Genomic DNA, 115,343 nt, shown 5'->3' on the forward strand with positions numbered 1-115,343 from the left:
GTCGCCTTGCCGGCTTCCTTCAGACGCGTGGCTTCTTCCATGGCGATTTCATCGAACGGGTTCATCGACATCTTGACGTTGGCCAGTTCAACGCCGGACTGGTCAGACTTGACCCGTACCTTCACGTTGTAATCCACCACACGCTTGACTGGAACCAGGACTTTCATTTGTAACCTCACATAATTTATTCAATCACAGGGGATGACATAGCTATGCCGTGCGCCTTGCTGCTTCAAACCCGCTCAATGATGATGGCGATGCCCTGGCCGACGCCGATGCACATCGTGCACAGGGCATAGCGGCCATTGATGCGCTCAAGCTGATTGAGCGCGGTGGTCACCAGTCGTGCGCCGGACGCGCCGAGCGGATGGCCGATGGCGATGGCGCCGCCATTCGGATTGACATGCGCGGCATCGTCCGGCAGGCCGAGGTCGCGTGTCACCGCCAGTGCCTGCGCGGCGAAAGCTTCGTTCAACTCGATCACATCCATTTGGCCAATGCTCAGGCCGGTTAGCGCAAGCACCTTCTTCGTGGCCGGGGAGGGGCCAAAGCCCATGATGCGCGGCGCGACGCCAGCGGTCGCCATGCCGAGAATGCGGGCGCGCGGCGTCAGGCCGTGGCGCGCGGCAGCAGTTTCCGATGCCAGGATCAGCGTGCAGGAGCCGTCATTGACGCCGGAAGCATTGCCTGCGGTGACGCTGCCCTGCGGCGCGACCACGCCTTTCAGTTTCGCCAGCGCTTCCAGCGTGGTGTCGGGACGAGGATGCTCGTCGGTAGCGAAGATTTTGGGATCACCTTTTTTCTGCAGCAGCGTCACCGGCACGATTTCTTTTTCGAAGAATCCTGCCGCTTGCGCCTGTGCCCAGCGTTGCTGGCTACGCAGGGCGAGCGCATCCTGGTCAGCGCGCGCGATGTTGAAATCGTTGGCGACGTTTTCCGCCGTCTCCGGCATGGTATCGACGCCATATCTTTCTTTCATCAACGTGTTCACGAAACGCCAGCCGATGGTGGTGTCCTCGATCTTGGCCGAGCGTGAAAATGCGCTTTCTGCCTTGCCCATGACGAACGGCGCGCGGGACATGCTTTCGACGCCGCCGGCAATTGCGAACTGGATTTCGCCCGAGCGGATGCTGCGCGAGGCAATGCCGATCACATCCAGGCTCGAGCCGCACAGGCGATTGACGGTATTGGCCGGCACTTCCACCGGCAGCCCCGCCAGCAGGGCGGCCATGCGGCCGACGTTACGGTTGTCTTCGCCGGCCTGGTTGGCGCAGCCATAGATGACTTCGTCGAGCGCCGCCCAGTCGAGGCTGGGATGGCGTTCCATCAACGCCTTGATCGGCAGCGCCGCCAGATCGTCGGCGCGCATGCCGGCCAATGCGCCGCCATAGCGTCCGAACGGAGTACGGATAGCGTCGCAGATGAATGCATGGTTCATGTCATGGTCCTAAAGAATACAGAATGCATGCCGAGGCGCCGGGCACCCCAGTTGTCGGAATTAACTAGCGTGGTTCTTGATCGTTTCGCGCGCGATCACCAGTTGCAGGATCTGGGTCGTGCCTTCGAAAATGCGGAACAGGCGCACATCGCGGTAGAAGCGCTCGACCGGATATTCCGCCATGTAGCCTGCGCCGCCATGAATCTGCACGGCGCGGTCGGCGACCCGACCTACCATCTCGGAGGCAAACATCTTGGCGGAAGCTGCCACGAGCGTGGTGTTCTCGCCGCGGTCGCGCTTGCGGGCGGCGTCCAGCACCATGCACTTGGCGGCGTACATTTCCGCCTGGCTGTCGGCGATCATGGCCTGCACAAGCTGGAAGTCGGCGATCGGCTTGCCGAACTGCTTACGTTCGGTGGCGTACTGCACGGATTCCTTGATCAGGCGTTCGGCCATGCCGACGCACAGGGCGGCGATATGCAGGCGTCCCTTGTCGAGCACGCGCATGGCAGTGCGGAAGCCGTTGCCCTCGGCGTTGCCGAGCAGGGCGCTGGCAGGCACGCGGCAATTGTCGAACACCACGTCGCAGGTGAGGGCGCCGGACTGGCCCATTTTCTTGTCCGGCTTGCCAAGCGTGATGCCCGGCGTATCCGCCTCGACCAGGAAGCAGGAAATCGAATCGGCGCGGCGCTCCTCGCTGGTACGCGCCATCACGGAAAACAAGCCGGCCACCGGGGCATTGGTAATGTAACGCTTGGTACCGTTGAGGATATAGAAGTCGCCATCCTTGCGGGCAGTGGTGCGCAGCGAGATGGCGTCCGAGCCGGCATCCGGCTCCGTCAGAGCAAACGAGCCGATGATATCGCCGGACGCCAGGCGCGGCAGGTAGCGTTGCTTCTGTTCTTCGGAGCCGGCCAGCACGATCGCCTGTGAACCGATGCCGATATTGGTTCCGGCCATTGAGCGAAAGGCGGGCGATGTCTGACCGAGCTCGAATACCACATTCACTTCTTCTTCCATGTTCAGCCCCAGGCCGCCATATTCTTCAGCGATCGATAAGCCAAACAGGCCGAGTTCGCGCAGTTCGTCGACGACTTCATCGGGGATCTTATTGGTCTCGGCGACCTCAGCTTCCAGCGGAATCAGTCGGTCATGCACGTAGCGCCTGACGGAGGAAAGCAGCAAGTCAAAAGTTTCTTGGTCTAAGGCCATGGAAATCTCCAGTAAATCTCTCTGAATCAGTGTGGATATGGTTTATTCGTGCGGGTAAAGTCCGCCGGCAAGCAGGTCGAAATATTCGCCGGCAAGTTGTTCGGCGCTGGCGCCGCTGCCAGGCTTGAACCAGCGCACCATCCAGTTCAACATCGATAACACGGCGCGGCTCGTAGTGCCGACATCGACCTTGCGGAACGATTTGCTGGCCACTGCTTCAGTTACGATCTGTCGTAGCAAACCTTCGTATTCATCGCGCAGCCGCATGGCTTCTTCGCGAAATTCAGCATTGGCCATGCCGCCGAAGCCGACCAGCATCACGACAAAGCCGGTGTGATGTTGCTCGAAGTAGCGGGCGTGCGCTGTCATGAAGCGACGCAGCTTTACTGCCGGCTCGACTTCCTGGGCGACTTCCCGCTCGACCACCTCGTTCAATCCTTGCAGGGTCTGCAGAATGATGGCGTCGTAAATATCCTGCTTGGTAGGAAAATAATGGTAGATCGCTGCCTTCGAGACGCCCATTGCGGCGGCGACGTCGTTGATCGACGTGGTTTCATATCCGGTATTGGCAAACAGCTTGGCTGCATGATCGAGGATGCGTTGTTGTTGGTTGTCGCTGGCTGGTGGGCGACCAAGACGTTTTTTATTTGGGGCGAGGGAGCTCATCGTTTGAAAACCCTGATTGACTTTGATGAATGAATTATATACCATCCGACCGGTAAGTAAATATATTTCTAAGCAAAGGAACACAAGTGAGCGAAGTCTTGATCGAACTTCCAGGAAGCGGTGTTGCCATCGTGCGCATCAACCGGCCGGAAGCGCATAACGCCCTGAACGCAGCGGTGCGCGCAGGTCTGGCCAAAGCATTTGCCGAGCTGGAAACAAACGAAGAGGTGCGGTGCGTCGTGTTGGCCGGATCGGAGAAGGTGTTCGCCGCCGGTGCCGATATCAAGGCGATGGCCGAAGCTTCGCCGGCTGAAATGACGAACAATGGCGCCGATCACTCCTGGCGCGTGTTGCGCGAATTTTCCAAGCCGGTCATCGCCGCAGTCAATGGCTGGTCGCTGGGTGGCGGCTGCGAACTGGCGATGCATGCGGACATCATCATCGCAGGCGAAGGCGCGCGCTTCGGCCAGCCGGAAATCAAGGTCGGCATCATTCCCGGCGCCGGCGGCACCCAGCGCTTGACGCGCGCGGTCGGAAAATTCAAAGCGATGAAAATCCTGCTGACCGGCGAAGCCATCAGCGCGCGCGAAGCCGAAGCGATGGGGCTGGTCAGTGAAGTGGTTGCGGACGAGGCGGTGTTCGAGCGGGCGCTGGCGCTGGCCAATGTCATCGCAGCACTGCCGTCGATTGCCGCGCGCAAGATCAAGGAACTGGTACTGGCCGGCGCCGACCTGCCGTTGAACGCGGCGCTGAGCATGGAGCGTCAGGCTTTCTGGCTGATGTTCGATACCGTCGATCAGAAGGAAGGCATGCGCGCCTTCATTGAAAAACGCTCCCCTGTATTTACAGGAAAATAATCATGACATTCTCATTTGAGGCAAACCGTCCGGGACTCACGCTCGGCATCGTCGGTGCCGGCATCATGGGACGCGGCATCGCGCAAATTGCCGCCGAAGCCGGCATCACTGTGCTGCTGGCCGATGCGCGTGCCGCCGCCGTCGAGGAGGCGCAGGCATTTTGCGCCGACATCATCAACAAGAAAGCAGCGAAAGGCAAGATTTCCGAATCCGAGGCGAGCGCTGCCATCGCCCGCATTCAGGCGACTGATGCCGGACCTGACAAGGGCTACGCCGCTTTCGCAGGCTGCGACGTAGTGATTGAGGCGGCGGCGGAGCGTCTCGACATCAAGCATGCGGTGTTGAGGGGTGTCGAGGCGGCAGTGTCCGACCGCTGCATCATCGCCACCAATACCTCGTCGCTCTCGGTCACCAGCTTCGCGGCGGCTGCGCGCATTCCGGCGCGCGTCGCAGGCTTCCATTTCTTTAATCCCGTGCCGCTGATGAAAATCGTTGAAGTGATTGGCGGCGTGCTGACCGAAGCGGAAGTGATCGAAAGCCTGGTTCAGCTGGCGCAGCGGCTTGGCCACTACCCGGTTCGGACCACTGACACGCCAGGCTTTCTGGTCAATCATGCCGGGCGGGCATTCGGCACCGAAGCCCTGCGCATCGTCCAGGAAGGCATCGCCAGCTTCGCCGATATCGACCGCGTGATGGTCGAGGCAGCCGGATTTCGCATGGGGCCGTTCGAGCTGTTCGACCTGACGGGGTTGGATGTGTCGCACACGGTGATCGAATCGATCTATCGCCAGTATTACGAAGAGCCGCGCTACCGGCCGATCCAGATCACGGCGCAGCGCTACGCGGCTGGACTATTCGGCCGCAAGACCGGACGGGGATTTTATGAGTACCTCGATGGCAAGGCGCAAAAGCCGGCCGAAGCGGCGGTGCCGCAGGTCGATGTCGCTGCCGTGCCGGTCTGGGTGAGCGACCGTCATCCGCAAGCGGGCGCGGCGGTCCGCGCGGCGCTGGCCATCGCCGGCGCGCGACTGGAGCAGGGCGCCCAGCCTTCGGCGCAGGCGCTGATCATCGTTACCCCCTTCGGCGAGGATGCCACCACTGCGGCGCTGGCGGATAACCTGGACGCGGCTCGCACGGTCGCGATCGATTGCCTGTTCGACCTCGAACGACGACGTACCCTGATGAAAACCCCGCTTACACAGCCGGAATTCGTGCAGGCCGCGCACGCGCTGTTCGCCGCCAGCGGCAAGCCTGTGACCGTGATCGAGGATAGCCCCGGCTTCATCGCCCAGCGCATCATCGCTGCCATCGTCAATATCGGCGCCGAGATCGCGCAGCAAAAAATCGCGTCGCCGGCCGATATCAACAAGGCGGTGGAATTGGGACTGGGCTATCCGCTCGGGCCGCTGGCGTTGGGCGACAAGCATGGCGCTGCACGTATATTGGCGATTCTGGAAGCGATGCAGTCGTTCTACGGCGATCCGCGCTACCGCCCGAGTCCCTGGCTCAAACGTCGTGCGTTACTGGGCATCTCCTTGATGACCGCATGCTGATTTTGACAATCCGGTTGGGTTTAACCATACTGACAAAAATAAATTAACAATCGGATTGTTCATGGCTGGCGCGGAAATCAAGGAAGAAATCGACCTGAACGCACTCAGGGTATTTGTCGAAATCGTCGATAGCGGCAATATGAGCGCGGCGGCGCGCAAGCTGCAAACCACGCGTTCCAATGTCAGCTATCGCCTGCGCCTGCTGGAAGAGTCGCTCGGGGTGCAATTGTTGCGGAGGACCACGCGCCAGCTGGAGCCGACGCATATCGGCGCCGGCCTGTATGAGCACGGCCGAAATATTTTGCGCGAGGCCGCTGCCGCTTCGGCGCTGGTGTCCTCGGCGGGCAGGTCGCTGCAGGGCCATGTGCGCCTGAGCGTGCCGACAGGCCTCGGACACATTCTATTGTCCGAGCTGCTTATCCAGTTCAAGCGGGATAACCCGGACATTTCGCTGGACGTAATTTTCGACAACCGGGTATCCAATCTGGTCAGTGAAGGCATCGATATCGCGGTGCGCGTGGTTTCGACGCCGCCCGACGCTGTGGTGGCAATCAAGCTTGCAGAAGTGGAGTGGGTGGTATGCGCCACGCCCGACTATCTGGCAAAGGCTGGCATACCCGGAAAGGTACGTGACTTGAGCGAGCATGCGGTGATCTGTTCCGCCGCAATCGGCCAACGTCTGCGCGTATCCAGCAATCTAGGCGGGCAGTTCGAACGCGTCGAGCTGGATCCGGGTGTGCGCTCGGAGAATTTTCTGTTTCTCAAGGCAGCAGTGGTCGGGGGGCTGGGCATAGGCGTGCTGCCGCATTATGCGATACGCGACGAAATTGCCGCCGGTACCGTCACGCGGATTCTGGGCGATCACAAGATCAGCGTATTCGGCAGCAAGCTATATCTGCTGACTATGCCCAGTCGCTACCAGACTATGGCCACCAAGGTGCTGATCGATTTTCTGAAGCGCAGCCTGTCTGACGGCTGATGCCGCGCGCCAGAGGTTGCGATGCCAATGGCGCTACTGGCCGCAATTCAATCCTTGCGGTAGAGCTGGATAATCGAGGAAAAATCCTTGGTGCCCCAGCCGCTATTGGCGTGCATCTGATACAGCTGCTGGGTTGCCGCGCCCAGCATCAGAGGTTGTTTGGCAGCATGCGCGGCATCCACCGCAAAAGTGACATCCTTCAATACGGTTTCGATGCTGCCGCCGCCTACGTAGCCGTGCGAGGCGGGCGCATCGGGCGACACGCCCGGCCAGGGGTTGTAGGTATCGGAACTCCAGCAGCGTCCCGATGAAGAGTTGATGGCACTTGCCAGGACGTGCGGGTCGACGCCGAGATTCACCCCCAGGCTCATCGCCTCGCTGGTGGCGGTCATGGAAATCGCCAGCAGCAGATTGTTGCAAATCTTGACGACCTGGCCATTGCCCGGCCCGCCGCAATCAATGATGTTTTTCCCCATATGACGCAGTACCGGTTCGAGTCGGGCAAACAGCTCGGCCTCAGCGCCGACCATGAAGGTCAGTGTGCCGGCTTTCGCTCCGATGGTGCCGCCAGAGATGGGGGCATCTGCCATCCGCAGGCCGCGTGCCGATGCCGTGGCGATCAATTCGCGTGCAGTTTGAGGATCAACCGTGCTGCAGTCCACCAGAAAGGTGCCTGGTGCAGCGCCGTCCATGATGCCCTGTGCGCCAGTATACACCTGCCTGACGTGCTTCGGCGTCGGCAATACCGTGAACACTAGCGAGCACTGCGCGGCAACCTCCTGCGGCGAAGCGGCCGCGACGGCGCCGAGCGCGACCGCGGCATCGACTGCGGCGGCATTGATATCGCATACCACCACCGCCTGCCCAGCCTTTAGCAGGTTCGCCGCCATTGGCGCTCCCATGTTTCCCAATCCGATAAAGCCGATGTTCATGATATTCCTTGTCTGTTGAATGGTGCGGGCGCCTCGGGATGAAAAGTCAAAGTCCGAAGCGAGGTGACGACGATACGATCTCTTAACGGTAAGATTGGGCGCCAGGCACGCCCGCCGTGATATCGCCGAACAGGTTTTTTGCGTGCTGCGGCGCGCTGTGCCAATACTGGCGTGGCGCGCGCACGGTCGCCTTGAGCTCCGCCGCGGCCGCCCAGGTCCAGTGCGGGTTGTACAAGAAGCCGCGGGCAATCGCCACCATGTCGGCTTGTCCGCTGGCGACGATGTTTTCCGCCTGCGCGGCTTCCGTGATGGCGCCGACGGCAATCGTGGTGATGCCAGTCTCGGCCTTGATGCGCTCGGCAAACGGCACCTGGTAGCCGGGGCCAAAGGCAATTTTCTGTTCGGGCGCCAGGCCGCCGCTGGAGGCATCGATCCAGTCGCAGCCACGCGCTTTCAAGGCTGCCGCTAATGCTATCGACTGCTCCACATCCCAGCCGTTCTCGATCCAGTCGGTGGCAGAAATGCGCACGCCTACCGGACGGTCGGCTGGGAAATTCGAGCGGATCGCATCGAACACTTCAAGGGGAAAGCGCATCCGGTTTTCCAGCGAGCCGCCATAGGCATCGGTGCGCTGATTACTTAACGGCGACAGGAACTGGTGCAGCAGGTAGCCGTGCGCCATGTGAATTTCAATGCCGTCCAACCCGATCCAGCCTGCGCGCGCTGCGCTTTCGCCGAACTGATGCCGGATTTGTGTCAGGTCGGCCAGGCTGAGTGCCTGCGGCATATGATTTTGCGGGCGCAGCGGCAATGGCGACGGCGCCACGGTTTGCCAGCCGCCATCCTCTATGCGTATTTGCGCGCTGCCGTCCCATGGCTCTGCCACTGAAGCCTTGCGTCCGGCATGGGCCAGCTGAATGATGGTCGGCATTGCGGAATGCCGGCGTACTGCATTGAATACATCGGCCAATGCGCTCTCGGTAGAGTCGTCCCATAGCCCGAGGCAACCAGGCGTGATGCGTCCCTCGGGCGCTACTGCGGTCGCCTCGATGCACAGCATGCCGGCACCGGATTGCGCCAGACTGCCGAGGTGAATCAGATGCCAATCGGTTGCCATGCCCTTGATGGCGGAATATTGGCACATCGGCGATACGACAATACGGTTTTCCAGCGTAAGGCTTTTCAGTGCAATTGGCTGAAACAAGGCAGACATCGGTCGTCGCTCCGCAGGCTAAAGGGTGATCGCCATGACGCGCCGGCCGGCAGCCTAATGATTCTCCATGCCAAAGACGGAAAACGATTGGCTAAGTACAGATGTGGCCAAGCATGCGAGTGGCGGCGGCGGCGTTCAACTTTGCGAAATCATAGCGATGAAGACCTACAGCGACAATTTGTCTACAAAATGACAGACTGTGAAAGAAAAATTGACAATTTGCCTGTTGAGCCTTTGACTTTGTTTCTTTAATTAAATTTCAGCAAGCGTTTTTTCACATTAATTAAAAATAAATCGAAGCAGAAGGCTAATTGCCGATATTTCTGGGAGAACTGATCTGATATATGAAAATTGGCTTCAATTGTCATTAATTATTGAACATTCTGTCAATGATTGATGTAATTGGCAAGCCAATTCATCTGTGCGACCATCGTTACGTTTGAGTAATAGGTTGGCAATAGATGCCATTGATAAAAATTTAACATCCACCTTAAAAATGGCTGGATGTAAATGGCAGAATTTTTTTGAACAAATAAAACTGGCAATCCCCCTTCAGGGGGCTTCAAGGCACAATTGGTGGAGAGACGAATGGCAATGAATTTCAAGCGCAAGTTTTTGACGGCATTAGTGATGTCTACGCTGCTCGGCGCCGGCGCGGCGCATGCAAGCAAGGATAATGTCATCCGGATCGGTGTTCTGACGGACTTTAGCGGCACCTATGCTGATATTGCTGGCAAGGGCGCGTTGACAGCGGTTGAAATGGCAGTGGAGGATTTTTCCAAAGATCGCACCGTCAACGGTAAAAAGATCGAAGTCATTTATGCCGACCATCTGAACAAGGCGGATATCGCTGCGAGCAAGGCGCGTGAATGGTATGACACTCAGGGTGTCGATATCATCGTCGATCTCGCCACCAGTAGCGCGGCTCTGGCCGTGACCGCCATCGCCGAGCAAAAGAATAAGATTGCCCTAGTTACGACTGGTGGCGCTTTGCCGCTAACGAATGACAAGTGCACGCCGGTCACGCTGCACTGGGTGTATGACACCTATTCGCTGACCGCCGGCACCGCCAAGACCGTCGTCGATTCCGGCAAGAAGAGCTGGTATTTCATCACGGCTGATTATGTCCTTGGCCATTCCCTCGAGCAGGAAGCAGCCAAGGTGGTGAAGGCTAACGACGGAGAAGTTAAGGGCGCCGCCCGCCATCCGTTCCCAGGTAGCGATTTTTCCTCTTATCTGATGACCGCTCAATCATCGAAGGCCGACGTGATCGCGCTGGCCAACGCTGGTTCGGACTTGGCCAACACCATTAAACAGGCGAACGAGTTCGGTATTACTACAAGCAAGCAGACCGTTCTGCCACTGCTAATGTTCATCTCCGACGTGCATGCAATGGGTCTCAAGACTACCCAAGGCTTGACTCTGACCGAGGCGTTTTACTGGAACCGTGATGAAAAGACGCGTGCTTGGGCAAGACGCTTTTACCAGCGCGCCGGCAAGATGCCGACTTCCGCGCAAGCAGGCGATTATTCTGGTGTCACGAACTATCTGAAGGCAGTCAAGGCGACCGGCACAACGGATACTGCAACGGTGATGAAATACTTGAAGAGCACGCCGATTGATGACGGGCTGTTTAAAGGGCAAATTCGTGCTGACGGACGCTTGGCGCATGACATGCTCCTGGTACAAGTCAAGAGCCCGGCTGAGTCGAAAGAACCTTGGGACTATTACAAGATCAAGTCGGTGATTCCGGCGGATGTGGCAACCATGCCGCTGTCGCAATCCCAGTGCAAGCTGGTCAAGAAATAAAAAGCTGCACAATGAAACAAGGCAGGAGTCTATGATTAACAAAATTTATGCGAGCGCACGGGCTGCGCTCCAGGACGTGGTCGGCGATGGTCAAACCATCGCCGTGGGCGGCTTCGGGCTGTGCGGGATTCCTTCGGCGCTGATCGAAGCCTTGCGGAACAGCGGCGCCAGGAACCTGACCTGCATCAGCAACAATGCCGGCGTCGACGACTTCGGCCTTGGCTTGTTGCTGCAGACGCGCCAGATCAAGAAAATGATCGCCTCCTATGTCGGCGAGAACAAGGAGTTCGAGCGCCAGTATCTGGCTGGCGAGCTCGAGCTTGAGTTCAATCCGCAGGGCACGCTGGCCGAACGTCTGCGCGCGGGTGGCGCCGGCATCCCGGCATTCTTTACCAAGACCGGCGTCGGCACCCAAGTTGCGCAAGGCAAGGAAACCCGCGTGTTTCGCGGCGAAACATACGTGATGGAAGAAAGCCTGACCGCCGACGTTGCCTTGGTCAAGGCCTGGAAGGCTGACAAGTCGGGCAACCTGATCTTCAAGCGCACGGCGCGCAACTTCAACCCGGAAGTCGCCACCGCTGGCAAGGTAACGATTGTCGAAGTGGAGGAAATCCTGGAAATCGGTCAGATCGATCCGGATGACGTGCACTTGCCCGGCGTGTTCGTGCAGCGCCTGGTGCTGAACCCGAACCCGGAAAAACGTATCGAGCGCGTGCGTACCCGCGTGCGTCAGTAACAGGAGAAACACATGGCTTGGAGTCGTGAAGAAATGGCCGCCCGCGCCGGCCGCGAATTGCAGGACGGGTTTTACGTCAACCTGGGCATCGGCCTGCCTACCATGGTCGCGGAAAACGTGCCGCCGGGTATCGACGTCTGGCTGCAGTCGGAAAACGGCTTGATCGGCATCGGCCCGCTGCCGTATGAGGATGAGGTCGAGGCCGACCTGATCGATGCCGCCAAACAGGCCGTCACCATCGCTCCCGGTGGCTCGATTTTTTCCTCATCCACTTCGTTTGCGATGATTCGCGGCGGCCACATGGATTTGACGATCCTGGGCGCCATGGAAGTCAGCGAGAAGGGCGACTTGGCGAACTGGATGATCCCCGGCAAGCTCGTCAAGGGCATGGGCGGCGCGATGGACTTGGTGGCTGGCGTGCGCCGCGTGATCGTGCTGATGGAACACACGGCCAAGAACGGCACACCGAAAATCCTGAAGGAATGCAGCCTGCCGCTGACAGGCGCCGGCGTGGTGGATCGCATCATCACCGACCTTGGCGTGCTCGACGTTACCGACCAGGGATTGCAAGTAGTTGAGATGGCACCCGGCGTGACAGCGGATGAAATGCGCAGCAAGACCGGCGCGCCGCTGACGTTCGCGGCGGGACTAGCGAACTGACACTGATAACAAGCATAGACAGTAAAGGAACAGCATATGTTTTCACATACGGTATTGTTGAAGTTCACGCGTTCGGATGAGGATTTTTTCAAGCAAATCCGCGACTACACCGAGCGCATGCGCGCTGAGTGCGACGGCGTCAAGGAATTGCACTTCGTGCAGAACGAGTCGTCGCGCTCGTCAGGCTTTACCCATGGCTTCATCACCAGCTTCGTTGATGAAGCTGCACATGATCGCTACCAGAATGTTCCGGTGCATATCGAGCTAAAGCAATACATGATGCCTCACGTGAGCGATCTGGTTGTACTGGATTCGACTATCTCCTAGCATGGTCTTCGACCGGCGATTTTAGCCGGACAGCGCTGCAAGGCGTTGTCCGGTTTTTTTTGTGACGATGAAAAGGGGTGGCCACTGGACTTCTGCAGTTGATTGCTAGTGGCTGGAATGGTGCATGGGTGTATTCCAGTATCGGTAGAGCCGGCTAGCGAAATGGCAGCGCAACAACCCAGATTGGCAAGGCTGCTCAAGGTCAGACATGAGTTCGTCATTGGAGCCAGTTGACCAGGAAGCTCATGGCGCGGCAGCGTGGACGCGTTGTTGTCGTTATCGGACTTGTGCGGCAACGCCATTGCAGTTGTGGTGATGGCATCCGTTTCCGCAGACATGGCGATGCGAGCCACAAGCCGGGCAGGTCGGATGCACAGAATTTGAGGGGGATATGGCAGCCTGATCGGCCTGGAAAAACAGGCCGGTAATCGCTCGTTGATCCGGGCGACTACCGGACGAGGACAGGAAGATTACATGGTCTTGCGTCGAGAAGCGTTACCGCCGTCGATCGTGACGATGGTGCCGCTAATATAGCCTGCCAGCGGTGAAGCCAGGAAGGCAAACAGGTCAGCCACTTCGTCCGGCGTCGCGGCACGCTTGGCTGGCAGGTTGCCGAAGAATTCCTGCCAGCGGCTCTCGTCGCCGAAATTGTCTTTCGCGCGGCGTTTCATCAGGCGCATGATGCGGTCGGTCGCGACCGGCCCTGGATTGACGCCGACCACCCGGATGCCGTCATCCAGGCTGACGCCGCCGGTAGCCCGGGTAAAGGCCATCATCGCCGCGTTCAGGGTGGAACCAATCACATAAGCGGCATCCCAGTTCTCGCCGGCGCTGCCGATATTGTTCAGGATGACGCCGCTGCCGCGCTTTTTCATCTCGGCGTAGCAGGCGCGCACCAGCTCAACATAAGAAAAGATCTTCAATTCCGTGCTGGAGCGCCATTCACGGTCGGATGTGCCTTCCAGCGTTCCTGGCAGCGAATCGGCAGCGTTGTTCACCAAGATATCCACTTGCGAGAACCTGGCGACCACCGCCTGCGCCGCACCGGCGGCAGCCAGGTCGGTCGCCATGGTCTGCACGCCGCTCCCGTATTGTTTGCGGATGGTTTCCGCGACTTCGTCGAGGGCTTTGGCGTCGCGTGCGACCAGGATTACCTCGCCGATGCCTTCGCTGGCAAGCTTGAGCGCGATCGCGCGGCCGATGCCGCGCGAAGCGCCGGTGATAAGCGCCGTTTTTCCGGCGAGCTGCAAATCCATGCTGATTCCTTTCCAGCCGTCTCAGGCGACAATGAAACCGCCGTCAATCGGCAGGATCTGTCCGGTGGTAACACGCGATTCGTCAGATGCCAGGTACAGCGCGGCGCAGGCGATCTCATGCGGGGTAGGCAGGCCTAGCATCTGGCCTTTTGCAAGCTGGTTCACGACACCACCGTTATCCTCGGCGATCACCTTGAGTATGCGATCGGTGCTGGTCGCCCCCGGTGCCAGCGCATTGACCCGCACTTTTTGCGGCGCATATTCGACAGCCATTGAGCGGGTGAGGGCGCTGATGGCGCCCTTGGCCGCGGTATAGGAATCCTTCTTGGGAATACCCGTCAGGGCAAACACCGAAGTGGTGTTGATCACCGAGCCGCCGCCAGCCTTGATTATTTCGGGAATGCCGTAGCGGCAGCCGAGCCAAGTGCCGAACAGGTCTATCTTGATAGAGCGCCAGAATTCCTCCAGTGGTGCTTCAGTGACCGAGTTGTCGTGCACGCTAGAGCCGCCGACGTTGTTGTACAGGACATTGAGCTTGCCAAATTCGCCGACAGTGGCCCTGACCATGTTTTCGACGCTTTTTTCATCGGTCACATCGGTGGCAACGAACATGGCGGTGCCGCCTTGCGCCATCGCCTGTCGCACCGTTTCCCTGCCGGCTGCTTCATCGCGCTCGGCGACAATGACTTTTGCGCCTTCCTGCGCAAACAGGATGGCGCTTGCCCGGCCAATGCCGCTGCCGGCGCCGGTGATGATTGCCACTTTTCCTTCCAGTCGTCCCATGATTTACCCCATTTATTTTAAAAATTCGAGCCTGCTTCAGGCTCATGGCTGAATGCCGGAACGGGAGCGGTCTTGCGGCCGCTCCCACGAACCTCACGTGTCGTAATGGCTTACGACTTCTTAACCAGTGAACAGACACTGTCAGACAGTGGGCGGTAAGCCTCGTCACCGGGCACGACCTGCTTGACTGTCAACAAATCCCATGGGCCCTTCGATTCCGACGGCTTTTTGGCCTGCATGAAATACATGTCGTGAACCATACGGCCATCGACCCGGATCTTGCCGTTCTCTGCAAAGAAATCCTTGATTGGGGCGGCTTTCATTTTCTCGATCACTGGCTCGGTAGTGGTCGTGCCGGCTGCCGCAATCGACTTCAGGTAATGCATGGTGGCGGAATAGGCGCCAGCCTGGATCATGGTCGGCATTGCCTTATGTTGCTCGAAGAAACGCTGTGACCATGCGCGGGTTTCCTGGTTGCGGTCCCAGTAGAAGCCGGTGGTGAATTGCGCGCCCTGGACGCGGTCCAGTCCGACGCCGCGGATGTCAGTCTCGAAAATGTAGAATGGGGCGAGCACCTGCTTGCCGGAGGTGCCCAAGCCGAACTCGGCTGCCTGGCGCAAGGTATTCTGCAGGTCTCGGCCGGCATTGGCCAGCCCAATCACCTTAGGCTTGGCGCCTTGGGCCTGCATTAGGTAAGCGCCAAAATCGGACGGGGCGGCCGGATGCTTGACGCTGCCGATCACCTTGCCCCCCTTGGACTGAATTGCCCTGGCCGCATCGGCCTCCAGCGAGTGGCCGAAGGCGTAGTCCACAGTCAGAAAGTACCAAGTGTCGTCGCTGCCTTTTGTCAGTGCCTTGCCGGTCACGTTTGCCAGCGAATAGGTATCGAACACATACTGGATGCCGTAGGGCGAGCATTCCTCGTTGGTCAGACGCGAGGTGCCGGAGCCGGCAAAGATTGTCAGCTTTTTCTTTTCTGCGCCCAGGCGTTGCAGCATCAGTGCCGAAGACGAGTCGGTGGACTCGATGATCATGTCGATGTTGTCGCGGTCGTACCATTCGCGGGCACGCGCAGCAGCGATATCAATCTTGTTGAGGTAATCAGCGGTCAGTACTTCGATCGGACGGTTCAGTACCTTGCCGCCGAAGTCAGCGACGGCCATCTTGACGGCGACAGCGACGCCAGGACCGCCGAATGCAGAATAGGGGCCGGTCATATCTACCAGCACGCCAATTTTTACTGGAGCGGCCTTCCTGTGCCATTGCTGATCCAGCCAGCGCTATTGCGGCACTCTTAACAATTAAAGCAAGCGGCTTTGAAATTTTCATCGTTTGTCTCCGGTCTATTTATAATTCGTTAAAGCGCAACGCAAACTTAAAAATCTCACGTCGTCATTAAGCAGGGCAAAGCAAAAAGATGGTTTCTCAGCAGCTTTATGGCGTTATTACGTGACTGGGACATAGTCAATCACTAAGCCGTTTTTGACAATATGCTTCAGACTGAACAGACTGTAATGTTATTTTGAACAATCAAACGCGCCTGTTACTGAATCGAGGCTGTAAAAACGTTCGGAAAATAACAGGCATGTGAGAAATTTTTATTGCGATGGTGGATCGGCTGTCGGCCAGGCAGGCGAAACGCTGGATATTTGCTTGATTGAGGTTGATGAAGACCGCGTGGTGTTCAAGGCAGCGCCCGATATTCATCGCCACATTTTGACCGCCTGGCGTGACAGGGCTAATGCCTATAGCAGGACCATCGACGTGACGGATTTCCGCAGTGTAAACACCGTTTACTCTGATTTAACCAAGCATGTGGGCGAATGAACGCCAGTCGTAGTGAGGTTTAGGATTTCGCCATGGATAGCTCATCTCAGCAAATCTATTTTCAATCCGGTTCGACATGAACATGTGACCGGGTTGCGCTGCAATGCCCCTCACTGTCCCGGACTAAGCAAGGGAAATAGCTGCCGCAATCCGGAAGCGGTCATTTCAATCGCCATGGCAGCAAGAATGAAGCCGCCGATGCGTTCGACGACATCCAGCGTGGAGCGGCGGATCTGGCGTTCCGTCTGGCTGGCGACCCAGAAGCTGACCCAGCATCCCAGGCCCACGAGCAGAATCGGAAGAATGACGTGAATGAGATCGGCTTGGGTTTGCCAGGCATTGTTTCCCATGACATAGCTGAATGCAGCGGGGCCGGCAAGCAGAGGGACGGCCAGTGGAACGATGGACAAGCGCCTTGATCCAGGATCGCCGCCGTCTGGTGGCAAGCCCTTGAAGCTGGTTTCCTTGCCAAGGACCATCGCGATGGCGAGCAGCAATACGATGATGCCGCCGCCTACCTGCATTGCACCCAGCGATACGCCGAGAAAACCAAGCAGGGGCATGCCCATGAAGGTTGCGATCAGGAGTGCTACTGTGACGGTGATGGCGATGCTGCGGGCAAAGCGCGATTTGTGCCTGGCATCCAGGCTATGGACTTCGGCCAGGAAGATCGGGATCATGGTCACCGGCCCGACCAGGGCGAATAGCGTGACGGTTTTCTTGAGCGTGAGCGCAGCGATGGTAAGCAGCATTGTTTCAAGGCCTCCTGCTGCACGAGTCTATCCCTCGGCCAAGATCCAATTGTGATGAATATCACCAGAGGCGGTTAATGCTATGCATCCGACGGCGGCAGCAATTGCACAAAGGCTTCCTCGTCGACGGGCTTGCTGAGGTAATAGCCCTGCATTTCGTCGCAACGGTTCTCCAGCAAGAAGCGGAATTCTTCCTCGGTTTCCACGCCTTCGGCCAGCACGTTCAGGTTGAGCGTGTGGCCAAGAGAAATGATCGCCTGGATGATGCCGGCATTGTTCGGATCCGACGAAATATTGCGCACGAATGACTGGTCGATCTTCAGCGTGTTGACCGGGAAGCGCCGCAGGTAGCTGAGGCTGGAATAGCCGGTGCCGAAATCGTCGATCGATATCTTCACGCCCAGCGCCTTCAATTGCTCCAGGATGGCGAAGGATTTTTCCACTTCGCGCATCACCACGCTTTCCGTGATCTCCAGTTCCAGGTATTGCGGCGCCAGGCCGGTTTCGGCCAGGGTCCGCGTGACCATGTCGACGACGTTGCCGCGCTCGAGTTGCAGCGGCGAGATATTGACCGAAACCGGAATGGCGGCATGTCCAGCCTTTTCCCAGGCGCGGATCTGAGCGCAAGCGGTTTGCAGAACCCATTCGCCAAGCGGAATGATCAAGCCGCTTTCTTCCGCCACCGGGATGAACTGTGCCGGTGAAATCATGCTGCCGTCCGCCTGCGGCCAGCGGATCAGGGCTTCGGCGCCGATGATCTTGCCGGTGGCGAGCTGCAGCTTGGGTTGATAGTGCAGCGTGAATTCATTGGCGCCGAGCGCGCGCCGCAGCTTGGTCATCATTTCCAGCCGGCCGTTGATGGCGGAATTCATTTCGGCGGAAAAGAACTGGAAATTGTTTCGGCCGGTTTGCTTGGCGCGGAACATCGCCGCATCGGCATGCTTGAGCAGCGTGTCGGCATCGGCGGCATCGGCAGGGCACAGACTGACGCCCATGCTGCAGGTGATTTGCAGTTCGACGCCATTGACGAGCCAGGGCGTGGCGACTTTTTCCAGGATGGGTTGCAGCGTTTGCGTGAAAGAGTCTTCACTGGCCTGGTCGGTGAGCAGCAAGACGAATTCATCGCCGCCCAGGCGCGCCACCGTGTCGGCGTCGCGCACGCAGGACTTCAAGCGGCTAGCCACGGTTTTCAGCAGGCGGTCGCCGACCTGGTGGCCAAGACTGTCATTGACATACTTGAACTGGTCAAGGTCGAAGAAGACGACGGCCAGATAATTGCCATGGCGATGCGCCTGAAATACTGCCTGTTCCAGCCTGTCATACAGCAGCGTCCGGTTGGGCAGGCCGGTCAAGGCGTCGTGCGTGGCCTGAAAACGGATTTCTTCTTCGTGCTGCTTGCGCGTGGTGATTTCCTCGACCGTGCCTTCGAAGAACAACACTTCGCCGGCATCGTTGAGGACGGCGCGGGCGTTTTCCGAAATCCAGATGATGCTGCCGTCACGACGCCAGACGCGCGACTCGAAACCTAGGACGACGCCGTCTTCTTCCATGCGGCGCAGGAATTCGTGGCGGCGCCCCGGGTCGACATAGACCTGGTGGTCGATGTCGCGCAGTTCGGCCATGAGATGCTGGGGCGATTCGTAGCCGTACATGCGTGCCAGAGCCGGGTTGACGGCGATATAGCCATTGGTGGCGGTGGACTGGAAGATGCCTTCGACGGCATTCTCGAAAATGCTGCGAAAACGGCGTTCGGCTTCACGCAGCGCTTCGAAGGCGCGCTTGCGCTCGTTGATATCCTGGATGAAGCCTTCCAGTACTGTGTCGCCGCTGGCCGGATCCGTGACCGCCATGCCGCGCTCGCCGACCCAGCGCACTTCGCCGTTGGCCTTGATGATGCGGTATTCCAGCACGTAGCGCGTGTGATTTGCCAGGGCGTCGACAATCACCTTGCGGCAGTATGCGCGGTCTTCCGCATGCGTCAGTTCTTCAAGACATATCCGGCTGTTGAGCAGAAAGTCCTGGGGCTGGTATCCCGTCAGCTCGAAACAGCCCGCGCTGACATATTCCATGGTCCATTGGGCGTCGATGCGGCAGCGATAGATCATGCCTTCCATGTTGGCCAGAAGCGTGTCCAGCAAATGAATCCTGGGCTCGGCATCGGTGCCTTCATGAGTCGTGGGCGCAGCGAGGTTTGACATGGGTGTGGCCGGCTTCGTCTGTGCGTATTTCCTTTTCCTGCACCAGAACGGGTAAGAAATTTAATTAATTGTTTTGAGGCAATATTTATACCCATAAGGGCAAGAGAAACGTTTCACCATGCCCTCAACATTTGCGTTGTGGAAATATTAAACAGAGCGAAGCATGACACAGGTATGCCGGTTTTTCGAGATTTTTCAGCCGGTGCAAGTTATCGATGTCGCAAAACGGCATTGATGGAGGAAAATTCAAGCGTTTGATCACCGCAGCGGTGTTTAACCTTCCAAGTGAATCGGGTAGCCTAGCGCCGGGCATACTGGCTGGCGCCGAACAGCGTTTCCCTGGCCTTGTCATCGGTGAGCGGCTTGTGCTGGCTGCTCAATACCGCGACGCCGCGCTGCACGGCCGGACGGGCGGCGATCTCATCGAACCAGCGCTTGACGTGCGGGTAATCGGCCCAGTCGATGCCCTGATTTTTCCAGGAGCGCAGCCAGGGAAAGGTGGCGATATCGGCGATCGTGTACTGCTCGCCGGCGAGATACTCGGACTCTGACAGGCGCTTGTCCATCACGCCATACAGCCGCTTGGCTTCGTTGGTATAGCGGTTGATGGCGTAGTCGATCTTTTCCGGCGCATAGATGCGGAAGTGGTGCGCCTGTCCCAGCATGGGGCCGACGCCGCCCATCTGGAACATCAGCCATTGCAGCGTATTGAATTTTTCTCGGTCGGTATCGCCCAGGAAGTGCCCGACTTTGCTTGCCAGGTAAACCAGAATGGCACCGGACTCGAACATCGATAGCGACTCGCCATCCGGCCCTTCATCATCGACGATGGCGGGGATCTTGTTGTTTGGCGAAATCGCCAGGAATTCCGGCTTGAACTGGTCGCCGGCACCGATATCGACATGGTGGACGCGGTAAGGCAGGTCGCATTCCTCCAGCATGATATGGACTTTATGGCCATTCGGCGTGGCGGCGGAATACACATCGATCATGGGAATCTCCAAGGGGCGATAGGACGAGTGGATAGTTGGATAAGGCGATTGTTGCCATTTGCCGCTAAATACACGTCAAATATTATTACACGTCGCCCAAACCGCGCATTGTGACTTAGAATTGCCTCCTATAAATATAGGAGGATTGCCTATGCCAAGGCCGGAAAAAATCCGACTGGGCGAGTTGCTGGTTCAGCAAAAGCTGATTTCAGAAGAACAGCTGACGTTTTCGCTCGGCGAACAAAAGCGCACGGGACGCAAGCTGGGCCGTGTCTTTATCGAGAATGGTTTCGTCACGGAAGAACAGATCTCCGGAGCGCTGGCTAGGCAACTGAACATCCCCTACGTTAACCTGAAGTTTTTTAACGTTAACCAGGAGTTGTTGCGCCTGCTTCCTGAAACCCAGGCGCGGCGCTTCCGTGCATTGGTGCTGGAAGAAAAGGGCGGGGCGCTGGTGGTCGGCATGGCCGATCCCACCGACCTGTTCGCCTACGATGAGATTTCCCGCATCCTCAAGCGCGCCATTTCGCTGGCGGTCGTCAATGAAAGCGAGTTGCTGGCGACCGTCGACCGCATCTACCGCCGCACCGAGGAAATCACCGATTTCGCCCGCGAACTGGAGCAGGACCTGGGCGACGCCGTCATCGATTTCGGCGGCGCCGGCATTGGCGCCGCGGGTGCGGAAGATGCTCCGGTGGTCAAGCTGCTGCAATCGATTTTCGACGACGCGACCCAGGTGCGAGCTTCCGATATCCATATCGAGCCGCAGGAAAAACGCCTGCAGATCCGCTTTCGTATCGACGGTGTGCTGCATCTGCAGACCGAGTCCGACATCAAGATCGCGCCGGCGCTGGCCCTGCGTCTGAAGCTGATGTCCGAGCTGGATATCTCCGAAAAGCGCCTGCCGCAGGATGGCCGCTTTGCCGTCAAGGTGCGTCAGCAGCAGGTGGACGTGCGTATCTCGACCATGCCGACACAGTACGGCGAATCGGTGGTCATGCGTCTTCTGAACCAGGGCAGCCGCACATTGCGCCTGGATGCGATCGGCATGCCGCCGGAGATGGTCAAGAAATTCCGTTCCATCGTCAATCGTCCGAATGGCCTGGTGCTGGTTACCGGTCCGACCGGTTCCGGCAAAACGACGACCCTGTACGGCGCGCTGGCCGAATTGAATACCACCGAGCGCAAGCTGATCACCGTGGAAGACCCGGTGGAATATCGTCTGCCCGGCATCAACCAGGTGCAGGTCAATGACAAGATCGAGCTGACCTTCGCCCGCGTGCTGCGCTCCGCGCTGCGCCAGGATCCGGACGTCGTGCTGGTGGGCGAGATGCGCGACCAGGAAACCGCGCAGATCGGCATGCGCGCCGCGCTGACCGGCCACCTGGTGTTGTCGACCTTGCATACCAATGATGCGGTCAGCACGCCGGTGCGCTTGCTGGACATGGGCGTGCCGCGCTACATGGTGGCGACCTCGCTGCAATGCGTGCTGGCGCAACGCCTGGTGCGCGTGATTTGCGAAAGCTGTGCCGAGCCGTATGAGCCGACGCCGACCGAGCGCGAATGGCTGAAGTTCGAATTGCATGACGCCGTCGACGGGCACAAGTTTTTCCATGGTCGCGGCTGCCCGCATTGCAACGGCACCGGCTATCGCGGCCGGACCGGCGTCTACGAGTTGCTGGAAATGACCGAAGCCGTGGCCGATGCCGCCAACCATAGCGATCCCGCGCATTTCATGAAGGTGGCGGAGGAGCAAATGGCTGGCAATACCTTGCGTCGCCATGGCGTGCAATTGGCAACGCAGGGGCGCACGACCATTGGCGAAGCGATGCGCATCAGTAACCAGTTCGAAGACTGATCCGGGGAGCTGAATGCCATTTTTTGCCTACAAAGCCCGCAATAACCGAGGTGAGTTGCTGGAAGGAGTACTGGAGGGCAGCGATAGCGGCGCCGTGGCCGAGCAGCTGTTCACCACGGGCGCCACGCCGGTTTCGATCGTCGAGACGAAGAAAAAGGCGACTGATGGCGACAACGGCGAATGGTGGCGCCAGCTGTTTGAAGAGAAGGTGCGCTCGATCGATGTGCAGTTGTTCAGCCGGCAGATGTACACGTTGCTCAAGGCGGGCGTGCCGATCATGCGCGGCCTGGCCGGCTTGCAGGAATCCGCCGTCAACAAGTCGTTTTCGCGCGTGCTGAAGGATGTGCGCGAGTCGCTGGATGCGGGGCGCGAATTGTCGGCATCCTTGCGGCGTCATCCCGAAGTGTTCTCGACGTTCTATATCAATATGGTAAGAGTGGGCGAGACGACCGGTAGGCTGGAAGAAATTTTCCTGCGCTTGTTCGACCACCTCGAATTCGAGCGCGACATGCGCCAGCGGGTGAAGACGGCACTGCGCTATCCGACATTCGTAGTCGTTGCCATGATTGTGGCGATCGGCGTCATTAACTATTTCGTCATCCCGGCGTTTGCCAAGGTGTATGCCGGCTTCAAGGCCGAGCTGCCGTGGATGACCAGGCTGCTGATTGCCAGCTCCGACTTTACCGTGCAGTACTGGTGGGTCATCCTGCTCGGCCTCGTTGGCGCAGTTGGAGGTTTCATCGCCTGGACCAGGACACCCAAAGGACGCTACCGCTGGGACAAGATCAAGCTGCGCATGCCCATCTTCGGCAAGATCGTCCTCAAGGCCACATTGGCGCGTTTTGCCCGCAGCTTTGCGCTGGCGAGCAAGAGTGGCGTGCCGATTGTGCAGGGCATGAATGTGGTTGCGCAGACGGTCGATAATGCTTACATCGCCTCGCGGATCGAACAGATGCGCGATGGCGTCGAACGCGGCGAAAGCATCTTGCGCACCGCCGTGACCACCGGTGTATTCACGCCGGTAGTCCTGCAGATGGTCGCGGTGGGCGAAGAATCCGGCTCGCTGGACGACCTGATGGACGAGATCGCCGGCATGTACGAGCGCGAAGTAGATTATGAGCTCAAGACGCTGGCGTCGCAGATCGAGCCGATTCTGATTGCCGGACTTGGCATCCTGGTGCTGATCATGGCGCTGGGCGTGTTCCTGCCGATCTGGGATCTGGGCCGGGCGGCGATCAAGTAATGCCGCTGTCAAGATTCGCATTGCCAAGCCGGTCAGGTGGCCGCACGCGCTTCGAATTGCTGGTGCGTGTGCTGGTCGTCGGCATCCTGGCTGCGATTCTGCTGGAACGCATGCTGTATTACCAGGAGCAGGCCGAGCGCACGGTCATGGAAACGACCATCATCCATATCCGCAGCGGCATGCGCTTGCATATCGCCGACCTGATGACGCAGCAGCGGACCAATGAGATCGCCGCCATGCTGGACGAGAATCCGGTGCGGTGGCTTGACCATCCGCCTGGCGGTTATTTGGGAGCGCTGGACGCCGTTCCGGATGACGGCATTCCGGGCGGTAGCTGGTATTTCGACAGTGCGCAGGGCGAACTGGTTTATGTGCCAAAGTGGGCTCGATTTTTTACCGGGATGCAGGGAAAACGCGAGGCGCGTTTCAAGGTTAAAGCTCGTGTTGTGAGTCGCGCATTGGTTAGCGGACAAGCTTTGATGACAGAAGGTATCGATATCGTGCCAAGCCAAGCATATAAATGGTTTTAAAACGTTAACTACTGTAATTTTCCTGTTTAAAACGCGCAACAAGCATGTTTACGCGAATTGAGTTCAAGTATTATGTTGACCGTAGGCACTTCGCCGTCATACGGATTTTTACCCAATGAAAAGACAACAATCTGGTTTTACGCTGATCGAGTTGGTGATCGTAATCACCATCCTCGCCATCCTGGCCGCAGTGGCATTGCCGCGCTTCGTGGCACTGCAAACTCAGGCGAGGGCAGCAAAGGTTCAGGCGATCTACGGATCGGTTAAAGCAGCATCGGCATTGGCACATGCTGCCTGCCTGGTTGACCGGGCGCGGACCGACGGCACTACGCCAACTTGTACGACGACTGCCGGCACCGTCAATATGGACGGCCTCAATGTGGATATGGCAAATCAATATCCCGCCTCGACTGCCACTGGTATTTTGGCGGCGGCTGACCTGGCTACTGCCAATGACGGCATTGCGACTGGAACAGCAGGGACTGTGCTCAATATCGATATTAACGGCGCGACCACTGCAGCGGAATGCCGTGTTTCCTATAAGGCTGCAACTAGCACTGAAGCACCTGTCATCACTCCGGTAACAACCGGCTGTTAATTTGATTTTCGCTTGAAGGATCTTTTGGAGAACGTTATGAATAAAAATACTCAACAAGGTTTTACCCTGATCGAACTGGTTGTGGTGATCGTTATTCTCGGCATCTTGGCTGCGACTGCTTTGCCGAAATTCGTTGATCTGAGCACCGAGGCCGGTACTGCGGCTGCTAACGGCGTGGCGGGTTCTATCGCTTCGGCCACATCAGTAAATTATGCGGCATCAGTGGCAGGTAAGAAGAAGGCTGATGGTACTACGGAGCTTAACGCTGCAAACATTTGCACTGATACGGCCCTGAAAGATCTGGTTACCGGTATTACTCTGCTCCCTTCTACGGGTACTCCGGCAAATGGCAACCAGTATAAGGTTAGCGGTACCGGCGATTGCTCTGGTTCCAGCGCTGGCAAGGCAGTTACGTGCCAAGTGACGGGCTACAAAGGCAATGCAGCTAACGCAACTGTCATTTGCACCGGTGCGGTAAGCTAAGCTTAAGTGAGGTTTGTGTGGCACGTCGCGTGGCGCGCGTGCTACGTGCCTGATTTGCTCAGGGCCGGTTGCTTTGTGGCGCCGGCCCTTTGCTATTTATAGCGAGTGTCTATTTTCCTGGTTTTTGGGAAAGACAAACTGAGGCTGGTACGACACCTTCGAGTCTAGAACGCATGCGTTGTTCAAGTCAGATATGTGTAAGTGCGGTGCATAAGAATGCTCGCGGCTTCACCCTGGTCGAACTGATTATGGTGATGATCATCGTCGGCATTCTGGCCGTCACGGCGCTCCCGCGTTTCTTTCAGCGCCAGACTTTCGATGCTCGTGCCTTCAGCGATCGCGTGTTTTCTGTCGTTAGCTATGCCCAGAAAACCGCTGTTGCGCAGCACCGGCCGGTTTTCGTGCGGCTGAATGGAGCCAGCGTGGCGGCTTGCTTCGATGCGACCTGCGCTACACGCGTGCCGGCGCCTGCCGGTACTGGCAGCGCTGCGTCGGCGGCTTGCAGTAATGATGCCAACTGGCTGTGCATAGCGACTCCCACCGGAATAACGTATTCGTCAGCGAAACCCGGTTTCTATTTCAATGCGCTGGGCAAGCCATTCAACATGACCGATACAGAACCGGCCTCCGGTTTTACCGCACAACTCGATATCGCTATCAGCGGTGATGGCACCACGCGTCATGTCTACATCGAGCAGGAGACTGGTTATGTCCATCGCTAGGACACGCCATAGTTTGACCGGCCGCCGTCAACGGCAGCATGGGCTGTCGTTGATCGAGTTGATCGTGTTCATCATGATCGTCAGCGTGGCGGTCGCCGGTGTGCTGGCCGTGCTGAATCAGAATACCCGTGCCAGCGCCGATCCCTTGCGCCGCAAGCAGGCTCTGGCGATCGCCGAAGCATTGCTTGAAGAAGTGGAGCTCGCACGTTTTACCTACTGCGACCCGGCAGATGCGAAAGCGCAAACTGCAACCAGTCCGGCTGACTGCGCCTCGATTCCAGAAAATGCCGGTCCCGAAAGCGGCAATGCTCGCCCCTATGACAATGTGAATGACTATGTCGCCGCATTCGGCAGCGCGCAAGCTTACAGCACGGATGTCGCTGACGGAGCATTTCCGTCTGGTTACGCCACCACTGTCACGATCCAGGCGGATTCCAATCTGGGACCGACAGGCGCAAAAATTCCTTCGGGAGGCGCGCCGGCTAACATGAATGCGCTGCGTATCACGGTCCGGGTGAATTACAGTGCGACCGATGCCATCATCCTGGAAGGGTATCGCACCCGTTACGCGCCGGAGGTGACGCCGTGAGACAGGTGAATCCGTTGCGACACCGGTACGTTCCCGCGCGAAGCCGTGATCGCGGCTTTACCCTGGCCGAGGCGATCATCGTCATTGTCATTACCGGCATTATCTCGGCGATAGTCGCGACCTTTATCGTCAAGCCGGTGGAAGGCTATACCCAGGCTGTCGCGCGCGCCGAAACCACCGATGTGGCCGATAACGCCATGCGCCGCATCGCCCGGGATATTCGCCTGGCGCTGCCAAACAGCATCCGCGTCTCCGCGGACCAGCGTTCGCTGGAGCTCCTGTTGACCAAAACGGGCGGGCGCTATCTGGACGTGGAGGATATGCAGCCTGTAGGGAACATCCTGAATTTCGAGGCATCCGGCAGCTGCCTGACGACGCCTGCCAACTGCCGGTTCGATGTGGTCGGCCTGCTGCCCACGGGGAGCCAAGCCATTGTGCCGGGCGATCAGATCGTCGTTTATAACCTGGGCGGGAACTTTGCATCGCTCGGCGCCGATGCCTATTCCGGCGGTAACCGCGCCGCCGTCTCTGCAGTCAATGCGGCGACCGGCACCGTTACGTTGGCAGCTAATCCATTCGCGGCACAAGCAACGCCGATGAAGTCGCCTGCGAAGCGTTTCCAGGTCGTGACAACCCCGGTTACCTATCATTGCAACGTCGGCACTGGCGGCACCTCGCGCCTGATGCGTTACTGGAATTACCCGATCACGGCGCTTCAGCAAAGCCCGGCGAACGTGGCAACGAACGCGGGGAATAATAATGCGATCCTGGCGAATGGCGTTCAGGATTGCCGCTTCGACTATCAAACCCTGCGCAATATTAACAGTGGGCTGATCGGTATTCGCATAACGATGGCACCGACTGCCGGTAGCGGACAGATCGATTTGGTTCACCAAGTGCACGTGGATAATACGCCATGAATTCCACTGACTTCCTTCATGCCTCGTTTCGCTCACGCGCGTGCCGCATGGCTGAGCGCGGCTTTACGCTTGTGAGCGCCATCTTCCTGCTGGTGGTGCTGGCTGCGCTAGGTGCTGCGATCGTGACCGTGTCGACGACTCAACACACCGCCTCGGCGCTTGACGTGCTTGGTGCGCAGGCTTATCAGGCTGCGCGCGCAGGAACGGAGTGGGGCTTGTATCAATATCGCTCGAATCCGGCAGCCTATTGCAACAATGCCGCAACTCCGGATACGCGGACATTCGCGCTGCCGGCCGGCACGGCCTTATCCGGCTTCAGCGTGACGGTGACCTGCACTTATACGCCGTTCGGAGGCGCCACGATCCCGGCGCAACCTACAGATAGCATCACCTATGATACTGCGACGAATGTGGCGACTGTGACCACAGAGGCGCCGCACGGCCTCGGTCCCGGCTATCGGATCGTCATGAGCGGAGCCGGGCCCGCCGGGTTCAACGGCAGCTATCTGGTCGATTCCATTCTGTCGCCAACTACGTTCACCTATTTCCCTGCTGTGTCGCCGGGCGGCGATGCCACGGTACAGGGTATTTTTACCGCCAGCGCAGCCTCGCTTGATCGCCGCCAGATCATCGCTGTCGCATGTAACCAGCCAGCGGGCAGCGGATGCCCTAATGCCAGCGCACGCATGGATTATGTCGAACGCCAGGTCCAGGTGGAGTTTTAAATGAGGCGTTCGTTCGCACAATGTGGTTCGCCCATCGCCGGCAAGAGTGGAAGTGGAGAAGGGAAATGAGATCAATGGCACGTTTTTTCGCAAGCTGCAAGGCGCTTCATGCGTTTGGCTTACTGTTGCTGTTGGTGACCTTTTCCGGGTCGTCCCATGCAACTCTTAACATTCTTGGCGCCGCGCCGGATACGTCGTCGCCGGTTACCGTCGCGGTAGGGGCGACGGTGCCGGCGACGGTCCTCGTACTGCGCACCGACGTCTCCAACCTCAGTAATGACCAGCGCTGGCGTTGTACCCGCTGGCGGATTTCTACTAGTCCGACGTCGGGCGGCACGACCGCCGCGGTCGATCACGCGAACTACGATTCGGTGGGGCTATCGACGATCAACTTCAACATGACGGCGCCGACGACGCCGGGCACATATAACGTCTACTATATCGCCTATAACAATGACGGTTGCGGCAGCGGCGCCAGTCCGACGTATATCGGCGTGTCCGCGATCGTGGTGACGCCAGCGCCGCCGGTCGTCAGCTCCATTGTGCGCGCCAGCACGAATCCGACAGTTCCCAATGCCTCCGTTTCATGGACAGTAACTTTCAGCAAATCGGTAACCGGCGTCGATGCCGGCGATTTTTCGCTGGTTCAGTCCGGCGGAGCGACAGGTGCAAGCATCACTTCTGTCAGCGGTTCGGGAACGACCTGGACAGTGACGGCCAATACGGGTACCGGGTATGGCACGCTGGGCTTGGACCTGGTGGACAATGACTCGATTGTCGATAGTGCCAGCAGCGGCAACAGGCTTGGCGGTGCGGGCACGGGCAACGGTAATTTCACCGGCGAGACTTACTCGATCCAGACAGCATTCTGCTCTCCGCCGCCCGGCGCTCCCAGCGGATTGACTTGCGTCTGCGATACGTTTGGCCGAAGTGCGCTGAATCCTTCCACGATCTTCGGCGGCAACTGGGCGCTATCCAATAGCGACGGCATCAGCAATCCGTCAATCAACAGCACAACCGGCAGGCTACGGTTGACGGAAAACACGGCAAACAATGCCAAGGCAGCAACCGTTCCTGGCATCTTTCCCGCCGCCGGCAACTACATATCAGTGGAATTCAACCACTATGCCTACAATGGTTCCGGCGCAGATGGCATTGCCGTGACCTTGTCCGACTACGTGGTTCCGGCCGTGCCCGGCGGCTATGGTGGTTCATTGGGTTACGCTCAGAATACCAGCGCGTCGCCAAGCAAGCCTGGCTTTGCCGGCGGTTGGGTCGGGATAGCGCTGGATGAATACGGTAATTACCAAAACCCCACGGAAGGTCGCGTGCTCGGGCCAGGGTTAAGAGCGGATTCAGTCGGTGTGCGTGGTCCTGGCAACGGCTACAGCGGCTATCGCTGGCTGGGCGGCACCGGCGCCAACCAGAATATCGACGTGTCTGGCTCGACTCCCGGACCGGGATACATGTACCAGGTGATCGTGGACGCGCGAAATTCGGCAAGCGGCACGATCAACGTCAGCGTCAACCGCGACACCACGACCAGGAATGGCAATAGTTATGTGCCGCTGTTCGGGCCGTTCAATGCCTACAACGAGGCTGCCTATGCGCTCGGCCAAGGCTGGATCTCCCAGCTGATCCCCGATTATTGGAAAATCTCATTCACCGGGTCGACTGGCGGCTCGAACAACATTCACGAGATCGGCAGCCTGCGTATCTGCGCGCAATCGGTCTATCCTTCCACCGGCGGCATTGCCAGCGGATTTTCCGCCATCGATGAAGCCTATCCGGCCGCGGCGGGTTCGAGCGTGCCGGCCTATCAGAATTTCCAGACCGGCGACATTTACATGAAGCTGGCCGGCGTGCCGTTCAAACTCTGGGTGGCGGCGCTGACCAACACGGGCATGTCGACGGCCTATGCAGTTGGCGGCAACAAGTTTGTCTCGGTAAAACTGGTGGATAACAACGATGGCGTGTGCGGCACCGATGCCTCTCGGACCTGCAACAGCGCCTGCGTGGGCAAGCCGGCGGTAGAGACCGGCGGCTCACAAATCATGACCTATACCTCGAGTGATCCAGGGGCGAAGCTATCGTCCAACTTCACCCTCAATTCGGCATACAAAAACCTGATTGCCGTGATGCGCGAATGTACGTCGTCGTCTTGCGGAGCGTTTACCTCGACTGCGGCGGCATGTTCGGTCGACTCTTTTTCCGTGCGGCCAACCGCGGTGACATCGCTAACCTCACCGAATGCGACCGGTGCAGCAGTCTTTAAAGCCGGTGGCGACAACTTCACGCTGACAGCCACTACGGTAAATGCAGCAGGCAGCAATGCCACCGGGTATACCGGCCAGTTGAAAATAGCGAATGGCGCGGTAAAGGCAGTGTCGCCGGCTACGGCATCCGGGCAGGTAACGCCAAATCAGTTTGGGTCCGCTGCGGCATCCGGCATCGCGACCACCAGCAACTTTACCTATAGCGAAGTGGGTGCTTTCAGAATCTTGCAGTTGGATCCGACATCGGCTGAAACCGACTCCAACAAAATCCCGCGCGGCGTGTACGACGGCGTAGTGAGCGGGGAGTGCGGCACTGCTGCGGCGTGCGATACGCTGCGGGCCGCGACCTGGACCGGCATCGACAGTGTCAGCACCGAGAACGACTGTATCGCCAACAGCTTCAGCAACACTAAAGACAGTTCCGGAAGGTACGGGTGCAATTTTGGCTTGGCTGCCCAAAGTAATGATTTTGGCCGCTTCATTCCCAATCACTTCGAGATCAGCGAGTCGAAAATCGTCAATCGCAGCGATACCACCTGCACACCTGCCGCTTCGGCGTTTACGTACATGGGCGAACCGTTCCGGGTCGAGTTCAAGCTGACGGCAAAAAATGCGTCGAACGCCGCCACCTTGAATTACACAACCGGAGTGCATGCTAGGTTTGCACCGACGAGCTGGCATGCCCTAGGCAGCAACAATTCCTTCGGACTGTGGGCAACGGCAAGCGAATACGCCCTGGGCGACGACGTGTGCGACGTGTTCTTTTCTACTACCACGCCATCTGCCACCACCTTTGATTGCAGTGGCGTCGCGAATCCCGCAGCCATCGCACGGGCGGCGGGACCACGCGTGGCGGTGACCAGCTCGCTGCCTACGCCGGCCTGGAACAATGGCGTGGCCAGCTTTGCTGCCAATGTCATACTGCACCGGGCGGATCAGCCGGATGGCGCGTATGCCAAGCTCAAGATCGGCATCGCACCGCGTGACGCCGATGGCGTGGGTGTGGCGCTGGGGGCGATGGATGAGAAAGACAAGATGGATGCGGACAATGACGGTGATCAGGAGCGTGCTTTGGTTGGATCAACCGATGTGCGTTACGGCCGCCTGTTGATCCCGAATGTTTACGGTTCGCATTTGCTGCCGCTGCCGGTAACCGTCCAGGCGCAATACTGGAATGGGCCAACCGGTACCTATATTTTCAATGGCGCCGACAGCTGCACCTCGCTAGCCGCCGGCAATTTCAGCCTGACACAAGGCTCGGGCTCGACGATTGCCACCAGCCTCGCCGGAAGCAGCGTGATGAAAAACGGGACAGGCATCCTCACGCTGAACAAGCCGACCTCCGTCCCCACGGGGAATGGCAGCCTGGTACTGAGCACCAGCACGACGTCCCCGGCCGGGCTGCCGCTGAACAGCTATTTGCCCGGTAAAGGCGTGGAGACATTCGGTATTTACAAGTCCGGACCGGTGATCTATTTCAGGGAGCGTTATTAACCTGAAAAGCTGATGGATCAAAGGATTGCAAACTTTCGTTGCTTAATGTTGCAACCGCTTAAAAGACATTGACAGCAAAAGCTTATTAACATAACTTCAAGCAACTTCTCGATAATTTGCGGCATGGGTTTATTTGCAAAAAGTAAAAAAAATGCTGGTTATTTAGCTATCGGTTTGCGAGCCGATGGACTATGTGCAGTGCATATCAAGCGCTCCGTTTCGGCTAAGCCTGAAGTGGAGCTGTTGGCGTTTTATCCCGGGAATCTTCAGAGCACCGAAGGACTCCTGGAACGCTTAAGCAAGGACGTGCACGCTGTTCGCTATCAGTGCGGCACCATGCTGGCTGCGGACGAATACCAGATCCTTACTCTGGAAGCGCCGAATGTGCCGGCGGATGAATTGAAGGCAGCCATTCGCTGGCGCCTGAAAGACATGCTCGATTATCACGTCGACGATGCCACGATAGATGTGCTGGATATTCCCCCCGACCCGAACGCGCCGACCCGCAATCATTCGATGTATGCCATTGCCGCCCGCAACGGCCTGATCGAAAACAAGCAGGCGCTGTTTGCCAAGACAAAGGTCCCGCTATCGGTCATCGATGTGCCGGAAATGGCGCAGCGAAACCTGTCCGTGTTGCTCGAAACGCCGCAGCGCGGCCTGGCCATGCTGACGTTTACCGAGGAGGGCGGCTTGCTGACAGTGACTCATGGCGGCGAGCTGTATCTGTCACGCCGCATCGACGTGTCCCTGGCGCAGCTGCAGGAAAGCGATGTGGAACGCCGCGACGCCTGTTTCGACCGCATTACGCTGGAGTTGCAGCGTTCGCTCGATCACTTCGATCGTCAATTCAATTTCATTCCGTTGGCCCGCCTGGTGCTGGGGCCGATGCCGGAAGCCGCCGCGGAATTGCGCGATTACCTGGCATCCAACCTGTATGTGCCGGTTGAAAACCTGAAGCTTGAGGATGTGCTGGATTTCTCCAAGACGCCTGATTTGCAGAAGCCTCTCGTGCAGCAGAAATTCCTGCTTTATCTGGGCGCGGCTTTGCGTGAAGAGGAGAAGCAGCTGTGAGCCAGCAGATCAACCTTTTCAATCCCATATTCCTGAAGCGGAAAAAATATTTTTCCGCAAATAACATGGCTGTCGCGCTGGGCCTGGTGCTGGCCGGCTCGCTTGCGGTCGTCGGTTATGCCCTCATGCAGGTGTCCAGTTTGACGGAGCAGGCGCGCAGCGCTTCCGAACAGGTCGCGCAGGTCCAGGCCGAACTGGCCAAGGTGACGGCTGAATACGGGCCGCGCGGTAAAAGTGCGGGCCTGCAGGAAGACTTGCAAAAGACAACTGCTGAATTGCAGTCGCTGCAACAGGTCACCACCATCCTGCAGAAGGGCGATTTCGGCGATACCCGTGGTTACTCTGAATACCTGCGGGCGTTTGCCCGGCAAAGCATTGAAGGGCTGTGGCTGACCGGTCTGTCGATTCACGGCGCTGGCAATGAAATCGCGCTGAGAGGCAGAGCCGTGCGGCCTGACCTGGTGCCGGCGTATATCGGCCGGCTGAAATCCGAATCTACACTCAAAGGAAAATCCTTTGCCGCGCTTGAGATGGAAGTGCCGCAGGTGGACGAGGAAGGCTCTGGAGCAAGCGCAGGCACGCCGCCCAGAAAAGTTTCGGCTCCCTACATCGAATTCAATCTGCATTCAGGTGGCACTGACGCTGCGGCAGGCAATACGGGGGCGGCACGCAAATGAAACAACAATGGTTAAAGCTGGCATCCAGGATCGATGCCCTGAGTTTGCGGGAACGCTGCATCATTTTCGCCGCCGTGGCATTTGCGCTGGTGAGCCTTCTTAATATCTTTGTGCTGGAGCCGCAATTCGCGAAGCAGACGCAGCTGTCGCAACAAATCAAGCAGGATCAGGCAAAGATGATCGTGATGCGTGCACAGATTTCGCAAATGCTTAAATCGCGCACGGAAGATCCGGATGCCGCCGACCGCGCGCAGTTGCAGCAGCTTAAGCAGCAGGTAGCGCAGTTGAACGACTCCCTGTCGGCAATGCAGAAGGGCCTGGTGCCGCCAGAGAGAATGTCGGCTCTGCTGGAAGACATTCTCAAGCGAGATGGCAGTCTTCGTTTGATGTCATTGAAAACGCTGCCTGTGGCGAATATCACCGAAGCAGTCGATGCACCGGCGAAGAACGCAGCCGGCAACGTGGCGCCTGCCGGCGCTGCTGCCGCGCCTGCAGCTGGAAAACAGCCGGAAGCCCCGGCCGATGCGCTGATTTATCGTCATGGCGTGGAGCTTGTCGTACGCGGCAGCTATCCCGACATGGTGCGCTATATGGCGCAGCTGGAAACCATGCCAATGCAGGTGTTCTGGGGCAAAGCACATCTGGAGGTGGAGGCGCATCCGGTGGCGACACTCAGCCTGACGCTATACACCTTAAGTCTGGACAAGAAATGGCTCAATCTGTGAACAGTGTGATGCGACGTGTGATGTTCCATTGCGGCTGCTTATTGATGCTGGCAGGTTCGGGCCAGGTCCTCGCGCAGACGCACTTGCCCGATCCGACAAGACCGCCGGTATCGCTGCATGCGGGGGCGGCGGCTGAGGCCTCCGGTTCGGGAGCGCCCGTGCTGCAATCCGTGCTGATTTCGCCGAAGCGCAAAGTGGCCGTCATCAGCGGCGAGACGGTGCAGGTCGGCGACCGCATCGGCGATGCGCGCGTGACGAAAATTTCAGAAGGCGAAGTGGTGCTGTCGCGTGACGGCAAGCCGCAATCTTTAAAGCTTTTCCCGGGAATAGAAAAACACCGCACGAAAAGCGGAGCGGAGGCGCGGGAAACCGGCCGCCGGCAATAAGTGGATGAGAACATATGCATAAGATAATTTTGAGCGCGATGGTTGTGGGCCTGGCCGGTTGCTCGTCAGTGGCGACCAAGCGCGACACCTACGATGCAATCAATGCCGAGATCACCAAAGCGGCAAGCGAAAGCAAGGCACGTCCGGCTGACCGGGATGCCGTGTCGGCAGCGCTTTTGCCGCCGCTGAACATTGAAATGCCCAAGCCCAAGCAGCCGCTGGAAGAACGGTTTAGCCTCGCTTTCAATTCCGTGCCGGCACAGCAGTTTTTCATGGCGATCGTTACCGGCACGCGCTACAGCATGCTGGTCCATCCGGATGTGAGCGGCGTCATTTCCGCCAACCTCAAGGATGTAACGGTATTCGAAGCGCTCGATGCCATCCGTGAACAGTACGGTTACGATTACAAGGTCGAAGGTTCGCGCATCTATGTCAAGCCGCAAGGCATGCAGACCCGCGTTTTCCAGGTGAATTACCTGTCCGCCAGCCGCAAAGGCTCGTCCGAGATCCGGGTATCCTCGGGTTCGGTGAGCGATACTTCGTCGACCGGCAATACCACCAATACCGGCACGACGACCACGTCAACGCCGGGAACCAACATCCGCTCGCTGGAAAGCAGCCGGATCAGCACGTCATCTTCCAACGATTTCTGGGGCGACCTCAAGGCATCCCTGGATGCGATCGTCGGCAACGGCAAGGATGGTCGCAGCGTCGTCATCAGCCCGCAGTCCGGCGTGGTGGTGGTGCGCGGCACGTGGAACGAACTCCGTGACGTCGATGCCTACCTGAAGGCCACGCATCTTTCGGTAGGCCGCCAAGTGATCCTCGAAGCCAAGATCCTCGAAGTGCAGCTCAACGATGGTTATCAAACCGGGATCAACTGGGCGGTGTTCAGAGGCGGTAATCACAGCAATCGCTTGTCGTCCGGGATAATCACTCCGGGCAGCGTGCTGCAGCCAAGCGGCATGATCGGAAGCGCAAAGCTCGGCGCCAACGGCGCCGGCGTGGACCTGATTGCCGCGGCAGATCCCACTGCATTACCCGGAGGCTTGTTCGGCCTGGCATTCCAGACCAGTAACTTCGCTGCCTTGCTGTCCTTCCTCGAAACTCAGGGTTCGGTGCACGTATTGTCGAGTCCGCGCATTGCGACGCTGAACAACCAGAAGGCAGTGCTGAAAGTCGGCCGCGATGAGTTCTTCGTCACCAATGTCAGCACCACCACCACCACGGGCACATCGACCACGACCAGTCCGACCGTGACGGTGCAGCCGTTCTTCTCCGGCGTGGCGCTGGACGTGACGCCGCAGATTGATGATAGCGGCAACATCATGCTGCACATCCATCCATCGGTCAGCGACGTCACGACCGTGGACAAGCCGATCAATCTCGGCAGCGCCGGCACCTTTACCTTGCCGCTGGCATCCAGTTCCGTATCCGAAACCGACAGTATCGTGCGCGGCAGGGATGGCCAGATCGTCGCCATCGGCGGCCTGATGCGCCAGGCTGCTACCAACGACCGTTCGCAAATGCCGGGCGTGGGCAGCGTGCCGGTGCTGGGTACGCTGTTCGGCAATACCAACCGGGTTTCGCAGAAGCGTGAACTTGTCATCCTGCTGAAGCCAACAGTCGTGGAAAGCAACGAGGCATGGACACAGGACGTGCTGGAGAGCCAGCGCCGCATTCAGTCGCTGGAGCCGCGCAATCCGCTCGAACGGCGCAATCCGCTGGAGTAACGGCCGCTTAGATGTACACCAAGCATTTCGGCCTGCTGGAACTGCCGTTCGGGATCACGCCGGACACCAGCTACTTTTTTGCAGCGCCCGCATCCCAGGAAGCGCTCAACACGCTCCTGGTCGCCGTCAACAACGGGGAAGGCTTCATCAAGATTACCGGTGAGGTCGGCACTGGCAAGACCCTGCTGTGCCGCAAGTTCATGGCGACATTGGGCAAGGATTTTGTCACGGCCTATATTCCCAATCCGATGCTCGAGCCGCGCACGCTGATGCTGGCACTGGCCGAGGAGCTGGAGCTGACGCCGGAAAAGGATATTGACCAGCACCAGTTGCTCAAGTCGATCAATCATCGCTTGCTGGACCTGGCGCGTGCGGGGAAACGTGCAGTGCTGTGCCTGGATGAAGCGCAGGCCATGCCGCTGGAAACCCTGGAAGCGCTGCGGCTTTTGACCAACCTGGAAACCGAAAAACGCAAGCTCTTGCAGATCGTGCTGTTCGGACAGCCGGAATTGAACCGCAAGCTGCAGCAGGAATCGATCCGGCAGCTCGCGCAGCGCATTACCTTTCATTACCATCTCGGTCCCTTGTCGTGCGATGACCTTGAGTTTTACCTTGCCCATCGTTTGCTCGTGGCGGGATTCGCCGGCAGCAGGCTATTTGCGCGCGATGCGGTCAAGGCCTTGCATGCCGCGAGCGGTGGCGTGCCGCGCCTGGCCAATATCCTGGCCCACAAATCTCTCATGCTCGCATATGGAGAAGGACGGCAGCAGGTGCATGCCAGGCAGGTAAGGGCGGCGGCCAGGGATACAGGTTCGATACGCCACGGCTTAGGTTACCGGATATGGGCGCCGGCACTGGCGGCACTGACGGCCAGCGTGGCAATTCTTTGGGTGTATTTCAAATGAGTCTGATTAATCAGATGCTGCAGGACCTCGATGCCCGCGGCAACCAGGCTGCATTGGGCGGCGTGCTGCAGGGCCAGGTTAGAGCGGTGCCGCAGCGCCGTGGCCTGAACCTGAACCCCGCCTGGGGCGCGGCAATCGTTTCTGCGGCGCTGCTGTTCGCAGGCGGCGCGTGGGCATGGCTGCACCATGCTGCTGCCGTGCCTGATACGGCAAAGGAAATATCGACCCCGCCTGCGCCGCTCATGCCGGCCCTGTCCCTGAAGATCGATGATGTGCTCGGCGCGCAAGAGGATGGCTTGCCACTGTCGCCGGAGCAGCAGATGCCAAGTGTCGAAACAGTCCGCTTGTCGCCCGTCGAGCATGCGGCTGTTTTGCCTTCGTCGGCAACGCCGGCTTCGCAATCGGTGGCGAGCCAGGCGGCGTCGCCGGCCTTGGCGCTGGTATCGAATCAGGGGGCCGCGCCGGCTAGTGCCCCGGCTGCAAGAGCTACCGGTGCGCCGCAGCTTTCTGCAGAAGAGCCGCAGCAGAAAGCCGTTCGTGCCAGGCCGGATGAAATGGCATCGTCAACAGCCTCTGCCAAGGAAGCGCCGCAAGCAAAGCCCGGGTCGGCATCTGCATTGATCACCCCGGCAGATGCTCCTGTCATCGCCAAGCAGATCAAGGAGTTGACGCCCCGGCAGCTGGCGGAAAACGAATATCGCAAGGCTTCGGGACTGATCCAGCAGGGCCGCGCGGCAGAGGCGATCAACTTGCTCGAACAGGCATTGCATCTGGATGGCCGGCATGCCGAATCGCGCCAGACGCTAGCGGCTTTGCTCATCCAGGCACGCCGGCAGGATGAGGCGATGCAGATCCTGCGCGAAGGATTGCAGCTGGATGCAAGTCAGACCGGGCTGGCGATGATCCTGGCGCGCCTGCAGCTCGAGCGCAGCGAGCTCAAGCCGGCGATCGAGACGCTGCAGCGTTCACAGGCTTTTGCAGCAGAACGGGCGGATTATCTGGCCTTCCTCGCCGCCTTGCTCCAGCGCGATGGCCGGCACAAGGATGCCATCGACTATTACGCTCAAGCCTTGCGCCGATCTCCCGGCAATGCCGTATGGTGGATGGGGCAGGGCATATCGCTCCAGGCAGAAAATCGCATTCCCGAAGCGATCGACGCGTTCCGGCGCGCGAAAGTCGCCAATGGCTTGTCTGCCGAACTGAAGGCTTTTGTCGAAGAGCGATTAAACAGTTTGTAACAATGGTTGTAAATTCAACACAAAACCTCATTTTACAATCGCGCCAAAACTGAGTTCCCCGCCTGGATAGGGCATTATTACGGCTGGAAAACCATGTAACGCGCGAATCGGATTTTGCCCGCCAAATCATTGTATTAGGTTGGAAAACTTAATCCTGATGATCAGGCTTTAGCGCTAAAAACAAATAATCAATCGGGTTACACCAGTTAGGGGACAAACTGAGCATGCGTGATCATCGAATGCCTGCGTTGCGCACGATTGCACTTGTGGTGATCGCGGCATGGGGAACTGCCGGCTATGCCGCAGGGCTCGGACCGATCCGCGTGCAATCGGCGTTGGGCCAGGCACTCCATGCCAGCGTGCCAGTTTTCGGTGTCAACTCGTCGGAACTTACGGCCTCGTGCATCCAGGTCGCGCTGGCCCATCCGGATGGCGCATCCATGATGCCGGTGCGTGCGGCAGTGGCGCATACAGGCGACGCCGCCACTATCCAGCTCAGTACCCGCCAGGCAGTCAATGAGCCTGCCGTGACACTCAATCTTCAGGTTTCATGCGGTGGAAGTATCCAGCGCAGCTATCAGCTCCTGCTGGACCCGGTACTAAGCTTGCCGCAGCTCGCCCAGGAAAATCAGCAGATTCGTCCTTCTGCGGACAATGGGAAGCTCGGCCTGAAGGCGCAGCCCATGATCGCGCCCGCAGAAGACGGCACGATGCCGGCGACTTCCCGCCGCGCCGGCAGCCGCAGGTCACGAAACCCGGAACCGGCAACCGGCAGCGGACACGCCGCCGTTCAGCCGCCTGCAACGAAGGCACCTGCGCAGCCGGAAGCGCGGAAAGTCACCCGCAGCGTCCTGAAACTTTCGGGCGATGATGTCGTGATCGATACTGGCGCTACGTTTTCGCCTGGTCTGAAGCTGACGGATTCGCTCTCCGAATCGCGCGATACCGGCGATGCGCAAAGCGCCGTCGAGCTCAAGAAGGCTTATGACCGCTTTGCGGCCATCCTGCGCGATGAAGATCCTGCGCAGGCCAGCGAGAAGCAGCTGCAAGACATGCAAGCCAAATTGCAGGATCTCGAAAAGCAGACCGCCGCGCTGAAGGAAAAAAACGAACTGCAGCGCCAGGCCGACCAGTCTGCGATCGAGCGTGCCAGGCGGGAGGCCGTTCCATCCGGCTGGATCATTGCCTTGGGTGTGTTGCTGCTTGCCGCGCTGGGTGCCATCGGCTGGTTGTATCGCAGGATTCAACTGCTCGGGCGGCAGCATTCTACCGAGTTATGGGAAAAAACCATGTTCGGCCAGCATACGGAAACGCAGGCGTGGGATAACACGCTCGGCGAAGATGATACGTTTGCCGCAATCGATGCCTCGACCAGTGTGCTGACCGAGGCAAAGCACTCGGATTGGGAGCGCGGCGTGCCGCTTGACGATGCGCTCGCCGTCGACTGGGCATCGCAATTGCCCACCATGCAAGCGCCGGCAGCGAAGCCTGCATCGAAGCGTGCCTCCGCCCATCAGGTCCAGGGTATCGAAGTCGAGGAAGCTGCGGATGAAAAGAACCCAAGCGAACATGTGCTAGCGGCGGAAAATCCTGCACAGTCGGCGACGCAGACGCATCTGCGCGCTCCACAACCAGGAACAGAGCAGAAGGTCAAAGCACAGGTCGCCGCCAACGTCGCCGACACGGGCTCCGCTAACAAGCCGCAGCATTCGCCAGAAAAGAACCAGTCCGGCGAATGGTCAATGGAAGTCGAGGAAATATCCGACCTGATACAGGAAGCCGAATTCTGGATGCTGCTCAACGACCCGGAGCGCGCCATCGACATGCTCAAGCCGTGCCTGGAGATCGCCCATCCGGTATCTCCCGTGCCGTGGATTTATCTTCTGGACCTGTATCGGGTCACCGGGAAAAAGGATGATTACCGGGCACTGGCATCCCGAATCAAGAAGGTATTCAACACGAATGCGCCGGCATGGGGCGAGGAAGCGCCGATGCGCTGCCTGCGCGACTATCCGCATGTCGTGCAAAAAATCGAGGAATTATGGGAAGGCGATAGCATCATTTCCTACCTCGAAAGCCTGTTACTGGACGAGCGCGAAGGAGCGCGGGCCGGTTTTGACCTGACGGTATATCGCGAGATCGTTCACCTGATCAGCGTCGCGCAAGATCCGAAAGTGATGAGATGGCGCGGACAGCTGAACTTCGACAATTCCGAGCCACGGCAGCTCAGCCAGAAAGTCAGCCTGGCTGCTGCAGACTCAGGCGGCTCAGCTCCAACGGGCATCGATGAGCAGGAAGCCGATGTTTTCGACCGGGCTACTTCGAAGCAGATCGTGACAAGACAGGTAACGCTGAAATCGGCCGCGCTCAAAGCTGAGGCGTCCGGGAAGATGGCTGCCGCTCCGGCAGCTCCGGTGAAGAAGCAGCCTGTGGAACCGGCCGTCATGGAATTCGATACGATCGGGTTGGCGCCAATAGACGAACCGGAACCAGCCATATCATTTGCAGATGACTTGCCGCCAGAGCCGGAGCCCCTGTTGCCGACATCGAGCCAGGCAACAGATCTGCATCTGGATGAACAGGCTACCGCTGCCTCTGAAGAAACGGGCCCCGAAGATCCGGAACGACTGGCCGACATGGCCAGAAAGCTTGACCTGGTGCTGGCATATCAGGAAATCGGCGAACATGTCGGTGCCCGCGTGCTGCTGGAAGAGGTGATCCAGGGCGGTTCGCCGTTGCAGGTGGAAAAAGCCAAGGCCATGCTGAAGAAGCTGTTGAAGGAAATCGACTGGCAGTAATGCCGGCGACTTCCTTTCGTAATAGCGCAGCGCTTTAAAGAGCTGCGGCGCTTCCCCATAGTTGATGCATGCTGAAACGCATCGCCGCCTGGTCTTCGGTCAGCACATCGCGAATGGCATACAGCGGTTTCTCCGTATCGCGCTTGAGCGGCTGAACGAGCGGAGCGCCGCGCGGACCGATGAGCGCGTGTACCTTGGGCGTGGTAGTACTGGCTCCGCGCGCAGTGACGACGCCGATCTCGCCATTTTCCAGACGCACGTAGGTGCCAACCGGATAAATTCCCAATTCCCGCATGAATATCGTCGCCAGTGTCGGGTCGAACGTGTTTTTGTCGACCATCAGCATGTCGCGGAAGGCGGCATTCGGCAATAGCGGCTTGCGGTAATTTCGGGACGACACGCGTGCGCAATAACGGTCTGCCAGTGAAATGATCTTGGCGTTGACCGGAATGTCAGCGCCGTGCTTGCCGAACGGGTAGCCGCTGCCGTCTTCGTTTTCATGATGGTGCATCACCCATGACAACCATTCTGGATTGGTGACGCCTGCCTGCCGCAACTGGCGTACGCCTTCCTCCGGATGTTCACGGATGAGCGCTGCGTCCTCAGGGCTGAGCGGCGCATCCGAATGCTGCAGTTTTTCCTGCAGCCGGATCATTGCCGCATTCATGGTCAGCGAAGCTGCCGCGACCAGGATGACTTCATCTTCCGGCTTTTGCATGGAGCGGGCTACCAGCGCGGAAACGATGGCTGTATCGATGCTATGCCGGATCGGATAAATGCCGCACTGCTGATTGTGCAGGATGCTGGCCAGTGCCACTTCAGGTTCGCTGGCGGCTACCCGCACGAGCGCAGTGGCAACTTCCAGCAGCTTGTCTTGCACGCCGGTTTCGTTGGCCAGATTCACCAGCAAGGCTTCAAGCCGCCGGTTGATCATGTTGATCATCCGAAGAGCGGACGGGCGTTCGACCTGCTGTTCCACTTGCTGGCGTTTTTTACCGCTTGCCTGCGCATCGATGAACAGGCCGCGGTCGGCCAGGATCTCGATTTGCCGCTCATGCTGCAGCACGTGGCCTTTGACGAGCAATAGCTTGCCGGAGGAATCAAATACGTCCCATGGCAGAGGGGTGCCGATCACGAGGTCGGCAATCATGATACGGTGTTTTTCCATGTCTCTTTCTGGAAAATTGACCGGATGTCCTGGCGGCTTCTTTGATTCTCATGTGCGTTGAAGTCCGCCAGTCTCTATCTATTATTGTCGCCTTTATTCTTAGGCATTGTTTGTTTGGCTATTAGATGCCGTTATTGCATGTGCTGTCAATATAAGTCGTTGTCTTTTTACAGCGCTGCGAGTTTGTTCAGCGCAGCTTGCAGGGTCTCATCCCGCTTCGCAAAACAAAAGCGCACGATGCCGGAGTCGCGCGGCTCCTGGTAAAACGCCGAGACAGGAATGACCGCCACGCCGATTTCTGCAGTCAGCCATTGCGCGAATTCGTTCTCGCCCATGCCCGAGATGGCGGAATAATCGACGCACTGGAAATACGTCCCCTCGGCCGGCAGCAATTTGAAGCGCGTAGTTTTCAAGCCCTCACGGAACAGATCGCGCTTGCGCTGGTAAAACGCCGGCAGCTCCAGATACGGCGCTGGGTTGGCCATGTAGGCAGCCAGGCCATGCTGAACCGGCGTGTTGACGGTAAAGACGTTGAACTGATGGACTTTTCTGAATTCGGCAGTCAGCGCGGCGGGCGCGGCGACATAGCCGACCTTCCACCCGGTGACATGATAGGTCTTGCCGAAACTTGATACGATGAAGGCGCGCTGCGCCAGTTCAGGATGGCGGCTGAGCGACTCGTGCCGCACGCCGTCGAATACCATGTGCTCATAGACTTCATCGGAAAGCAGCAGGATATCCGTGCCGCGCACGATATCCGCCAGCGCTTCAAGGTCATCCGGGCGCAGGATCGTGCCGGTCGGATTGTGCGGCGTGTTGACGACGATGAGTCGCGTCTTGATGGTGACGGCCGCGGCTACCTTATCCCATGGCACGCGATAGCCTGCATCGCTGATATCCATCTGCACTGTCACGACGCGCCCGCCCGCCAGTTCGATTGCCGGAACATAACTGTCGTAGGCAGGTTCGATGACGATGGCTTCATCGCCCGGGTGGACGCAGCACAGGATCGCCGTCAGGATGGCTTGCGTTGCGCCTGCCGTGATCGTGATCTCGCTGCCGGCATCATAGCTCCGGCCATACATCGCCGTAATTTTCGCAGCGATCGCCTGTCGCAGGGCCGGCACGCCGGTCATCAGCGGATACTGGTTGAGACCGGAGCGCATGGCAGCTGCAACCGCATCCACCAGCGCCGGGTCGCAATCGAAATCGGGAAAGCCCTGGCCGAGATTGACCGCGCCTTTTTCCGCCGCCAGCGCCGACATCACGGAAAATATCGTGGTGCCGACCTTGGGCAGGCGCGAGACCAGGCGCGGAGTGGCAGGCTGATTGCCGGAGGCGGCGGACTGTGCGGGCAGGGCGGATGTGCTCATGTCGGTATCACGGAAACGGAAATAATCGGGAGTGCTGTGATAAAAACGCCATTCTAGCGTTTTGGCGCTAAGTCTTCGTTCGATTCGTCAAGCCGCCAGCGGCCAGGCTTCGGGCGTCAGGATATGAAACAGGCCGGAGCGCAGCGTTTTCTTGCCAAGTTTAAGCAAGGCCTTGTCCTTGGTGATGAGCATATTCGCCTGGGAGTCGCGCGCCAGTTCAAGGAATTTCTGGTCATCCGGATCGCGGCATACCGGCAAGCGTATGTCGGTCAGCGGCACGATTTCCGTTTCCGGAAGCACGCGGATCAGGGCATCGAAATCCGCTTCGCAACGCAGCCGGGCGTCTTCATCGAGTTCAAGATGCGCATAACCCAATACGATTTGCCATTCGCGGCGGCAGTCGGCGCGTGTCACCGCGTGCACGCTGCCATCGCGCAGCGCCGCCAGCAGCTGGTTCCAGCGAGGGTCGTGAAATACGAATAAATCGAGGCAGACGTTAGTATCAAGAACGACGCGATTGGGTATCATTGCAAGGTTGTGCCAATAATTATTGAAATAGATGCTGATTGTCCTGTCGCCCGCCAAGTCTCTCGATTACGAAACTCCTTCCGTCACCGATACCTGCACGCTGCCGCAATTTATTCCGGAGGCCGCCAGGCTGATCGAGCGCCTGCGAGAACTGTCGCCGGCGCAAATCGGCAGCCTGATGTCGATCTCCGATCCGCTGGCGCTGTTGAACTATGAACGCTACGCCGCCTGGTCGAAGAAATTCACGCGCAAGAATGCCAAGCAGGCCGTCCTCGCATTCAACGGCGACGTGTACGACGGGTTGAATGCCGTCACGCTCGCGCAGCCGGAACTGGACTATGTGCATCAGCATATCCGCATTTTATCCGGTCTGTACGGCGTGCTGCGTCCGCTCGACCTGATGCAAGCTTATCGGCTGGAGATGGGCACACGCCTGGCCACCTCGGCCGGCAAGGATTTGTATGCTTACTGGGGCGAGCGCATCACGGCTTGCTTGAACGTCGCCCTGTCGGAAAATCGCTCCAGAGCACTTGTCAATCTGGCATCCGAGGAGTATTTCAAATCCGTCAAGCCGAAGTTGCTCGACGTGCCGGTCATCACGCCGGTGTTCGAGGACTGGAAAGGCGGCAAATACAAGATCATTTCCTTTTACGCCAAGCGCGCACGCGGCTTGATGGCCCGCTATGCGGCGCAAAACCGCATTCTCGACCCGGATGCGCTGCGGGCATTCGACAGTGACGGCTATCGTTTCGAGCCTGATTGCTCCAGCGAGCATACCTGGGTATTCCGGCGCCGCGTGGAAGATTGATCCTTATTCAGGCAAATAAAAAAGCCCCGCCAGATCGATAGGCGGGGCTTTTGCGTTGAAAAGCCTGGCAATGAGCTTCTTGGCTAATCAGGCTTTTACGATGAAGGCTTGGCAATCAGAACAATTGCCACCATGTCTTGCCTTTCTTTTTGCCGCCGCGAAGATATTCGCTATTCGGATAATTCAACTTCAGGATCTGTTCGGTATCGTCGCGCAGCTTGTCCAGTCCCAGGGCATCGTATGAACGCACCATGACGTACAGCGCTTCCTCTGCCGGCGGGGTGTCGGGATACTGGCGCACCGCGACCTGGGCTCGGTTTGCCGCAGCCAGATAGGCGCCGCGACGATAGTAATAATCGGCTACGTGGACTTCATAGGATGCCATCGCATTGACCAGGTAACGCATGCGGTCGCGGGCATCCGGTGTATATTTGCTGTCCGGGAAGCGGTCTACCAGTTGCTTGAACGAGTCGAATGCTTCGCGCGCCGCTTTCGGATCGCGCTCGGTCGGATCCTGGCGTGACATGAAGTTAAACAGGCTGAGCTTGTCGTTAAAGTTGATCAGACCGCGCAGGTAATAGATGTAGTCGACGTTCGGGTGGTTCGGGTGAAGCTTGATGAAGCGCTCGGTTGCTGCCAGCGCCTGGGCTTGCTCGCCCTGGCGGTAATAAACATAGGCAATGTCCATCTGCGCCTGTTGCGCATAAGTGCCGAACGGATAACGCGATTCCAGCTTTTCCAGGTTCTTGATCGCATTCTCGTAGTTACCCGAGGCGATTTCCGACTGCGCCTCCGAGTATAATCGGCCGGCAGACCAGTCCTTGGTTTCGTCGATCTGTTCCGGCAGCCAGCTGCAGGCCGACACCAACAAGACCAGGGCAAGGGTCGCCGCATTCAGAATTTTTCTTTGCATGTGAATTTGCTACAAATTGGACAATAGGCGGATTATAGCCGATGGGATTTACCAAGAGATTACCCGCAGCGCCGGAAGAGGCTGAAATTTTGTATGAAGACGAGGCCGAAGAATTCGGACAAGAGGGCGTCGACGACGGGACGGCTGCGCCGATAGAACTGCGCCTGGGGACGGATGCCGGCGGCGAGCGCCTCGACAAAGTGCTGTCGCGCCTGCTGCCGCAGTATTCGCGCAGTCGCCTGCAGCAATGGATCGAGAGCGGCCATGTCAGCGTGGATGGGCATCCAGCCAAGACGAAATCCGTGATGCTCGGCGATGAAACGGTGCTGGTTCATCCGCAACCGGCGGCGGAAGACCAGGCATTCAAGCCCGAGCCGATGGATTTGCCCATCGTGTACGAGGATAACGCCATCCTGGTGCTGGACAAGCCAGCCGGGCTGGTGGTGCATCCTGCCGCCGGCAACTGGTCCGGCACGCTGCTGAACGGCTTGTTGCATCACTTTCCCGCATTGGCCGGGGTGCCGCGCGCCGGCATCGTGCATCGCCTGGACAAGGACACCAGCGGCCTGATGGTGGTCGCCAAGACACTGGAAGCGCATACCGACCTGGTCCGCCAGCTCCAGGCCCGTACCGTCAAGCGCGAATACCTGGCGCTGGTATGGGGCACGCCTGTGGCACGCGGCAAGATCGAATCGGCCATCGGCCGCCATGCGCGCGACCGCCTGAAAATGGCCGTCACCGAGAGCCCCAGCGCCAAACCGGCCTTGACCCATTTCGAGCGCGTGGCCACCGGGGCTATCGATGGCCGCGCCGTCAGCCTGGTGCGCTGCCGGCTCGAGACCGGACGTACCCACCAGATCCGCGTGCACATGCAATCGATCGGTTTCACCCTGGTAGGCGATCCCCTTTACGGCAAGGCCCATCTGGCACCGGTATTCCCGCGCCAGGCCCTGCAAGCCTGCAGGCTGGGCCTGGTTCATCCGCAAACGGGCAAGGAGTGCGAATGGAGCGTGCCGCTGGCAGCCGACTTCGCAGCTCTCCTGGAACGTGCCGGAATCCAGGCGCCGGAGTGAATTTCTTGAGCGTGCCTGGCGTTTTCATTCCCGAGTGGCCCGGCCTGCCGGCCAACGTGGGCGTGTTATCCACGTTGCGAACCGGCGGCGTCAGCCGCCAGCCCTACGATGATGGTTCGGGCGGCGGCGGATTCAATCTCGGCACCCACGTCGGCGATGACTTGGACACGGTGTCGCAGAACCGTGCCCGCTTGCGCGCCTTGCTGCCGGCCGAGCCGGCCTGGCTAAACCAGGTGCACGGCACCGACGTGCTGGACTCCGCCAGGATACAGGCCTCGCCAAGGGCTAATGCGGCCCAATCTGACGCGCCGCGAGCCGACGCCAGCATTGCCTCCACTCCTGGCGTTATCTGTACCATCATGACTGCCGACTGCCTGCCGGTATTGTTTGCCGATGTCGAAGGACGGGTCGTCGGTGCGGCCCATGCCGGCTGGCGCGGCCTGGCTGCGGGCGTGCTGGCCAATACGATTGCCGCCATGCGCGCAGCCGGCGCGGGCGAGATCCTGGCATGGCTCGGTCCGGCAATCGGTCCGGCAAGTTTTGAAGTCGGGGAAGAAGTCAGGCAAGCGTTTGTTGCCGTCGATGCCAGGGCAGATACCGCGTTTGTGCCGAATCTCAAGGTCCCCGGCAAACATTTGGCAGATATTTACCACCTGGCTCGCCTGGCCTTGCAGCGCCAGGGAGTCGAGCGCATTTCGGGTGGCAGCTTTTGTACCGTGACCGAGCGGGAGCGCTTTTATTCCTACCGTCGCGACGGCGTCACCGGGCGCATGGCTTCCCTGATCTGGCTGCGGGCATAGGTGAAAGCGGGATAAAGGTTTACGGATTATTGCAGTTCACCGGTCTTCGGGCCGGGTGAGGCGTCAGTTCGGTCGCCTGAGGCTGGCTCCGGCGACACGGCGATTGAAGAATCGGCGGAGGCGATTATGGATCGTTCAGAACCATCCGGCTGTGTAACTGCTGTCCTGTTTGCCGGCTCCTTGTTGCGCCGCCTTCTTTGTGGTGTTGCCATCAAATATAAAACGGTTGTCAAAGGCAACACACAGTACAGTAAAAAGGTCATAATGCCGGCAATCACCGAGTGTTCGGTAAGCGACATCAGCAATACGACATAAATCCAGGCAATCGCCACGATCAACAGCATTTCAATTCCCGAAGCAGCCAAAATCGACAGGTCTGAACGATACCTCAAATTGAAAGAGCCGACAGCCATGAATATTCCACTTCCGCTGCATCCCACCATGTGGATGACCCAGATCGCCGATCCCGGCGCATTCCAGGATTTGTTCAAGGCGGCACAGCCGGGATTTGATGCGTTTGCCCTCAAGCTCGGCGATGCTGAAGTCAAGCTCGACCCGGTCGTTGTCGCGCAGCTGCAGGGCGATTATCTCAAGCAATTCACCTCGCTCTGGCAGGAACTGGCTTCCGACAAGACGCCGGCTCTGGAAGACAACCGCTTCTCTTCGGGTGAATGGCAATCCAACAAGCTGCATGCTTTCACTGCGGCCGCTTATCTGCTCAATTCCCGTTTTCTGCAATCGATGGCCGATGCCGTGCAGGCACCGCCGAAGATCAAGCAGCGCATCCAGTTCGCCGTGCAGCAGACCATCGATGCCATGTCGCCGGCAAACTTCTTTGCGACCAACCCTGAAGTCCATAAAAAGATCCTCGAGACCAAGGGTGAGAGTCTGACCAAGGGGATCAATCATTTGCTGGCCGATATGCGCAAGGGACGCATTTCGCAAAGCGATGAATCGGCCTTTGAAGTCGGCAAGAACCTCGCCATCACCGAAGGCGCGGTGGTATTTGAAAACGAGCTGTTCCAGCTGATCCAGTACCGTCCACAAACCGCGACCGTTTATCAAAAGCCGCTGCTTCTTGTGCCACCCTGCATCAACAAGTTTTACATCCTCGATCTGCAGCCGCAAAACTCCGTGGTCAAGCACCTTGTGGAACTGGGACACACTGTGTTCATGGTTTCCTGGCGTAATCCGGATGCGTCGATGGCAAAGACGACCTGGGACGACTATGTCGAGCAAGGCGTCATCAAGGCAGTCCACCTGACTCAGGAAGTTTCCGGGCAAAAGCAGATCAATGCCTTCGGCTTCTGCGTCGGCGGTACGTTGATTTCGAGCGCGCTGGCCGTCATGTACGCCCGCGGCGAAAAGCCGCTCGCCAGCCTGACTTTGCTGACTTCGCTGCTCGACTTCGAAAATACCGGCGTGCTGGATGTCTTCATCGATGAAAATCACGTGCGCCTGCGCGAACAGACCCTGGGACAGGGAGGCCTGATGCAGGGACGGGACATGGCGTCGGTGTTCGCCTTCCTGCGCCCGAACGATCTCGTCTGGAACTACGTCAAGACCAATTACCTCAAGGGGGAGGCACCGCCGCCGTTCGACCTGTTGTTCTGGAATGCCGACAGCACGAACATGGCCGGGCCGATGTATGCCTGGTACCTGCGTAACATGTATCTCGAGAATAAGCTCAGGGAGCCGGGCGCCCTCGTCATTTGCGGCGAGCAGGTCGACCTCGGCCTGATCGATGCGCCGACCTTCATCTACGGTTCACGGGAAGACCATATCGTGCCGTGGACATCTGCCTTTGCCTCGATGCGCCTCCTGAATCCGAAGAAGCCGGAGCGCAATCGCTTTATCCTCGGCGCATCCGGCCATATCGCCGGCGTGATCAATCCGCCCGCCAAGAAAAAACGCAGTCACTGGGTCAACGACAAGCCGATCACCGATGCCGACACCTGGCTCGAAACTGCGACCGAAAAGCCTGGCAGCTGGTGGGATGAGTGGGCGGCTTTCCTGGCGGAGCATGCGGGCAAAAAGGTCAAGGCGCCTACTAGATACGGCAATGACGAATACACGCCCATCGAGCCGGCACCTGGACGTTATGTCAAGGCCAAGGCTTGAAAACGGTAAAAGTCCGCAGAACGAAATTGATCGATAATCAGCGGGGGGCAAGTAACTTGTCCACCTGCAGCGCAGCATTTGACGTAAAATTTCGTCAAATTTGCGTAAATATTTGTTTTATCGCAATATAATGACAAAATTCGGGGTGCGTCGAACGGCGCAATCCTTTTATCGGCCTGATATGCGTTGCGGCGCAATACACTGGAAGTTCAATGACTACCGGACAAAAAAGTTCTGACCGTTTGATCAAGAAGTACCCGAACCGTCGTCTGTACGACACGCAAACCAGTTCTTACATCACGTTGAGCGATGTAAAACAGCTGGTGCTTGACAATGAGACTTTTGCCGTCGTTGATGCCAAGACCAACGAAGATCTGACTCGCAGCATCCTGCTGCAGATCATCCTGGAAGAAGAGTCCAACGGTACGCCGATGTTTTCCAGCGATGCGCTGTCGCAGATCATCCGTTACTACGGTCACGCCATGCAGGGCATGATGGGCTCTTACCTGGAAAAAAATATCCAGGCTTTCATCGAAATCCAGAACAAGCTGGCTGAAAGCTCTAAGGGTTTTATCGAGGGCAAGCCGTTCAGCCCCGAGATGTGGACCCAGTTCATGAATGTCCAGGGGCCGATGATGCAAGGCATGATGAGCAACTACATCGAGCAAAGCAAGAACATGTTCCTGCAGATGCAGGAACAGATGCAAAACCAGACCAAGAACATGTTCGGCGTCTTTCCTTTCGTGCAACCCGCGGATAAAAAAGAAGGCGAAGAAAAGTAGTCGGATTTGCCGTGATCGCGTGCCGGTTTATACAGCCAGCGACGCGATTGACAGGGCACAAGAGGGTACAATAGCGGATTCGCTCTTGTACCCTTTTTCTATGTCCAACGCTTCTTCCACTCCAAAAGTCGGTTTCGTTTCCCTTGGCTGCCCCAAGGCACTGGTCGACTCCGAGCAGATCCTGACGCAATTGCGTGCCGAGGGATATGACACCGCCAAATCCTATGACGGCGCCGACCTCGTGATCGTCAATACCTGCGGCTTCATCGACGCCGCCGTGCAGGAATCGCTCGATGCCATCGGCGAGGCCCTGAATGAAAACGGCAAGGTCATCGTCACCGGCTGCCTCGGCGCCAAGAAGGATGCCGATGGCGACGACATCATCCAGAAGGTGCATCCCAAGGTGCTGGCCGTGACCGGTCCGCATGCAGTCGGCGAAGTCATGAGCGCCGTGCACCAGCACCTGCCAAAACCGCACGACCCTTTTACTGACCTGGTGCCGGCGCAGGGTGTCAAGCTCACGCCCAAGCATTACGCCTACCTGAAGATTTCCGAAGGCTGCAATCATCGCTGCAGCTTTTGCATCATCCCGTCGATGCGCGGCGACCTGGTGTCGCGACCGGTGGCTGATGTCATGCTCGAAGCGGAAAACCTGTTCAAGGCCGGCGTCAAGGAATTGCTGGTGATTTCGCAGGACACCAGCGCTTACGGCATCGATGTCAAGTTCCGTACCGGCTTCTGGAACGGCAAGCCGATCAAGACCCACATGACGCAACTGGTCACGGCGCTGGGCGAGCTGGCGGCGCAATATGGAGCATGGGTGCGCCTGCATTATGTATATCCGTACCCGCATGTCGACGAAATCATTCCGCTGATGGCGCAAGGCCATGTCCTGCCTTACCTGGACGTGCCGCTGCAGCACGCGCATCCGGATGTCCTGAAGCGCATGAAGCGTCCGGCCAGCGGCGAAAAGAATATCGAGCGCATCGCCGCCTGGCGCAAGATGTGCCCGGACCTGACGATTCGTTCGACCTTCATCGCCGGCTTTCCCGGCGAGACCGAAGCCGAATTCGAATACCTGCTCGACTTCCTTAAAGAGGCCAAGATCGACCGCCTCGGGTGCTTTGCTTATTCGCCTGTCGAAGGCGCCACCGCCAATGCGCTGGCCAACCCGGTGCCGGAAGAAGTGCGCGAAGAGCGTCGCGCGCGCGTGATGCTGCTGCAGGAAGAGATTTCCAAAAAACGCATGGAAGCCAAGGTTGGCAAAACCTTGCGGGTGCTGATCGACGAAGTCGAGGCGAACGGCAACGGCGTCGGCCGCACAACCGCGGATGCGCCGGAAATCGATGGCGTCGTCTACGTCAAGCGGCCCTTCGAACCGCATCGCCAGCTCAAGGTCGGTGAATTTGTCGAGGTCGACGTCACTGCAGCCGATGCCCATGATCTGTGGGCTGAAGCGTAAAGAGAACGAAGGAGCCCGGCGGCCAGGTTAGGAATGACCGCTGGTGGTCTGAGGGTTGTTTGCTGGCTATTCGCTGCCTATTTGGACAATCCGAGCAACCCGGACAGCGTCCTGTCACGGCATGATCATGGTGTAGGAGGCATGACTTGAGCACTGAAAAATCTTTGCAGACCAGCTTGGTTCATAGCGATTACACGGCTCCCGAAGGATTCGCCGCTTTTCCGACCGCGATTCACCATGCCTCCACGGTGCTGTTTCCGAATGTGGCGGCGCTGCGCTCGCGCAATTGGCAAGATAAATCCGGCTACACCTATGGCTTGCATGGCACGCCCACCAGCTTCACCCTGGAGGCGCGGCTCGCCGAAATCGAGGATGGCAAGCATTGCCTGCTTGCGCCAAGCGGGCTTGCCGCGATTGCCATGGTCGACTTTGCGCTGTTGAAGAGCGGCGACGATGTCCTGATCCCCGATAACGTCTATAACCCCAATCGCGAACTCGGTAACTGGCTCGCGCGCGATTTCGGCATCACCACCCGCTTTTACGATCCCATGATCGGCACGGGCATCGCCAGCCTTATTCAACCGAATACACGGCTGATCTGGGCGGAGTCGCCGGGGTCGGTATCGATGGAAGTGCCGGATTTGCCCGCCATTTGTCGCGCCGCGCACGAGAAGGGTGTGCTGGTGGCGCTCGACAATACCTGGACGGCCGGCATCGGATTGCGTGCTTTCGATCTCGGCGCCGATATCGTCATGCAGGCGCTGACCAAGTACCAGTCCGGCGGCGCCGATGTGCTGATGGGAGCGGTGATCACCCGCGACCCGTCATTACACCGCAAACTCGATACCGCGCATATGCGCCTGGGCTTTGGCGTCGGCATGGATGATGCCTACCTGGTCTTGCGCAGTCTGCCGACATTGAAATTGCGTTTGGCTGCCCATAATGATGGCGCCCTCAAGGTGGCGGCATGGCTCAAGAGCAGGCGGGAAATCGATCGCGTGCTGCATCCAGCCTTGCCCGACTGTCCTGGCCATGAAAACTGGAAGCGGGATTTCACCGGTGCGGGCGGATTGTTCTCGGTCATCTTCAATGAACGCTACAGCGAGGAACAGACGGATCGTTTCATCGACAGCCTCAAGCTGTTCAAGATCGGCTTCAGCTGGGGTGGAGCAGGCAGTCTTGCGGTCCCTTATCGTATGCAGACCATGCGAAAAAACTGGCCGTACAAGGGCCAGTTAGTGCGTCTGAATATCGGGCTGGAAGATCCGGATGACTTGATTGCAGATCTGGAGCAAGCGCTCCAAGCTCTGTGACGAGCTGTTTGCCGCTGATTACTTCGCCGCCGGACGCCTGCTGGGCACGGCAACCGGCGCGAGGTTGCGCCAAAGGAGCTTGGTGAAATCCTTGGCCGGCAGCGGCTTGCTGAAGAAGTAGCCCTGGATTTCTTCGCAGCTGAGATCGGAGAGGAATTGCAGCTGTTCCGGTTTTTCCACGCCTTCCGCCACCACCGTGATCTTCAGGCTCTTGCCCATGGCAATGATGGCTTCGGTAATGGCTTCGTCAGCCGGATCGCCCGGCACATCCTGAATGAAGGAGCGGTCGATCTTGATGATGTCGATCGGGAATTGGCGCAGGTGGGACAGGGATGAGTAGCCGATGCCGAAGTCGTCGATGGCAATGCGGATGCCCATGGCCTTCAATCCTTGCAGGATCTGGATCGTGTGCTCCGGATTATGCATCATCATGCTTTCCGTGATTTCCAGTTCCAGCAGGGTGGGGTCCATGCCCAGTTCGCGCAGCACCAGGGCTGTGTCTTCCAGCAGGTGATCGTCGACGAACTGCCGCGCCGACAGGTTCACCGCAACGTTCAGCGGCGGCAGGTTTTGCCGTTGCCATTCGCAGACCTGCTTGCAGGCTTCGCGCAATACCCATTTCGACAGCGGCACGATCAGCCCGGTTTCTTCGGCGAGCGGAATGAACTGGTCCGGAGACAGCAGGCCCAGTTCCGGATGCTGCCAGCGCACCAGCGATTCCACCCCGCTGATGCGGCCCGTGCGGGTTTCCACCTTGCCCTGATAGTAGAGCACCAGTTCCTCGCGCTCGATGGCGCGGCGCAGGCTCGATTCCAGCGCGAGCATCTTGGCCGCGTGCTGGCTCATGTAGGCGGAATAGAACTGGAAGTTGTTCTTACCTCGGTCCTTGGCGCGGTACATCGCGATGTCCGCATGCTTCATCAGCGCGAACTCGTCTTCGCCATCTTCGGGGAAGATCGATACGCCGATACTGGCCGTGATGTGGATGCGCTGGCCATTGAGCGGCAGTTCTTCCACCAGCGCAGTCAGGATTTTTTGCGCGACATGGCTGACGTGTTCGGAATCGTGTATGTCTTCCAGCAGCACCACGAACTCGTCGCCGCCCAGGCGCGCCACCAGGTCGCCGTGCAAGGCATTGCTCAGGCGCCGCGACATTTCCTGCAGCAGGCGATCGCCGGCATCGTGGCCGAGGGTATCGTTGACGTACTTGAAGCGGTCGAGATCGATGAACAATACCGCGAGCGATTTGCCGTGCCGGGCAGCCTGGTCGATGGCGTGGCACAGGTGGCGATTGAACATCGCCCGGTTCGGCAAATTGGTCAGCGAATCATGGTAAGCCAGATGCTGGATGTGATCCTGCATTTCCTTGCGTTCGGTGACATCGCGCACCAGCGACAGCAAGTGCTGGCGGCCGTTGATGTCGATCGGGCCCATGCGTATTTCAACCGGAAAGGTCGAACCATCCTTGCGCTGGTAGCGGCTTTCGCGGGCGATCGGCGTGCCGGCTGTTAGCTTGCCGGTCAGCTTCTTGAGTTCGCGGGTCGTCAGGTCCAGGTCGATATCCTGCACCGACATGCTGAGCAGTTCTTCGCGCGTATAACCCAGGCCTTCGCAACCCCGCTGGTTGACGTCGATGAAGCGGCCATTCATGTCATGCACGTAGAAGCTGTCGGACGCCTGTTCAACCAGCGCGCGGAAGTGGGCTTCACTCTCGCGCAGGGCGATTTCCACCTGCTTGCGCTGGAAGAACTGGCCGATATGGCGGCCGATGAAGTGCGCGCTTTGCATCGTTTCACGGTCGGCTTCGTGCGGCTGCAAACCGAAGAATTCCATGATGCCGAGGATTTCGCCGGCGGCCTGCAACGGAAAGGCCAGGCAGCCGTGGAGTCCGGTCGCCGCCGCTTCCTTGGCGCGCTCGAAATGTTCGCCGCGCGAGGCATCCGGAAACCAGTCGGCGCGCGCCACGCGCAGCGTGCGACTGGAGAGGGCGGCGCCGGCGGGCAAGGGAATCTGGTCGGGCGTATTATGGAAGAATTGCTCGATATCGGGGCGGGGCAGAGCCCATGTCGCCGCGCGCCGCAATAATCCTGCCTTTTTGTCCGGCATCCAGAGCGCGCCGCAGACCCAGCCGAAAGTGGAGCAGATGGTCTCGATGATCTCCGGGATCACTTCCACCGGCGAATCGCATTCCGCCAGCAGGCGCGCCACCGTGTGTTCCATCGATTGCCGCACTTCGATGAGCTTGCGGCTGTTGACGTCCATGACCGTGCCGAACAGGCGGCATACCTGGCCTCGTGCATTTTTTACCGGCTGGCCGATCGCGCGCACCCAGCGGACTTCGCCATCGGGCAGGTGGTAGCGGAATTCGATTTCGAATTTGCGGGCGTCATGCAGCGCCGCTTCGACGCGGTCCTTGACGTAAAGGCGGTCGTCGCGATGAATCTGGCGTGACAATTCCTTATACGTCGGCATCGGCGCCGAGGGCGACAAGCCAAAGATGCGATAGCATTCGCGCGACCATTTGCCCTGGCCGGATTTGCGGTCGAACGACCAGTCACCCAGCCCGGCGATGCGCTGGGTCTCTTCGATGCGGCTGGATAATTCCTGGATTTCGGAAAGAGAGACGGGCCGGATACGCGCGGCATTGCCGGGATCAAGCGCCATGTCCGCGCAAACGTTGCTGACTTGCTCCAGAAACTCCATCCATTGCTCAATACCGGGCGGCTCGCCAGGATTTGCGGCCCCGAGCTGTTTGAGCTGCTTGAGCAATGTGGAGTAGTTGGGTTGCACGGATGGGCGACTCGAGTATCCAGCCTAGCGGCAATGCAGCCTCACTCAGACATTGAGATACAGGGTTGCCGCGCAAGACTTGCTGTAATAAAACTAATTGTAATGCAGAAAAACCAACACAATATTTCTGTTTCGCCAATATGCAATTATTTTTGTTTTATAGCAAATGATTCTTTGCGAATTCAGGCCCTTGTTACAATTTTGCAGTCGACGCACGGTCTAGTGCTTTGCATGTGACTTTCTTGAAGGAAATTGAACGCGCTATTGTCGGACGCGTTCAATAATGACCAGCTATTCTTTCTAGACAGGCATCGGCTTGTTCGCACCGAGATCGAGGAAACCCTTGATCAGGCGGTATGCCTTCCAGATCGGCGCGATGAACCAGATCAGCCAGGCCAGGGGAATGCCGACAAAGGTCAGAAACAACACGCCGCCCACAAACATCCAGAGCAGGTACCACCAGAAAGAACGGATTTGCCAGCTATGGTGACTATAAAGGAAGGTGCCCCTGGCGTCGTCGCGCTTGACGTAATTGATGATAAGCGGCACCCAGCTGAGCAGGCCCAGCGATAGCACGAGGCTGAGGCCATGGCCGATGTAAAGCCACCAGACGAGATCTCTCTGCCCCTCGGTTTGCGGATCAAATACCAATTCCTGGTTCATTCAAAATCCTTGTAGGTCTTAGCAATTTATCGACGTTTGATTCCGGTACCACGATGTCATTGTAGACGTCATTTCGAGGCGACGCCTTGCCGAACTGCATGTTCTGTTCAGGTTGTCAGCCAATGAATGCGAGTTGTGCGGCCCATCAAAAAATCCGTATTGGAATCTGCTACCCGGCGCAGGTAATCCCATAGCGCCTTGATACGCGCTACCTCCCGCCGTTCCGCCGGCGCGACCAGCCAGAATTTTCGCGTGATATCGACTTGCTCGGGCAGGATCGGGATCAGGCCCGGCGTCACGCTGGCCATAAAGCACGGCAGCACCGCAATGCCTAGTCCCGAAGACGCCGCCTGAAGTTGCGCGATGATGCTGGTGCTGCGTAAGAATGGCCGCACGGCGGGCATCCATTTCTGCAGGGTGAATTGCTGGTCGGCGAAGATCAGATCATCGACATAGTCGACCCAGCGGTGCGAAGCCAGGTCGGCCAGTGTCTGGATGGGCGGGTGCTGATCGAGATACTCCCGGGTGGCATACGGCAGCAACCGGTATTCGGCAAGCTTGCTGGTGACGAAACTGTCTGTCGTCGGACGGTCGATGGTGATGGTCGCATCCGCTTCGCGCCGTGTCAGATTGACGTGGCGGGGCAGAGGCAGCAGATCGACCGTGATCGCCGGATGCAGGGTGCAGAAGTGCGCCAGGTGCGGCGCCAGAAAATAACTGCCGAATCCTTCCGTCGCGCCAAGGCGTATCTCGCCGTTCAGCGCCAGGCTGTCGCCGGCGACATCCGACTCCACCGCCGCCAGCGTGCTTTCGAGCTTTTCCACGTGCTCCAGCAACCGGTGGCCGGCGCTGGTAAGCAAGTGGCCATGCGAATTGCGGTCGAAAAGCTTGGCGCCGATATTGTCTTCCAGCTTGCGCAGGCGGCGCGAGATGGTCGACTGGTTCATTCCCATCACGTGGGAGGCTTCCAGCGCTGACTGTGCGCGGGCCAAGCCCAGAAATACACGGAAATCGTCCCAGTCGAGTTGTTTCATATCGCTCCTTGTTATGCAAATTTGCATAGCTGCTCGGCAATTATTGTAAAACCAAAATCAAAATTTGTTACCTACAATCGCTTTACAAATTCCAATTAAATAAGGAGACAACAATGACAAGCAAATTCATTCGCATGGCCGCATTACCCCTGGCGATGGCCGCATCCATGGCTGCGCATGCGCAGATCTCGGATGGCGAAGTCAGGATCGGCGTGCTGACCGATATGTCCGGACCGTATTCGGTGTTCGGCGGTAAGGGCTCGGTGGTCGCCACCAACCTGGCCATCGAGGATTGCCTGAAAGCCGAATGCAAGGGCATGAAGATCAAGGTGCTGTCGGCCGACCACCTGAACAAGGCCGATATCGCCGCATCGAAGGCGCGCGAATGGCTGGACGTGGAAAAGGTCGATGCTTTTGCCGACCTCACCAACTCTGCCGCCGCGATCGCGGTGCAGAAGCTGATGCGCGAGAAGGGTGCGATCGGCCTGTTCAACGGCCCGGCGACTTCCCGCCTGACCAATGACGAGTGCGCGCCCAACAGCTTCCACTGGATGTTCGATACCTATTCCGTCTCGGCTGGCGCGGCGGCTGCGCTGACCCGTGCCGGCGCCAAGAACTGGTACTTCATGACGGTCGACTATGCCTTCGGCCAATCGCTGGAAAAGGATGCGTCTGAGCAGGTCAAGGCCAACGGCGGCACCGTCGTCGGCGCGGTCAAGCATCCTTTGAACGCCAGCGATTTCTCGTCCTTCCTGCTGCAGGCGCAGGCTTCCAAGGCGGACGTGATCGGCCTGGCTAATTCGACGCAGGATGCCATCAACGCCATCAAGGGCGCGCGTGAATTCGGTATCGGCAAGAACCAGAAACTGGCGGCCCTGCTGCTGAACATCACCGACGTGCATGCGCTGGGATTGCCGCTGGCGCAGGGCCTGATCTTCTCCGAAGGCTTCTATTGGAACCATGACGAGCAAACCAAGGCGTTCTCCGAGCGCTTCGAAAAGATCCACAAGGCCAAGCCGAACCAGGTGCATGCCGGTGTGTATTCGAGCGTGCTGCATTACCTGAAGGCGGTAGCGGCTGCCAAGACCGACGAGGCCAATGCCGTCTCCGCCAAGATGCGCGAACTGCCGATCAAGGATGCCGTCATGCGTAACGCCAGCATCCGCCCGGATGGCCGCGTGATCCATGACATGTACCTGGTCGAGGTCAAGAAGCCGGAAGAATCCAAGGGCGCATGGGATTACTACAAGCTGCGCGCCACTATTCCCGCGGACAAGGCATTCCAGCCGCTGGAGCTATCGCAGTGCCCGCTGGTGAAGAAATAAGTCAAGCAGTCAACCGGGGCGCGGCGCGCCCCGTCATCAAAGGATCATTCTCATGAATATCGCATTCATCGGCCTGGGCAACATGGGTTTGCCCATGGCGAAGAACCTGGTCAAGGCCGGCTTCACGGTCACCGGCTTCGACCTTTCCGCAGCAGCCCTGCAGGCGCTGGAAGCCGCGGGCGGCAAGACCGCCGACAGCGCCGCGCAGGCAGCGGACGGCGCGCAAGTGGTCGTCAGCATGCTGCCTGCAGCCGCCCATGTGAAGTCGCTTTACCTGGGTAGCGGGCAGGAGGGCGAGGGATTGCTCGCGCGACTGCCGGCCGGCACGCTGGTTATCGACAGTTCCACCATTTCCACCAGCGCCGCGCGTGAAGTGGCGCAGGCGGCGCGGGAAAAAGGCGTTGCCATGATCGATGCGCCGGTTTCGGGCGGCACGACCGCGGCAGCAGCCGGGACCCTGACCTTCATGGTCGGCGGCGCCGAACAGGATCTTGATCAAGCGCGCCCAGTGCTGGAAAAGATGGGCAAGAATATTTTTCACGCCGGCGGCCATGGCGCGGGGCAGACCGCCAAGGTCTGCAACAACATGCTGCTCGGGATCATCATGAGCGGCACCTGCGAAGCGCTGCAACTGGGTATCGCCCACGGCCTGGATCCGAAGGTGCTGTCGGAAATCATGGGCAAGAGCTCGGGCGCAAGCTGGGTGGTCAATTCGTATAACCCTTGCCCGGGCACCCTGGAAACCTCGCCGTCGGCGCGCGGTTACATCGGTGGCTTCGCCACCGACCTGATGCTGAAAGACCTCGGGCTGGCGATGGAAGCCGCCACCGATATCCGCGCCAGCGTGCCGCTGGGCGGGCTGGCGCGCAACCTGTTCGCGCTGCATAGCGCAGCCGGTAACGGCAAGCTCGATTTCGGCAGCATCTTCCGGATGTTCGAGTCCGCCGAGTCCTGACAATTATTCACACAGGCGGTGGCTGCGGCCGTCGCCTCCCACATCTTCAAGATTAAAGAGAGACATCATGACGCAAACCATTTCGCACTACATCAACGGCGAGCTCGACGCCGGCAGCGGCGGCCGCACCGGCGCCGTTTTCAATCCATCCACCGGCGAGGAAATCGCGCGGCTGCATTACGGCGACCGCGCCACTCTGGACCGTGCCGTGTCGACCGCGGCGCAGGCTGGTCAACGCTGGGCACGGCAATCGCATGCCGCGCGCCAGGCCGTGATGTTCAAGCTGCGCGAGTTGGTGATTGCCAACACCGATCGCCTGGCCGAGATCATCGGCCGCGAGCATGGCAAGACCATCCTCGACGCCAAGGGCGAGATCGGCCGCGGCATCGAAGCGATCGAATTCGCCTGCAACGAGCCGCATGTGACCAAGGGTGAATACGCCACCAACGTCGGCGGCGATATCGATGTCTTTTCGATGCGCGTGCCGGTCGGCGTGGTCGGCATCATTTCTCCATTCAACTTCCCGATCATGGTGCCGGTAGCAATGATGGCCATGGCCATCGCGGTCGGTAATGGCATCGTCTGGAAACCGTCGGAACGGGTGCCGAGCGCGGCGATGGAATTCGCCCGCCTGTGCGAGGAAGCCGGTCTGCCCAAGGGCGTATTCAATATCGTCCACGGCGACAAGGAAATCGTCGACGGCATGCTGGAGCATCCGGGTATCGCCGCCATCAGCTTCGTCGGTTCGACCCCGGTGGGCGAATACATCTATCGGAAGGGCACTTCGCACAACAAGCGCGTGGCCTCCTTCACCGGCGGCAAGAACCACATGGTGGTGATGCCGGATGCCGACCTCGAAGCGGCGGCGTCTGCCTTCGTTTCCGCCGGTTTCGGCTCGGCCAGCCAGCGCTGCATGGCGGTGTCGCTGCTGGTGCCGGTGGGGCAGGCTACGGCCGAGCGCCTGCGCGAACTGGTGATCCCGAAGATTAATGCACTGAAGATCGGTCCTTACAATGATCCGGCGGCGGATTTCGGTGCGGTGATTTCGGCGCAGTCGAAGCAGACCGTGCTGCGCGCGATCGACGAGGCCGTCAAGGCCGGCGCGGAAATGGTGATCGATGGCCGCGACATCAAGGTGGCGGGCCATGAAAACGGTTACTACATCGGCCCGACCCTGTTCGACCATGTCACTACCGAAATGGAACTCTACAAGCAGGAAGTGTTCGGTCCGGTGCGCGGCATCGTGCGCGCCGCCAGCTTCGACGAGGCGATTGCCATCACCAACCTGCACGAGTTCGGCAACGGCGCGGTGATCTTCACGCGAGACGGCAAGTCGGCGCACCGCTTCATGAGCGAGGTGGAAGCTGGCATGATTGGCGTGAACGTGCCGGTGCCGCTGCCGGTCGGCTACTTCAACTTCGGCGGCCTGCGCCGCTCCAAGTTCGGCGAGTCGCACATGTTCGGGCCAGATGCCGCGCGCTTCTACACCAAGCTGAAGACCGTATCGCAGCGCTGGCCCAACCCGGACCAGCAAGCCATGCCGGTTTCCCTGGCTTTCGACGCCAGCGCCTGAAAAGAGAAAACTGCTGGCCCGGTCGCGAGAAGCATGCCGGGTCGATGCGATGCATTGATAGCCGCCGGACTGGTCATCCGGCGGTTTTTTTATTTGGATTCTTGCGGCGGTTATCGGTAGTAAAGCATTCTTGTAACGCCGCTATCGCTCATCTGGTTTGAATGAGATTGCTTCAGTGGCCGCATGCAGTCAGGGGCTTTCAATAATTGTTCTTTATAAAGGCCAAGGCGGCGCCAACGACCTTATTCGCTCAATCGAACCTTGCCGGCACATCGATGTCGAATTGGCTTTTATGCCAAATCACAACGGAGATTAATATGCTCGGAAGAATTCTGACTGTTGCAGCAGTAGCCGCCGGCGGCATGATCCTGTCCAAAGCCATGAAGCGAAACCGTTCGGGAGAACTGTCTTCCGTGAGCGAATCGATTGAAGTTAATGTGCCGGTCAGCACTGCTTATAACCAATTCACGCAGTTCGAGGAATTTCCCCGGTTTATGAGCAGCGTGCAGGAAATCAGGCAGCTGACTGATACCAAGCTGCACTGGCGCGCGACTATCGCAGGCAAGGAAAAGGAATGGGATGCCGAAATCACCGAGCAGATCCCGGATCAGCGCATCGCATGGCGCAGCATCTCGGGCGTGGCCAATGAAGGCATCGTCACGTTCGAGCCGATCGCTGAAGACCGTACCCGCATCACAATGCAGATGAGCTATCTGCCGGATACGATGGCGGAGGAAGCTGCCGATTCCTTTGGCGCGGTGAAGATGCAGGCCAAGGAAAACCTGCGCAAGTTCAAGAAGCTGCTGGAGAGTCATGGCGCCGAGACCGGGGCATGGCGCGGTTCGGTAACGCACTAAATATTCATCTCTGTATTATCTCTGCGGAGCCGTCACGTCGTGACGGCTTACGTCGCTGCAAGCTTTCCAGGTCAGGTGCTACAATCGGAAACGCTTCTCACCTGAAAAAACTTTGCGGTAAAGGCCAGTTGAATTTGAATTGAAAAGGCCGATAAGGGCGAGGAAGCATACTCTGGAAAGCTTTGCTCACTCATGAACTACGATTCCCAAAACCCGTTCGCCAGAATTTTGCGTGGAGAGCTGCCTTCGATCAGGGTGTACGAAGATGACGCCACCATCGCGATCATGGACATCATGCCGCAGTCCGAGGGGCATGTGCTCATCTTGCCGAAAGAACCGGCTGTAGAAATATTCGAACTTTCCGTCGAATCCGCCGCGGCCTGCATTCGCACGACTCATAAGGTGGCAACGGCAGTCAAGGCAGCATTGAACCCGCCGGGCGTCATGATTGCCCAGTTCAATGGCAGCGCAGCCGGCCAGACCGTGCCCCATGTTCACTTCCATGTCATCCCCAGGCACGCCAACGAACCTCTGAGGCCGCATGCCACAGTGCCTGCGGAGACCGCGCATCTTCGCGCAATCGCGGAGCGGATTATCGCTGCGCTGCCCGCGGATGCCGGTTGAGTTATTTGCGACGGGCAGCGGCGCTTGCCCATCGCTTGATTGCTCAGGCTGCTTGATCGAACAGGTTCAGGACGCCGTCCAGGCCGACGAAATTCAATGCCACGTCAGCCTGGGCGCGCACCACCGGCTTGGCGCGGTAGGCCACTGACAGGCCTGCCACACTCATCATCGCCAGGTCATTCGCGCCATCGCCCATGACGATGGCTTGCGCCGGCGAGGCGCCAATCTCGCGGCAGACGCGCAGCACGGTATTTTTCTTTTCCTCGGCATCGACGACGCCGCCGATGACGCGCCCGGTCAGTTTGCCGTCGTTGATTTCCAGGCGATTGGAGTGGGTATAGTCCAGGCCCAGGCGTTCCTTGATGCGGTCGGTGAAGAAAGTGAAGCCGCCCGACACCAGCAGGGTCTTCAGACCGGCTTGCTTGGCGGCGGCAATCAGTTTTTCCGCGCCGGGCGAAAGCTTCAGGCGCTCGTCATAGACGCGTTGCAGGGCAGAGGCATCCAGGCCGTTCAGGAGCGCGACGCGGCGCGCCAGGCTTTCGCGGAATTCGATTTCACCGCGCATGGCCGCTTCGGTGATTTCAGCCACCTGCGGCTTCAAGCCTTGCATGTCGGCGATCTCGTCGATGCACTCGATTGTGATCAGGGTCGAATCCATGTCCATGGCCAGCAGCTTGAAGTCCGACAGGCGCTGGTTGGGCATGACGAAGGTGTAATCCAGCTTCGCAGCTTGGCACGCGGCTTCAAGCGCGGCGACCGTCTCTTCACTGCGCAGCGCGCCTTCGCAACGCCAGGCATGGACGCCAAGCTCGGTGATGGATTCGGCCTGTGCCAGGGCGGCGATGCGTTCGATGTCGGCGCGCGCGGCGGCGCCTTGCAAAATCAGGTTCATGCTTTTTTCAGGTTCTCGGCAAAATTAAACGGGTATTTCATAGCGGATGCGTCATCGGCTGGGCAGGCGGCAGAGGGCGCGGGACTCATGCCAGCAGCGCCCGGATCGTCGACTTGACCTGGTTCACCCGCGCGGCCAGGTCGGGCATGCTGGCCGTGATGCGTAGTTTATCCTGCCCGTGCAACTTGATGTGGCGGTTCTTCTGGATCAGGCTAATGATCTTCATCGCATCGATCGGCGGGTTCGGTTCGAACTGCAGCACGGCCGATTCCGCATGCGCATCGATCTTGACGATGCCGATCGGACGCGCTGTCACGCGCAGCCGGTGCGTTTCCAGCAGGGCTTTCACCGAGTCCGGCATCTTGCCGAAACGGTCGATCAACTCTTCCTGCAACTCATCGATGCCTTCGGCGGAATTGCAGTTGGCAAGGCGTTTGTAGATCGACAGGCGTTCCTGCACGTCGCCGCAGTAATCGGCTGGCATCAGCGCCGGCACGTGGAGGTTGATCTCGGTGGTGGTAGCCAGCGGCGCGGCCAGGTCCGGCTCCTTGCCGTTCTTGAGAGAGCGTACGGCTTCATTCAGCATGTCGGAATACAACTGGAAACCGATCTCGACCATTTCGCCGGACTGATTTTCCCCTAGCACTTCGCCGGCGCCACGGATTTCCAGGTCATGCATGGCCAGGTAAAAGCCGCTGCCGAGTTCTTCCATCTGCTGGATCGCATCGAGGCGGCGCTGCGCCTGCTTGCTCAAGCCTTGCACGTCATTGACTAGCAGGTACGCATAGGCCTGGTGATGCGAACGGCCGACGCGCCCACGCAACTGGTGCAATTGTGCCAGGCCGAACTTGTCGGCGCGGTGCATGACGATGGTGTTGGCGGTCGGCACGTCAATGCCGGTCTCGATGATGGTGGTGCACAAGAGGATGTTGTAGCGCTGGCTGACGAAGTCGCGCATGACTTTTTCCAGGTCGCGCTCGTGCATCTGGCCGTGGGCGACGGCGATGCGCGCTTCCGGCAGCAGCTCGGTCAGCATGGCGCGGCGGTTTTCGATGGTCTCGACTTCATTGTGCAGGAAGTACACCTGTCCGCCACGTTTCAATTCGCGCAGGCAGGCTTCACGGATAACCGAATCGCTTTCGCTGCGCACGAACGTCTTGATCGCCAGGCGCTTTTGCGGCGCGGTAGCGATGACGGAGAAGTCACGCAAGCCTTCCAGCGCCATGCCCAGCGTGCGCGGGATCGGCGTGGCGGTGAGCGTGAGCACATCGACTTCCGCGCGCAGAGATTTCAGCGCTTCCTTCTGGCGCACGCCGAAACGATGTTCCTCGTCGATGATGACCAGTCCCAGGCGCGCGAACTTCATATCGGATGACAGCAGCTTGTGGGTGCCGATGGCGATATCGATGGTGCCTTCGGCCATGCCCTTGACGGCCTGGTTGATTTCCTTGGTGCTTCTGAAGCGCGATAGCTCGGCAATCTTCACCGGCCAATCTGCGAAGCGGTCGGCGAAGTTTTGCGCGTGCTGTTCCGCCAGCAGGGTAGTGGGGGCCAGCAGCGCTACCTGCTTGCCGCCCATGACGGCGACGAAGGCCGCACGCAAGGCCACTTCGGTCTTGCCGAAGCCGACGTCGCCGCAAATCAGGCGGTCCATCGGTTTGCCGGAGGTCATGTCCGTGATGACGGCATTGATGGCGGCAGCCTGGTCCGGCGTTTCTTCAAAGCCGAAGCTTTCCGCGAAGGCTTCGTAATCGTGCGCCGAATACTCGAAGGCATGACCCTGGCGCGAAGCACGGCGGGCATACAGGTTCAACAGTTCAGCGGCCGTGTCGCGGATTTGCTGGGCAGCTTTCTTGCGCGCCTTTTCCCACTGGCCGGAGCCAAGCGCATGCAGCGGCGCGTCTTCCGGTGACGCGCCGGAATAGCGCGAGATCACGTGCAATTGCGACACCGGCACATACAGCTTGGATTCCTTGGCGTATTCCAGGTGCAGGAACTCAGTCTCGCCATCACCCATGTCCATGCTGACCAGGCCCATGTAGCGTCCGATGCCGTGGTTGACGTGCACCACGGGGTCACCGATCTTCAGTTCCGACAAGTCGCGCACCATGGCTTCGACTTGGGTAACGCTTTCATTCTTCCTGCGGCCGGCGCGCCGGGCCGTGCCGGCATACAGTTCGGTTTCAGTGACGAATGCGAGGTTGGCGCCGTCAGCCAGCAACTGGAATCCGGCCTGCAGGGGCGCCACGCCCAGCATCAGCTTTTCTGAGGACGTGAGGAAATCGGCATAGTTGTCGCTGGCCGGCAGCGTCAGATCATGCTCGCGGAAATACTGCAACAGCGTTTCACGGCGTCCACCCGAATCGGCGCAGATCAGCACGCGCTTGTCGGTTTGCAGCAGGAAGGAGCGCAGATTGGTGATCGGGTCATCCAGGCGCCGGTTCACGGCAATGTCCGGCAGCGGCGCGGAGAGTTCGGATGGGCCGGGATCGGACTGGATCACCCAGCGGCCGTGCAGCTTGACCAGGGTGAAAAAATCCTCATCGGTGAGGAAGAGTTTTTCCGGCTCCAGCAGCGGGCGTTCGCGGTCCGCTTTCAGGAATTTATAGCGCGAGTTGGTATCGCTCCAGAATCGCTTGATGGCGGCATCGATGTCGCCCACCATGGCAAAGGCCGAATCCTCCGGCAGATACTCGAACAGCGTGGCGGTATGCTCGAAAAACAGCGGCAGGTAATACTCGATGCCGGCCGACGCAATGCCGTTGCCAATGTCCTTGTAAATCGTCGAACGCGACGGATCGCCTTCGAAAACCTCGCGCCAGCGGCCGCGAAATGCCGTGCGCGCCGCTTCGTCCATCGGGAACTCCCGGCCCGGCAGCAATCTCACTTCCCTGACCGGATACAGCGAGCGCTGGGTATCGGCATCGAAGGTACGGATTGTCTCGATCGTATCGCCGAACAGATCAAGCCGGTAGGGCAGGGCCGAGCCCATCGGGAACAGGTCGATCAGGCCGCCGCGCACGGAATATTCGCCCGGCGACATGACTTGCGCGACGTGCGAGTAGCCGGCTAGAGTCAGTTGCGACTTCAGCTTGGCTTCGTCGAGCGTTTCACCCTGCTTGAAAAAGAAGGTATAGGCGGCAAGGAAGGAGGGCGGCGCCATGCGCAGCAGGGCCGTCGTCGCCGGCACGATCATCACATCGCATTGACCGCTGCGGATTTCGTGCAGGGTCGCCAGCCGCTCGGACACCAGGTCCTGATGCGGCGAAAAAGCGTCGTAGGGCAGGGTTTCCCAGTCCGGCAGCAGGTGGCAGCGCAAGGGCGCAACAGTGTCGCTCTCTTCACTCGCGCTGAACCAGCGGATTTCCGCCAGCAAGCGCTGGGCATCGGTGGCGTTGGCTACCACCACCGCCAGCATGCGGTTCTGCCTGCGCAGTTCTATGGCAGCCTGGGCCAGCGCCCAGGAATCGGCGGAACCGTGCACGGCTGGCAGGACAAAGCGGTGGCCTGGCTTGGGGAGGGATTTATTCAGGTCGAAAGGCATGCAAATGGCGTCGCACAAAGACAAAACGGCCAAAGCGCAGATGATGCGGTTTGGCTCGGCGTGATCATTTCAGGATTATAAACGTTATAAACGATGGCTTCCCGCCGGCCTGCGGTATCATTTCTCAATTTTTCCGCTCAGCTAGATGGTTGATTCCCGTTACTTCGCTCTCGTTCCCGCCGCTGGCGTCGGGGCGCGCCTCGGCGCGAATTGTCCCAAGCAATACCTGCCGCTGGCCGGCAAGCCGATGTTATTGCACGTGCTCGAGACTTTCGCCGCGTCGCCCGCCATCGCGCATTGCTTTGTCGTCGTCAGCGCCGAAGATGCCTATATCGATGAGGTCATTGCCGCTTCTTCCGCGCTGACGGGTCGGGTCACCGTGCTGCGACATGGCGGCGCTACCCGTCATGAATCGGTATTGAATGGCCTGCAACAGATTCGTCAGCAACTCCGAGACGATGACTGGGTGCTTGTGCACGATGCCGCGCGGCCGGGATTGAGCGAATCCTTGATCGGCAAGCTGATCGCGGCATTGCGGGACGATCCGGTCGGCGGCTTGCTGGCGCTGCCGGTGGTCGATACGCTGAAGCGTGACGATACTGATGCGCGCGTGGCGGAAACGGTGCCGCGCGCAGGGTTGTGGGGCGCGCAAACGCCGCAAATGTTCCGCTATGCCTTGCTGCGCCGCGCGCTTGAAGAGGTGGCGGAGGTGACGGATGAAGCCAGCGCGATCGAAGCGCTGGGTCTGGCGCCGCGTCTGGTCGAAGGCAGCGTGCGCAACTTCAAGGTCACCCTGCCGCAGGATATCGCCCTGGCCGAATTGCTATTGAAAGGAATGTCATGAAGCTGAACCAGAATACCCCGGATGGTTTTCCGCCATTTCGTATCGGCCAGGGATACGATTGCCATGCCCTGGTTGAAGGGCGCAAGCTGATCATCGGCGGCGTCACCATTCCGCACACGACCGGCTTGCTCGGCCATTCGGATGCCGACGTGCTGCTGCACGCGATTACCGATGCCATTCTCGGCGCCGCCGGCCTTGGCGATATCGGCCGGCACTTTCCGGATACCGATGCCAAATTTTTTGGCGCCGATTCGCGGGTGCTCCTGCGTGAAGCCTGCCAGCGCGTGCGCGCGGCGGGCTACCTGATCGGCAATATCGATGCGACGATCATCGCTCAGAAACCCAAGATGGCGCCGCATATTCCGCAGATGGCGGCGCACGTCGCAGAAGACCTGGGCGTGCCGGCGGCACGGGTGAATATCAAGGCCAAGACCAATGAGAAGCTTGGCTACCTGGGCCGCGAAGAGGGGATTGCCGCCGAAGCCGTGGCATTGATCTACCAGGCGGCTGTCGGCTGATTACATATTCGGATAGTTCGGTCCGCCACCGCCTTCGGGCGTCACCCAGACGATATTCTGGGTCGGGTCCTTGATATCGCAGGTCTTGCAGTGCACGCAGTTCTGCGCATTGATCTGCAAGCGGTCCTTGCCTTCCTCGGTCTTGACGAATTCATACACGCCGGCCGGGCAATAGCGCTGCTCCGGCCCGGCATAGGTCGCCAGGTTGACCTCGACCGGCACGGCCGGATTCTTCAGCGTCAAATGCACCGGCTGATCTTCGGCATGGTTAGTGTTGGAAATGAACACCGACGACAGGCGATCGAAGGTCAGCTTGTTATCCGGCTTCGGGTAATCGATCGGCTGGAATGCCGAAGCCGGCTTCAGGCATTCATGGTCGGCATGGGTATGGTGCAGCGTCCACGGTGCCTTGCCACCAAAGAGAATCTGGTCGATGCCTACCATCAGCGTGCCGGTGACCAGACCCTTGCTCATGGCTGGCTTGAAGTTGCGTGCCTTGTGCAGCTCTTCGTGCAGCCACGACTGTTCAAAAGCTTGCGGATAAGCTGCCAGTTCATCCTGTTGGCGTCCCGCTGCCAGGGCCGCAAACGCCGCTTCCGCCGCCAGCATGCCGGTTTTCATGGCGGCATGGCTGCCCTTGATGCGGGACGCATTCAGGAAACCCGCATCGCAACCGATCAGCGCCCCACCCGGGAACACCAGCTTGGGCAGCGACTGCAGGCCGCCTGCGGTAATCGCACGGGCGCCATAGGACAGGCGCTTGCCGCCTTCAAAGAAGGTGCGGATTTCCGGGTGGGTCTTGTAGCGCTGGAATTCCTCGAAGGGTGACAGATAGGGATTCTGGTATGCCAGGCCGACGACATAGCCCACGGCGACCTGGTTGTTTTCCAGGTGATACAGGAAGGAGCCACCATAGGTATCGTTGTCCAGCGGCCAGCCGGCGGTATGGATGACCAGGCCTGGCTGGTGTTTGGCAGGATCGATTTCCCACAATTCCTTGATGCCGATGCCATAGGTTTGCGGGTCCCGCCCGGCATTGAGGTCGTACTTGGCCATGAGCTGCTTGCCCAGGTGGCCGCGCGCCCCCTCGGCAAAGAAGGTGTATTTGGCATGCAATTCCATGCCGAGTTGGAAGTTGGCGGTGGGATTGCCCTCGCGGTCCACGCCCATGTTGCCGGTGGCGACACCCTTGACCGCGCCATCGTCGTGGTACAGGATTTCGGCAGCCGGAAAGCCAGGGAAGATTTCCACACCAAGGGCTTCGGCTTGTTGGCCCAGCCAGCGCACCACGTTGGCCAGCGAAATCACATAATTGCCATGGTTCTGGAAGCACGCAGGCAAGAGCCAATTGGGCGTTTTGATGGCTTTCTTTTCGGAGAGGAAGAGGAAGCGGTCTTCCGAGACCGGCGTATTCAGCGGGGCGCCGCGTTCTTTCCAGTCGGGGAAGAGCTCGTTGATGGCAATTGGGTCCATGACCGCGCCGGAGAGGATATGGGCGCCGAGTTCGCTGCCTTTTTCGAGCACGCAGACCGAGACTTCCTGGCCTTTTTGCTCGGCAAGCTGCTTGAGGCGAATCGCCGCGGACAAGCCGGCCGGGCCGCCACCGACAACCACCACATCGTATTCCATGGCCTCGCGCGGGCCGTATTGCGCGACCAGATCCTGGCTTGCCGTTTGCATGATTGTCTCTCCCAAAAATTTGAATAATCGAACGGTTGTGCTAATTGTCGGGGATTTTACGTGAGAATGCTAGATTTCCTGCATTGATTCGGACGCTTTCATGTAAAGATAGCGTCTTGGCACAGTCGATAAAAACAGGAGGCATCATGGGCGTCGAAATGAACTTCGAAGGAAAGATCGCGCTGGTGACGGGCGCCTCCAGCGGTCTGGGAACGCGCTTTGCAAAAGTCCTGGCCCGTGCGGGCGCGCAAGTGGTGCTGGCCTCGCGCCGGATTGACCGCCTGAAGGAATTGCGGGCCGAAATCGAAGCCGACGGTGGCGCCGCCTATGTGGTGCCATTGGATGTGACCGACTATGCCAGCATCAAATCGGCGATTGCCCATGCCGAAACAGAAGCTGGTTCGATCGATATCCTGGTCAATAATTCGGGCGTGGCGACCAGTCAGCCGCTGGCCGAAGTGACGCCGGACGATTATGCCTTCGTCATGGACACCAACCTGCGCGGGGCGTTTTTCGTGGCGCAGGAAGTGGCCAAGCGCATGATTGCGCGCGCCAAGGGCGACGCGCAATGTCCGCACCGTATCATCAATATTTCGTCGGTGGCCGCGTTGCGCGTGGTGCCGCAGATCGGTATCTATAGCATGAGCAAGGCCGCCATGGTGCACATGACCAAGGCGATGGCCGCCGAATGGGGACGTTGCGGGATTAATGTCAACGCCATTTGCCCCGGCTATATCAGTACCGAATTCAATGCAGAATTCTTTGCCAGCGATGCAGGACTCAAGGTGCTTGACATGTTGCCGCGCAAGCGCGTCGGCCAGCCGGAATATCTCGATGGCTTGTTGCTGCTGCTGGCGTCCGAGGAATCGCAATTCATCAATGGCGCCATTATCGCTGCCGATGATGGCTTCAGCGTGCAATAACTACGTTGACGCAAGGTTAAAAAAGAAACGGAGAATCATGGAAAAGAAACTGGAACATACGACACGCATACCGATCCGCTGGGGGGACATGGACGCATTCGGTCATGTCAACAACACGGTGTTTTTCCGCTTCATGGAGCAGGCGCGGGTGGAGTGGATGGAATCCTGCGGAATTCCGATGGAAAGCGGCGGACAAGGGCCGGTCGTCGTCAACACCCATTGCAACTTCCGGCAGCAGTTGAAATATCCCGGTGAAGTGGAAGTGAAAACCTTTGCCGGTGCGCCGGGGCGATCCAGTTTTGAAACCTTCGTGGAAATCCGTCGCGCAGACCAGCCTGAAGTGCTGGTCGCCGATGGCGCCGCAAAAATCGTGTGGGTGGATTACGCGGCAGGCAAATCCGTGCCGCTGCCGCAAAGCTTGCGGGCCGTGATCGAGGGTTAGTGCTCGTTAGAGGTCACGCCCACCAGGCGGTGCACCAGTTCGCTGGACGTCGCCGCAGAAAACTTGCGCATCAGCTTGGCCCGGTGCATTTCCACGGTGCGCGGGCTAAGCCCGATTTGGCGCGCGATTAGCTTGCTTGTCTTGCCTTCGACCAGCAGGGCGGCGATTTCGCGCTCGCGCGGCGTCAGCTCGGCGGTGACCGGCCGCTTGGCGCTTAAATCCTCGAAAGTCCAGATGCCGGCGGCGTGCGGGTCATTCGGCACGAGCGAGCGGCCAATGACGTGGCACCAGAACATTTCCTGGTTGGCGCGCTTCATGATGCGTTCGTCGGAATAGGAACCCTTGGCGTTCATGATGGGCGTGATGCGCTGACCGGTGCGCTCGAATTCATCCGGCGTCGGATACAGGACAAGCAAGGATTTTCCGATCAGGTCTTCACGCGCATAGCCGAACATCTTGGCCAGGGCTTCGTTGCATGCCTGGATAATGCGGTTCTGGCTGACGCACATGCCTACCGGAGAACGCAGAAATATGTTTTCGTAATCGATCGCTGGCGGTATGCTCATGAAGCCATCATAAATGATGTTGGTATTCAGGCGTGAACATAAGGTATTTTTACGGTATTGTACAGTCCTCGGGGGCATCATATGCTGGAGAGCTTGCTATGGTGCGCCTTGTGTCTATTAATATCAGATTATTGCGCGTCATTTAGCAGTAGTAACGGTTCCACTTTGGAGAGATGAGGGGAGTATGAAAAAAGTTTATCCCGACGCTGCCACCGCACTGGCCGGCGTTGTCAAGGATGGCCAAACGATCGCCGTAGGCGGCTTCGGCTTGTGCGGCATTCCCGAGGCGCTGATCGCAGCGCTGCGTGATTCAGGCGTCAAGAACCTGACCGCGATTTCGAATAACGCGGGTGTCGACGGCTTCGGCCTGGGCCAATTGCTGACGACTCGCCAGATCAAGAAAATGATCTCGTCGTACGTCGGTGAAAACAAGGAATTCGAACGCCAGTACCTGTCCGGCGAACTCGAACTGGAATTCACTCCGCAAGGCACCCTGGCTGAAAAGCTGCGTGCAGGCGGCGCCGGCATCCCGGCTTTCTTCACCAAGACCGGCGTGGGCACCATCGTCGCCGACGGCAAGGAAATCCGCGAATTCGACGGCCAGCAATACGTCATGGAGCGTTCGCTGGTGGCCGACGTTTCCCTGGTCAAGGCCTGGAAGGCCGATAAGGCCGGCAACCTGGTGTTCCGCAAGACCGCTCGCAACTTCAACCCGAACGTCGCGATGGCCGGCAAGATCACCATCGTCGAAGTCGAGCAACTGGTTGAAACCGGCGAACTCGATCCGGACGAAATCCATACTCCCAGCGTGTTCGTGCACCGCATCGTGGTCAATGCGACGCCGGAAAAACGCATCGAGCAACGCACCACGCGTGCAAAGTAACAGGGGAGAATGAACATGGCATGGACTCGTGATGAAATGGCCGCACGCGCGGCAAAAGAATTGCAGGATGGTTTCTACGTCAACCTGGGCATCGGCTTGCCGACCCTGGTGGCCAACTATGTGCCGAGCGACATGGAAGTCTGGCTGCAGTCGGAAAACGGCTTGCTGGGCATCGGCCCGTTCCCGACCGAAGATGAAGTCGACGCTGACCTGATCAACGCCGGCAAGCAAACCGTCACCACGCTGAAAGGCTCGGCCTTCTTCAGCTCGGCGGATTCGTTTGCCATGATCCGCGGCGGCAAGATCAACATCGCTATTCTCGGCGCAATGCAAGTGTCCGAAGAAGGTGACCTGGCCAACTGGATGATCCCGGGTAAGATGGTCAAGGGCATGGGCGGCGCGATGGATCTGGTGGCCGGCGTCGGCCGTGTCGTGGTGCTGATGGAGCATGTCGCCAAGAGCAAGGACGGCAGCATCTCCAAGAAGATCCTGAACAAGTGCAACCTGCCGCTGACCGGCGTGAAGGTGGTCAACCGCATCATCACCGATCTCGGCGTGATCGACGTTACCCCGAACGGCCTGAAGCTGGTGGAACTGGCTCCTGGCGTGACCAAGGAGCAGATCCAGGAACAGACCGAGCCGAAGCTCGACATGAGCGGAGTGGCTTAAGTCGTATCACCCTGTAAAAGAAAACGGCGTCTGGAAACAGACGCCGTTTTTTATTGGCTATTCAGTTCTTGGGAGCAGGCTTCGATTGCTGACGGTTCTCTGGCGCTTCAGGAGGCAGAACGATAAGCGGATGGCTCAGGACATGCGGAACGCGCAGGCCGCCTGGTTGTAACCGACGCCGGAACCGATCATCACCACCAGGTCGCCGGACTTGACCTTGCCCAGGCTGATGGCGTCGTCGAGCGCCATCGGGATGCAAGCCGACCCGGTGTAGCCCCATTTATCCATGATCATGTGGCATTTTTCGATCGGCACACCGCAATTCTTTGCTGCCAGTTCGATGGTGGGCTTGCGCACTTGCGTGAAGATGACCTGGTCGACTTCTTCCGCGGTGAGATTGTTTTCCGCAAGCAGGCGATTGAATAGCTTGGGCCAGCCAACGTCATTGATTTCGGGCGGATAGCGTTTGACCAGGCGTACCTTGGTGCGGCCATCCCTGATTGACTGTTCGCTGGCCGGTTCCTTGGTGCCACCCGCGAAAATCCCCCAGGATTCTGCATATTCGCCGTCGGCCTGCATGGCCGAACCGATGAATCCGGGCTTCTCCTTCGCTTCGATCACGGCTGCGCCAGCGCCGTCGCCGTAGAAGAAGATCGTCGGGTCGCCCGGGTCAGCCAGGCGATGCATCATGTAGGCGCCGATGACCAGGATCGTCCTGATGCCCGGGTTGGTGGCGATAATGCCGGAGGCGATGGTGAGCGCTGTCGGGAAAGACGCGCAGGCGCAGCCGACGTCAAACGTGCCGGCATTCTTCGCGCCGATCTTGTGTTGGACGACGACCGAAGTCGCCGGGGTGATGTAATCTGGCGAATCGGTGCCGAGGATGATCAGATCGACGTCGGCCGGTCTGCGGCCGGCACGCTTGAGCGCTTCGAGCGCGGCAGGAACCGCCAGGTCCGACGTGGACCAGTCGTCAGGAGCGTAAAAGCGCTGGGTAATGCCGGTGCTTTCCGCAAACTTGCCGATGACATCCGGTTTTCCTAGCGCGGTGAAGCGCTCATTGAGCTCGGCATTGGTGATTTTGTGTGCGGGCAGGTAGTGCGCGGTAGAGATGATATTGGCGATACGCGGCATGTCTTGTCCCCTCTCAGGTTGTTGTTGTGAGGGAATAATGACATACACGCCAGGCTGCTACAAGCGGCAGAGCCAGACGTGTTGCGCAACGGGCTAACCCGGCTAGCGGGTCAGCGTCATCTCGCCATTTCAAGCCAGGATGGCGTGTATCAGGCCTTGACGGCCTTCGGCTTCTTGGTTGCGCGTACTGCGCGGCCGGACCAGCTGGCACGCTTGATCTTCGTGGTCGGTTCGTGAGTCAGTTGCGGCATCAGGCGCAGATGGTCGCCCGGGCATTGATAAGCCAATTCAGGAGCATTCGCATCTTCGTTGGCGATCCACACCGTCTGGTCGCCTTGCCAGGCTCCGCTTTCCACCTGCGCGATGAATTCGGCAAAGATGCGCGAGGTCAGCTCCGGGATTTCCAGTGTAAAGGCATGCGACATCTTCGGCACAATCATCATGCGCGAATTCGGCGTATTGGCACGAATGATGTCGTGCAGGTGGCGCGGGGTCAGGGCATCGAATTCGCCGTTCAGCACCAGCGTCGGCACCTTGATCTTCGCCAGTTCCGGCGTGATGCTCGTGAAATTGCGCAGCGATTCCATGAGGTTCTGGATGCCGTAGATCTCATTGCTGCTGCTGCCCACCCGCTTGACGACGGCAAGCAGCTCGCGGTTTTTCGCCAGCCATTCGTTGGTGAAGTTCAGCGGCATGAGCAGGTCGAGATAGAACTCGAAGCCGACGCGCGCCATCGAAACATACAGGTTCGAAGCATGGCAGGTGAGCAGCGGGTCGAGTTCGGAGAAGGTCGACACCGGCAGCAAGCCTTTCAGGGCATCCGGATACATCATGGCGTAGCGCAGCACCACCACGCCGCCGAAGGAAATGCCCATCACGTAAGGCTGCTCGATGCCGAGATGCTGGTGCAGCGCATGCAGCATGGTCGCATGGTCGTCGAAATCCACGCCCAGGATCGGCTTGCTGGAAAAGCCCTGGCCCAGCATGTCATAGGCCAGGACGCGCACGCCTTTCTCAGGCAGCATCTTGAAGTAGGGCGCCCAGTGCGAGGTACGCATCGACAGGCCATTGACGAGGGTGATGACCGGATCGCCTTCATTGCCGAACAAGTCGTAATAGATCTCGGAATTCTTGTAGTGAAAAACGGGCATGGCGGGTTCCAGTTGGTTCGGCTTGGGCTGCAGGTTCGACTTTATATGCGCGGCTTGTCAGGCGGCTTCGGTTGCGGTGATCTCGGCCAGCAGGCGCAGAAACAGGCGTTCCACGACCTGCCTTTGCGCCTCGATGATCTGTTCCTTTTCGTCCTGCGAGAGGTCGATGGCCATGTCTTTCAGCAGGCGGATCTGGGTCTGGATCTGGCGACCGTTCTCCTCCTCGACTTCCTTGAGCGCAGAGAAGAATGGCGTATTCAGGTTGGTTTGCACCGATAGCAGCGGCAGGATGCGGATGACTGACAGGAAGGCATGCGACAACGCCAGGTATTCATAAAAATTGCGGTCGACCTTGATGAAGCCGCCCATGAAACGCGCGGCGCCGGTTTCCTGCCACAGCGATAGATTCAGCTGGGTGGCGGCGAAGAATACCATCGGATTGCTGCTCCATGCCGTGGATTTTCCGAGCAATGTCGTCAGTTCGACTTCCTTGAAGCACTGATTGTGCAGGAACTTGTAGGGTACCCATTCCATCGGCTGAAATTCCACGCGCGTCAGGATCGTGGCATTGATACTCTTGACGCCTTGCAGGAACAAACAGATGCGGGTCTGGGCCTCCGGGCTGAATTCTTTCTGTTGCTTGAAATGTTCCATCGCGCGCTTGCGGATGTCGATGGATTGGTCAGCCATGGGATCTCCAATTGGGTAATGAATCATGCCGGATGCCGGCTTGCTAAAGCTGGCATTTGAGTGCGCGATAGTTTACTTGAATCATCGTGAATTTACCAAGTGACATTCCTCTCCATGCAGAGGTTGACATGTCATGTTTTTTAACATTCTCCACTAAAAAATAGTGATATAAGGAAACATTTGGTCGGTATGACGTGACTGCGTGCAGGAGGGCACATTGAGACAGCATTATTTTTCCAGCCTTGGACAGGCAGGTTTTCATCGCCTGGCTTATACCGAATGGGGAGATCAAGCCAATCGCGATGTGATCGTCTGCGCGCATGGCCTGACCTTGAACAGCCGTTATTTCGACGGGTTTGCCAAGGCATGTGAAGATCACTACCGCGTGATCTGTCCCGATGTCGTCGGGCGCGGCAAGAGCGACTGGATCGATCCGCAATACTACTGGTTTGACCAGTACGTGGCGGATGCGGCAGCCTTGCTGGCTCGCGTCGGCGCGGAAAAGGTTGACTGGGTCGGCACGTCGATGGGTGGCCTGATGGGCATTTATCTGGCGACACGAAAAAATCATCCGATCAAGCGGCTGGTCTTGAACGATGTCGGGCCTTTCATTGCCAAGGAAGGCTTGCAGATGATCGCCGAGTATGTTGGCAAGGACGAGCGTTTCCGCAATCATGCTGAAGTCGAGGCGCACTTGCGCGTGCTGTATCCGAAATTCGGCAATCTCACGGATGACCAATGGCGTCACTTGGCGCGCATCGGTTCGCGCCTGACGCCGGAAGGCGATCTACGTCTGGCTTACGACCCGAACATCCGCGAGAGCTTCCGCAATCTGCATGAGGATTTTCAGGTGTGGGACCTGTGGGAAAAGATCGATATTCCGGTGCTGATCCTGCGCGGTTCGGAATCCGGTATCCTGACGCAGGAAACGCTGGAAGAAATGTTGCGGCGGAATCCGAATGCGCGCAGCCATGTTTTCGAGGGAATCGGCCATGCGCCGCCGCTGATGTCCGGCGACCAGATCGGCATCGTGCTGGATTTCCTGGCCGGCGAATAGGAACGGTAAAACGCCCGACAGAAATAAAAATCGCGCAATGCCGTAAAGCTTGCGCGATTTTTATTTGACCGGCGCACCGCAGCGCGCCGGAGTCAGGGCAGGGAATTACTGCGCGACCCAGCCGCCATCGACGTTCAGCGACATGCCGCGCATCTGGCTGGCGGCATCGCTGCACAGGTAGACGGCCAGGCTGCCGAGCTGTTCCGGGGTGACGAATTCGCCGGAAGGCTGTTTTTCCAGCAGCAGCTGGCGCTTGGCTTCATCGTTGGTCTGGTTGTTGGCGGCGGCGCGTGCGTCCACCTGTTTTTGCACCAGCGGGGTCAGGACCCAGCCCGGGCAGATGGCGTTGACGGTGACACCGGTCTGGGCGTTTTCCAGAGCCGAGACCTTGGTCAGGCCGACGATGCCATGCTTGGCGGCGACGTAAGCGGATTTTTGCGCGGAACCGACCAGGCCGTGCACCGAGGCGATATTGATGATGCGGCCCCAGTTCTTGGCTTTCATTGCCGGCAGTGCCAGGCGGGTAGTGTGGAAAGCCGAAGTCAGGTTAATGGCGATGATGGCATCCCATTTCTCGACCGGGAAATCTTCCACGTTGGCGACATGCTGAATGCCGGCATTATTGACGAGCACGTCGACCATGCCGAATTTTTCGGCAGCGAACTTCATGAGCGCTTCGATCTCCGATGCTTTGGACATGTCGGCGTTGTGGTATGCGGTTTGCACGCCGAATTCCTTGGCGACGGATTGCTGCAAGGCTTCGATTTCCTTCTGGTCGCCAAAGCCGTTGAATACGATATTGGCACCCGCTTCTGCCAGCGAACGGGCGATACCCAAACCGATGCCGGAGGTCGACCCGGTAACGAGGGCGGTTTTACCTTGGAGCGTCTTGCCTTGCATGTTGTCCTCTTCGTATATGTCTTATAAAAATAAATTACGGCCAAAGAATGGCGGAGCTAGGATTTTAATCTTATCCGGCATTAAAATGTTGACTGTTGTCCATATTTCTTAGAATGATTTCAAGATGACTCAGCCCCAGATTAAAAGCGTTCAATGCATCTCTCCCGCCGGCCTGCACAAGATGGTCTACAAGGAATGGGGCGATCCGACCAATCCGAATGTGCTGGTTTGCGTCCATGGCGTGACGCGAGTTTCTGATGATTTCGACAATATCGCGGCAGCCCTGTGCGATAAATATCGCGTGATTTGCCCGGATGTCGTCGGTCGCGGCCGTTCCGACTGGCTGCGCAACCCGGCGTACTACGTCATTCCTCAGTACATGAGCGACATGATGACCGTGCTGGCGCGGCTCGATGTCGAGAAAGTCGACTGGATCGGCACGTCCATGGGCGGCCTGATCGCCATGCCGCTGGCTTCCTTGCCGGGCAATCCGATCCGCAAGCTGGTGTTGAACGACGTCGGCCCGGCGCTCGACATGACGTCGCTGGTCAGCATCGCCGACTACATTGGCCAGGATTTGCGCTGGTCGAGCTATGAAGACGCCGAAACCTATATCCGCGCGATTTCCGTGCCGTTCGGCCCGCATACCGATGCCGAATGGAACAAGATGGCCAGGAGCGTGCTGCGCCAGCTGGATGACGGCCAATGGACCCGCCACTATGACATCAGGCTCGCTTCGCCGTTCAAGGATGCCTACTTCAATAATGTCGAGGCATCCGAATCCATCTTGTGGCAAGCCTACGATGCCATCCAGGCACCGACCTTGCTGATTCGCGGCGCCCAGTCCGGTCTGCTGATGACGGAAACGGCGCAGGCCATGACGCAGCGCGGCCCGCGCGCCAAGCTGGTAGAGTTCGAAGGCGTCGGCCATGCGCCGACCCTGATGCATGACGACCAGATTTCGGTAATCAAAGACTTTTTGCTGGATTGATGGTCTGATCTGGTAATCTGATCGAGGTGCCGGCTGCAATGGCCGGCACGATTTTTCAAGGCAGGATTCATGGTTTCCGTCGCAGCCGCCGAACATTCCGCACACGATCTGGTGCTGGCCGGCTTGAGCGCCGAAGAGTCCGTGCGCGTGCGCGAAGCGATTGACTTCGTGCAGCCGTTTTATGCCGGGCAGAATACCGGCAAAGGGCAGGATGCCTTCGAGTATGCATTGACGGTCGCCGGCATCCTGGCCAATCTGGAAATCGACGCCGATACCCGCATCGCCGCGCTGCTGTTCGAATTGCCGGCAATCGCCCCTGCCGAAGCGGAAAAAATCGAGCCCCGCTTTGGCAAGGAGATCGCCGACCTGGTGACCGGTATCCGGCAATTGATGCGGTTGCATGAAGTTACATTCGAACAGGCTGACGCCGCTGCCAAAGGCAAGAATGCGCAGCAACAAGCCGCGATCCACCTGGAAACCTTGCGCAAGATGCTGCTCGCCATGGCCACCGATATGCGGGTGGTGCTGGTCAGGCTGGCATCGCGGGTGACGACCTTGCGCTATTTCGCCGAACAGAAATTGAACAACGAGCGGACTCGCGAATACGGCCGCACTTCGCTCGACCTGTATGCGCCGCTGGCGAACCGGCTCGGCATCTGGCAATTGAAATGGGAGCTGGAAGACCTGTCTTTCCGTTTCATCGAGCCGGAAGCGTACAAGCGCATTGCCAAGATGCTGGAGGAAAAACGCATCGGCCGCGAAGCGTTCGTCGCCAATGCGATCGCGCGCCTGAAGGCGGAAATGGCCGATGCCGGCATCGAGGCCGAGGTGACTGGTCGGCCCAAGCATATCTATAGCATTTGGAACAAGATGAAGGGCAAGTCGCTCGACTTTTCCGAGCTGTACGATGTGCGCGCTTTTCGCGTGATAGTCGAGGATGTGAAGACCTGCTATGCGGTGCTGGGCATCGTGCACCATATCTGGACGCCGATTCCGGAAGAGTTCGACGACTATATCGCCCGACCCAAATCCAATGGCTATCAATCGCTGCACACGGTGGTGACGGCGGAAGACGGCCGTGCGCTCGAAGTGCAGATCCGCACGCGCGAGATGCACCATTTCGCCGAATACGGCGTGGCGGCGCACTGGCGCTACAAGGAAGTCGGCAGCTCGAATTTCTCGGCGAAGAAAAAGTACGATGAAAAAATCGCCTGGCTGCGTCAGCTGCTGGCGTGGAAAAGCGAGGTTGCCGACACGGTGATGGGGCACGAGGAGGGCCGGCGCGAATGGGTTGAAAAGCTCAAGTCGGCCAGCCTGGATGACCGCATCTACGTGTTGACGCCGCAGGCCCGCGTGATCGAATTGCCCAGAGGGGGCACGCCGATCGACTTTGCCTATTATCTGCACAGCGATGTCGGCCATCGTTGCCGCGGCGCGCGTGTCGATGGCGCCATGGTGCCGCTGAATACGCCGCTGAAGAATGGCCAGACGGTGGAAATCATCACCGCCAAGGGCGGCAGCGCGGCGTCGGCCGGGCCTTCGCGCGACTGGCTGAGCCCGGGCTACGCCGCCAGCCCGCGCACGCGTTCCAAGGTGAGGGCATGGTTCAATGCGCTCGACCAGCAGAACACGCTGGCCACCGGGCGCGGGATAATTGAAAAGACCTTGCAGCGCGAGGGCAAGACTGCGGTCAACCTGGAAGAACTGGCGCACAAGCTGGGCTTTGCCAAGCCGGATGATTTGTTCCTGGCGGTCGGCAAGGAAACCTTCAGCCTGCGTATCGTGGAGCAGGCCTTGCACGAGGGCGAGGCAGCCAAGCAGGCGCCGGCGAACCCCGACGCGGCGGTGGTGCCGCGCAAGAGCCGCGCGTCGAGCGTGGTGCAGGGCGCGCAGTCAGGAGTCCTGGTGGTCGGCACGGCGGGCTTGATGACGCAGCTGGCCAAGTGCTGCAAGCCGGCGCCGCCGGACGAGATCGTCGGCTTCATCACGCGCGGCAAGGGCGTGTCGATCCATCGCACCAATTGCAAGAACTTTGCCGAGATGATCGCGCACGCGCCGGAACGGGTAATCCAGACGACCTGGGGCGAGACCGGCAAGGAAACGGTGTATCCGGTGGATATCTTCATCATCGCGCAGGACCGGCAAGGCCTGCTGCGGGATATCTCCGATATCCTCATGCGTGAAAAGATCAATGTCATTGGCGTGGCCACGCAAAGCGTCAAGGGGCAGGCGCGCATGTCGTTCACCGCTGAAATCGCCTCGACCGAACAATTGAACCGCGCGCTGAAGATCATCAGCGAGGTCAAGGGCGTGGTGGACGCGCGCCGCAAATAATCGAGGGAGCCATGCCGCAATTCGCCGCCAACCTGGCCCTGATGTACAACGAGCATGCATTTCTCGACCGTTTTGCGGCAGCGGCCGCAGACGGCTTTCGGGGCGTCGAATTCCTGTTTCCCTATGATTTTTCTGCCGTCGACATCAGGGCAAGGCTGGATGCCGCGAACCTGACGCAGGTGCTGTTCAATGCGCCGCCGGGCGACTGGGCGGCGGGAGAACGGGGGATTGCTTCCTTGCCCGGGCGCGAAGAGGAATTTCGTTGTGGTTTCGACCTTGCGCTGGAGTATGCCGGCGTGCTGGGTAACAGGCGCGTGCACGTGATGGCGGGATTGCTGCAGCCCGGTGTCGAGCGGGCGCGGCAGCGGGAGGTGTATTTATCCAATCTTGCGCATGCGGCGCGCGTTGCGGCCGGAGCGGGGATGACGGTATTGATCGAGCCGATCAATCCGCGCGACATGCCCGGATATTTTCTCAACCACCAGGCCGAGGCGCACGCCATCCGCCATGAAATAGGCGCGGCGAACATAATGGTGCAATGCGACCTGTATCACTGCCAGATCGTCGAAGGCGACCTGGCGGCCACCTTGCGCCGTGATATCGCTGGCATCGGTCATATCCAGATTGCCGGCGTGCCGCAGCGCCACGAGCCCGATATTGGGGAGATTAATTATCCCTATCTGTTCGAGTTGATGGATGAGCTTGGGTATGCCGGCTGGGTAGGGTGCGAATACCGGCCGCGCGGCGATACTTCTGCCGGGCTGGAGTGGCTTCGCGCATGGCGGCGACAGAGGGAATAGTAAATTTTGTATGAGGCCCTAGCCTAAATGCAAAAATGTGGCTATAATCTTTGCTTCTTTAGGCGCGTAGCTCAGCTGGTTAGAGCACTACCTTGACATGGTAGGGGTCGTTGGTTCGAGTCCAATCGTGCCTACCAACGAATTTGGATGTAATCCAAAAGCTGTTCCGAAAAGCCGACTGTCAGCAGTCGGCTTTTTCTTTTCTTCGCTCATATTTCCTATCATCGTATTCTTCCAGCACCGTCGCTGTTCGGTCATCCGTAACCATTATTGACATTCCAGGCAAGCATTTTATTTGCTCCAATTCAAGTAAATACTTAACATTACCGAAACGCAATCATTGCCTCTATTCACGCTCTTATTCATGCAAAATTGCTATTGCCATTCGAGTAGAGGGAATTCGGCATTGGTTTTGGAAGCAATAACGAAGTAACGAATTTTTAGATTGCCTGTTGGTGCCGTGTTGACTTGTCGCGACTTCTCCTCCCTGCTTCCGCAGTTCGCCGCCACCGATCGCGCCCACATTTCCCGGCTATTCACCAATTAGTGATCGACAATGAAATATCCGTCTAGTGGTTTTATTTTTGGAGCGATTCTGTCCGCCGCGACCATCGCGCACGCGACTGATTCAGCTGTTACGGCAGGCAATCCGATTGGCCGATTCGAGATTTCGCGCTTTGAAGTCGAAGGCAATACGCTTCTTAAGCCGGACGCGATGCGTGAGCTGCTGGCGCCGTACGCCGGCAAGTCGCGCGACTTCGGTCACGTGCAGCGTGCTCTCGAAGCGCTGGAGGCGGCCTATCACCAGCACGGTTACAAGCTGGTGCAGGTCGTGCTGCCGGAGCAGGAGCTCAACCAGGGCGTGGTGCGCCTGCGCGTCGTCGAGACGCGCATCGGTAACGTCAAGGTAGAGGGAAACAAGTTCTTTGACGCCGCCAATATCCGCCGCAGCCTGCCTGGTTTGCGCGAGGGGGAAGTGCCGGCGATCGACGATGTGTCGGCGAGCCTGCGCATGGCGAACGAAAGTCCGGCGAAGAAAACCACGCTGAACCTGCAAGGCAGTGAGCAGGAAGGCCTGGTGAACGCAGTGTTGAAGGTCAAGGATGAGAAGCCATGGACCGTCGGCATGAATGTGGACAATGCCGGCCAGCCTGCCACCGGTAGCCATAACATCGGCGTATCGTTTCAGCACGCGAACGTCGCAGGGCTCGATCATATTCTGAGCCTGCAATACCAGACGACGATCGAAAAGCCGAACCAGGTGAGCGTGTACGGCGTCGGCTATCACATTCCGCTGTACGGATTGGGAGACTCGATCGACCTGTTCGGCAGCTATTCCGATGTGAATTCCGGCACGGTGGCGGCAGGTCTGGTGAATCTGAACATCAGCGGACGCGGCACGGTGCTGGGCGCACGTTATAACCAGACGCTGGCGCGCCGGAGCGAACACGATGCCAAGCTCATCTACGGCATCGATTACAAGGCTTTTGAAAGCGATGTGCAGATACCCGGAGTGCCGCTCCAGCTCGGCAGCGATGTCACGGTACGCCCGCTCAGCCTCAGCTATGCCGGCACCTGGACGCCCGCTTCAAGTGCGATCAATTACTACGTCAGCGCGATTCATAATCTCGGCGGTGGCGAAAACGGCAGCAGCCAAGACTTCAATCTTGCCCGTTTCGGCGCCTCGCCCTGGTACAAGATGCTGCGCCTCGGCGGCAGCGTCAACCGTGCATTCGCCAGCGACTGGCAAGTGCGGCTAATGTTCAACGGCCAGCTTACGGCGGATGCGCTGGTGCCCGGCGAGCAGTTCGGCGCCGGCGGCGCGAGTTCGGTGCGCGGTTACCGCGAGCGCGAAATCATCAACGACATGGGCTTCTACGCCGGCGCCGAAATCTACACGCCCAACCTCTGCGCCAAGCTGGCATCGAATGGCGCGCAGTGCCGCGCACTGGCATTCATCGATGGCGCCAGGCTCATCCGCAACAAGGCTTTGCCGGGCGAGCTGGCGCGCAGCGACATCAGCAGCATCGGCGTCGGCATGCGCGTCATCGTCCAAAGAAATCTCGCAATGCAGCTGGACCTCGGTCATGCCATGGCCAGCGCCGGCACCACGTCGGCTGGCGACAATCGTCTGCATTTCAAGATGAACCTGGCGTACTAGGATGAAGGCTGTCACAAGAGAGCAGGAAATGAAAAAGAATGTGATCAAGCACGGGTGTGGAAAATCGCTGATGCCGGCTGGCCTGCGCCGCAAATTGTTGCCGGTCCTGATTGCCGGATGTTTTGGCGCCGGCCATGTATGGGCGAACCCCACGGGCGCGCAAGTCGTGAATGGCCAGGTCAGCATTGCGAGCCAGGGCAATGTCCTGACAGTTACCAATTCGCCGGGTGCGATCATCAACTGGCAGAGCTTTTCCATCGGCCAGGGAGAGCTGACCCGGTTCGTGCAGCAGGGCGCTTCCAGCACGGTACTGAACCGCATTGTGGGGCAGGACCCCAGTCAGATCCTTGGGGCATTGCAGTCCAATGGCCGCGTATTTCTGATCAATCCAAACGGCATCCTGTTCGGTCAGGGGGCGCAAGTCAATGTCGCCGGCCTCGTGGCTTCCACGCTGAACATCAGTAATGAAGATTTCCTCGCCGGCCGCATGAAATTCCAGGCCGGCGACAAGGCTGGCAATCTGCAGAACCAGGGCAGCATCACGACGCCTAACGGCGGGCAGATTTATCTGGTCGCGCCGAATGTGGAAAACAGCGGCATCCTGACTTCTCCCAAGGGAGAGGTCGTGCTCGCGGCGGGGCAAAGCGTGCATCTGGTGGATAGCGCCAATCCCGACTTGCACGTGGTCGTGAGCGCGCCGGAAAACCAGGCCCTCAACCTGGGACAGGTCGTTGCCGAAAGCGGCAAGATCGGTGTGTACGGCGCCTTGATCAAGCAGCGCGGCCTCGTCAGCGCCGACAGCGCGGTGGTTGGGGAAAACGGCAAGATCGTCTTCAAGGCCAGCAAGGATGCATTGCTGGAAGCGGGAAGCCGCACGAGCGCGACCGGTGCGGGTACTGGCGGCACGGTGCATGTGCTGGGCGAACGGGTTGGCCTGAGCGGTGACGCAAAGATCGACGTCAGCGGCCAGACGGGCGGCGGCACGGCGCTGGTAGGCGGCGATTACCAGGGCCAGAATGCCGAAGTGACCAACGCCAGGCAAACCTATTTCGGCCGCGATGCCGAAATCCGCGCCGATGCGACGGCACAAGGCAATGGCGGCAAGGTGATCCTGTGGGCCGACGAGACGACCCGCGCTTACGGGAATATCTCGGCGCGCGGCGGGGAGCAGGGCGGCAACGGCGGTTTTGTGGAAGTATCCGGCAAGCAGAACCTGGCTTTCGATGCAAGGGTGGATACGCGCGCTCCGAAGGGCAGCGCAGGCATGACATTGCTGGATCCGGATACCCTAACCATTGTTAATGGTAATGGCGGCGCGGATGACACTGCTTACAGTTCAGCGAACGGTTCTATTGTCTGGGACGTGCCGCCGGGTGCCGACTATACAGTCAGCGAAGCCGCCCTGGAATCAATGAGCGCGACTTCTCACGTCACGCTGCAGGCCAATGGCGATATCCGCTTGCAGAATCTGGCGGATAACGAACTGTCCTTCGCTCAGGTGGCGGGTTACACCGTAGCGTTTGACTCCCGCAACGGCAATATCGTTTTCATGGATTCAAACGATCGCATTGTCACCAACGGTGGCCATGTCACCATGTGGGCCGGAGCCGGAGGCATCAACATCGGCGGCATCACGACCAAAGGAGGTGATGTTTCCTTGTTCGCTAATGGAGGCGACCTTACTACCGGTGTTATCGATACCTCCAGCAATATCGGCAATGGCGGCTCGGTAAATTTCAATTCCACTGGCAATATGGCTGTCGGGGCAATCAACACTTCCAGTGCCACTAACTATGGCGGTGCCATCGACCTGAACTCTGGCGGCGGAATGGCGCTCGGTTCCATTGGCAATATCGATGCATACGGCGGTGAAGGTCGTGGTAACGTCACATTGTATTCGTATGGCGATATCAAGCTACTGAATGGAAATAAAATCCGTTCCTTGAAGTTGGAGTTAAATGCGGAAAATGGCATTCACGACGGTGCCGGCGGAGCGATGAACGTCGATATTTCCATCTTAAACGCTACCAATTGGTCTAGCGGCGACATCCGCATCCGCAATGGGAATACTTCCACCTTGGTTGTCGACCCTGAGAGTTCGGGGCTGGCGCAGTATGCGCCGGGTGGCAATATCTCTCTCGAAACTGCCGGCGATCTCACGATCTCACGCAACGTCTATACATCAGGCGGCAATATCGATCTGAGATCTGGGGGCTTGCTGACGAACGAAGCGATGATCACGACGACCGGCTTATCCAGCGGAGGTTCAGAAGGTATCGACATGCCGCCATCTGTGCCGAGCACAGTTGGCGGCTCGATTAGCCTGACTGCGAGCAAGATGATGCTGCGTCGCCCGGTTGACCATGATTCCGGCATGGAAGTCGCGCGACCAATCAACGCCGGCAACGGAAAAGTGACGCTGGCTTCGACCGCCGGCACGGCGATCCACCTCGGCACGTCATCGGAACTTGACTATGCCGTCGGCGCGCTGGAATTGTCTGCCGATGAACTCAGCCAGATCAATGCATCCCGACTGATAGTCGGCAGCGGCACAAGCGGCGACATCACGATTATGTCCTCGCTCTTGAGCAGCGAGGGTGGAACACTCGAAGGAATCACTTCGGGGCTGGTGCTTAAATCGGCAGGAAGCATTACCCAGCAAGCTGGCGCTTTGATCGGCACCTCCGCATTGGAAGCGGTCGGCAGTTCAGTCAATTTGATGGAAGCCAATCACACTGGCGTTGTGTCCGGAAAAGCGACCACCGGCGATTTCCAATACCACACCATCAACCACCTTGCCGTGTCGACCGTGCAAGACGTCGCGGGTATCCATGCGAAGAATGCGGTACGCCTGGTATCCGATTCCAATGCAAGCATTAGCCAGAATTCCGGTAGCTCAATCAGTGCGGTGCAACTGGCATTGCAAACGCCTGGCGCAGTGACGCTGAACGACGCCGGCAATGCCGTCGGCATGGTGGCTGCCGATACCTCTCTTGGCGGCATAGGCGTCGGCGGATTCTCGATGATGAATAGCGGTAGCCTGCAGGTGGGAGGACCGATCTTCGGCTTGTCAGGCATCACGACGAACAATCAGGATGTCAATCTTTATGTGCCGAGTGGTTTTGCCATTACCGTTCTCTCGCCGATTAACGCCGGCACAGCGACAATCATACGTAACGAAGGCGGCGCAATCACTTTCGGTGGTGCCGTTTCCATACCCAGCCAAAATCCGATTTGGAACCAGGTCGTCAACAATACCTCGACCAATGTCATCGTGAATGCTTCATCCTCGATCATGCAGTTCGTGGATGACAGTAGTCCGATCTATTCGGCCATGAACATGCAGTCGAATCAGCAGGAAAAACGCCGAGCCGTCGACAATGCAGCAGAGCAGAGTGCGGACCAAGTGAAGAGTGGAGAAAGTAAAAATGACGTTGCGCCCAAACTCTATTGCAATTAAAGCGTTCTTGCCGCTGATATTGCTGCTGCTCGGCATGCAAGCCTATGCGGCGCAAGTGGCCGGCACTGTCACTGACCTCAATGGCCCCTTGCTCGCAAAAAAAGCAGACGGCACCGTCAAGATCCTGTCGCAAAAGTCCTTGGTCGAGCAGGGCGACCTGCTGGTAACCGAAAAGGATACCTACGCGCGCATCAAGTTTGTCGACAATAGCGAAGTGACTCTGCGACCGGGTACCCAGTTCAGGATCGACAAGTTCTCATACGAGGAAGGCAAACCGCAGAACGACAATGCCTTGTTCAGCCTCCTCAAAGGCGGCTTGCGCGCGGTATCGGGAGCAGTCGGCAAGCGTAGTCGCGAACGGACTTCGCTTAACACGCCGGCTGCAACCATCGGCATTCGCGGCACGATCTATATCGCTGAATATATCGCGCCCGAATCGGCTGACGTCGCTGCATGGGGACGATCACTGATCGCTTCGGCGGGCGAATATTCATCCTCCAGCTACCTTGGCGGTGGCGTGCCGCGCATGAACGATAGCGCCAGCGGAATGCCGGTGCCGGAAATTCTGCCGGCAAGAGGAGAGCAACAAAATATCGTGTTGGCGCAGGCCGCAGCCAGGCCTGCAGTCGAGGCCAGGACGCCAATCGAAACCAGGCCGCCAGGACTATACGTGCAAGTTCTCGATGGAATGATTAACTTGACCAATACTGGCGGGTCGCAGAATTTCGCGGCAGGCCAGTTCGGCTATACGCCTAACATGCAACAACCGCCCGTAATTGTTCCTTCGAATCCGGGCATGCAGTTCTCGCCGCCTCCGTCATTTTCCTCAACGGCCGGTGCCGGCAACGCCACGAGCGGAAGCGACCCAACTGCGGTAAATTGCGAAGTGCGCTAGGAAATGTCGAGCGGTCCCGTATGCGCCGGGACCGCCAGGGCCAGAGTATTACTTGATACAGACCATCCGTACCTGTTTGATATCGGTGATCCCCGACAGGATTTTTTCGATGCCATCCATCTTCAGGGTCAGCATGCCGTCTTCGAGCGCGGCTGCCAGCAGTTGCGCCACGCGGGCATGTTCCTGCAACAGTTTCTTGACCTTATCGGTGCCGATCATCAGTTCATGCAAACCGACGCGGCCCTTGTAGCCGCCGCTGCAATGGTCGCAGCCGACTGCCTTGTATAAGGTGAATTGCCCCTGCGGATTGGCGTAATGCTTTTTCCAGTTCGCCAGCACGGCGGCGCGGCCGGCGTTGGCATCCTTCTTGAACGCTTCCGTATTCAGTAACTCTTCGCAGTATTCATTGAGCAGCTGCTGCAATTCTTCCGGCGATGGCGTATAGGCGATCTTGCACCTGCTGCACAGGCGCTTGGCGAGGCGCTGCGCCAGGATGCCGAGCAGGGCATCAGCAAAGTTGAACGGGTCCATGCCCATGTCCAGCAAGCGCACGATCGATTCCGGCGCGCTATTGGTATGCAAGGTCGAGAACACCAGGTGGCCGGTCAGCGACGCTTCGATGCCCATGGCCACGGTTTCCTTGTCGCGCATTTCGCCGACCATGATGATGTCGGGGTCGGCACGCAAAAAGGCACGCATGGCAGTAGCGAAATCCAGGCCCGACTTGCGGTTGACCTGCACTTGCCGCAAGCCTTTCTGGGTAATTTCGACCGGGTCTTCCGCAGTCCAGATCTTGGTGTCGGGCGTATTGAGGAAGTTGAGCACCGAGTGTAGCGTGGTGGTCTTGCCGGAACCGGTCGGGCCGCACACGAAGAAGAGGCCATACGGCTTGCTGACGGCATCTTTCAGGCGTTCCAGGTTATGCGGCAAGACGCCGAGCTTGTCGAGCGGGATCGGTTCGCCGGCTGCGAGGATACGCATGACGATATCTTCGACGCCGCCCGCCGAGGGAATCGTGGCAACGCGCAGCTCAATATCGAGCGGGCCGAATTTCTTGAACTTGATCTTGCCATCCTGCGGCTTGCGGCGCTCGGAAATGTCGAGGTCGCACATGATCTTCAGGCGCGCGGCAATGGCGCTGCGATAGCTGGCGGGAATTTCGATGTACGGTTCCAGCGAGCCATCCTTGCGGAAGCGGATCTGCGTCTTTTCCTTGCCGGGGCGTGGCTCGATATGGATATCGGATGCGCCTTGGCGGTAAGCGTCGACGATGATCTTGTTGACCAGCTTGACCAGTTCATTGTCCGCAGCGGCAGACAATTCCGATTCTGCGACCTCGCCATCTTCCTCGTCGGCACTTTCCATACCGGACAACAGGTCGCCGACCGAGGTGGTATCTTCGATAGCGCCGTAGAACAGGTCGAGCGTCTGGCGGAATTCGTGCTTGGTGGTGACGCGGAAAACGAAGCGTGATTTCGGGAAGATATTGGCGAGCAGGCGGTTATTCCTGACGTGTTCCGGATCCGTCGAAACGATCAAGATGCCTTCCGGCGATTCCTCCAGCGGCAGCCATTGGTTCTGCTCGACGAAATCGCGCTTGAGATTCTTCAGCAGGTCGAGCGGCTTGACGCGCTCCGGCTTGTGAGGCTCATAAGGCACGCCGTAGAACTTGGCGAGGGCCTGGCCAACCGTGGCCGGCTTGACCTGGAATTCGCTGGTCAGCACTTCCTCGATATCGACATTCTTGCGGCGGGCCGAGCGTGTTGCCAGTTCGAATTCGGGAGCGGAAAGCACCGCATCCGCCACCAGCGAATCGTACTTGGAGCGCACCAGAGGCGATGGCTTGAGGCGCAGGGTAAACGCGATGGCAAGCGTCGCGCACAATTCCTTGACGCCTTCCTCTTCGAAGGCGGTAAATGGATCGCCGGAGCGGCTATTGATCAGCTGGATCACGCCGAGCAGTTCGCTGCTCTGCGCGTCCAGCAGCGGCGCGATCAGCATCTGCCTGGTACGGTAGCCGGTACGGCGATCGACTTCGCGCAGGAAGTTCAGCGGCGGATTATGCGATTTCAGCTCGGCGTCGTCATATACGTCGTTGACGCGCACGATCTTCTTGAAATAGGCGGCATAGCCGGCAATGCTCTGCGGCGAGATCGGCAACTCCAGGTCGGAAAAGGAATTCAATCCCGTCTTGACCTTCGATACGATGAAGGACTTGTCATTGCTGACCGCATAGATTGTGATGCGGTCGCAGTCGAATAGATCGCAAATTTCCTTGGGCAGATCGAGCATGATCTGGTCCAGATTGCCGGTTGCGTGAATCTTGTTGGTGACCGCTTGCAGCTTCTGCAGAAATTGCAGTCGGCTGTCATCGCTCGCTGCGGCATGAGAAGCTTGGGAACTCAGGACTGTACTCATTTCGTTATTTTGTTTGTATACCGACAGAAGGGCCGGGAGGTGATGCCGAGCCGCGGAAATGTATCATGCCATGGATCAATTCTGATGGTAAATAGTAATGCCTCCACGCCGCAAAATGAGCGGATAAAGGTGAATATTTAGCTATTTGCGTGGTAATTGTTACGAAGCCGGGCGAAATCGCCAGGAGCGCGCCAGTTCTATAACATTTCCTAATTACAATATGCTATCTTTCCGGCCAGTGGAGCCGGCCTTACCGGATAGCCGCGCCAGGGGAATTCACAATAAAAATGGACTGGACGCTTCAATGAAAATGCGTGTACTCGGCTGTGCCGGCGGGATCGGCGGGCGTGAAAAGCTGACAACCTGCCTGATGGTAGACCAGGATATCCTGCTCGATGCGGGAACCGGTGTTACCAGCCTCGACATGGAGGCGATGTCACAGATCCGGCATATCTTTATCACGCATAGCCATCTCGATCATGTAGCCGGTCTGGCGCTGCTGATCGATGCGGTGCAAATCAACAGGACGGGCACGGTCACCGTCTACGCCACGCAAAAAGTCATCGATGCGCTGAAAAAGCACTTGTTCAACTGGGTGTTGTGGCCCGACTTCACGACCATTCCCAATGCGCAGTCGCCTGCCATGCGCTGGCAAGCCATCGACTACGGGGACACCATCGAACTCGACGGCCGCCTGATCACGCCGTGGGCAGTCAAGCATACCGTGGGTTCCGCCGCTTACTGGGTTCGCAATGTCCGCGCCGGTTTCCTGTTTACCGGAGACATGGGCTCGACGCCGGAATTATGGGAAAACGTGGCACGGGAAAAACTGCTGAAGCAGGTGATTGTCGACTGCTCCTTCAGCAACGCGGATTACGCCCTTGCGGAAACATCGCTGCATTTTTGCCCGGACATGCTGTGCCAGGAAATCCGCGCGCTTCCGGACGATATCGAATTCCTGATCTACCACCTCAAGCCCGGGCAGGAAGAACTGATCATGCGCGAGCTTGATACAGAGGGCAGCCGCGCATTCCGGGCGATCCGCTGCGGCGACGTTTTCGAATACTAATGTTCCCGTAAATAGGTTTTCTGAGCATGAATGTCCTGCAACCTATGGAAGTTTCGCAGCGCCTGGAGCAATTGACCGAGCTTAGCGTTGCGCTCAGCAGCGATCGCGATATCACGCATCTCCTGGAACGGATTCTTCGTGCCGCCAAAGGCATGACGCATGCCGATGGCGGCACGCTTTACCGCACGAGCAGCGACCGCGCCGGCCTGTGTTTCAGCATCACCATGAACGATACGCTGAAGATGAATCTGGGCGGTACCAGCGGGATGCCGATCAATATCCCGGATATTCCGCTGCTCGATGCCGATGGCGAACCGAATATGCACGCGGTGGCGGCGTATGCCGCCCATACCGGCAAGTCGGTGAATATCCGGAACGTGTACGAGACGGAGCTGTTCAATTTCTCGGGCATGCGACAGTTCGACGAGAACTACGGCTACCGTTCGCAGTCGCTGTTGACCGTGCCGATGAAGGACCATGAAGGTGAACTGGTCGGGGTGCTGCAGCTGATTAATGCCCGGGAGCCGAAAAGCGGCGCCACCCGGCCTTTCAGCGACACCGATCAGCGTTTCATCGAGGCCTTGGCCTCGCAGGCGGCGATCGCCATCACCAATCGCCAGCTGATCGAGCGGCTGGAGACCCTATTTGAATCGTTCGTCAAGCTGATCAACATCGGCATCGATGAAAAATCGCCGCACACCGGCCGGCATTGCGAGCATGTGCCGGAATTGACGATGATGCTGGCCGAGGCGGTCCATGAAACCGATGCCGGGCCGCTGGCTGAATTTTCCATGAGCGAGCGAGACCGGCGCGAGCTGTGGCTGGCGGGCCTGCTGCATGATTGCGGCAAGATCACCACGCCGGTCCACGTAGTGGAAAAAGCCACCAAGCTGCAAACCCTGTATGACCGCATCCAGACCGTCGACACGCGGTTCGAAGTCCTGAAGCGCGATGCCCGCATCCGCGCGCTGGAGAAAAAATGCGCAATGCTGGAAGGGGGCAGGCAGACGGACGCTGCAGCCATCGAAGCGCAGCTGGCCGAAGAAATTGCCGGCCTGGATGACGACCGTGAATTCCTGCGCCGCGCCAATATCGGCGGCGAATTCATGCGGCCGGATGACCAGGAGCGCGTGTCGCGGATCGCCGCTTATCAGTGGAACGGCCCGGACGGTAGCATGCAGCCATTGCTCGATGCCGAGGAAGAGAACAACCTGAAAATCCGCGCCGGCACCCTCAACGAGGAAGAGCGCGAGATCATCAACAACCACATCGTGGTGACGATCCGCATGCTGGAGTCATTGCCCTGGCCGCGCCACCTGGAAAACGTGCCGGAATACGCCGGCGGCCACCACGAGCGCATGGATGGCAAGGGCTACCCGAAAGGCCTGACGCGCGAGCAGATGTCGCTGCAGGCGCGCATGATGGCGATTGCCGATATCTTCGAAGCACTGACCGCCAAGGACCGGCCCTACAAGAAAGGCAAGACGCTGTCGGAATCGCTGCAGATCCTCGGCGGCTTCGTCCAGCGCAACCATATCGATCCCGACCTGTTCGATGTATTCGTGCGCAAGCAGGTGTACCTGCAGTACGCCCGCAAGTTCATGGATCCGGCGCAGATCGATGAAGTCGATGTCCACACCATCCCGGGCTATGTCCCCTGACGGACAGCGCCGCCGCATCCACTGACAATCAAAGGACGCATCGTGAAGCAGTTTCTTTCCCGGTTTGGCTGGCGCTGGCTGATCGGCCTGTCGCTGACCATCGTCGCCTCGTTACAGGTATTGGGATATTTGCCGGAGACGGCAACTGACCTGATTGACCAAGCCGATCAGACGATCTACGACACGCGCATGCGCCTCGGGCCGCCTGAATTCGATTCGCGCATCGCCATCGTCAGCATCGATGAGCGCAGCCTGGCGGAAGTGGGGCGCTGGCCCTGGAGCCGTGAAGTGGTTGCCAGGATGGTGGACCGGCTGTTCGACAAATACAAGATCAAGGCGCTGGGCTTCGACGTGACGTTTTCCGAGCCGGACAACACCTCCGGCTATGCGACCCTGACGTCGCTGGCGCAAAATGAATTGCGCGACGTGCCGCAACTGGATGAGCGGCTGCGCTCGCTCAAGTCGGCGCTGGATTACGACGCCCGGCTGGCCCGGGCCTTGCGCGGTCGGCCTGTCGTTCTTGGCTATTATTTGTCGCCGAACCTGAAGAAGGGCATGCTGCCCCCGCCGGTGTTCACGAAGGCGGACCTGAACGATTATGAAGTGGATGCCTTGCTGGCTGCCGGCTACGAAGGAAACCTGCCGGAACTGCAGAAGGCCGCCATCAGCGGCGGTTACTTCAATGCCGATTTCGATGCCGATGGCTTGCTGCGCTCCACGCCGCTGATCATGCGCGTCGGCGATGGTTATTACGAGTCGCTGGCGCTGGCGACCGCCAGGGTAGCGCTGGGCGCGACGCGCGTGGAGCCGGTCATGTTCCAGGCGACCAGCATCAATTCCGAAGAATTCGTGCGCGGATACGGCATGCTGGAGGCAGTCAAGCTCAATACCGAGCCGCATGGCACCCTGATCCCGGTGGAGCAATTCCTCAAGGCCCGCATTCAGTACCGCAGCCCGGGCGGGGCGCAGGGCGGCGCCTACCGTTATTTTTCCGCCGCCGACATTCTCAAGGGCAAAGTCAAGCCCGAGGAACTGGAAGGAAGGATCGTCCTGGTCGGGACCACCGCGCCCGGGTTGAACGACATGCGCGCTACGCCGGTGAAGGCCGATTATCCCGGCGTGGAAGTCCATGCCAACCTGATTTCCTCGATCCTGGACAACAACTTCAAGCAGCGGCCTGATTTCGTCATCGGCTTCAACTTTATCCAGGTCTTGCTAATCGGCCTGTTGCTGACGCTGGCACTGTCGGCGTTGTCGCCGCTGTGGTCGATTCTCGTGTCGGCGATGACGGCGCTGGCGGCGATTGGCTTCAATTCCTGGATGTACCAGGCCAATAACTACGTCTTGCCGGTGGCGACCACCTTGCTGCTGATCCTCGGGCTGTTCATCTTCAACGTGGCATGGGGATACCTGTTCGAATACCGCAAGGGCCGCGCCATCGTGAACCTGTTCGGCGAGTACGTGGCGCCGGAGCTGGTGGCGGAAATGGCCAAGGACCCGCAGAGCTACAGCATGGAAGGCGAATTGCGTGAGCTAACGATTCTTTTCTCCGACGTACGCGGCTTCACCACCATTTCCGAAGGACTGGAGCCGAATGCCCTGCGTGAATACGTCAATCTTTACCTGACGGCGATGTCGGAAGACATACGCGGCAATCGCGGGACCCTGGACAAATATATCGGCGACGCCGTCATGGCATTCTGGGGAGCGCCGATATCGCTGCCCAACCATGCGTCGCTGGCGGTGAAGACGGCGCTGCAGATGCAGGATACGGCGAGGCGGCTGAACGAAGACTTTGTCGCGCGCGGCTGGCCGCCGCTGAAGATCGGCATCGGCTTGAATACCGGCGAAGTGCGCGTGGGCGACATGGGTTCGGCGGTGCGGCGGGCCTATACGGTCATGGGTGACCCCGTCAACCTGGCTTCGCGCCTGGAAGGCATTACCAAGACATATGGGGCAGGAATCGTGGTCGGGCAGGCCACGCGGGACGCGGCCCCGGAATTCCTGTACCGAGAACTGGACCTGGTCCGCGTCAAGGGCAAGAACGAGCCTGTGCCGATTTTCGAGCCGTTGGGATTGGCCGAGGCCATCGATCCGGCGGCAAGAGCCGACTTGGAGCGCTGGCACGATGCCTTGCGGATGATGCGGAGCCAGCAATGGGATGCCGCCCAGAATGCAATTGAAAAACTGGCATTAGCCGCGCCGCTGGATGGCTTGTATCCGCTTTATCTGGAACGGATTGCCTATTACCGGGAGCATCCACCGGGTGAAGACTGGAATGCGGTGACCGTATTCGATACAAAATGACAATGAATGAGTTAAATTTATTGCTTCATTGATAATGGCTCGCATCCGCGGGCCATATTTTTTTAAAAAATTTAAAAAATTTTTGCTTCCAACCCTAAAGTTCTGCAAAACCCTGCCGTAAATGAAATCAGAAGACGGGCAATGGGCAAAAAAATTTAAAAAATTTTTGTTCAGAACCCTAAAGTTTCCTAAAACGCTGCCGTTAAGGAAAATAGACAAGGCGAAATGGAAATATTTTTTGGAACTTTTTCAAAAAAATCTTTTCATAACCCTAAAGTTTCCGAAAAGTATGTCGTAAATGAGACAGAAGGCGTGTAGTAGGAAGCTCAGTCAGCCCTTTTTGGACAGATTTTTGAAAATTTAAACAAGAAAAAAGCGGTGCTTTTTCTGCTTTATCCCGGATCAGCGGGGCGGTAATAAGAGCAACTCGATTCCCCCTCGAAAGCTCTGAAACCCAAGCCAGAAGCCGCTTTCCGCGCAATGTGTGTTTGCGCGCGCCCCGTGCCACCTGGCGTTTGTAAGACAAACGCTTACAGGTGGCATGTCTTCGTCTCCGTATAAAAAAACCGACTTGATCTTATTTCCGCTCAGAAAGCGGTGGATGAGAATTCATTACCGACTCGCAATATTGCGAGTCAGAAATGTCCAAGAAGGGGGAAAAATGGATACGAACGACATGATGGCTGAAATCCGCGATGCCAACCTCAGCTACCTGATGCTGGCCCAGCAAATGATCCGTGCCGACAAGGCTACCGCGATCTTCCGCCTGGGTATCAGCAAGGAAATCGCCGATCTGCTGGAAGGATTGAATAACGCCCAGATCCTGAAGCTTGCCGGTACCAACATGATGTTGGCACGCTTTCGTTTCGATGACGGCGCTATCCTGGGCATGCTCACCAATTACAACAAGGACCGTGCACTGGCTCACTCGCATGCCGCCATCCTGATGGCCGGCCAGCCTGTGGAAGAAATCGCCTAAGCGGTTTTCACCCAGTCCGTATTCAGCATAACCGATTACACGAGGTCCAACATGGCGAAGAAAAGTGTGGTGACGGAAGCCCAGGAAATCCGTCTGGCAATCGATCTGATCAATCTCGGCGCGCGCCTGCAGCTGCTGGAGTCGGAGACCACGCTGTCGCGCGAACGTCTGCTCAAGCTCTATAAAGAGTTGAAGGGCGTGTCGCCGCCGAAGGGCATGCTGCCGTTCTCGACTGACTGGTTCATCACCTGGCAGCCGAATATCCATTCCTCGCTGTATATCAATATTTATCACTATCTGGTCGAGCATGCCGGCATTTCCGGCATCGAAGCGGTGATGAAGGCTTACCGCCTGTATCTCGAACAGGTCGGTCCGCAGGGCGATGACGAGCCGGTGCTGTCGCTGACCCGTGCCTGGACCCTGGTGCGCTTCTTTGAAAGCAAGATGCTGCAGACTGCCTGCTGCAGCGAATGCGGCGGCCATTTCGTCGTGCACCAGCTCGACCTGCATCACAATTATGTCTGCGGCCTGTGCCATATGCCTTCGCGTGCCGGCAAGACCAAGAAAGCCAAGAGCGCCGACGCCATGGCGGTGGCTGCTTGAAATTGATTTTCGGCGTCGCGGCTGCAGCTTTTTCAGCGTTGTCGGCTGTCGCCGTATAGCCGCATGCACGCAGGTGAGGGCGGTGGTTCGCCACGTTTCTGGACGGCGCCGGCGCTGCGGGCGCTGCTGCACCAGTGCCTGGCGTCGCCGCTGAGCCTGCTCATCCTGACGGCATGGGAAGTGCGGGGAGGTGTGTCGGCCCATGTCCTCGTGGCGGCGATGTTGCAAGGCGGCCTGGCCGCCGGCTTGTCAGCCTGGCAGCGATTGGCGTTCTGGTGGCTGCCGATCCAGCTCCTGTTTCCGCTTGCCCTGGTCGGCGCGCTGGCTCTGCGCCTGCCCCCGTCCATCTTCCTCTGCCTGTTCCTGTTTTTCGTGCTTCTGTACTGGAGCAGCTTTCGCACGCAGGTTCCCTATTATCCCTCGACGAAACCGGTGTGGAATGCGGTGGCAGGCTTATTGCCGGAGCAGCCTTTACGCGGCATCGATATTGGCAGCGGCTTTGGCGGCCTGGTGCTGGACCTGTCGGCGCGCCGTCAGGATAGCCGTTTCGAAGGAATCGAACTGGCGCCATTGCCCTGGCTGGTCAGTAAGCTGCGCGCGCGCTGCCGTGGCAGCCGGGCGGAGTTCCGTCGTGGCGACTATCTCGCCCTGAATTTTGCTGACTACGATGTCGTGTTTGCCTATCTGTCGCCGGCGGCCATGCCGTCCCTGTGGGAAAAAGCCCACAGTGAAATGCGGCCGGGTACCTTGTTGCTAAGCCTGGAATTCCTCATTCCGGAACAGGCGCCCGATATCGTACTGGAACCGGTGCAGGGTGGAAAAGTCCTGTATGGCTGGCGCATGAACCGGTAGCGTTCTACGGTTTTGCCTGCCGGTTTTCCTCTCTGATAACGCATTGATTTTGTGTCCTAGTATCCGCCGCGCCACTCTATATTGAGGAAGCGCAATTAAGGTATTAATTAGAGTGTTTCCTGTGGTACATTTTCTACCTATACACTTCAGAAAAGTATGTTTTTCATGCGTTGACGTGTTGATGAGCGGTGTTTTCGGTTCTTTTCGGGCATTTGCATGCCGCTCTTGGCTGTTATTCTGAATCGCATCAATAATCTTGGGCCGGCTACCGGCCCTTTTTTAGACCGGGGTATCGCTCTTGCTAGTCATTATTGGTTACGTTGTCGTCGTGGTATGCGTATTCGGTGGCTTTGCACTCGCGGGCGGCCATCTTGGTGCGCTTTTCCAGCCACTCGAATTGCTGATGATCGGCGGTGGTGCGGCCGGCGCTTTCTTTGTCGGGAATAACGGCAAGGCGATCAAGGCGACGCTGGCTGCCTTGCCGACGCTTTTCAAGGGCTCGCGCTATACCAAGGCGCTGTACATGGAGCTGATGACCCTGCTGTTTGAAATCCTCAGCAAGGTGCGCAAGGAAGGCCTGATGTCGATTGAGGGCGATATCGAAAGCCCCGAGGAAAGCCCGATTTTCAGCAAGTATCCCGAAATCCTGGCGGATCATCATATCGTCGAGTTCATGACCGACTACCTGCGCCTGATGGTGGCCGGGAACATGGATGCCTTCCAGATCGAAAACCTGATGGACAACGAGATCGAGACGCATCACGCCGAGGGCGAAATCCCGGTGCACGTGATTGCCAAGCTGGGCGACGGCTTGCCGGCTTTCGGTATCGTGGCGGCGGTGATGGGCGTGGTGCATACGATGGAATCGGTTGGCCTGCCGCCTGCTGAGCTGGGCATCCTGATTGCGCATGCGCTGGTCGGCACCTTCCTCGGTATTTTGCTGGCCTATGGTTTTGTCGGTCCGCTGTCGGGCCTGCTTGAACAAAAGCTGCACGAATCGAGCAAGATGTTCCAGTGCGTGAAGGTGACGCTGTTGGCCAGCCTGAACGGCTATGCGCCGGCGCTGGCCGTGGAATTCGGCCGCAAGGTACTGTTCTCGACCGAGCGCCCCTCTTTCAGCGAGCTGGAAGACCACATCAAGAGTTCCAAGACCAAGTAACAGGCATGAGCATAAAAGGGCGGAGTCGACATGGCGGATGAGGCGCGGCCAATCGTCGTCAAAAAGATCAAGAAATCCGGCGGCGGCCATCACGGCGGCGCCTGGAAGATTGCTTATGCCGACTTCGTGACCGCCATGATGGCGTTCTTCCTGCTGATGTGGCTGCTCGGCTCGACATCGAAGGGCGATCTGCAGGGCATCGCGGAATATTTCCAGACCCCGCTGAAAGTGGCCATGGGCGGCGGCTCAGGCGCCGGCGACAGCTCGCACGTGATCAAGGGCGGCGGCAAGGATCTGACCCGCAAGGATGGGCAGGTGAAGGCGTCCACCGCGCCAGGCGAAAAGAAAACCTACAACATCAAGGCGGCGTCCGAACTGCTGGAAAAGGTCGAAGGCGAGCGTCTCCGAGCCCTGAAGAAAAAAATCGAGGAAGTCATCGCCAACAGTCCCATCCTGCGGCAGTACAAGAACCAGCTGCTGCTGGATATTACTTCGGAAGGCTTGCGCATCCAGATCGTCGATGAACAGAACCGGCCAATGTTTGCCCTGGCGAAGGCCGAGCTGCAGCCGTATACCAGGGAAATCCTGCATGAAATCGGCCTGGCGTTGAACGAAGTGCCCAACAAGATCAGCTTGTCCGGGCATACCGACTCGATGCCTTATTCGCGCGGGGAGAAGGGTTACAGCAATTGGGAGCTGTCGGCAGACCGTGCCAATGCCTCGCGCCGCGAGCTGATCGCGGGCGGGATGGACGAGTCGAAAGTGCTGAGGGTAGTCGGCCTGTCGTCGGTGCTGCCGTTCGATAAGGAAAACCCGGCAAGCCCGGCGAACCGCCGCATCAGCATCATCGTCATGAACAGGCGGGCGGAACTGGCGGCATTGCAGGAAAGCGGCGCGGTGGATGTGTCGGATGGCGGCACGACCGCAGCGAAGGAAGAGCAAAATGCAGGGGACGCGCAGGCAAATTGAGGCGGGATGGCCGCGGGTGTTTGCCTGTACTTTTGAAGGTGCCGGTGATAAGGTATTTTCATGACAAGAAAAAAATTATTGGGGACTGAGGTGAAGCGTCTGCTGACAGCCGTTGCCGAGAATGGCAATCAGCATCTGACCGAGGTCGAGACCGACCTGATGCAGACGACTTTTCTATTGGGCGAAGCGATCGAAAAGCTGTCGGCCAGCTTCATGGCTATCCATGAAACCGTGCGCGCGCAGCAGGAGATGGTTGATGCCTTGCTGGCTGGCGGGGAGCGCCCCGAACACAGCGAGGAGCGGCTCAAATCGCTGCAGGCCGACATCAGCACCCATGTGAATGCGGCCGTGACAGGCCTGCAGTTCCAGGATATGACCACGCAATTGATCGGCCGGACGGTGCGCCGCGTGACCGGTTTGCGGGAAGTGCTGGACTTGCTGGAAGGCGGCAGCGCCGGGGTGCTCGAAGACACGCCCGCGGAAGCCATCGCCGAAATCCTGCACAACCTGAACGAGCTGGTCGATAGCCAGGCCCAGAAGCTGGAAAGCCTCCTGTGGAAGCCGGTTCAGCAGACGCATATGGAAAGCGGCGATATCGAATTGTTTTGACGCTAAAGTAAAAAATTCAGAATAGACGGGTGAATGCCCGAAAACGATACAAGTGGGAGTAAAGATGGCAAAAACGATACTAGCAGTGGACGATTCAGGATCACTCAGGCAAATGGTGGTGTTCAGCCTGAAAGCTGCCGGCTATCAGGTGACCGAAGCCGTTGACGGACTAGATGGACTGGAAAAGGCCAAGGCCGAAAAATTCGACCTGGTGCTCACCGACCAGAACATGCCGCGCATGGATGGCTTGACGCTGATTCGTTCGCTGCGCGCACTGCCGACATACCAGAGCGTGCCGATCCTGATGCTGACGACGGAAGCCAGCGATGAAATGAAGCAGAAAGGGCGGGCCGCCGGCGCCAATGGCTGGCTGGTCAAGCCTTTTGATCCGCAACGCTTGACAGAAGTGGTGCGGAAGGTCATCGGCTGAGCCGCTTAGCGGCCGGCCGCCACAAGCGGCTGGTTGTGCCAGTTAAAAGGGAGTTCGATAATGACTGTTGATATGAGCCAGTTCTACCAGGTGTTCTTCGAGGAAGCCGAAGAACTTCTGGCGGAAATGGAAAGGCTGCTTCTGGCCGTCGACGTCGCCCAGCCAGACCCCGAAGACTTGAATGCGATCTTCCGCGCCGCCCATTCCATCAAGGGCGGCGCTGCCACTTTCGGCATTACGGATTTGTCCGAAAGTACGCATGCTCTGGAGACGCTGCTTGACCGTATCCGCAAGGGAGAAATAAACCTGACCGGCGAGCATGTGGATGCCTTCCTGGCGGCCAAGGATACGCTCAAGATGCAGCTCGACGGCCATCGCCATGGCGCGCCGGTGGACCAGGGCCAGGTCACCGACATGCGCCTTACTTTGAAGATGATGGCGGAGCGGGGCAATGCCCCCGCGCTGCCAGCCAAGCCGCAGCCGCGTGCGGCAGCCGCGCCGGCCGTCTCTGCGGCAGCAGGCAGGACGCGTTATCGCGTCGAATTGCCGAAGCTTCCGGAGCGTGACGTGACTGCTCTGGCAGGCGAACTCGGCATGCTGGGGACCATCAGCCAATCCGGACTGCCGGACGGCCGTGCCGTATTCACGCTCGATACCGAGGACGGCGCCGATAGTATCGTGGCGATCTGTTCCTTCATCGTGGATGCTGCCGACCTGAAGATCACCACGGAATCCAACGCGGCTGCGGAAGATGATCCCGGTTACGGCTTCTTCGAGCCGCTGCAATCGGCGGTCGACCGGAAGGAAAAGGAAGACGCCCAGGGCTATGGGTTTTTCGAGCCCATGCAGCAGGCTGGCGAACAAAAGGAAGCCGAGCAAGGCTATGGCTTCTTCGCGCCATTCGTGCCGGGCGGCCAGGTGCCGTCAGCTGCCGCCACGGTGGCTGCGGCGGCCGATGAAGCGGCAAGCGCCGCAGCAGCGAAGTCCAAGGGCGGGCGCCGCGAGGCGGAAAAGCCGGCCGCTTCTCACGCCCATAACGAGGCATCGGCATCGATCAGGGTCGGCATCGAGAAAGTCGACCAGCTGATCAACCTGGTCGGCGAACTGGTCATTACCCAGGCGATGATCGAGCAGCGCACCGATTCCCTCGACCCCATTCTGCATGAGCGGCTGCTTGCCAGCGTCAGCCAGTTGACGCGCAATACGCGTGATTTGCAGGAAGCGGTCATGTCCATCCGCATGATGCCGATGGATTATGTGTTTTCCCGCTTCCCGCGCATGGTGCGCGATCTGGCCGGCAAGCTGGGCAAGAAGGTCGAGTTCGTGACGCAAGGCGCGGCCACCGAGCTCGACAAAGGCTTGATCGAACGTATCGTCGACCCGCTCACTCACCTCGTGCGCAACAGCATCGACCATGGCATCGAGATGCCGGACGTGCGCCTTGCGGCTGGCAAGAATGAAACCGGTCGCTTGTCCCTGTCGGCCGCACACCAGGGCGGCAATATCGTCATTGAAGTGACAGATGACGGCGGTGGCCTGAACCGGGAAAGGATTCTCGCCAAGGCAAGGCAGCAGGGCTTGCCGGTATCCGACACCATGCCGGATGGCGAAGTCTGGCAGCTGATTTTTGCGCCCGGTTTTTCGACCGCGGAGCAGGTTACCGATGTGTCCGGCCGCGGCGTCGGCATGGATGTCGTCAAGCGCAACATCGAATCGATGGGCGGCGTGGTCGATATCCGTTCGCTGCGCGGTTTCGGCACCACCATCTCGATTTCCCTGCCGCTGACGCTGGCTATCCTGGACGGCATGTCGATCCGCGTCGGCCAGGAAATTTATATCCTGCCTCTAGCCTACGTGGTCGAGTCGCTCCAGCCCAATCCGGCGGATATCAAGGACATCAGTGGCAGCGGCCGCGTCATCAAGGTGCGCGGCGACTATTTGCCGCTGATTCCGCTTTACCAGATGTTCGGCGTCGACTCCGCCCGCACGGATCCGGCCGAAGGCATCGTGGTGATTCTCGAATCCGAAAGCCGGAAGGCCGCGCTGTTCGTCGACGAACTGGTCGGCCAGCAGCAGGTGGTGGTGAAAAACCTCGAATCGAATTATCGCAAGGTTGCTGGAATCTCGGGTGCGACCATTCTCGGTGACGGCGGCGTGTCGCTGATCATCGATGTGGCTGCGCTGCTGCGTTCCAGTCGCCAGTTGAATGAAGAATTAATCAATACGGAACAAGGAACTAGTCATGCAAGCAACTGACCAGACCAATGAATTTGCCAACGGCGAAAAAACAATGGCGGAAATGGCCGGAAATGAATTTTTGGCTTTCACGCTGGGCAAGGAAGAGTACGGCATCGATATCCTGAAGGTGCAGGAAATTCGCGGCTATGAGACCGTGACGCGGATCGCCAATGCGCCGGAATTCGTCAAGGGCGTGATCAACCTGCGCGGCATCATCGTGCCGATCGTCGACATGCGCATCAAGTTCAAGCTGGGCGAGCCGACTTACGACCAGTTCACGGTGGTGATCATCCTGAATATCGGCGGACGCATCGTCGGCATGGTGGTCGACAGCGTGTCGGACGTGATCATCTTGAATGTCGCGCAGATCAAGCCGGCGCCGGAAATGGGCACGGCCTTCAATGCCGACTTCCTGATCGGCCTCGGCACGCTGGAAGAGCGCATGCTGATCCTGATCGACATCGACAAGCTGATGTCCAGCGCCGAAATGGGACTGATCGACAAGATTGCCGCTTAAGATGAGAGACGGGCGGCCATGAGTCGTCCGCCTGGCTGAGATGTACTCACCCAAGTAGTCCGGAGTCAATAATGTTCAAGAATATATCCATCCGCTCCCGCCTGATCTTCGTTATTGCATTTCTTTCCGCATCGCTGATCGGCGGCGGCATTATTGGCCTGGGCAGCCTGAGCCATTTCAATAATGCGCTGAAGTCGATGTATCAGGATCGCCTGGTGCCGATGGAGCGGCTTGACGTGATTGTCCGGGCTATCGACCGCAATCGCCTGTCGCTGTCCGAAGCCGCCAGCGGCAGTCCGGACCTCGTCGCCGCCAGGCTGAGTGAGGTGGAAAAGCGCATTGCGGAGGTCAACAGCAGCTGGGATGCCTATGTCGCCTCGCTCAAGAATCCGGAAGAAAAACGCCTTGCCGAGCGCTTCGCCGAGGCGCGTGGCAAATATGTCGCGGAAGGCTTGAAGCCGGTCATTGCAGCACTGAATAGCCAGAATCCGGCGCAGGCGCAGGAAATCCTGCAGGGCGCAATGAAAAATGCCTACCAGCCGCTGGAGGAGAGTTTCGACGCGATGGTGCGCAACCAGCGCGATACGGCGAAGGATGAATTCACCAGCGGCCAGGACTTGTTCCACCTGGTACGGAATGTGTCGCTGGTCGCGCTTGCCGGCGGCCTCTTGATCGGATTCCTGATGGCTTACTGGCTGGTGGCCGCCATCTCCCGCCCGCTGAAAAATGCCGTCACGGTCGCACGAAGTGTGGCGCAAGGCGACCTGACGCAATCCTTTGATACCGATGCGCAGGATGAAACCGGTCAATTGCTGGTGGCCTTGCGCGACATGAATGACAGCCTGGCGACGACGGTCAGCCACGTGCTGACGGCGATCGACACCATCGGCGTCGGCTCGCGCGAAATCGCTTCGGGTAACGCCGACCTGTCTGCACGTACCGAATCGCAGGCCAGCTCGCTGGAAGAGACGGCGTCGTCGATGGAAGAGCTGACCACGACAGTGCGCCAGAATGCCGACAATGCACGCCAGGCCAACCAGCTGGTCGTGTCGGCTTCGGATTGCGCCGTGCGCGGCGGCGAAGTGGTCGGGCAGGTGGTGGAAACCATGGGCTCGATCAAGGAAAGCTCGCGCAAGATCGTCGATATCATCGGCGTGATCGACAGCATCGCCTTCCAGACCAATATCCTGGCGCTGAACGCCGCGGTGGAAGCCGCGCGTGCCGGCGAACAGGGGCGCGGCTTTGCCGTCGTGGCGGCGGAAGTGCGTTCGCTGGCTCAGCGTTCGGCAGGCGCCGCCAAGGAAATCAAGGGATTGATCGGCGACTCGGTGGAAAAAGTCGATACCGGCGCCAAGCTGGTCGACGATGCCGGCAAGACCATGGACGAGATCGTCACTTCGGTCAAGCATGTGGCCGACATCATGGCGGAAATCACGGCGGCAAGCCAGGAACAGAGCAGCGGTATCGAGGAAGTCAATCGCGCCATCGCGCAGATGGATGAGATGACCCAGCAGAATGCTGCGCTGGTCGAACAGGCCGCGGCGGCGGCGCAAAGCATGCAGGATCAGGCCGCAGCGCTGGCAAAGGCCGTGGCGATCTTCAAGCTTAACCGCGGCAAGGCAGCCGGCATCGCTCGTCCATTAGCAACGGCCCCGGCTGTTATCAAAGCGCCTGTACAAAAAACACCGCAGCCGTTGGCGCCGACCCGTTCTGCGGCATCGCAGCCAGTTGCGGCAAAGCCGGCGGCTGCCGCGCCGAAGATCGTAAAGCCAGTCAACGCCAGTGGAAATGGCGATGAGTGGGAAGAGTTTTAATGCCATTGAAGGATAGTCAGGCAGCGCATGAGCACAGTATTTTCTCAAGCCGGAAAAGTGGGGCAACAGACCGGCACGGGATCGGCAGGTCAACCCAAGGAATTCGAGTTCACCACGCGCGACTTCGAGCGGGTGCGGACGATGATCTACCGCAGGGCCGGCATCGCGCTGGCCGACAGCAAGCAGGAAATGGTATACAGCCGTCTGGCACGGCGGCTGCGCGCGACCGGCATGGCGTCGTTCGCCGTCTATCTGGATTCGCTCGAGCGGGATAGCGGCAGCGCGGAATGGGAGGCGTTCACCAACGCGCTCACCACCAACCTGACTTCATTTTTCCGGGAGTCGCATCATTTTCCGCTCCTGGCTGAACACGTGGCGGCGCTCAAGGAGCCGGTGACGATCTGGTGCTCGGCCAGTTCCACCGGCGAAGAACCGTATTCGATCGCCATGACCTTGTGCGAGGCATTCGGCAGCATGACTCCGCCAGCGCGGGTCATCGCCACCGATATCGATACCAACGTGCTGGCGGCGGGCGAGCGGGGCGTGTACAGCGCCGACCGCATCGAGCGCATGGAGCCGGAACGGATCAAGCGTTTCTTCCTGAAGGGGAAGGGCGCGCAGGCAGGCATGGTGCGGGTGCGCGACGAATTGCGCGCGATGGTGACGTTCAAGCAGCTGAACCTGCTGTCGGACAATTGGCCGGTTTCCGGGCCGTTCGACGCGATCTTTTGCCGCAACGTCATGATCTATTTCGACAAGCCGACCCAGGGCAAGATCCTGGCGCGCTTCGCACCCTTGATGAAGCCGGATGCGCTGCTATTTGCCGGGCATTCGGAAAATTTCCTGTACGTGTCGGACCTCTTCAAACTGCGTGGCAAGACCGTGTACGAACTGGCAGGCAAGAATGCCGTGGCCGGCACTGCACTGACGCGAAAGACATGAGAAGCAATCGATGAGCACCGATAATGTTGAAGAGTTCGCCAAGAACATATACTACGACCGCACGTTCGACTGCGATGCAGCCAAAATCCTGCCGGGCGAATATTTCGTCACGCCCAAGGACATGATGATCGTCACGGTGCTTGGCTCCTGCGTGGCGGCTTGTGTCCGCGACAAGGTCAGCGGCGTCGGCGGCATGAATCACTTCATGCTCCCCGATGGCAATGACGCTGATGGCCCGGTGTCGGCATCCATGCGATACGGCACCTATGCGATGGAAGTGCTGATCAATGCCTTGCTGAAGAATGGCGCGCGGCGCGAAAACCTGGAGGCGAAAGTGTTCGGCGGCGGCAACGTGTTGCCCGGCTTTGTCGCCATCAATATCGGCGAGCGCAATGCCCAGTTCGTGCGCAACTTCCTGAAGGCGGAAGGCATCCGCATCATCGCCGAGGATCTGAACGACGTGCATCCGCGCAAGGTGTATTACTTCCCGCGCAGCGGCAAGGTGCTGGTCAAGAAGCTCAGGCAGTTGAATAACAATACGCTGGTCAACCGGGAACAGGATTACGCACATCGCCTGCAGGCCAAGCCGGTATCGGGCGATATCGAGCTGTTTTCGTGACAGCCGTGTCGTGCAGAACGAGGGTGTGGAGAGTTAAGGCATGAAAACGAAAGTGTTGATTGTGGATGATTCGGCGCTGATTCGCAGCGTCATGAAGGAAATCATCAACAGCCAGCCCGACATGGAAGTGGTGGGAGCAGCGCCGGACCCGCTGGTGGCGCGCGAACTGATCAAGCAAACCAATCCGGATGTGCTGACGCTGGACGTCGAAATGCCCAAGATGGACGGGCTGGATTTCCTGGAAAAGCTCATGCGCCTGCGCCCCATGCCGGTGGTAATGGTGTCCTCGTTGACCGAACGCGGTTCGGACATCACCATGCGCGCGCTGGAACTTGGGGCGGTGGATTTCGTCACCAAGCCGAAAATCTCGATCCAGCATGGCATGCTCGAATATACCGAGCTGATCACGGAAAAAATCCGTACTGCGGCGCGCGCCCGCGTGAAGGCCGCGCCGCCGCGACAGCCCGCCGGCAGCGTTCAGCCCGACACCAGTTTGCCGATGCTACGCAATCCGCTTACCAGTAGCGAAAAGCTCATCATCATCGGCGCCTCCACCGGCGGCACCGAGGCGATCAAGGAATTCCTGCTGCAGATGCCATCGGATTGCCCGGGCATCCTGATTACCCAGCACATGCCGGAAGGATTTACGCGCTCCTTTGCCAAGCGGCTCGATTCATTGTGCAAGATCTCGGTGTGCGAAGCGGCCGGCGACGAACGTATCCTGCCTGGCCATGCGTATATCGCGCCGGGGCATTCGCATCTGCTGCTGGCGCGCAGTGGCGCCAACTATGTCACGCGCCTGGACCAGGGGCCGCCGGTCAACCGGCACCGTCCTTCGGTCGATGTGCTGTTCCGTTCGGCGGCCGAGTGCGCCGGCAAGAACGCCGTCGGCGTGATCATGACCGGCATGGGCAAGGATGGCGCGCAAGGCATGCTGCAAATGAAGCATTCGGGTTCCTATAACTTCGCGCAGGACGAGGCCAGTTGCGTGGTGTTCGGCATGCCGCGCGAGGCAATCGCGGTCGGCGCCACCGATGATGTAGGGCCGCTATCCGAGCTGCCGGGGCGGGTGCTGCAGTATCTGACAACGCACGGCAGCAGGGCTTTGAGGGTATAAGGACAACTTCGGGTTGTAAATAAACCAATCCATATGCGAAAACTGTTGGGTATTCGTAGATTTGGTAATATTACTCGTAAGCAATAGCGCTTCTTCAGTGCATAATAGCGGCATGGTTTAATGCAGGAGCGAGCCTTGCCGGTTATTTCGAAAAGCCGACAACTGCATTTTTAAAGATCGATGGAGTAATTCATGGCGAACCCGAATACCAAATTTTTGGTGGTTGACGACTTTTCGACGATGCGCCGTATCGTGCGCAATCTGCTCAAGGAACTGGGGTACACGAACGTGGACGAAGCCGAGGATGGCTCGATGGCCCTGACCAAGCTGCGCAGCGAACAGTTCGACTTCGTCATCTCGGACTGGAACATGCCGATCATGGACGGGCTGACCATGCTGCAGAATATCCGTGCCGATCCCGCGCTCTCGAAGCTGCCGGTGCTGATGGTGACTGCGGAAGCGAAGAAGGAAAATATCATCGCTGCCGCCCAGGCCGGCGCCAATGGCTATGTCGTCAAGCCATTCACCGCGGCGACGCTGGATGAAAAGCTGAGCAAGATTTTCGAGAAGATCGGTGCCTGAGCATGCAGGATGTGAATTTTCTGGTGCGCGAGCCGCTGCTTGATCCGAAGCAGCGCATCCTGGGCTATGAGCTGAGCTGGCGCAGGCCGGATGGCAGCGCTGTCGCGCCTGGCGATGAAGATGCCGCCGCCCTGGCGCAGCGCGCAGCCGAAGCCTTGAATGACGCTGAGGGTCATTGGCTGCTGGGCGAAAATATATTGTTTTTGCAAGCCACTCCGGGATTGCTGGCCGAGCCGGCACTGCGTGCCTTGCTGCCGCAAAAGACCGTGCTGTGCGTGAATTCCCAGGATCTGGATAATCCCGACTTTGCCGCTGCGATCAAGGAATTGCGCGGCGCAGGTTATGGCGTGGCCCTGACGGATGCCGAGTCGCTTGTGCGCGACAAGAACCTGCTGCTGCAGGTGTCGCGGGTGGAGATCCGATTCGGTGAAGCGGATTTCGCTTCGCAGGCCAGGATCTATGCCGCACTTAAGCAAACCAGCATGCGCGTGATCGGCCGCGGCGTCAGCAACTGGAAGGAATTCGATTCCTGCGCATCGCTGGGCGTGGACACCTTTGTCGGCAACCTCTATGCCACCGCGCGTCCCGGCGTCCAGGCTACCGGCCTGAACCCGGTGCAGAGCATGATCCTGCAACTCATGGACATGGTGCGAAAGAATACCGATGTGCGCCAGCTGGAAGCGGTCCTGAAGCGCGATGCCGCCTTGTCTTACAAGCTGCTGACTTATATTAATTCGGCCGGCTTCGGCCTCGGCACCGAGATTCAGTCGCTGCGCCATGCCGTGACCATGCTCGGCTATTCGCCGCTGTACCGCTGGCTGTCGGTCTTGCTGGCAACCGCCGGCACCGCCGCGCAATCGCCGGTATTGATGCAGACCGCCGTGGTGCGCGGACGCTTTGTCGAATTGCTCGGCAAGAGCATGCTGCCGAAGAATGAAGCGGAAAACCTGTTCGTCGTCGGCATGTTCTCCTTGCTGGACCGTCTGCTCAACATGTCGATGGAACAGGCGCTGGAAAATATCCCGCTGTCGGAGCAGGTGAACGAAGCGCTGCTCAAGCGCCAGGGCATCTACGGGCCTTTCCTGAGCCTGGCCGAGGCATGCGAAAAGGGCAACGATGCCGCGATCGGCAACCTGGCCGATTCGCTGTTCGTCAGCCCCGCGCAAGTCAATGCGGCGCATCTGGAAGCCCTGACCTGGGCCCAGAGCCTGAAGTTGTAATCTCCAAGGCCCGCGATTGCGGGCTTTGTCTTTCATACCTTTCCTTTCATGCCATTCCTTCCATGCCATGCGCATCGAAATGCCGGGGTTTTCACCTGCTGTTTCATCGATTGTCCTGCTTCATGCTGATCGATAATCCCATCCAATGGCTGGTCAGTGCGTCATGTCGACGCTACGGCGCAGCCGGAAAAGGGTAAGCGGCTATGGCCGACGACAGCGATCTCGAAAGAACAGAACCAGCCTCGCCCCGGCGCCTCGAACAGGCGCGCGAGGATGGCGACGTTCCGCGTTCGCGCGAACTGGCGACCTGCACCGTGCTGCTGGCCGCCGGCGTCGGTATCTGGGTGCTGGGCGATGCCATGCTGCGGCCGCTGCGCCGCCTGCTGGTGGCCGGACTGTCCCTCGAGCGGGAACAGGCTTTCGATCCTAATCTTCTTCTCACCAACTTGGGCGCCAAGCTTCTCGACGTGCTGATTGCTTTTGCGCCGCTGGGCGGGCTGCTGATCCTGGTTGCCATTTGCTCGCCGCTGCTGATCGGCGGCTGGCTGTTTTCCACCAAGGCGTTGCAGCCGAATTTCGGCAAGCTCAATCCGCTTTCCGGCATTCGCAACATGTTTTCCGCCAACGCCGGCGTGGAGCTCATCAAGGCCATCGGCAAGACGGTCCTGGTGGGTTTCGTCGCCTGGATCGTGATCAAGGGCCAGATGGATGCGGTCATGGGCCTTAGCGGCGAATCGCTCAAGGATGGCACCTCCCATCTGGGGCATATCCTACTGGTGAGTTTCCTGTCGATCGTCAGTGGCCTGGTGTTCATCGCGCTGATCGATGCGCCTTACCAGATGTGGCATTACGCCAACAAGCTGAAGATGACGCGCGAGGAATTGCGCCAGGAAGCCAAGGAATCCGACGGTAATCCGGAAATCAAGGCCAAGATCCGCCAGCAGCAGCGCGAGATGGCGCGCCGCCGCATGATGAGCGAGATCCCGAATGCCGACGTGGTGGTGACAAACCCGACGCACTATGCCGTCGCCCTGAAATACACCGATGGCAAGATGCGCGCGCCGCAAGTCGTGGCCAAGGGCGCCGACGACGTCGCCGCCAAGATCCGCGCCATCGCCCAGGAAAACAACGTGCCGATGCTGGAAGCGCCGCCGCTGGCGCGCGCGCTGTTCAAGCATACCGAACTGGGCGATGAAATCCCGGCAGCGCTGTACACCGCCGTGGCTGAGGTGCTGGCGTACGTATTCCAGCTGCGCTCCTACCGCCAGCAGGGCGGCGTGCGACCGGATGCCCCGACCGAACTCGATGTGCCGCCCGAACTCGACCCGCATAATCCGGCGAGCGCACCCGCTAATGGAGTGATCCAATGAACAGCCTGAAGCTGCCGGCCTGGTTGTCCGGCTCGAATTCGAAGGCGCTCGCCGCGCCGATCCTGATCATCATGATGCTGGCGATGATGGTCTTGCCATTGCCAGCCTTCGTGCTCGACATGTTCTTCAGCTTCAACCTGGCGCTGTCGATCATCATCCTGCTGACCTCGCTCTATACCGTCAAGCCGCTGGATTTCATGGCATTCCCGGCGGTGCTGCTGGTTTCCACCATGCTGCGCCTGTCGCTGAACGTGGCTTCGACTCGCGTGGTGCTGACCCATGGCCATACCGGCCCGGATGCAGCCGGCAAGGTGATCGAAGCTTTCGGTCACTTCCTCATCGGCGGCAACTACACCGTCGGTATCGTCGTGTTCGTGATCCTGACCATCATTAACTTCGTCGTCGTGACCAAGGGCGCGGGCCGTATCGCCGAGGTGGGCGCGCGTTTCGCCCTGGATGCGATGCCTGGCAAACAGATGGCGATCGACGCCGATCTCAATGCTGGCCTGATCGGCGAAGCCGAGGCACGGTCGCGCCGCCAGCAGGTGTCGCAGGAAGCCGAGTTCTACGGTTCCATGGATGGCGCGAGCAAATACGTCAAGGGCGACGCCGTCGCCGGCATCATCGTCACCATCGTCAACGTCGTCGGCGGCCTGGTGGTGGGGATGATCCAGCACAGCATGGCTTTCGGCGATGCGCTGGAAAACTACACGCTGCTGGCGATCGGTGACGGCCTGGTGGCGCAGATTCCCTCGCTGGTGATTTCCGTGGCTGCCGGTATCATCGTGTCGCGCGTGGCCAGCGATGAAGATATCGGCAACCAGTTGATTTCCCAGCTGTTCGCCAAGCCGCAGGTGATGTACATCACCGCCGCCATCGTCGGCGGCATGGGCATCATCCCGGGCATGCCGCACATCCCCTTCATTTTCCTGGCATCCTTGCTGGCCGGCGGCGCCTACATGATGACGCAGCGCGCCAAGCAGGCTGCGGATATGGCAGACCAACAGGCTCCCGACGCCGCCGCAGCCGCCGCCACCGCAGCGCCGGAGACCGAAGAAGCGACTTGGCAGGACATCGTGCCGGTCGATACGCTCGGCCTCGAAGTCGGCTATCGCCTGATCCCGCTGGTGGACAAAGGGCAGGGCGGCGAGCTGCTGCGTCGTATCAAGGGCATCCGCAAGAAGTTCGCGCAGGAAGTCGGCTTCCTGTCGCCGCCTGTGCATATCCGCGACAACCTGGAGCTGAAGCCCTCGGCCTACCGCATTACCCTCAAGGGCGTCGAAGTCGGCAGCGGCGAGGCGCACAATGGTCAGTTCCTGGCGATTAATCCGGGCATGGTCAGCGGAACCTTGCCGGGCGCGCCGACGACTGACCCGGCATTCGGCCTGCCGGCGGTATGGATCGAGGCCGGCATGCGCGAACAGGCGCAGGCAATGGGTTATACCGTGGTCGATGCCGGCACCGTGGTGGCGACGCATCTGAATCATCTGATCACAACCCACGCCGCCGAACTGCTGGGCCGTCAGGAAGTGCAGCAGCTGCTGGATCATTTGGGGAAGGAATCGCCGAAGCTGGTGGAAGACCTGGTGCCCAAGCTGCTGCCGATTTCTTCGTTGCAGAAAGTGCTGCAAAACCTGCTGGCCGAAGGCGTGCATATCCGCGACATGCGCACCATCATCGAGACGCTCGCCGAATACGCGCCGCACTTGCAGGATCCGAACGAGCTTACCGCGCAGGTGCGTATCGCCCTGGGCCGCGCCATCGTCCAGCAGATCTTCGCTTCGTCGAACGAGCTGGCGGTAATGACCCTGGATAACCGCCTGGAACGCCTGCTGATGCAGGCCCTGCAGACCAGCGGCCCGGATGGCGCCGGCATCGAGCCGGGTCTTGCCGACACCCTGGCGATGCAGACCGCGAATGCGGCGCGCCAGCAGGAACAGATGGGCCTGACGCCGGTATTGCTGGTGCCGGGACCGCTGCGCCCGCTGCTGTCACGCTTCCTGCGCCG

Annotated in this window: 99 protein-coding genes, 1 tRNA gene and 1 pseudogene (1 of these 101 running past the window's edge); 72 read left to right on the forward strand and 29 right to left on the reverse strand. The window is 58.8% G+C overall.

What is annotated here, in order from left to right; genetic code table 11:
• The 4 genes and pseudogenes from EDC30_RS00005 to EDC30_RS00020 form a co-directional block, all read right to left on the reverse strand.
• Positions 1-167, reverse strand: a pseudogene (locus EDC30_RS00005) (electron transfer flavoprotein subunit beta/FixA family protein); the annotation flags it as partial.
• Between the two features lie 65 nt (positions 168-232).
• Positions 233-1,438, reverse strand: coding sequence for a 3-oxoadipyl-CoA thiolase (pcaF, locus tag EDC30_RS00010; RefSeq protein ID WP_132256149.1), 1,206 nt, complete (start codon positions 1,436-1,438; stop codon positions 233-235).
• A 60-nt stretch (positions 1,439-1,498) separates the two neighbouring features.
• On the reverse strand, positions 1,499-2,650 hold the full coding sequence (locus EDC30_RS00015) for an acyl-CoA dehydrogenase family protein (RefSeq protein WP_132256151.1): 1,152 nt from the start codon (positions 2,648-2,650) through the stop codon (positions 1,499-1,501).
• A gap of 42 nt (positions 2,651-2,692) precedes the next feature.
• Positions 2,693-3,316 (reverse strand): TetR/AcrR family transcriptional regulator, encoded by a 624-nt coding sequence (locus EDC30_RS00020; protein WP_132256153.1) that lies wholly within the window; start codon positions 3,314-3,316, stop codon positions 2,693-2,695.
• A gap of 86 nt (positions 3,317-3,402) precedes the next feature.
• Between EDC30_RS00020 and EDC30_RS00025 the strand changes: the two genes are divergently transcribed.
• The 3 genes from EDC30_RS00025 to EDC30_RS00035 all read left to right on the forward strand — a co-directional run bounded on the left by EDC30_RS00025 (position 3,403) and on the right by EDC30_RS00035 (position 6,705).
• Entirely contained in the window at positions 3,403-4,173 is a 771-nt protein-coding gene (locus tag EDC30_RS00025) for an enoyl-CoA hydratase-related protein (protein ID WP_132256154.1), read from the forward strand.
• Positions 4,174-4,175: 2 nt separating this feature from the next.
• Complete coding sequence (locus tag EDC30_RS00030; RefSeq protein WP_132256156.1) at positions 4,176-5,726, forward strand: 3-hydroxyacyl-CoA dehydrogenase; 1,551 nt, start codon at positions 4,176-4,178, stop codon at positions 5,724-5,726.
• An 88-nt stretch (positions 5,727-5,814) separates the two neighbouring features.
• A complete protein-coding gene (locus tag EDC30_RS00035) occupies positions 5,815-6,705 on the forward strand; it encodes a LysR family transcriptional regulator (RefSeq protein WP_132257176.1) in 891 nt (296 codons plus the stop codon).
• A gap of 47 nt (positions 6,706-6,752) precedes the next feature.
• On the opposite strand, the gene mmsB (EDC30_RS00040) is transcribed toward EDC30_RS00035, so the two are convergent.
• Both mmsB (EDC30_RS00040) and EDC30_RS00045 read right to left on the reverse strand, forming a co-directional pair.
• Complete coding sequence (gene mmsB, locus EDC30_RS00040) at positions 6,753-7,637, reverse strand: 3-hydroxyisobutyrate dehydrogenase (RefSeq protein ID WP_132256158.1); 885 nt, start codon at positions 7,635-7,637, stop codon at positions 6,753-6,755.
• Positions 7,638-7,719: 82 nt separating this feature from the next.
• Complete coding sequence (locus EDC30_RS00045) at positions 7,720-8,850, reverse strand: NADH:flavin oxidoreductase/NADH oxidase (RefSeq protein ID WP_132256160.1); 1,131 nt, start codon at positions 8,848-8,850, stop codon at positions 7,720-7,722.
• A gap of 588 nt (positions 8,851-9,438) precedes the next feature.
• Between EDC30_RS00045 and EDC30_RS00050 the strand changes: the two genes are divergently transcribed.
• From EDC30_RS00050 to EDC30_RS00065, 4 genes are read left to right on the forward strand one after another with little or no spacing between them, the layout of a single operon-like run.
• Positions 9,439-10,659, forward strand: a complete 1,221-nt coding sequence (locus EDC30_RS00050) for a beta-hydroxybutyrate-binding protein (protein WP_207907186.1) — start codon at positions 9,439-9,441, stop codon at positions 10,657-10,659.
• Positions 10,660-10,693: 34 nt separating this feature from the next.
• Positions 10,694-11,395, forward strand: coding sequence for a CoA transferase subunit A (locus EDC30_RS00055; RefSeq protein ID WP_132257180.1), 702 nt, complete (start codon positions 10,694-10,696; stop codon positions 11,393-11,395).
• A gap of 12 nt (positions 11,396-11,407) precedes the next feature.
• Positions 11,408-12,055 carry a CoA transferase subunit B gene (locus EDC30_RS00060; protein ID WP_132256161.1) on the forward strand — a complete coding sequence of 216 codons (648 nt, stop codon included), beginning with the start codon at positions 11,408-11,410 and terminating at the stop codon, positions 12,053-12,055.
• A 36-nt stretch (positions 12,056-12,091) separates the two neighbouring features.
• Positions 12,092-12,382 (forward strand): Dabb family protein, encoded by a 291-nt coding sequence (locus tag EDC30_RS00065; RefSeq protein WP_132256163.1) that lies wholly within the window; start codon positions 12,092-12,094, stop codon positions 12,380-12,382.
• A 470-nt stretch (positions 12,383-12,852) separates the two neighbouring features.
• Here EDC30_RS00065 and EDC30_RS00070 read toward each other — a convergent pair whose 3' ends face one another.
• The 3 genes from EDC30_RS00070 to EDC30_RS00080 all read right to left on the reverse strand — a co-directional run bounded on the left by EDC30_RS00070 (position 12,853) and on the right by EDC30_RS00080 (position 15,650).
• Positions 12,853-13,638, reverse strand: coding sequence for a short-chain dehydrogenase/reductase (locus EDC30_RS00070; protein ID WP_132256165.1), 786 nt, complete (start codon positions 13,636-13,638; stop codon positions 12,853-12,855).
• Positions 13,639-13,659: 21 nt separating this feature from the next.
• A complete protein-coding gene (locus EDC30_RS00075) occupies positions 13,660-14,421 on the reverse strand; it encodes an SDR family NAD(P)-dependent oxidoreductase (RefSeq protein ID WP_132256167.1) in 762 nt (253 codons plus the stop codon).
• Positions 14,422-14,531: 110 nt separating this feature from the next.
• The gene (locus EDC30_RS00080) at positions 14,532-15,650 is read right to left on the reverse strand and encodes an ABC transporter substrate-binding protein (RefSeq protein ID WP_243656585.1); all 1,119 of its coding nucleotides are present in this window, start codon (positions 15,648-15,650) and stop codon (positions 14,532-14,534) included.
• 358 nt (positions 15,651-16,008) lie between these two features.
• On the opposite strand from EDC30_RS00080, the gene EDC30_RS00085 reads away from it, so the two are divergent.
• Positions 16,009-16,248 (forward strand): hypothetical protein, encoded by a 240-nt coding sequence (locus EDC30_RS00085; RefSeq protein ID WP_132256169.1) that lies wholly within the window; start codon positions 16,009-16,011, stop codon positions 16,246-16,248.
• Between the two features lie 110 nt (positions 16,249-16,358).
• Here the strand turns inward: EDC30_RS00085 and EDC30_RS00090 are convergent, their stop codons facing one another.
• The 3 genes from EDC30_RS00090 to EDC30_RS00100 form a co-directional block, all read right to left on the reverse strand.
• Positions 16,359-17,000: a MarC family protein gene (locus EDC30_RS00090; RefSeq protein ID WP_132256171.1), complete on the reverse strand. Its 642-nt coding sequence runs from the start codon at positions 16,998-17,000 to the stop codon at positions 16,359-16,361.
• An 80-nt stretch (positions 17,001-17,080) separates the two neighbouring features.
• Positions 17,081-19,198 (reverse strand): sensor domain-containing protein, encoded by a 2,118-nt coding sequence (locus EDC30_RS00095; RefSeq protein ID WP_132256173.1) that lies wholly within the window; start codon positions 19,196-19,198, stop codon positions 17,081-17,083.
• A gap of 299 nt (positions 19,199-19,497) precedes the next feature.
• Positions 19,498-20,190: a glutathione binding-like protein gene (locus tag EDC30_RS00100; RefSeq protein ID WP_132256175.1), complete on the reverse strand. Its 693-nt coding sequence runs from the start codon at positions 20,188-20,190 to the stop codon at positions 19,498-19,500.
• 151 nt (positions 20,191-20,341) lie between these two features.
• Here EDC30_RS00100 and EDC30_RS00105 point away from each other — a divergent pair, with 151 nt between their 5' ends.
• From EDC30_RS00105 to EDC30_RS00190, 18 genes are all read left to right on the forward strand, one after another.
• Positions 20,342-22,048 carry a GspE/PulE family protein gene (locus EDC30_RS00105; RefSeq protein WP_132256177.1) on the forward strand — a complete coding sequence of 569 codons (1,707 nt, stop codon included), beginning with the start codon at positions 20,342-20,344 and terminating at the stop codon, positions 22,046-22,048.
• 13 nt (positions 22,049-22,061) lie between these two features.
• Positions 22,062-23,291 (forward strand): type II secretion system F family protein, encoded by a 1,230-nt coding sequence (locus EDC30_RS00110; protein ID WP_132256178.1) that lies wholly within the window; start codon positions 22,062-22,064, stop codon positions 23,289-23,291.
• Positions 23,291-23,821: a hypothetical protein gene (locus EDC30_RS00115; RefSeq protein WP_132256180.1), complete on the forward strand. Its 531-nt coding sequence runs from the start codon at positions 23,291-23,293 to the stop codon at positions 23,819-23,821. Before EDC30_RS00110 ends, EDC30_RS00115 begins: the two co-directional genes overlap by 1 nt.
• 115 nt (positions 23,822-23,936) lie before the next feature.
• A complete protein-coding gene (locus tag EDC30_RS19855; protein ID WP_132256182.1) occupies positions 23,937-24,419 on the forward strand; it encodes a type II secretion system protein in 483 nt (160 codons plus the stop codon).
• A 36-nt stretch (positions 24,420-24,455) separates the two neighbouring features.
• Positions 24,456-24,902, forward strand: a complete 447-nt coding sequence (locus EDC30_RS19860) for a type II secretion system protein (protein WP_279389741.1) — start codon at positions 24,456-24,458, stop codon at positions 24,900-24,902.
• 206 nt (positions 24,903-25,108) lie between these two features.
• Positions 25,109-25,624: a pilus assembly FimT family protein gene (locus tag EDC30_RS19865; protein ID WP_279389742.1), complete on the forward strand. Its 516-nt coding sequence runs from the start codon at positions 25,109-25,111 to the stop codon at positions 25,622-25,624.
• Positions 25,611-26,213, forward strand: coding sequence for a prepilin-type N-terminal cleavage/methylation domain-containing protein (locus tag EDC30_RS00135; protein WP_132256185.1), 603 nt, complete (start codon positions 25,611-25,613; stop codon positions 26,211-26,213). The genes EDC30_RS19865 and EDC30_RS00135 overlap by 14 nt, the downstream gene beginning before the upstream one ends.
• Positions 26,210-27,133, forward strand: coding sequence for a prepilin-type N-terminal cleavage/methylation domain-containing protein (locus EDC30_RS00140; protein ID WP_132256187.1), 924 nt, complete (start codon positions 26,210-26,212; stop codon positions 27,131-27,133). Before EDC30_RS00135 ends, EDC30_RS00140 begins: the two co-directional genes overlap by 4 nt.
• Complete coding sequence (locus EDC30_RS19560) at positions 27,130-27,858, forward strand: pilus assembly PilX N-terminal domain-containing protein (RefSeq protein ID WP_207907187.1); 729 nt, start codon at positions 27,130-27,132, stop codon at positions 27,856-27,858. Before EDC30_RS00140 ends, EDC30_RS19560 begins: the two co-directional genes overlap by 4 nt.
• Before the next feature lie 74 nt (positions 27,859-27,932).
• On the forward strand, positions 27,933-31,628 hold the full coding sequence (locus EDC30_RS00150) for a DUF6701 domain-containing protein (RefSeq protein ID WP_132256188.1): 3,696 nt from the start codon (positions 27,933-27,935) through the stop codon (positions 31,626-31,628).
• 198 nt (positions 31,629-31,826) lie between these two features.
• On the forward strand, positions 31,827-32,702 hold the full coding sequence (locus EDC30_RS00155) for a type IV pilus biogenesis protein PilM (protein ID WP_341539850.1): 876 nt from the start codon (positions 31,827-31,829) through the stop codon (positions 32,700-32,702).
• Between the two features lie 65 nt (positions 32,703-32,767).
• Positions 32,768-33,379 (forward strand): PilN domain-containing protein, encoded by a 612-nt coding sequence (locus tag EDC30_RS00160; RefSeq protein WP_243656586.1) that lies wholly within the window; start codon positions 32,768-32,770, stop codon positions 33,377-33,379.
• The gene (locus tag EDC30_RS00165; protein ID WP_132256193.1) at positions 33,376-34,104 is read left to right on the forward strand and encodes an MSHA biogenesis protein MshJ; all 729 of its coding nucleotides are present in this window, start codon (positions 33,376-33,378) and stop codon (positions 34,102-34,104) included. The genes EDC30_RS00160 and EDC30_RS00165 overlap by 4 nt, the downstream gene beginning before the upstream one ends.
• Positions 34,089-34,490: an MSHA biogenesis protein MshK gene (locus tag EDC30_RS00170; RefSeq protein ID WP_207907188.1), complete on the forward strand. Its 402-nt coding sequence runs from the start codon at positions 34,089-34,091 to the stop codon at positions 34,488-34,490. The genes EDC30_RS00165 and EDC30_RS00170 overlap by 16 nt, the downstream gene beginning before the upstream one ends.
• 14 nt (positions 34,491-34,504) lie before the next feature.
• Positions 34,505-36,223: a pilus (MSHA type) biogenesis protein MshL gene (gene mshL, locus EDC30_RS00175; protein WP_132256195.1), complete on the forward strand. Its 1,719-nt coding sequence runs from the start codon at positions 34,505-34,507 to the stop codon at positions 36,221-36,223.
• Between the two features lie 11 nt (positions 36,224-36,234).
• Complete coding sequence (locus EDC30_RS00180) at positions 36,235-37,128, forward strand: ExeA family protein (protein WP_132256197.1); 894 nt, start codon at positions 36,235-36,237, stop codon at positions 37,126-37,128.
• Positions 37,125-38,366 (forward strand): tetratricopeptide repeat protein, encoded by a 1,242-nt coding sequence (locus tag EDC30_RS00185; RefSeq protein ID WP_165973673.1) that lies wholly within the window; start codon positions 37,125-37,127, stop codon positions 38,364-38,366. Before EDC30_RS00180 ends, EDC30_RS00185 begins: the two co-directional genes overlap by 4 nt.
• 239 nt (positions 38,367-38,605) lie before the next feature.
• On the forward strand, positions 38,606-41,164 hold the full coding sequence (locus tag EDC30_RS00190) for a FimV/HubP family polar landmark protein (protein ID WP_243656587.1): 2,559 nt from the start codon (positions 38,606-38,608) through the stop codon (positions 41,162-41,164).
• Between the two features lie 34 nt (positions 41,165-41,198).
• Here EDC30_RS00190 and EDC30_RS00195 read toward each other — a convergent pair whose 3' ends face one another.
• From EDC30_RS00195 to EDC30_RS00205, 3 genes are all read right to left on the reverse strand, one after another.
• Positions 41,199-42,332 (reverse strand): HD-GYP domain-containing protein, encoded by a 1,134-nt coding sequence (locus tag EDC30_RS00195; RefSeq protein WP_132256202.1) that lies wholly within the window; start codon positions 42,330-42,332, stop codon positions 41,199-41,201.
• 167 nt (positions 42,333-42,499) lie between these two features.
• Positions 42,500-43,705, reverse strand: a complete 1,206-nt coding sequence (locus tag EDC30_RS00200; RefSeq protein WP_132256203.1) for a pyridoxal phosphate-dependent aminotransferase — start codon at positions 43,703-43,705, stop codon at positions 42,500-42,502.
• A gap of 87 nt (positions 43,706-43,792) precedes the next feature.
• Entirely contained in the window at positions 43,793-44,233 is a 441-nt protein-coding gene (locus EDC30_RS00205) for a putative toxin-antitoxin system toxin component, PIN family (RefSeq protein ID WP_132256205.1), read from the reverse strand.
• Positions 44,234-44,264: 31 nt separating this feature from the next.
• Between EDC30_RS00205 and yaaA the strand changes: the two genes are divergently transcribed.
• On the forward strand, positions 44,265-45,041 hold the full coding sequence (gene yaaA, locus EDC30_RS00210; protein ID WP_132256207.1) for a peroxide stress protein YaaA: 777 nt from the start codon (positions 44,265-44,267) through the stop codon (positions 45,039-45,041).
• A 115-nt stretch (positions 45,042-45,156) separates the two neighbouring features.
• Here the strand turns inward: yaaA and EDC30_RS00215 are convergent, their stop codons facing one another.
• Positions 45,157-45,954, reverse strand: coding sequence for an outer membrane protein assembly factor BamD (locus tag EDC30_RS00215; RefSeq protein WP_132256209.1), 798 nt, complete (start codon positions 45,952-45,954; stop codon positions 45,157-45,159).
• Between the two features lie 41 nt (positions 45,955-45,995).
• On the opposite strand from EDC30_RS00215, the gene EDC30_RS00220 reads away from it, so the two are divergent.
• Both EDC30_RS00220 and pgeF read left to right on the forward strand, forming a co-directional pair.
• On the forward strand, positions 45,996-47,027 hold the full coding sequence (locus EDC30_RS00220; protein WP_132256211.1) for an RluA family pseudouridine synthase: 1,032 nt from the start codon (positions 45,996-45,998) through the stop codon (positions 47,025-47,027).
• Positions 47,028-47,032: 5 nt separating this feature from the next.
• Positions 47,033-47,827 (forward strand): peptidoglycan editing factor PgeF, encoded by a 795-nt coding sequence (pgeF, locus tag EDC30_RS00225; protein ID WP_243656627.1) that lies wholly within the window; start codon positions 47,033-47,035, stop codon positions 47,825-47,827.
• A 26-nt stretch (positions 47,828-47,853) separates the two neighbouring features.
• Here pgeF and EDC30_RS19565 read toward each other — a convergent pair whose 3' ends face one another.
• Positions 47,854-48,168: a hypothetical protein gene (locus tag EDC30_RS19565; RefSeq protein WP_243656628.1), complete on the reverse strand. Its 315-nt coding sequence runs from the start codon at positions 48,166-48,168 to the stop codon at positions 47,854-47,856.
• 70 nt (positions 48,169-48,238) lie between these two features.
• On the opposite strand from EDC30_RS19565, the gene phaC reads away from it, so the two are divergent.
• From phaC to EDC30_RS00250, 4 genes are all read left to right on the forward strand, one after another.
• Entirely contained in the window at positions 48,239-49,948 is a 1,710-nt protein-coding gene (gene phaC / locus EDC30_RS00235; protein WP_243656588.1) for a class I poly(R)-hydroxyalkanoic acid synthase, read from the forward strand.
• Between the two features lie 212 nt (positions 49,949-50,160).
• Positions 50,161-50,730 carry a polyhydroxyalkanoate synthesis repressor PhaR gene (gene phaR, locus EDC30_RS00240; RefSeq protein WP_132256215.1) on the forward strand — a complete coding sequence of 190 codons (570 nt, stop codon included), beginning with the start codon at positions 50,161-50,163 and terminating at the stop codon, positions 50,728-50,730.
• 100 nt (positions 50,731-50,830) lie between these two features.
• Entirely contained in the window at positions 50,831-52,192 is a 1,362-nt protein-coding gene (gene rimO / locus EDC30_RS00245; RefSeq protein WP_132256217.1) for a 30S ribosomal protein S12 methylthiotransferase RimO, read from the forward strand.
• Between the two features lie 146 nt (positions 52,193-52,338).
• Positions 52,339-53,505: a cystathionine beta-lyase gene (locus EDC30_RS00250; RefSeq protein WP_132256220.1), complete on the forward strand. Its 1,167-nt coding sequence runs from the start codon at positions 52,339-52,341 to the stop codon at positions 53,503-53,505.
• Between the two features lie 18 nt (positions 53,506-53,523).
• Here the strand turns inward: EDC30_RS00250 and EDC30_RS00255 are convergent, their stop codons facing one another.
• The 3 genes from EDC30_RS00255 to EDC30_RS00265 all read right to left on the reverse strand — a co-directional run bounded on the left by EDC30_RS00255 (position 53,524) and on the right by EDC30_RS00265 (position 57,992).
• Positions 53,524-56,295, reverse strand: coding sequence for a bifunctional diguanylate cyclase/phosphodiesterase (locus EDC30_RS00255; protein ID WP_132256222.1), 2,772 nt, complete (start codon positions 56,293-56,295; stop codon positions 53,524-53,526).
• 300 nt (positions 56,296-56,595) lie between these two features.
• Positions 56,596-56,958 (reverse strand): DUF4870 family protein, encoded by a 363-nt coding sequence (locus tag EDC30_RS00260; protein ID WP_132256224.1) that lies wholly within the window; start codon positions 56,956-56,958, stop codon positions 56,596-56,598.
• A 107-nt stretch (positions 56,959-57,065) separates the two neighbouring features.
• On the reverse strand, positions 57,066-57,992 hold the full coding sequence (locus EDC30_RS00265; protein ID WP_132256226.1) for a LysR family transcriptional regulator: 927 nt from the start codon (positions 57,990-57,992) through the stop codon (positions 57,066-57,068).
• 113 nt (positions 57,993-58,105) lie between these two features.
• On the opposite strand from EDC30_RS00265, the gene EDC30_RS00270 reads away from it, so the two are divergent.
• The 5 genes from EDC30_RS00270 (at position 58,106) to EDC30_RS00290 (ending at position 63,326) form a co-directional block, all read left to right on the forward strand.
• Positions 58,106-59,317, forward strand: a complete 1,212-nt coding sequence (locus EDC30_RS00270; protein WP_424446885.1) for an ABC transporter substrate-binding protein — start codon at positions 58,106-58,108, stop codon at positions 59,315-59,317.
• Positions 59,318-59,369: 52 nt separating this feature from the next.
• On the forward strand, positions 59,370-60,272 hold the full coding sequence (gene mmsB / locus EDC30_RS00275) for a 3-hydroxyisobutyrate dehydrogenase (RefSeq protein ID WP_132256228.1): 903 nt from the start codon (positions 59,370-59,372) through the stop codon (positions 60,270-60,272).
• A gap of 67 nt (positions 60,273-60,339) precedes the next feature.
• The gene (locus EDC30_RS00280) at positions 60,340-61,845 is read left to right on the forward strand and encodes a CoA-acylating methylmalonate-semialdehyde dehydrogenase (RefSeq protein WP_132256230.1); all 1,506 of its coding nucleotides are present in this window, start codon (positions 60,340-60,342) and stop codon (positions 61,843-61,845) included.
• 317 nt (positions 61,846-62,162) lie between these two features.
• Positions 62,163-62,702 carry an SRPBCC family protein gene (locus EDC30_RS00285; protein ID WP_207907189.1) on the forward strand — a complete coding sequence of 180 codons (540 nt, stop codon included), beginning with the start codon at positions 62,163-62,165 and terminating at the stop codon, positions 62,700-62,702.
• A gap of 192 nt (positions 62,703-62,894) precedes the next feature.
• Positions 62,895-63,326, forward strand: a complete 432-nt coding sequence (locus EDC30_RS00290; protein WP_132256232.1) for an HIT family protein — start codon at positions 62,895-62,897, stop codon at positions 63,324-63,326.
• A gap of 43 nt (positions 63,327-63,369) precedes the next feature.
• Here EDC30_RS00290 and serB read toward each other — a convergent pair whose 3' ends face one another.
• The gene (serB, locus tag EDC30_RS00295; RefSeq protein WP_132256234.1) at positions 63,370-64,218 is read right to left on the reverse strand and encodes a phosphoserine phosphatase SerB; all 849 of its coding nucleotides are present in this window, start codon (positions 64,216-64,218) and stop codon (positions 63,370-63,372) included.
• 85 nt (positions 64,219-64,303) lie between these two features.
• Positions 64,304-67,762 carry a transcription-repair coupling factor gene (mfd, locus tag EDC30_RS00300; RefSeq protein ID WP_132256236.1) on the reverse strand — a complete coding sequence of 1,153 codons (3,459 nt, stop codon included), beginning with the start codon at positions 67,760-67,762 and terminating at the stop codon, positions 64,304-64,306.
• Between the two features lie 145 nt (positions 67,763-67,907).
• On the opposite strand from mfd, the gene ispD reads away from it, so the two are divergent.
• Together ispD and ispF are read left to right on the forward strand one after the other, a co-directional pair.
• A complete protein-coding gene (ispD, locus tag EDC30_RS00305) occupies positions 67,908-68,606 on the forward strand; it encodes a 2-C-methyl-D-erythritol 4-phosphate cytidylyltransferase (RefSeq protein WP_132256237.1) in 699 nt (232 codons plus the stop codon).
• Positions 68,603-69,124, forward strand: coding sequence for a 2-C-methyl-D-erythritol 2,4-cyclodiphosphate synthase (ispF, locus tag EDC30_RS00310; protein WP_132256239.1), 522 nt, complete (start codon positions 68,603-68,605; stop codon positions 69,122-69,124). The genes ispD and ispF overlap by 4 nt, the downstream gene beginning before the upstream one ends.
• Here ispF and EDC30_RS00315 read toward each other — a convergent pair whose 3' ends face one another.
• Complete coding sequence (locus EDC30_RS00315) at positions 69,125-70,804, reverse strand: electron transfer flavoprotein-ubiquinone oxidoreductase (protein ID WP_132256241.1); 1,680 nt, start codon at positions 70,802-70,804, stop codon at positions 69,125-69,127. It lies immediately after the preceding gene.
• Between the two features lie 146 nt (positions 70,805-70,950).
• Between EDC30_RS00315 and EDC30_RS00320 the strand changes: the two genes are divergently transcribed.
• Together EDC30_RS00320 and EDC30_RS00325 are read left to right on the forward strand one after the other, a co-directional pair.
• Positions 70,951-71,727: an SDR family oxidoreductase gene (locus EDC30_RS00320; protein WP_132256243.1), complete on the forward strand. Its 777-nt coding sequence runs from the start codon at positions 70,951-70,953 to the stop codon at positions 71,725-71,727.
• 37 nt (positions 71,728-71,764) lie between these two features.
• On the forward strand, positions 71,765-72,169 hold the full coding sequence (locus EDC30_RS00325; protein WP_243656589.1) for an acyl-CoA thioesterase: 405 nt from the start codon (positions 71,765-71,767) through the stop codon (positions 72,167-72,169).
• Here the strand turns inward: EDC30_RS00325 and EDC30_RS00330 are convergent.
• Positions 72,166-72,735 (reverse strand): LuxR C-terminal-related transcriptional regulator, encoded by a 570-nt coding sequence (locus tag EDC30_RS00330; protein ID WP_132256244.1) that lies wholly within the window; start codon positions 72,733-72,735, stop codon positions 72,166-72,168. The two genes, EDC30_RS00325 and EDC30_RS00330, sit on opposite strands and share 4 nt — an antisense overlap.
• A gap of 184 nt (positions 72,736-72,919) precedes the next feature.
• Here EDC30_RS00330 and EDC30_RS00335 point away from each other — a divergent pair, with 184 nt between their 5' ends.
• Positions 72,920-73,618 carry a CoA transferase subunit A gene (locus EDC30_RS00335; protein WP_132256246.1) on the forward strand — a complete coding sequence of 233 codons (699 nt, stop codon included), beginning with the start codon at positions 72,920-72,922 and terminating at the stop codon, positions 73,616-73,618.
• Between the two features lie 15 nt (positions 73,619-73,633).
• Positions 73,634-74,287: a CoA transferase subunit B gene (locus EDC30_RS00340; RefSeq protein ID WP_132256248.1), complete on the forward strand. Its 654-nt coding sequence runs from the start codon at positions 73,634-73,636 to the stop codon at positions 74,285-74,287.
• A 135-nt stretch (positions 74,288-74,422) separates the two neighbouring features.
• Here the strand turns inward: EDC30_RS00340 and EDC30_RS00345 are convergent, their stop codons facing one another.
• The 3 genes from EDC30_RS00345 to EDC30_RS00355 all read right to left on the reverse strand — a co-directional run bounded on the left by EDC30_RS00345 (position 74,423) and on the right by EDC30_RS00355 (position 77,262).
• A complete protein-coding gene (locus EDC30_RS00345) occupies positions 74,423-75,421 on the reverse strand; it encodes a 3-oxoacyl-ACP synthase III family protein (RefSeq protein WP_132256250.1) in 999 nt (332 codons plus the stop codon).
• Between the two features lie 149 nt (positions 75,422-75,570).
• The gene (locus EDC30_RS00350) at positions 75,571-76,572 is read right to left on the reverse strand and encodes an alpha/beta fold hydrolase (RefSeq protein WP_132256252.1); all 1,002 of its coding nucleotides are present in this window, start codon (positions 76,570-76,572) and stop codon (positions 75,571-75,573) included.
• A 57-nt stretch (positions 76,573-76,629) separates the two neighbouring features.
• On the reverse strand, positions 76,630-77,262 hold the full coding sequence (locus EDC30_RS00355) for a hypothetical protein (RefSeq protein WP_132256253.1): 633 nt from the start codon (positions 77,260-77,262) through the stop codon (positions 76,630-76,632).
• A gap of 217 nt (positions 77,263-77,479) precedes the next feature.
• Here EDC30_RS00355 and EDC30_RS00360 point away from each other — a divergent pair, with 217 nt between their 5' ends.
• Positions 77,480-78,319: an alpha/beta fold hydrolase gene (locus EDC30_RS00360; protein ID WP_132256255.1), complete on the forward strand. Its 840-nt coding sequence runs from the start codon at positions 77,480-77,482 to the stop codon at positions 78,317-78,319.
• A 105-nt stretch (positions 78,320-78,424) separates the two neighbouring features.
• On the opposite strand, the gene EDC30_RS00365 is transcribed toward EDC30_RS00360, so the two are convergent.
• Positions 78,425-79,219 (reverse strand): 3-hydroxybutyrate dehydrogenase, encoded by a 795-nt coding sequence (locus tag EDC30_RS00365; RefSeq protein WP_132256256.1) that lies wholly within the window; start codon positions 79,217-79,219, stop codon positions 78,425-78,427.
• Between the two features lie 124 nt (positions 79,220-79,343).
• Between EDC30_RS00365 and EDC30_RS00370 the strand changes: the two genes are divergently transcribed.
• From EDC30_RS00370 to EDC30_RS00400, 7 genes are all read left to right on the forward strand, one after another.
• A complete protein-coding gene (locus EDC30_RS00370) occupies positions 79,344-80,210 on the forward strand; it encodes an alpha/beta fold hydrolase (protein ID WP_132256258.1) in 867 nt (288 codons plus the stop codon).
• Between the two features lie 69 nt (positions 80,211-80,279).
• Positions 80,280-82,544 (forward strand): RelA/SpoT family protein, encoded by a 2,265-nt coding sequence (locus tag EDC30_RS00375; protein WP_132256260.1) that lies wholly within the window; start codon positions 80,280-80,282, stop codon positions 82,542-82,544.
• 11 nt (positions 82,545-82,555) lie between these two features.
• Positions 82,556-83,344, forward strand: a complete 789-nt coding sequence (gene otnI, locus EDC30_RS00380) for a 2-oxo-tetronate isomerase (protein WP_132256262.1) — start codon at positions 82,556-82,558, stop codon at positions 83,342-83,344.
• A gap of 60 nt (positions 83,345-83,404) precedes the next feature.
• Positions 83,405-83,481: transfer RNA gene (locus tag EDC30_RS00385), tRNA-Val, on the forward strand.
• A gap of 419 nt (positions 83,482-83,900) precedes the next feature.
• Positions 83,901-85,505 (forward strand): ShlB/FhaC/HecB family hemolysin secretion/activation protein, encoded by a 1,605-nt coding sequence (locus EDC30_RS00390; RefSeq protein ID WP_132256264.1) that lies wholly within the window; start codon positions 83,901-83,903, stop codon positions 85,503-85,505.
• Positions 85,506-85,533: 28 nt separating this feature from the next.
• Entirely contained in the window at positions 85,534-88,965 is a 3,432-nt protein-coding gene (locus tag EDC30_RS00395; protein WP_243656590.1) for a two-partner secretion domain-containing protein, read from the forward strand.
• 7 nt (positions 88,966-88,972) lie between these two features.
• Entirely contained in the window at positions 88,973-89,860 is an 888-nt protein-coding gene (locus EDC30_RS00400; RefSeq protein ID WP_243656591.1) for a FecR family protein, read from the forward strand.
• Between the two features lie 48 nt (positions 89,861-89,908).
• Here EDC30_RS00400 and EDC30_RS00405 read toward each other — a convergent pair whose 3' ends face one another.
• Positions 89,909-92,278 (reverse strand): GspE/PulE family protein, encoded by a 2,370-nt coding sequence (locus tag EDC30_RS00405; RefSeq protein ID WP_132256266.1) that lies wholly within the window; start codon positions 92,276-92,278, stop codon positions 89,909-89,911.
• Between the two features lie 304 nt (positions 92,279-92,582).
• Between EDC30_RS00405 and EDC30_RS00410 the strand changes: the two genes are divergently transcribed.
• From EDC30_RS00410 to flhA, 20 genes are all read left to right on the forward strand, one after another.
• Positions 92,583-93,347: a 3',5'-cyclic-nucleotide phosphodiesterase gene (locus EDC30_RS00410; RefSeq protein WP_165973675.1), complete on the forward strand. Its 765-nt coding sequence runs from the start codon at positions 92,583-92,585 to the stop codon at positions 93,345-93,347.
• Positions 93,348-93,373: 26 nt separating this feature from the next.
• Positions 93,374-95,008 (forward strand): GAF and HD-GYP domain-containing protein, encoded by a 1,635-nt coding sequence (locus tag EDC30_RS00415; RefSeq protein WP_132256269.1) that lies wholly within the window; start codon positions 93,374-93,376, stop codon positions 95,006-95,008.
• A 39-nt stretch (positions 95,009-95,047) separates the two neighbouring features.
• The gene (locus tag EDC30_RS00420) at positions 95,048-97,315 is read left to right on the forward strand and encodes a CHASE2 domain-containing protein (protein WP_132256271.1); all 2,268 of its coding nucleotides are present in this window, start codon (positions 95,048-95,050) and stop codon (positions 97,313-97,315) included.
• Positions 97,316-97,976: 661 nt separating this feature from the next.
• Entirely contained in the window at positions 97,977-98,294 is a 318-nt protein-coding gene (gene flhD / locus EDC30_RS00425; protein ID WP_132256273.1) for a flagellar transcriptional regulator FlhD, read from the forward strand.
• 51 nt (positions 98,295-98,345) lie between these two features.
• Complete coding sequence (gene flhC / locus EDC30_RS00430; protein WP_132256275.1) at positions 98,346-98,897, forward strand: flagellar transcriptional regulator FlhC; 552 nt, start codon at positions 98,346-98,348, stop codon at positions 98,895-98,897.
• Positions 98,898-98,960: 63 nt separating this feature from the next.
• On the forward strand, positions 98,961-99,749 hold the full coding sequence (locus EDC30_RS00435; protein ID WP_132256277.1) for a class I SAM-dependent methyltransferase: 789 nt from the start codon (positions 98,961-98,963) through the stop codon (positions 99,747-99,749).
• 298 nt (positions 99,750-100,047) lie between these two features.
• Positions 100,048-100,908, forward strand: coding sequence for a flagellar motor stator protein MotA (gene motA / locus EDC30_RS00440; protein ID WP_132256279.1), 861 nt, complete (start codon positions 100,048-100,050; stop codon positions 100,906-100,908).
• Positions 100,909-100,938: 30 nt separating this feature from the next.
• Entirely contained in the window at positions 100,939-101,877 is a 939-nt protein-coding gene (gene motB, locus EDC30_RS00445) for a flagellar motor protein MotB (RefSeq protein ID WP_132256281.1), read from the forward strand.
• Positions 101,878-101,937: 60 nt separating this feature from the next.
• Complete coding sequence (locus EDC30_RS00450; RefSeq protein ID WP_132256283.1) at positions 101,938-102,486, forward strand: chemotaxis protein; 549 nt, start codon at positions 101,938-101,940, stop codon at positions 102,484-102,486.
• A 64-nt stretch (positions 102,487-102,550) separates the two neighbouring features.
• Positions 102,551-102,916, forward strand: a complete 366-nt coding sequence (locus tag EDC30_RS00455) for a response regulator (RefSeq protein ID WP_132256284.1) — start codon at positions 102,551-102,553, stop codon at positions 102,914-102,916.
• Positions 102,917-102,976: 60 nt separating this feature from the next.
• Entirely contained in the window at positions 102,977-105,172 is a 2,196-nt protein-coding gene (cheA, locus tag EDC30_RS00460; protein ID WP_132256286.1) for a chemotaxis protein CheA, read from the forward strand.
• A complete protein-coding gene (locus EDC30_RS00465; protein ID WP_132256287.1) occupies positions 105,159-105,671 on the forward strand; it encodes a chemotaxis protein CheW in 513 nt (170 codons plus the stop codon). Before cheA ends, EDC30_RS00465 begins: the two co-directional genes overlap by 14 nt.
• A gap of 71 nt (positions 105,672-105,742) precedes the next feature.
• Positions 105,743-107,485 (forward strand): methyl-accepting chemotaxis protein, encoded by a 1,743-nt coding sequence (locus EDC30_RS00470; RefSeq protein WP_132256289.1) that lies wholly within the window; start codon positions 105,743-105,745, stop codon positions 107,483-107,485.
• 27 nt (positions 107,486-107,512) lie between these two features.
• Positions 107,513-108,427, forward strand: a complete 915-nt coding sequence (locus tag EDC30_RS00475) for a CheR family methyltransferase (protein ID WP_132256291.1) — start codon at positions 107,513-107,515, stop codon at positions 108,425-108,427.
• Positions 108,428-108,437: 10 nt separating this feature from the next.
• A complete protein-coding gene (cheD, locus tag EDC30_RS00480; protein ID WP_132256292.1) occupies positions 108,438-109,046 on the forward strand; it encodes a chemoreceptor glutamine deamidase CheD in 609 nt (202 codons plus the stop codon).
• A 40-nt stretch (positions 109,047-109,086) separates the two neighbouring features.
• The gene (locus EDC30_RS00485) at positions 109,087-110,163 is read left to right on the forward strand and encodes a protein-glutamate methylesterase/protein-glutamine glutaminase (protein ID WP_132256294.1); all 1,077 of its coding nucleotides are present in this window, start codon (positions 109,087-109,089) and stop codon (positions 110,161-110,163) included.
• Between the two features lie 192 nt (positions 110,164-110,355).
• Complete coding sequence (gene cheY, locus EDC30_RS00490) at positions 110,356-110,745, forward strand: chemotaxis response regulator CheY (RefSeq protein WP_132256296.1); 390 nt, start codon at positions 110,356-110,358, stop codon at positions 110,743-110,745.
• Between the two features lie 2 nt (positions 110,746-110,747).
• Positions 110,748-111,965, forward strand: a complete 1,218-nt coding sequence (locus EDC30_RS00495) for an EAL and HDOD domain-containing protein (protein WP_132256298.1) — start codon at positions 110,748-110,750, stop codon at positions 111,963-111,965.
• Positions 111,966-112,168: 203 nt separating this feature from the next.
• Positions 112,169-113,335 carry a flagellar biosynthesis protein FlhB gene (gene flhB, locus EDC30_RS00500; protein WP_132256300.1) on the forward strand — a complete coding sequence of 389 codons (1,167 nt, stop codon included), beginning with the start codon at positions 112,169-112,171 and terminating at the stop codon, positions 113,333-113,335.
• Positions 113,332-115,343 carry the 5' portion of a flagellar biosynthesis protein FlhA gene (gene flhA, locus EDC30_RS00505; protein ID WP_132256302.1) on the forward strand. Its footprint extends 91 nt past the window's final position, so only the first 2,012 of its 2,103 coding nucleotides appear in the window; the start codon lies at positions 113,332-113,334; its stop codon lies beyond the right edge, outside the window. The genes flhB and flhA overlap by 4 nt, the downstream gene beginning before the upstream one ends.

This window comes from Paucimonas lemoignei (assembly GCF_004342585.1).
GTDB classification, from domain to species: domain Bacteria; phylum Pseudomonadota; class Gammaproteobacteria; order Burkholderiales; family Burkholderiaceae_D; genus Paucimonas; species Paucimonas lemoignei.

Excerpts from the sequence above, each read along its gene's own strand:
- pcaF (WP_132256149.1), bottom strand. The coding sequence starts at position 1,438 with ATGAACCATGCATTCATCTGCGACGCTATCCGTACTCCGTTCGGACGC.
- EDC30_RS00015 (WP_132256151.1), bottom strand. The coding sequence starts at position 2,650 with ATGGCCTTAGACCAAGAAACTTTTGACTTGCTGCTTTCCTCCGTCAGG.
- EDC30_RS00020 (WP_132256153.1), bottom strand. The coding sequence starts at position 3,316 with ATGAGCTCCCTCGCCCCAAATAAAAAACGTCTTGGTCGCCCACCAGCC.
- EDC30_RS00030 (WP_132256156.1), top strand. The coding sequence starts at position 4,176 with ATGACATTCTCATTTGAGGCAAACCGTCCGGGACTCACGCTCGGCATC.
- mmsB (WP_132256158.1), bottom strand. The coding sequence starts at position 7,637 with ATGAACATCGGCTTTATCGGATTGGGAAACATGGGAGCGCCAATGGCG.
- EDC30_RS00045 (WP_132256160.1), bottom strand. The coding sequence starts at position 8,850 with ATGTCTGCCTTGTTTCAGCCAATTGCACTGAAAAGCCTTACGCTGGAA.
- EDC30_RS00050 (WP_207907186.1), top strand. The coding sequence starts at position 9,439 with ATGGCAATGAATTTCAAGCGCAAGTTTTTGACGGCATTAGTGATGTCT.
- EDC30_RS00060 (WP_132256161.1), top strand. The coding sequence starts at position 11,408 with ATGGCTTGGAGTCGTGAAGAAATGGCCGCCCGCGCCGGCCGCGAATTG.
- EDC30_RS00065 (WP_132256163.1), top strand. The coding sequence starts at position 12,092 with ATGTTTTCACATACGGTATTGTTGAAGTTCACGCGTTCGGATGAGGAT.
- EDC30_RS00070 (WP_132256165.1), bottom strand. The coding sequence starts at position 13,638 with ATGGATTTGCAGCTCGCCGGAAAAACGGCGCTTATCACCGGCGCTTCG.
- EDC30_RS00075 (WP_132256167.1), bottom strand. The coding sequence starts at position 14,421 with ATGGGACGACTGGAAGGAAAAGTGGCAATCATCACCGGCGCCGGCAGC.
- EDC30_RS00090 (WP_132256171.1), bottom strand. The coding sequence starts at position 17,000 with ATGCTGCTTACCATCGCTGCGCTCACGCTCAAGAAAACCGTCACGCTA.
- EDC30_RS00095 (WP_132256173.1), bottom strand. The coding sequence starts at position 19,198 with ATGTCAAACCTCGCTGCGCCCACGACTCATGAAGGCACCGATGCCGAG.
- EDC30_RS00100 (WP_132256175.1), bottom strand. The coding sequence starts at position 20,190 with ATGATCGATGTGTATTCCGCCGCCACGCCGAATGGCCATAAAGTCCAT.
- EDC30_RS00105 (WP_132256177.1), top strand. The coding sequence starts at position 20,342 with ATGCCAAGGCCGGAAAAAATCCGACTGGGCGAGTTGCTGGTTCAGCAA.
- EDC30_RS00110 (WP_132256178.1), top strand. The coding sequence starts at position 22,062 with ATGCCATTTTTTGCCTACAAAGCCCGCAATAACCGAGGTGAGTTGCTG.
- EDC30_RS00115 (WP_132256180.1), top strand. The coding sequence starts at position 23,291 with ATGCCGCTGTCAAGATTCGCATTGCCAAGCCGGTCAGGTGGCCGCACG.
- EDC30_RS19855 (WP_132256182.1), top strand. The coding sequence starts at position 23,937 with ATGAAAAGACAACAATCTGGTTTTACGCTGATCGAGTTGGTGATCGTA.
- EDC30_RS19860 (WP_279389741.1), top strand. The coding sequence starts at position 24,456 with ATGAATAAAAATACTCAACAAGGTTTTACCCTGATCGAACTGGTTGTG.
- EDC30_RS00135 (WP_132256185.1), top strand. The coding sequence starts at position 25,611 with ATGTCCATCGCTAGGACACGCCATAGTTTGACCGGCCGCCGTCAACGG.
- EDC30_RS19560 (WP_207907187.1), top strand. The coding sequence starts at position 27,130 with ATGAATTCCACTGACTTCCTTCATGCCTCGTTTCGCTCACGCGCGTGC.
- EDC30_RS00150 (WP_132256188.1), top strand. The coding sequence starts at position 27,933 with ATGGCACGTTTTTTCGCAAGCTGCAAGGCGCTTCATGCGTTTGGCTTA.
- EDC30_RS00160 (WP_243656586.1), top strand. The coding sequence starts at position 32,768 with ATGGCTGTCGCGCTGGGCCTGGTGCTGGCCGGCTCGCTTGCGGTCGTC.
- EDC30_RS00165 (WP_132256193.1), top strand. The coding sequence starts at position 33,376 with ATGAAACAACAATGGTTAAAGCTGGCATCCAGGATCGATGCCCTGAGT.
- EDC30_RS00170 (WP_207907188.1), top strand. The coding sequence starts at position 34,089 with ATGGCTCAATCTGTGAACAGTGTGATGCGACGTGTGATGTTCCATTGC.
- mshL (WP_132256195.1), top strand. The coding sequence starts at position 34,505 with ATGCATAAGATAATTTTGAGCGCGATGGTTGTGGGCCTGGCCGGTTGC.
- EDC30_RS00180 (WP_132256197.1), top strand. The coding sequence starts at position 36,235 with ATGTACACCAAGCATTTCGGCCTGCTGGAACTGCCGTTCGGGATCACG.
- EDC30_RS00185 (WP_165973673.1), top strand. The coding sequence starts at position 37,125 with ATGAGTCTGATTAATCAGATGCTGCAGGACCTCGATGCCCGCGGCAAC.
- EDC30_RS00190 (WP_243656587.1), top strand. The coding sequence starts at position 38,606 with ATGCCTGCGTTGCGCACGATTGCACTTGTGGTGATCGCGGCATGGGGA.
- EDC30_RS00195 (WP_132256202.1), bottom strand. The coding sequence starts at position 42,332 with ATGGAAAAACACCGTATCATGATTGCCGACCTCGTGATCGGCACCCCT.
- EDC30_RS00200 (WP_132256203.1), bottom strand. The coding sequence starts at position 43,705 with ATGAGCACATCCGCCCTGCCCGCACAGTCCGCCGCCTCCGGCAATCAG.
- EDC30_RS00205 (WP_132256205.1), bottom strand. The coding sequence starts at position 44,233 with ATGATACCCAATCGCGTCGTTCTTGATACTAACGTCTGCCTCGATTTA.
- yaaA (WP_132256207.1), top strand. The coding sequence starts at position 44,265 with ATGCTGATTGTCCTGTCGCCCGCCAAGTCTCTCGATTACGAAACTCCT.
- EDC30_RS00215 (WP_132256209.1), bottom strand. The coding sequence starts at position 45,954 with ATGCAAAGAAAAATTCTGAATGCGGCGACCCTTGCCCTGGTCTTGTTG.
- EDC30_RS00220 (WP_132256211.1), top strand. The coding sequence starts at position 45,996 with ATGGGATTTACCAAGAGATTACCCGCAGCGCCGGAAGAGGCTGAAATT.
- phaC (WP_243656588.1), top strand. The coding sequence starts at position 48,239 with ATGAATATTCCACTTCCGCTGCATCCCACCATGTGGATGACCCAGATC.
- phaR (WP_132256215.1), top strand. The coding sequence starts at position 50,161 with ATGACTACCGGACAAAAAAGTTCTGACCGTTTGATCAAGAAGTACCCG.
- rimO (WP_132256217.1), top strand. The coding sequence starts at position 50,831 with ATGTCCAACGCTTCTTCCACTCCAAAAGTCGGTTTCGTTTCCCTTGGC.
- EDC30_RS00260 (WP_132256224.1), bottom strand. The coding sequence starts at position 56,958 with ATGAACCAGGAATTGGTATTTGATCCGCAAACCGAGGGGCAGAGAGAT.
- EDC30_RS00265 (WP_132256226.1), bottom strand. The coding sequence starts at position 57,992 with ATGAAACAACTCGACTGGGACGATTTCCGTGTATTTCTGGGCTTGGCC.
- EDC30_RS00270 (WP_424446885.1), top strand. The coding sequence starts at position 58,106 with ATGACAAGCAAATTCATTCGCATGGCCGCATTACCCCTGGCGATGGCC.
- mmsB (WP_132256228.1), top strand. The coding sequence starts at position 59,370 with ATGAATATCGCATTCATCGGCCTGGGCAACATGGGTTTGCCCATGGCG.
- EDC30_RS00280 (WP_132256230.1), top strand. The coding sequence starts at position 60,340 with ATGACGCAAACCATTTCGCACTACATCAACGGCGAGCTCGACGCCGGC.
- EDC30_RS00285 (WP_207907189.1), top strand. The coding sequence starts at position 62,163 with ATGCTCGGAAGAATTCTGACTGTTGCAGCAGTAGCCGCCGGCGGCATG.
- EDC30_RS00290 (WP_132256232.1), top strand. The coding sequence starts at position 62,895 with ATGAACTACGATTCCCAAAACCCGTTCGCCAGAATTTTGCGTGGAGAG.
- serB (WP_132256234.1), bottom strand. The coding sequence starts at position 64,218 with ATGAACCTGATTTTGCAAGGCGCCGCCGCGCGCGCCGACATCGAACGC.
- mfd (WP_132256236.1), bottom strand. The coding sequence starts at position 67,762 with ATGCCTTTCGACCTGAATAAATCCCTCCCCAAGCCAGGCCACCGCTTT.
- ispD (WP_132256237.1), top strand. The coding sequence starts at position 67,908 with ATGGTTGATTCCCGTTACTTCGCTCTCGTTCCCGCCGCTGGCGTCGGG.
- ispF (WP_132256239.1), top strand. The coding sequence starts at position 68,603 with ATGAAGCTGAACCAGAATACCCCGGATGGTTTTCCGCCATTTCGTATC.
- EDC30_RS00315 (WP_132256241.1), bottom strand. The coding sequence starts at position 70,804 with ATGCAAACGGCAAGCCAGGATCTGGTCGCGCAATACGGCCCGCGCGAG.
- EDC30_RS00320 (WP_132256243.1), top strand. The coding sequence starts at position 70,951 with ATGGGCGTCGAAATGAACTTCGAAGGAAAGATCGCGCTGGTGACGGGC.
- EDC30_RS00325 (WP_243656589.1), top strand. The coding sequence starts at position 71,765 with ATGGAAAAGAAACTGGAACATACGACACGCATACCGATCCGCTGGGGG.
- EDC30_RS00330 (WP_132256244.1), bottom strand. The coding sequence starts at position 72,735 with ATGAGCATACCGCCAGCGATCGATTACGAAAACATATTTCTGCGTTCT.
- EDC30_RS00335 (WP_132256246.1), top strand. The coding sequence starts at position 72,920 with ATGAAAAAAGTTTATCCCGACGCTGCCACCGCACTGGCCGGCGTTGTC.
- EDC30_RS00340 (WP_132256248.1), top strand. The coding sequence starts at position 73,634 with ATGGCATGGACTCGTGATGAAATGGCCGCACGCGCGGCAAAAGAATTG.
- EDC30_RS00345 (WP_132256250.1), bottom strand. The coding sequence starts at position 75,421 with ATGCCGCGTATCGCCAATATCATCTCTACCGCGCACTACCTGCCCGCA.
- EDC30_RS00350 (WP_132256252.1), bottom strand. The coding sequence starts at position 76,572 with ATGCCCGTTTTTCACTACAAGAATTCCGAGATCTATTACGACTTGTTC.
- EDC30_RS00355 (WP_132256253.1), bottom strand. The coding sequence starts at position 77,262 with ATGGCTGACCAATCCATCGACATCCGCAAGCGCGCGATGGAACATTTC.
- EDC30_RS00365 (WP_132256256.1), bottom strand. The coding sequence starts at position 79,219 with ATGCAAGGCAAGACGCTCCAAGGTAAAACCGCCCTCGTTACCGGGTCG.
- EDC30_RS00370 (WP_132256258.1), top strand. The coding sequence starts at position 79,344 with ATGACTCAGCCCCAGATTAAAAGCGTTCAATGCATCTCTCCCGCCGGC.
- EDC30_RS00375 (WP_132256260.1), top strand. The coding sequence starts at position 80,280 with ATGGTTTCCGTCGCAGCCGCCGAACATTCCGCACACGATCTGGTGCTG.
- otnI (WP_132256262.1), top strand. The coding sequence starts at position 82,556 with ATGCCGCAATTCGCCGCCAACCTGGCCCTGATGTACAACGAGCATGCA.
- EDC30_RS00390 (WP_132256264.1), top strand. The coding sequence starts at position 83,901 with ATGAAATATCCGTCTAGTGGTTTTATTTTTGGAGCGATTCTGTCCGCC.
- EDC30_RS00395 (WP_243656590.1), top strand. The coding sequence starts at position 85,534 with ATGAAAAAGAATGTGATCAAGCACGGGTGTGGAAAATCGCTGATGCCG.
- EDC30_RS00405 (WP_132256266.1), bottom strand. The coding sequence starts at position 92,278 with ATGAGTACAGTCCTGAGTTCCCAAGCTTCTCATGCCGCAGCGAGCGAT.
- EDC30_RS00410 (WP_165973675.1), top strand. The coding sequence starts at position 92,583 with ATGAAAATGCGTGTACTCGGCTGTGCCGGCGGGATCGGCGGGCGTGAA.
- EDC30_RS00415 (WP_132256269.1), top strand. The coding sequence starts at position 93,374 with ATGAATGTCCTGCAACCTATGGAAGTTTCGCAGCGCCTGGAGCAATTG.
- flhD (WP_132256273.1), top strand. The coding sequence starts at position 97,977 with ATGGATACGAACGACATGATGGCTGAAATCCGCGATGCCAACCTCAGC.
- flhC (WP_132256275.1), top strand. The coding sequence starts at position 98,346 with ATGGCGAAGAAAAGTGTGGTGACGGAAGCCCAGGAAATCCGTCTGGCA.
- EDC30_RS00435 (WP_132256277.1), top strand. The coding sequence starts at position 98,961 with ATGCACGCAGGTGAGGGCGGTGGTTCGCCACGTTTCTGGACGGCGCCG.
- motB (WP_132256281.1), top strand. The coding sequence starts at position 100,939 with ATGGCGGATGAGGCGCGGCCAATCGTCGTCAAAAAGATCAAGAAATCC.
- EDC30_RS00450 (WP_132256283.1), top strand. The coding sequence starts at position 101,938 with ATGACAAGAAAAAAATTATTGGGGACTGAGGTGAAGCGTCTGCTGACA.
- EDC30_RS00455 (WP_132256284.1), top strand. The coding sequence starts at position 102,551 with ATGGCAAAAACGATACTAGCAGTGGACGATTCAGGATCACTCAGGCAA.
- cheA (WP_132256286.1), top strand. The coding sequence starts at position 102,977 with ATGACTGTTGATATGAGCCAGTTCTACCAGGTGTTCTTCGAGGAAGCC.
- EDC30_RS00465 (WP_132256287.1), top strand. The coding sequence starts at position 105,159 with ATGCAAGCAACTGACCAGACCAATGAATTTGCCAACGGCGAAAAAACA.
- EDC30_RS00470 (WP_132256289.1), top strand. The coding sequence starts at position 105,743 with ATGTTCAAGAATATATCCATCCGCTCCCGCCTGATCTTCGTTATTGCA.
- EDC30_RS00475 (WP_132256291.1), top strand. The coding sequence starts at position 107,513 with ATGAGCACAGTATTTTCTCAAGCCGGAAAAGTGGGGCAACAGACCGGC.
- cheD (WP_132256292.1), top strand. The coding sequence starts at position 108,438 with ATGAGCACCGATAATGTTGAAGAGTTCGCCAAGAACATATACTACGAC.
- EDC30_RS00485 (WP_132256294.1), top strand. The coding sequence starts at position 109,087 with ATGAAAACGAAAGTGTTGATTGTGGATGATTCGGCGCTGATTCGCAGC.
- cheY (WP_132256296.1), top strand. The coding sequence starts at position 110,356 with ATGGCGAACCCGAATACCAAATTTTTGGTGGTTGACGACTTTTCGACG.
- EDC30_RS00495 (WP_132256298.1), top strand. The coding sequence starts at position 110,748 with ATGCAGGATGTGAATTTTCTGGTGCGCGAGCCGCTGCTTGATCCGAAG.
- flhB (WP_132256300.1), top strand. The coding sequence starts at position 112,169 with ATGGCCGACGACAGCGATCTCGAAAGAACAGAACCAGCCTCGCCCCGG.